Origin of the sequence: Flavobacterium selenitireducens, from assembly GCF_014748335.1 — a bacterium.
GTDB classification, from domain to species: Bacteria; Bacteroidota; Bacteroidia; order Flavobacteriales; family Flavobacteriaceae; genus Flavobacterium; species Flavobacterium selenitireducens.
On record NZ_JAAVIY010000002.1, the window covers coordinates 1 to 115,343 of the forward strand.

The following is a 115,343-nucleotide window of genomic DNA, read 5'->3' on the forward strand; positions in this document are numbered from 1 at the left end:
TAATTCCAGTCGTCGCATCAAAGCTCAATCCCGCAGGCAAAGCCGGAGAAATGCTGTAAGACGTGACGCTTCCGGTTACCGTTGGAGTCAAAGCAGTAATCGCGGTTCCAACAGTAAACGTATTCGGAGTGTTATAACTCAAGGCTGAAGGTGCCGCCGGATTGACTGCGATCTCGATATCGAAAGTTGCGTTTCCGCCTGCATTCGTAGCCGTAACCGTGTAGGTTGCATTCGCGGAAACAACCGTCGGCGTTCCCGAGATAATTCCAGTCGTCGCATCAAAGCTCAACCCCGCAGGCAAAGCCGGAGAAATGCTGTAAGACGTGACGCTTCCGGTTACCGTTGGAGTCAAGTTGACGATTGCCGAATTTACCGTAAATACGTTTGGCGTCGTGTAGCTCAAGGCCGACGGCGCGATATCGTTAACGGTAATAATCACGTCGTAACTTGTGCTGCCGCCGACATTTGTAGCGGTTACGGTATAAGTCGTCATTGGCGAAACGACGATTGGCGTTCCGGATATGATTCCCGTGGTCGTGTCGAACAAAAGTCCGGCAGGCAATGTCCCTGAAATGCTGAAGCTCGTCGCTGATGCGGTTGTCGCCGGAACCAAAGGCGTAATGATGGTATTGACCGTGAAAACGTTAGGATTCGGATACGTCAACGGCATTTTCACGCCATCCATCGCAATATTGTTGAACGTTACTCGGTTGCCGTCGCTGGCGGTCATGTTCGGACCCGTAAAACGGACGCGCACTTTGAAATTCGCATTGTCATTGGCCGCTGCGATTGCGGTAAAGTCAGTTTCAAAAAGTTGGTAGGAGCCTGTCGTAAGCGCGAGTGCAGACGTAATTCCCGTCGAAGCAAAGTTAGTCCCGTCAACAGCATAATCGATTGTGATTCCTGTCGCGGCGCCTTCGTCCATGGCGGCAAACGAGAACTTGATATTCTTGTAACCCGTTGTCGGAAGATTGAAAACCATCGTATTTTCCAAACCATTCTGTTCGAAAGGCTGGGTGATTTGCAAGCCGCGCATCTGGCCGGGAGCATAAGGCGCACCACCGTTTGCGTCCGAGCGGTAGTTTAGCGGCGTTGGCTGGTTGCGACGTTCCATCGAACCTTTTCTCCACAGCGGGTCTCCGTTAACGAACGGATAACCTGCCAGTGATGACGAATAGCTGATGGTCGTGTTGGCCAAAACCTCATAAGACGAATTCAGGAAAGTCAGCGGCGTATCGTTCTGGATCGCTGAATTCATCATCCAAAAATAGACCGGCTCGCTTTCCTCGACGGCAAAACCTTCCGGGACGAAGATCGCCTTAGCCGTGAAGTTCGTCGCCGAATTCACCGTAATTTCTGCGGTCGTAGCCGATGAGACACCTTCCCAGTGGCTGAACACATAACCAGGTTTGGCAATCGCCTTTAGCGTTACCGGAACGTTCGAGAAATAAATTCCGGTCCACGGAAACGGCGTAGCGTTCACTCCCGCCAAAGCCGGTGTAATTTCGAGTGTATTGATTTTGATCAAGCCGTGGTCGACATCCGACACATTGAGGTTCGCGTTGATGTTGTTGGCAATGCCGAACTTAGAGCGGATGTGGTCGCGCTGCAAAGCCGGGCGGGCGTTGGCAAAACCGGCCTGCCAGTTCATGTACCACTGGAAATCGCCCATGTCGCCGTTGTCTCTCCAACGGTCGCGATGCTCGGGAAGTTCAGGCGTGATGCCGTTGGCCATCGTATTCATTTTGGCGATTACCACGCCAGATAGATAGTAGCTGTTCATCATATCCGCAAAACGGTTGATGAAGTAATTTTTGAAGCCGTCGTTCTGCAACATTTTGCGCAGCCATAGCGTCGACCACTCCGGGTTGATCCAGGAATTGGAAAACGTCGTGGCGATTTCGAGGCTGTTGCGGTCGTATTGATCGGTTCCAACGCCGAAAGTGTCGTCCATATCATGGAAAACCCAACGCCAGCGGCCATCTGCACCATAGGCGGCATTCGGGTCAAACGCGACTTTCTTTCTCCAATATTGGGTGTTGTTGCCCGGCCAGTCGGAATTGTCGAAGAAAATGTTCGAGATGTAATAATCGGCCATGCTCTCCGGATCGATCTGGGTCACGGCGTAATCGTAGTTGGCCTGAACCGAAAGGTCGTTGTTCTGAAGATAGGTGTTCACTGCATCGTAATGATCGTCGTCCCCTTCTTCAACGGTTCCATCGTTCTCAAGCAAATCGACGTCGTCAAAACCGTAAACGCGGTTGAAGTAATTGTTGTCGAAACGCTCGCGTATGTTCAGGATGCCCCAATACTCTCCGTTTATGAACGTGATTGTCGGCTGATAATTCTCATTCTCTACGTGCAGTTCGTCGCTGACCACATGGCAAAGCGCGTCGCGGAACATCGTATTGCGGAAGTCGCTTCCGGAGTTCGACAAGGTCAGGCGTTCGAAACTTTCGTCGGCCAAATCAGGGAAGAACTTATAATCCAAATCGGCATCGCCATAATCGGCACGGGCATAAACCGTAAGCGATTTGCTTTCGTAACGACGGGTCGAAGCACCGCGTATGCGCAATCCGACGTCTTGGTTGATGACCTGTTGACCACCGACGAAATACGTCATGTTGCCGCGTTTCTCGAATTCTTCTCCTCTTCTGTGGTAGTTGCCTACTCGCTCAGGTTGCGGATTCGCCGTCGGATTGGCAGCGCGCCAGTCGTCAAAATCTTTACCGGCTACGTAAATGCCGTCTTCATAATCGTAGAAATCGCTTTCGTTCAAAGAAATCGAAATTACGGGGATCTCAAATCGGGAAACGCCTTCCGGAGTCACAAAATACGTCTGGGAAACCGTTGGGCTGGGCAAAGCGCCCGGCTTGATGACTTTTACGCGGACGACCGTTCCTTTGAAGATATTCCCATCCGGCATATAAAACGACGGATCGTGGTGATAGGTCGAGGAGATCATCGAAATTTTATTGGGTTCCGATGTGCGGTTCACGATCGAAATCGGGGCCGAATAAGTCAAGGTTTGGTAACTCTGGGTAAGTAGCGGGCCCGGAGTTTGGGAACCTGTTTGGTTGTAGGAATTTCGGTATTCGTAAGTATGGCCGCCGACATTCGCAGGATCGGGTTCGGAACCGTCGAGCGTGTACAAAATCGTAACGCCTGCGTCCGAAGTGGACAACGTCAAATCAAATCCTGTCGTGAAGAATCCACCCGCTTGGGAAAACGAAGGAGCGTTCAGGATTTCATTATAACCCGTGGCTGCGTTTTGCGCCCCGGGAGTCACTTCGTCAAAATACGCGAAAGGCCCAGTTCCGTTAGGGAAACGCCCGAAAGAAAAATCTTCTTCAATTGCTGCAGCCGGCGCCTGGTCGACTAAAACACCCGAAGCGTCGGACAACACGATGTTCTCGCCCGAACCGCTGATTTTCCAGTTCGTGTGCAACGGTTGCCCGGGAACTGTCCGGTTTTTGTCCGAACAATAAATCAACAGATATTGTCCCGAAGCGATCGTAACGTTTGGAAACAGCCATTTCAACGGTTGGGCCGGGTTGTCGGTAAGTCCGAATCCGTTGAGGTTGACCGAAGAAGGCCCGTTGTTGTACAACTCGACCCAATCCTGGTATTCGCCGTCCTCGTCTACGTTGATCGTCGCATTGGACGAAACCACCTCATTGACCACAACTTGCGCTTGAGAAGGTGTACAAAAAGCAAAAAACGCCAATAGAATCAGCGCGTGGGTAATTTTTTTCATATGCTACCTGTTTATGCGGGCAAATATAGATGGGTTTGTAAAGTTGTCGGAGTTTTCTCGATTATAAAAACGATATTTTCGACGAACTACCCATTTTTAAAATTGCCCAAATTAAAAAAGAAAAGGAGACAACACGCGCTATCTCCTTTTCAATCAATCTAGTATGTTATTGTTTGACGATTTTTTTCGTCTCTGTTCTTCCGTCAGATTCAAGCTGCAACAAGTACAACCCTGATGTCAAACTGTCGAGGCTGATTTGTGCAGACGAATCGATTTTTCCTGATTGTACCATTTTACCATCGATCGAAAACAATGAATATTTCGCGTCCGATGCAAGATTGGCCACGTTCACGATTCCGTTTGTAGGGTTCGGATACACGAGGAATTTACGTTCGACAGGCGACGGTGCCGACAACAAAGGTGTTCCGTGAACCGCGATGTTGTTGAACGTGACGCGCTTTCCGGTATCGGACGTCATATCACCCGATCCTTGGAAACGAAGGCGGATTTTGAAATTGTCGGCGTTTTCAACGGCGTCGATCTGGCTGAAATCGGCAGAGAATACCTGAAACGTCGACGTCAATGGCAAACTTGTGGAAGCCAATCCCGTGGAGATCCAGGTCGGCGAACCTGCGCCTATCGAATAATCGATGAGGATGTTTTCGGCATTCGTTCCTTCATTGATAGCCGCAAACGAGAACAACATGTCATAATAACCGGATTTATCGATGTTGAAAACCATCGTATTGCTATTGCCCGCGTTTTGCAACGGCTCGGTGATCTGCAAACCTTTCATGTCTCCTGCAACGTAAGGTGCGTCTCCGTTAGCTTCCGGAATGTAGTTGAGCGGTGTTGGTTTGTTGCGTCGCTCCATCGAGGCTTTTCTCCACAAAGGATCGGCATTCGTGTACGGATAACCAGGCAAACTCGACGTGTAATCGATCGTGGCGTCTACCGAAGTCGCGTTGAACGAAGATGCCAATGTGGTAAGCGGCGTGTCGTTCGGGATCGCACCGCTCATCCACCAAAAATAGATTGGTTCGGAAGTCGCTACAGCCGATGGCACGAACACCGCTTTCACGGAAAACGCCTCGTCCATCGTCACTGTGATGATTGGGGAATCTACCGTAGAATCACCTTCCCAATGACTGAAGACAAATCCTTCGTTCGCAATGGCTGTCAGCGTTACCGGAATTCCTGAGAAATAAACACCGGTCCAAGGATAAGGATTGGCCGCGATGTTATCGGTTCCTTGTTTGATATCGATCGTGTTCATCTTGATATAACCATGCGTCACGTCAGATACGTCCAACGTAGCGTTGATGTTGGCCGGGATCGCGAATTTGCCGCGGATATGGTTTCTCTGTATCTCCGGACGAAGCGTCGCGAATTCCTGCTCGAATCCGTAATAGAAGTTGAAATCGGCCATGTCGACCGGTGCTTGCCAACGTGCGATTTGCTCGGCAAGTTCAGGAAGGATCACGTTTTTCATCTCTTCCATCGTACTGTTCACGAAAGCCGAAGAATACGAAGTGTTGATCTTATCGGCGAAACGGTTGATGAAATAGTTCTTGAAACCTGGATTCTCCAACATTTTGCGCAACATGAACGTCGACCATTCCGGGTTCGGCCATTCCGGTCCGTTGAGAGCCGTGGCGATCTCGAGGCTGTTGCGGTCGATTTCTTCGGACGTCGTGGCAAATGTCGCGTCCATATCGTGGGCAAGCCATCTCCAGCGTCCGTCATGCGGATATTCTGCGTTCGGGGCGTCGACTTTTTCCCTCCAAAACACGATGTTGTTACCCGGCCAGTCGAGGTTGTCGAAGAATATATTGTGGATGAAATAATCTGCGAAGTTCTCGTAATCGAGCTGGGTTTTCACGTATTCGTAATTGGCTTCTACCGAAAGCGGATGTGTTTCGATATAGTCCAAAAGCGCAAGATAATCAGTGGCGTCACCTTCTTCGACGACGTTCTCGCTTTCCAAAACATCGACTTCGTCTATGTCGAAAACGCGCTTGAAATAGTTGTTGTCGAATTTATCACTCAACGAAAGCAATCCCCAATATTCGCCGTTCATGAACGTGATCGTCGGTTGGTAACCTTTCGCCAATACTTTGGACTGTTTCAGCAAACGCATGTTGAGCGCATCGCGGAAGTGCGTCTCGAAAAAGTCCGCACCTGAATTGCGCAAGATCAAACGTTCGAAATCTGTAGGTTGGTTAGGAAAAAACGCGTAATCCATCGTTTCGTCACCATATTCGGCTCTTGAATAGATGTTGAACGATTTATTCTGCCAGTCGCGAGAGGAACCTCCGTGCAAACGAAGCCCTACGTTTTGATTCATGACTTCCGTTCCGCCTACGTAATACGACATGTTGGCTTCGCGTTCCCAATCCTGGCCGCGGCGGTAATAATTTGCGAGATCTTCGATTCCGGCAGGACTCAAATCAGGATTGGCCGCTCTCCAGTTGTCGAAATCGACACCGGCGACATAAATCCCGTCATTGTAATCGAAAAGGACGTTCTCGCTGATGCTCAACGATACGACAGGCAACGTGAAACGGTTGCTTCCCTGAGGCGTAACAAAATAAGTATGGGAAACGGTGTTGCTCGAAAGCGCGCCTGGCTTTACAACTTTGGCGCGAACGACCGTTCCTTTGAAGATATTATCGGTCGGAAGATATTCCGGGTCGGCATGCCACGTCGAGGAAATCATCGAAATGTCATTCGGCTGGCTCGTGCGGTTCACGATGTTGATAGGCGTCGTGTAGGCAAAGCTGTTGAAGCTCTTCGTCAAAAACGGCCCGACCGGATCGCCCGGTTCCTGAGGATATTGATTTTTGTATTGATATGTCGTTCCGGCCAAATTGTTTGGATCCGGCTCGCTTCCGTCAAGCGTGTAAATGATGCTCGCTCCCGCAACTGACGTAGAAAGTGTAAGATCGAAAGCCGTTGTGAAAAACCCGCCGTTTTGTGAAAATGTCGGAGGGTTCAATATTTCGTTATAGCCGACGCTTCCGTTTTGGGCGGCTGGCGTAACGGCCGAGAAGAAAACGAAAGGTCCGGTTCCGTTAGGCAGGCGTCCGAAAGAAATGTCCGAAGGAATCGCCGTTGCCGGAACCTGATCGACGGTAACGCTTGCCGCATTTGTCAACGTAATGGCTTCGCCCGAAGAACTGATTTTCCAGTTCGTGTGCAACGGTTGGTTTACGACCGTGCGGTTTTTGTCCGAACAATAAACGATAAGATATTGACCCGGCGCGATCACCTGTGCGGGGAACACCCATTTGAAGGGCTGGGCTGCATTGTCGGTAAGACCAAAACCGGCGAGGTTGATTGGACCCGCCGAACCATTGTAAAGTTCCACCCAATCCTGGTATTCACCGTCTTCGTCCTCATTGGTCGCGGTGTTCGAGGTTAGGATTTCATTGATCACCAGGTTTTGGGCAAACGAAGAAGCGCCCAAAAACAGCAACATTACAATGAAAAAAGGAGTAATTTTTTTCATAACGTTTTAATAGATTGATTTTTAAGGGCGTGAAATTATGTAACAAAATTTTAAGGGTTTCTTTTTGTCGATGTAAGGCAGAATTATCCTTTAAAATGCATAATTTGGAAAATTAACTGACATTTCGTTTCCATTGCTAAAATTCTAAACTCAAGTCGGGGAGGCGCGCCGCCGACTAAATGCATTTCAATACTAGGAGATTGATAAAAAAGAATCCGTAATGAGGTAAAATCGAAAATTTGGAATAGTTTTACACGCGTTAAACTACTAATCAAGGCATGGCCCGATTCCATAAAATATGTCGAAAATACTAGTAACCGGAGGAGCAGGTTTTGTTGGTTCGTCTCTTTGCTTGCAGCTCAAAAAGCGATATCCCGAATCTGAGATCGTAGCCTTTGACAACTTAAAACGAAGGGGATCCGAACTTAATCTTGCCGATCTCATCCGTGAAAATATCGGGTTCGTACACGGTGACATTCGCAACGCTGAGGATTTGGCGGCAGTCAGGGAATTTGACGTGCTCATAGAAGCGTCGGCCGAGCCGTCGGTCATGGCTGGTCTGGATTCAGATCCTACCTATGTGATCAACAATAATCTTTACGGATCGATTAACTGCTTCAATGCCTGTCTGAAAAATAAGGCGAAGCTGATTTTCCTTTCGACGAGCCGCGTCTATCCGATAAAAAAGATTGAATCTGCGAATTACGACGAGCTTGAAACGCGTTTCGCTTTTTCCGAAAGCCAGCCTGAACCGGGACTTTCTGAAAATGGGATTTCCGAAAAACTGTCGCTCGACGGCGCCCGCTCTTTCTACGGCACGACAAAACTGGCTTCAGAACTTTTCATTGCCGAATATTCAGCATTTTACGGTTTGCAGGCCGCGGTTACCCGATTCGGCGTAATAGCCGGTCCCCGACAAATGGGCAAGACCGACCAAGGCGTCGTGACACTTTGGATGGCTAAGCATTTTTGGAAGCAATCGCTTAAATACATTGGCTACGGCGGAACCGGAAAGCAGGTTCGGGATATATTGCACATTGATGATCTTGTTGATCTCGTGGACCTTCAAATACGCGAAACTGAGAAGTTCACCGGACGAATTTTCAACGCCGGCGGCGGATTGGAGAATAGCGCTTCTTTGCAGGAAATGACGCGCCTTTGCGAAAGCATCACTGGAAATTCGATAACGATCGGCTCAGAAACCGAAAACAGGCCTGCGGATCTCAGGATATTCGTTACCGATAATTCGGCCATTACGGAAGCGACGGGTTGGAAACCGAAGCGTTCCGTAGAAGATGTGTTCAAAGATATTTACGATTGGATAAATTCAAATGAGGTAAAACTCAAGCCAATATTAAGCTGACAGACATGAAAGACTCCGTCAAGGCCGCGTTTAAAAAATATGACATCTTAATTGTGTTCGTGTGCTTGCTGGGTACCTATCTGACCTTCCCGGGTTATTTTGCGCTGCATATATGGTCCCTGCCGCCCGAGGGCGAGGCTTGGACCTCACTCGACCCTTCGTGGCAGGTCGCAATGAACTATACCGACATCAAGCATCTTGTCTGGGGAAAGGACATTGCTTTTACTTATGGACCTTTGCATTACTTGGCTACGCGGAATCAATGGGGATTGAGCAAATGGCCACTTTTTTTATACGATGTTTTCACCGCTATCAACTATTTCGCGATTTTTTATATATCGATCAAGAAATTCAGGAACGTGGGATTGGGAATACTTGCCATTGTTCTAATTATATTACTACATCCGTTTTGGATCGCGAGCGCCAAGGTGTTTGTGCTAACGGCTTTCCTGGTTTTTTGGATCAGACTGAGCCTAGATCAACCCAAGCCCATTTATTATGCTTTCCAGATTGTCCTGACTTCTCTGCTGTTTTTCGTGAAGTTCAATACAGGGTTGATCACCGTCATTCTTTTTCTTGCCGGGATTACCTATAATTTACTTACCAAGGATAAAAAATGGCGGTTTATAATTTATGGCATTCTACCGCTGCTTGCCATAGCACTTTTGCTCAAGCCGCTAAACGTGCACTTCGTAGGTTATCTTAAGTCGGGACTGGACGTGGTTTCCGGCTACAATGGAGTTATGTATTTCGACAGCGCGTTCAGCGGCGCAATAGGACATGTCATCGCCTGGATCATATTGCTCATTGGATTGCTTGCTTATTCTTATAAAGAAACCTACCGCACGCAATGGCTCAAGCTCGGGACGGTGTCTTTCCTGTTTTTTGGAACGGCGTATATTTTGTACAAGCAAGGGTTCACCCGTGCCGACAGTGGACACGTCGTCGAATTCTTCTTTTTCCTGCCGATGTTTGTGCTTGCCATTCCTGAATTTTACCAGTCCAGGAACAAATGGGCCGTAGGCATTTTCTTCTTAAGTTTCATCATTCCTTTCCATTACCTGTTTATCAAGGAAGATTATGAAATTGATACTTTAAAGTTTTCGAAAGCGGAATATTGGGAGAAATTTCCCGTGTATGATTATGATTCGGCCGTGTTGATGTATCAAAATCATATTCCGATGCCTGAGCCTATACTGGAGAAGATCGGGAATTCGACGGTCGACGTTTATCCATGGAACATCCAGGGATTGCTGGAAAACAAGCTCAATTACCACGCCCGCCCGGTTTTACAGTCTTATGTGGCGTACACTAAATATCTTGAAGACTTAAATTTTGAGCATTATAACAATGCGGATACAGCGCCTGAATTCGTAGTGTACCAACTTGCCACGATAGACGAGCGATATGCTATGTTTGACGAGTCCAAAACTACACTTGCGCTACTTAAAAATTACACTCCGGTCGACACGTATCAGGATGGAACAGGAACAAAATTACTGCTCCGAAAAGCCGCTAATTTTAAGCCGTTAAAGCTGGAAAAGGTTGGCGAATACGCAATGATGCTCGGCGATGGTTTGGTTCCGAAGGCCGACATTCTTTACGAAATCGAGGTTTACGACAACCTTTTGGGTAAATTTGTTTCACTGGTGCGGCATTCCTCCCCGTTGCAATTGAACATTCACACTGTTGACGGGCAAAGAAAGTCGTTCAGGACATCGAACGGTCTCTTGCAGTCAGGAATTTTCGGGAACTATTTCATCCAAAGCACGGAAGATTACGGGAAGCTTTATTCCAATCCGGCTGTTCTGCCTGAAATTTCGTATTATAGCGTGACGCCTAAATATTCTTCGCACTACGGAGATAAATTACGTATTACCGAATATAAAATCATTCATTAATGAACATTTGCATCATAACGGGTTCATCAGGCCTTATCGGAAGCGAGTCCGTAGCTTTTTTTGCCGATAAATTCGACAAGATCGTAGGCATCGACAACAATCTGCGCCAAGCTTTCTTTGGAGCCGACGCCTCTACGGAATGGAATACAAAAAAGCTGATTGAAACCATCCCTAATTTCGAACATCACGCTGCGGACATACGCGATGAGTCTGCCATTGACGCGATTTTTGCGAAATACGGGAACGACATCAAGCTGATCGTCCACACCGCCGCGCAACCCAGTCACGATTGGGCCGCTTCAGCACCATTTACTGATTTTACTGTAAATGCCAACGGAACGCTTAATTTGTTAGAGGCGACGCGAAAACATTGTTCAGGCGCGGTTTTCATCTTTACCTCGACAAACAAAGTGTATGGGGATACGCCAAATTATTTGCCGCTGGTCGAACTTGAACACCGCTGGGAAATCGACGAGGCGCACCCTTATTTTAAAAAGGGGATTGATGAGCAAATGAGTATAGATCAAACCAAACACTCGCTTTTTGGCGCTTCGAAAGTGGCTGCTGATGTGTTGGTTCAGGAATATGGCAAATATTTCGGCATGAACACGGGCGTTTTTCGCGGAGGCTGCCTCACCGGGCCGAATCATTCAGGCACCAAACTGCACGGATTTTTATCGTATTTGATGAAATGCGCCATTACCGGCGACAAGTACACGGTTTTCGGTTACCACGGCAAACAGGTTCGTGACAACATCCACAGCTGGGATCTCGTGAACATGTTCTGGCATTTCTATCAGAATCCGAAACAAGGGGAAGTATATAACGCTGGAGGCGGACGTTTTTCCAACTGCTCGATGGCCGAAGCAATTGTGATGTGCGAGAGCATCACGGGTAAACCGATGAATTACGAATATACCGAAGCCAACCGCATAGGCGACCATATTTGGTGGATAAGCGATGTTTCGAAGTTTCAGCAACATTACCCGGATTGGACGTGGAAGTACGGTATCAACGATATCCTGACCCAAATCTATTCAGCCACGGTCGCCAAAAACTAAGATGAGCTTAAGGACCAAGATAATACAGAAATTGCTACATCTCAACGAGGGCATTTTTTTCTATCCGAAACTTCGCAGATTCTATCGCGGCGTGCTGAAAAAAGAAAACCCGCAGATTCTTGATATTGGCGCGAACAAAGGCCAGTCGATCGATTTTTTCCTTGGGATATTCCCAGCTGCGAACATTGACGCGTTCGAACCCAACCAGAAATTGTTCTCCATGTTGACTTTAAAGTATCGCGGCTTCGGAAATGTCAAGCTCCACAACCTTGGCGTGAGCAACATCAACGGGAAACTTGAGTTCAATGAAAACGCGCTTGACGAGACGTCTACATTTGAAACGCTTAATTTTGATTCTGATTATTTAAAGAAAAAGGCCCGCATCCTGGGAATGGACGCCAAGGACATTATCGTGGATCGCTACGAGGTAGAGGTGGTCAGGCTTAGCGATACAATCCGCGGAAGCGACAAAGCATACGACGTCCTGAAAATCGATGTGGAAGGGCACGAGCTACAAGTGTTGCAGGGCTTATTCGACGAAAGTCAGCAAAGATGGCCCATTCGCTTCATACAGCTGGAAAGCCATAGCGACGATATGTACCTGAACCACGATCGGCATTCGGAAATAGAAGACTTGTTGCGAAAAAACGGTTATGCGCGCCGGACAGAAATTAAACACGGATTTGGTAATTTTGCCGAAATAATATACGAACAACAGTGAAGTTAAGCATTGTCATTCCGGCTTATAACGAGGAAGAGTCGATAGCAGAAACCATTGACCAGATAGAGCAGGCGTTCGCCAAGGTAAATATCGATCACGAAGTTCTTATCGTTAACGATAATTCTAAAGACGGAACGCTCGAGGTCTTAAAACAGTTAGCGGCCAAATATCCGGCCGTTAAGTACGAGACCAACCTTGGGCCAAACGGGTTCGGATATGCCGTGCGTTATGGGCTTGACCGATTTTCGGGAGATTGCGTCGCGGTCATGATGGCTGATCTTTCGGACTCACCTTACGATCTCATCCGGTATTACACGACAATGGTCGAAGGAGATTACGACTGCGTCTTTGGCAGCCGCTTCATGAAAGGCGGGCGAGTCATCGACTATCCGTGGGTTAAGAAAATCATCAACAGGATCGCGAATTTCATAATAAGGATGGTAATGGGCATCCGTTACAACGATACCACGAACGCTTTTAAATTGTACAAACGCGAAGTCATCGATGGCGTGAAACCTATTCTTGCGCCTCATTTTAATCTTACTATCGAATTGCCGCTCAAAGCGATTATCCGTGGTTATTCGTATACGATCGTACCCAATTCCTGGACGAATCGAAAATACGGAGTTTCCAAATTGAAGATCAAGGAAATGGGAAGCCGATATTTTTTTATTTTGGTTTACTGCTTCGTAGAAAAGTATTTTTCAAGAGGGGATTATCAACGCAAGAAATGACAAAAAAAATATTTTTTAACCCTTTCGCCCAACAAAGGAAAAAGTTTACATTTGCTGAAAATTTAACAAAAAGATGAAAACAAGAATTGCTATAGCGGCAGTAATGGCCATTGCGCTGTTTACAAGTTGTAAAGATGAGAAGTCGGTGGAATCTTTGGAGGTTAAAAAGTCAGAAGTGACGAATGAAAATTTTAAGGTAACCCTCAATGTTATTGCAAAAAAAGACGATACTTTCAGCCTGTTTTACACCGAGGACGGAACATCCGATTTTAAAGCTGAACCTATTTGGGTAGGCGTTAAAGGAAGTGACGCTGAGCAGCAAGTGTTGTACAGCCTCCCTGCAGATGTTTATCCGACGCAGCTCCGCATCGACCTGGGAATGAATAAAGATCAGCAAGATATTACCCTTAAGAATATCGGGCTTGAATATCAAGGTGGAAAGCGTGTCATTGCCGGTGCCGAAATGGGGAACTTTTTCCGAGCCGACGACTCAAAATGTACGTTTAATCCGGCAACCGGCGAAATCAAGGCATTGGTTAAGGATGGCGCGAGGCAGAATCCATCGTTATATCCGCACGAAGCCAATCTTGGCCCGGAATTGCAAAAGCTGGCAAAATAGCCGTTTATAATACTGTCTAAGAAATGCTATTCATTGTTGAAGAAATGAATAGCATTTTTTGTTTTTTACCTGCGAGCGCAATTAATATTCTTTTTGGCTGGCTGTAAACAAAAATAACGTGGGTTTATAAATTCCTGGTCAAGCCTTCGATCAGCACAATGGGCAACAAACGCGGCGTTCGGGGCCGTTGGTCTGTTAAACGCCCTATCCATGAAACATATAATTTTAGCATATCTTTGGCAGGATAAATGACTCTATGCGTTTCCACAATATAAAGACTGCCATCAAAAGTGAAAAGTTGCATAAATTCTTCATTTACGGATTTGGGCAAGCGGTCAACCTCATCAGTCCTATTGTCGTAATACCTTACATCATAGGAGTCGTCGGTGAAAAAGGGCTTGGCAAAGCGGGTATGGGAATGTCTTTATCCTACATTCTGATAGTCGTCGTCGACTACTCTTCTTATATAAAGAGCGTGCGGGAAGTTGCGCTCAACAGGCAAAATCCAGACGTACTGAAAGCGACATTTGCGACAGTATATCTCGCAAAATTCGTACTGTTGTTATTCGTCTTGGCGCTTATCTGCCTGAGCTGTTACCTGATTCCCTATTTCCGGTCAGAGCGCGCGCTTTATTTATTGAGCATGTGTATCGTTCTGGGGCAGTTCCTCAACCCGACATGGTTTCTACAAGGAATAGAAGATTTCGTAAGTATCAGCGCCATTAACATACTTTCGAAAGCCATTTACCTGTTGGGCGTCCTGTTCTTTGTGGTTTCAGATTTCGATTACGTTTACGTAAATATGTGGCTTGGCTTAGGGCTGGTAATTCCGTCGCTTTTCGTGCTGATACGATTGGTTATCAGGTATAACGTGGGCTGGGAAAATCTCAGGTTATCATCGGCAAGGGAACTTATCAAACGGGATTTTACCTTTTGCATTTCCCAACTGTTATTCGCATTCCGGCAATATTCGCCAATTCTGATCATCGGAACCTTAGCCGGAACCGTCGTAGCCGGACAATTTAAAGTTATCGAGCAGATTGTGATGTTGTTCAGGACTTACTTCCAGACGGTTTTTAAATTCTCTCTCGGCATGGTGTCTTACGAGATCAATACAGATTTCAAACGCGGCCTGCGAACATGGAAGCGACTGAACGGTTATAATCTGCTCGCAGTCTCAATCGGTTTGTTGCTCACCGGGTTTTTCGCGGACGAAGTACTGCGTTTCTTTAAAGTGAGCTCGATTTTCCTTCCGCTTTACCACAGCTTGCTGCTACCGGCGCTAGGGATTCCATTTTTTATAGGAATCACTTTGGCACAGGAGCAATTATTGTTTAGTTTTGATAAGAACCGGGATTATATCCGAATTACGGTGTTCATAACGGCTATGAGCACGCTCTTGCTTTGCCTCGGATTGTGGAAAGCAGGACTATACGGCGCTCTTTTGTCTCTTTTGGTTTCCGAAGTGGTCCTGTGCCTGGTTTATCACCGCTATCTGCAACCGTTATTGAGGCAAAAGTCAAGCTGAAGAAAAACAAAAACGTTAAATGAAAGACCTTTTAAGACGCTACTACAAGAAATTTTTCCAGAAGCTCAATTACGACGTCCACAAAAACCTGATGCTTACAGGAAAGCTCCTTGCAAAACAAAATTCCCAAATAAAATCGGCCTCGCTGGACGAAGTGGAGTTTCAGGTTTTTTCCCAACGAGGAGAAGACGGCGTAATTCAATACCTGATCAGCCAGATCGAAATTCCAAATCCGATTTTTGTAGAATTTGGCGTAGAAACCTATACGGAATCCAATACGCGGTTTTTGCTCATGAACAATAATTGGTCAGGGTTGGTATTGGACGGAAGCAAAAGCAATATTGATTTCATCAAACAGGATTTCATCTACTGGAAATACGATTTGGTAGCACGACAGGCATTTATCACGACCGACAATATCAACGCCATCATATCGGATTATACCAAAATCGAAGACATCGGGTTGCTCAGTGTCGACATAGATGGAAATGATTATTGGGTATGGGAAAGTATCGAATGTATAAAACCGCGCATAGTCGTCTGCGAATATAACTCGGTATTCGGAGGAGATTTAAAGCTGAGCATTCCCTATAAAGCTGACTTCGTACGTTCGGCTGCGCATTATTCGGAGTTGTACTTCGGAGCATCGCTTGCGGCATTTTGCCACCTGGCGGACAAGAAAGGCTATGACTTCGTAGGAACCACAAAAGCGGGCGTAAACGCTTATTTTGTCCGCAAGGATTTGTCAGCCCCTTTTGCCACCTATTCGTCCCTTTCCGGATTCAACGAAACCGCAAATCGCGACTCCAAGGACCGCACGGGAAAACTTGCGTTCTTACGACACGGTGAACGCCTTAATGAAATCGCCGAATTGCCTGCAGTAGATGTCGTATCTGGAGCATCAAAACGCTTGGCAGAATGGCTGTCGTAAAATGCCGATGGTAGAGACGTTAAAGAAATACCGTTTTCAGGAATATTTGCTTATCGGAAGCGCGCTCATCTTATTGCTGAAAAGCTACGAGACGACATTTCTGTTCTGGGCAATGGCTGCCGTATTGTCGCTGCGGTTTCGCTATTCGCTGACCATGCTCAAAATTATGGGCGCCTACGGAGCTATTTTACTGATCGCCGCCGTGTCCTCATTTTTCTACGACCACCGGATTTATGACATATTCAGGGATTTGGCCTATCTACTCAAGCCTATCCTCGGGTTGATGATTGGCTACAACTGCGCCAAAGTAATGGGAAAAAAGGTGCTGAATGTCATTCTCAGCGCAGGGTTTCTTTTGGCGGTAATTCACCTGCTCACGCTGTTGTTTTATTTTGTTGTCGACGGAATACGCGATATGAACATGTTGCGTCTTTACGGTGGATATTTCGACGATCTCCAGATATATGTGCTGATTTTCGTCATTTTCAGGAAGGAGCTAGGGATTGAAATATCGCAAAAGAAGGCTATCCTCATGCTGACGGTTGTCGGGATATCTACCGTGTTTTATCTCGCCAGGACGAATATCATCCAATTTTTCATACTGTTCTTTGCGATAAAAGGTTATTTACGACCGACACCACGAGCTATCCGTTCATTGCTGTTGATTTCGGCAGGTGTGTTGCTGGCGTACGGAGCAATATATATTTATAACCCAAAGCGAATGGGATCAGGATTGGACGCCTTCCTTTATAAGGTAAAGATCGCGCCAGTCGAACCCTTCAAGACGAAGATTAACGAAGAGGACTGGAAAGACTGGAACGATAATTACCGATCGTTCGAAAATATCATTACCGTGCGACAAGTCAGCAGCGAAGGCTGGACAGCTATTGTATTTGGAAAAGGGATGGGCTCGACGATTGATTTAGGCCGGGAGCTCTGGACGAATGATCTGGAATTCATCCGCCATATTCCGACGCTTCACAACTCATATATGACCGTTTTCCTTAAGTCCGGGCTTGTCGGCGTGCTACTACTGCTCTTTTCGATTTATCAGATACAGCGGCAGCCACGTTCAAGCGATCCCAGAATACGGGTCTACAATTATTTACTTACCGGAAGCGCAATTTATCTCATCCTTTCAAATTGGGTTTTTATGGGATTATACCTAAAGCTCGATAACAAGTCGATGGTCATCGGCGCATTGCTGGCTTATCGCGAACTATTATTAAGGGAGCGAAACACGAACAGAACTTATCCAGAAACGAATCATGCGGAATAGAATCTTCGTAGACTGCCATGTATTCGACGGCGGCTTTCAAGGTACGCGAACCTATATCAAAGGCATTTATTCCGAGTTGATCAAGGACGCTGCATTGCAATTTTTCCTCGGTGCGTCAGACATCGACAACCTCAGGAAAGAATTCGGGGATCACCCAAATGTAACGTACTTACAATATCCGCGCGGGAACAAGGTGAAGCGTTTGTTGTTCGACCTACCCAAAATGCTACAGAAGCATAAAATCGACATTGCCCATTTTCAGTATCGCGTTCCGCCGATAAAAGTCTGCAAGTATATTGTCACGACCCACGACGTGCTTTTCGAGGATTTCCCTGAATATTTTCCGAAGATGAATCGCCACATGAGTTTGTTGACTTACAGGTTCAGTGCGCGTGCAGCAGATCTCGTGCTCACTGTTTCGCCCTATTCCAAGCGTGAAATCGCGCAATATCTCGGCGTTCCCGATGCGGTGATTACGCCAAACGGTGTCGACCCGGTGTTTTTTGAGCCATACACAAAATCTGAGGTAAAAAAGCAAGTTGCGGAACAATTCGGGCTGCACAACTACCTGATTTATGTGAGCCGTCTTGAGCCGAGGAAAAAGCAACAGCTATTGCTCAAGCATTTCATCGACCTCAAGCTTTATGAAAGTCATGAACTGGTTTTTGTCGGGCACGAGACATTTGCGATGCCCGAACTTCACAAACTCCTCGAGAAAAGCACAGCCGAAATTCGCTCGAAAGTCAGGTTCATCGAGCATCTTGCGTTCGGCGACATGCTCAAACTGTTGCGCGCCTCGAAAGCATTTATTTATCCGTCGATCGCCGAAGGTTTCGGAATTCCGCCTTTGGAAGCAGCCGCCGCCAGAATCCCGGTGTTGTGTTCGAGCGAAACCGCGATGGCCGATTTCGATTTTTTTGCCGAGAATCTTTTCAATCCGTCAAAAGACGAGGAATTTTCAAATAAACTCAAACGCATCTGCGAACTGCCGCCAAACGAGGAACATCTGCAAAAAATAAGCGACCAGATAGCCGCTCGTTATAACTGGAAAAATGCCGCGGGGATACTTACAGCGGCGCTTTCTAAAATCTGATTACTGGTTTTTCGCCGTGGCGCTTCCAAAAAATTTGTTCTTCGTCTGAACTAAAAAATTATAGTTCTTCGCAAGCTGCTTCTTTAGGAACGAAGCGTCTTCTTTCGGAAACCAGTCCGTAGTACGGGGCGTTTCGATGAGGCGCTCGTGAATCTGATAAGCATAAGTTGCGATAGAAGTTCGGTAACGGCCTTCCGGAAAATTGGTCATATCGTAACCGTGAAGGCTGTAAGGCGCACACTGCTGGATGATCATGCGGTTGAACGGAACGTCGAGTTCGGCTTCTTCGTTGGTACGCAAATCCTTGATTCTCAAACCGCCTTTGTATTCGGGTTTCCAATCTTTGTTGAGGTAAAGCAAAAGGTTCAGTTCGCGGTACCAGTTTTTGTGAAGCGGATGGTAATTGAAATCCAAATGCATATCCAGAAAGCTGTTTTTCTTGCCCTGGTGCAATCCTCCGCCAAAATTCTTAGGATCGACGAACGTTCGCTTAGCGGTGATGAAACTCAATATCTTGTTGAACCGTTCCGATGAAAGATCGTCGTAGAACTCTTTCAGTTCCGGGCAAATCTCTTTGTAATTCGACTTTTCGAACTTATTGTTGGCAAAGGCATAATCGCGGCTTTTGTTGTTGAGCTCCGGGATATGGGAATAGGCGCGTTCCAATTTTTCGGTCTCACAGAAATTGTCGATGACAAGATGCGGGAAAGGTTGGGCCGTAAGATATTTTATGCGAAGTTCCTCAAGATTTTGCTCCAGATAATCGAATCGGATCATGGTATAATTATTATGTAGACTAGACAAAAATAACAATAAAACGCCAACGCAAACCTGATAAATGTCATTTAACACAATGGTTTCACACGATTCTTGATTGTCGTGATAACTGACTGTATTACAATCGGTTATCCGTGATATGCAATTGAGTGCCGGATAAAAATAAAAACCGTGTCCACAATTAGCAAAAGATGTTATTTTTGCGCAGTATTTATCAGACTTCATGAAAATAGCGATACTGGGCACAAGAGGAATCCCCAATCATTACGGTGGTTTCGAGCAGTTTGCCGAATTTTTTTCCGTTTTCCTCGTCCAGAAAGGACATGATGTCTATGTGTACAATTCCCACGACCATCCGTACCAGGAAAAGACGTTTCACGGCGTCAACCTGATCCATTGCAACAATCCTGAACACAAAATGGGAACGTTCGGCCAATTTCTCTACGACTACAATTGCATCATGGACGCACGCAAACGCGAATTCGACATCATTCTGCAATTGGGCTACACAAGCAATTCAGTATGGTTTTTCCTGCTTCCGAAAAAACCTGTCATCATCACCAACATGGACGGCCTCGAATGGAAGCGCACCAAGTACAAGCGCCCGGTTCGTCAGTTCCTGAAGTTCGCCGAACGCCTGGCCGCTGTGAGTAGCGATTACCTCGTTTCGGATTCGCTCGGCATCCAGGATTTCCTCAAAAAAAGATACGGAAAGGACTCGACGTATATCGCGTACGGCGCGCATCCGTTCGACAATCCCGACGAATCGATTTTGGCGCAATACAATGTCACCAGCGGAAATTACGACATGGTCATGGCACGATTCGAACCCGAGAACAATATCGAAATGGTGTTGCAAGGCGTCGTCAACGCTGCCAACGGTCGCGAGATTCTCGTAGTCGGCAAACACGAAACGAAATACGGACAATATCTCAAATCGAAATTCGGCAGCCACGCAAACATCCGCTTCATGGGCGGGATTTACAACCTGTTGCACCTGAACAACCTGCGCTATTTTTCAAACGTCTATTTCCACGGACATACCGTTGGCGGAACCAATCCGTCGTTGCTCGAGGCCATGGCGTCCAAAGCATTCATCGCATCCCACAACAATGCGTTCAATCGCGGTATTCTAGGCGACAATGCCGTTTATTTTTCGAATCCTGATGAGGTCAAAAATATTCTGCTTTCGGTCAAAAAAAGCGATAACTTGCAGCGCATCGAAAACAATTACAAGGCGATCGTAGATGAATTCAACTGGGACCGGATCAACGGAAAATACCTCGGGCTTTTTGAGCAGGTTATGGCAAAAGCTCGCTGACGGACATCCGGTAGCACCATTCGTACTTCTTCTTCTGGTCACCGCTCCGCTAAAATTAGGAATCGGAAATGTCGCGCTGGGACTTCTGGCCGCGGCCTCGATCTGGCAGTTCGGGAAACATCGTTATTTCGCCCGCGATTGGAAACTGCTCTTGCCGATCGCACTTTTTCTACTCATGGCGCTTTCGCTGACGTGGACGATCGATTTGCAAAGAAGCCTAAAAGCGCTTCCGCGGATGATTTACCTGATCGTAATTCCCATCTGTTTTCTCATTATTCCGCCGTTTTCGACGACGCAGCGCAGGTCGATACTGGAAAAGTTCGGATATGCGATGGCCGCCGTTGCGGTTTTTTATCTCTCAAAAGCCGTTATCCGATTTCTACTTACCGGGAATAGGAACGTCTTTTTTTATCACGAACTCGTCACCGAGGAAACCAACGCGATTTACGTTTCCGTATTTTTTGCCGTAGCGTTCTTCGCGCTGGTAACCAAAAACAAGCTGAAAATCCTCGACAAAACAGCGTGCGCGATCCTGTTTTTGCTGATCCTGTTGTTATCGTCTAAGAACGTGATTGCCGTATTCGCGTTGTTGTGCGTCGTTTATTTTGTGCGTTATGCCAACCTTGGGAGACGCAGATTGATTTCAGTGTCCGGCATCTTTTTTGGAGTTTTTGTGCTCAGTCTGATCGCATTTCCGAAAATCACCCAACGCTTTCGATCGGAATTCGAGGCGGCGAAAGAAAACCCGGCCCAGATCATCATTGACGGCGGCAGGGTCAACAACGTCAGCGTCTCCCAGGCGTGGAATCAGGAAAAGTTCACCGCCAACGACTTTTTTGGAGGAACGGCATTCCGGGTGTACCAATTCCGCATCTTTACTGAAATGCTTGCGCAAGACAATATCTTGTTCACGGGTTACGGACTCAATGCCTCATTCAGAAAAATTGGCGAAAAGGCGGACGAATATGGGCTTTTTAAGGGAGATGCGTCCAATAAAGGATATCACGGCAAAAACTTCCACAATCAATACGTCCAGAATTTTGCCGAGATGGGCTTTTTTGCATTTTTGCTGCTCGTCATAATGCTTTTCGTGAGTCTCAAAAATGCCATTACCGCCAAAGATTTTACACTTATTTCTTTTTCAGTTCTGATGATAAGTTTATTTTTGACGGAGTCATTTTTGTGGAGACAGCGAGGCGTGACTTTTTTCACTGCGATGTATTGCCTTGCCAATTACGGTACGGTATTGATTGCCACAAAAAAACGATAAGTCTATGAAAAGAATATTGATTACCGGCGCAGCGGGCTTTTTGGGTTCGCATCTTTGCGACCGGTTTATTGCAGAGGGATATTTCGTAATCGGGATGGACAACCTTATTACGGGCGATCTCAAGAACATCGAGCATCTTTTCAGCCACAAGAATTTCGAGTTTTACCACCACGATATCACCAAGTTCGTCCACGTTCCGGGTAAAATCGACTATATTCTCCATTTCGCTTCCCCGGCAAGCCCTATCGATTATCTCAAGATTCCGATCCAAACCCTAAAAGTGGGATCGTTGGGTACGCATAATCTGTTGGGATTGGCAAGGGTAAAGAAGGCAAGGATCCTTATCGCATCCACTTCAGAAGTCTATGGCGACCCGTTGATCCATCCGCAAACCGAAGAATATTACGGCAATGTGAACACGATCGGGCCAAGAGGCGTCTATGACGAAGCCAAGCGCTTCCAGGAGTCGATCACGATGGCTTATCACACCTTTCACGGCGTCGAAACCCGTATTGTAAGGATATTCAACACTTACGGGCCAAGAATGCGACTCAACGACGGCCGGGTCATCCCGGCATTCATCGGCCAGGCATTGCGCGGAGAGGATCTCACCATTTTTGGAGACGGATCCCAAACGCGTTCGTTTTGCTACGTCGACGATCAGGTCGAAGGCATTTACAGGTTGCTGTTGTCGGATTATGTGTTGCCGGTCAACATCGGGAATCCGGACGAGATCACGATCAGCGACTTTGCCGAAGAAATCATCAAGCTCACCGGCACCGACCAAAAAGTGGTGTACAGGGAACTTCCGGTAAACGACCCGATGCAACGCCAGCCCGACATCACAAAGGCAAAGGCAATCCTCGGATGGGAACCAAAAGTGTCCCGTTCCGAAGGCATGAAGATCACCTACGAGTATTTCAAGTCGCTTTCGTCCGAAGAGCTGCTCAAAGAGGAACACAAAGATTTCTCAGGATATATCCATTGATATGACGGGAGCTCAAACGGGTAGATATTCCAAGTACATCCGACCAATCAGCATTGCGCTCGATTTGATCGTGATCAATGTCTTTCCGTTTTATTTTTTCGACAATCACAACCTCGATTTTCCCTGGTTTCTGTTATACCAAAATCTTGTCTGGATCGCCATCGCTTTCCTGATCAAGTTTTACGGCGTTTACAGGTTCACCACACCGGTTGAAATCCTTTCGAAACTCGTGCGCCAGGGCGTTTTGTTCCTGTTGGTCATCATTGCGTTTTTCCCGTTTGCCAAGGCCACTATCTTTAGCGGAACGGCAATCGCACTCCACGTCAGTACTTGTATGGCACTGGTTGCGGTTTTCAAATGGCTGCTTTTTTACTATCTGAAGAAATACCGTATCATAACGGGAAGCAATTTTCGCAACGCCGTCATTATCGGATATACGCCGGAAGCCATTCGCCTCAAGAACCTGTTTGAAGAACGCAACGATTTCGGCTATCGTTTCCACGGATTTTTTTCCGACAAGAAATCCAACGAGCACATCCGCGGCAAGATCGAAACCCTAAAAGAGTTCGTGATCGCCAACCGAATCGACGAGATTTACTGCTCGCTCAACGAAATTTCCAACGAACAGCTCAAGGATCTCGTCGAGTTTGCGGACGATCACAAAAAAGCCATCAAGTTCATTCCCGATACCAAAGAGATTTTCGCCAAGAACCTCAAATTGGATTATTACGGGTTTTTCCCGGTTCTTTCGCTACAGCGGACGTTATTGCACGAACCCATCGTAAAGGGATTCAAGCGCGGTTTCGACATATTTTTTTCGCTCGTGATCATAATTGGCGTGCTTTCATGGCTCGTCCCGATATTGGGCCTGATCATCAAGCTCGAATCGAAAGGGCCGATCTTCTTTCTTCAAGGGCGTCCGGGAATCAACGAAACGGAATTTTTCTGCTATAAGTTCCGCTCGATGAAAATGAATAAAACCACCGAGAAAGAAGCTTCGAAGAACGATCCCCGCGTAACCAGGGTAGGCCGCATCATGCGCAAAACCAGCATCGACGAACTGCCACAATTCATAAACGTATTGGTGGGCGATATGTCCGTGGTCGGGCCGCGTCCGCATCTTTGGTCGCAGAACAAGGCCTACGGAAGCAAGATCAAAAAATACATGGTGCGCCATTACGTCAAACCGGGAATCACCGGATTGGCTCAGGTTCGCGGCTTTCGTGGCGAAATTGAAACAGACGAAGACATGATCAACCGCATCAAATTCGACGTGTTCTACATCGAAAACTGGTCGTTTCTGCTCGATTTGAAGATCATTCTACAAACGGTGATCAACATTTTTAAAGGGGAAGAAAAAGCCTACTAGAAAACGCCTTCCGAAATCAGGTTTTTTAGTTGGGAATCAAGGTTGAAATTGCTTTTTGCCGTTTCGAGGATTGTTGTTTTCATTGGGCTTAGAGCCGATTTTCCGCTGTCCGAAATCGCTTTCAAAACCGAGTTCAATTCCCGGAAATCTTCTACCGAAGCGACCCAACCCAAATCGTATTCACGCACGATATTTTCGCCTTCTCCTCCGCCAAAATAAAGGATCGGCATTCCCAAGGCGCCATATTCGAAGATTTTTGAAGGAACCGATCCGTAAATGCGCGTCGCCAGCGGAACATATGCGATGTCGAACTCCTCAAGTTTTTTGTGCAGCACTTTTCGGTCGACCATGCCGTGGAAAACGATATTTTTTTCGGGATGGCCCGCGATGTATTTTTCGATATCGGATTTTTCGGCCCCGTCCCCGAAAATATGGAACTCAATGTTCAGGCCGGCAAGTTCCATTTTTTGGCAAGATTCGAGAACGCCTTGTGCAACGCCAAGCAGCCCGGCGTAAAAAAGCCTGATTTTTCCGTCGCTGTAGCGAAACTCGAACGCTTCGGAATGGTCAGGGAAATTGCGGTACAAATACGCTTTCTGGCTCGGAACGATCTGTCGGACGTGCGACAGGATTTCTTCTGATTGCCCCAGCACGACATCGGCATTTTTATAAATAAAACGCTCGAGGAACAATGCGAATTTGTGGGAAACCGAACCGTGTCGCATCACCTTGAGCTCGAGCGCGGCCATCGGCCACAAGTCGGAGACGTTCAATATGATTTTCCTGCGCCTTATCGACAACGCCAACACCGCGATGAACGACAACAACAACGGAGGCGATTGCACGATGACTTTTCGCGGAAGTCTCCCAAACAGCAGCCTCACGAACAATATTGATGAAAACGACAAGATCGACAACAATCGTTTTGCGATGTTTTTGCTGTTGCTCGGATAGATCCACAACCGCTTTACCAAGACGTTTTTTTGGATTTCCTTTACCCAGAATTTCCCGCGGTATTGTGGGAATAATTTGCCTTCCGGATAATTTCCGAGCGGACAAATCACCGACACTTCGTAATGATGCGACAACTTGAGCGCCATCTGTTCGATTCGGTTCGCCGCAGCGCCTTTTTCCGGCGGATAATAATTCGAAACGATCAGGATTTTTTCCATTCCGATAGCAAAATGTCGATGATCCGATCGGATGCTTTTCCATCCCAAAGTTCGGGGATTCCGTGTTCGCGAAGCCCGTTTTGAAGAAAGTCAGAAAAGTGCTTTTCCAGGTTTTCGATCGAAATTCCCACGAGTGTATTTGTTCCGATATCCTGTGTTTCAGGACGTTCCGTGTTTTCGCGCATCGTAAAACACGGAATGCCCAAAACGGTGGTTTCTTCAGAAATTCCACCCGAATCGGTAATCACGGCAAAGCTGTTTTTGATGAGGTACATGAATGCCAGATAACTTTGAGGTTCGGCATAAACGATGTTGCTGAAGTCGAGTTTCGCGTCGCCAAGAATCGCTTTCGTTCTCGGATGAACCGGAAAAACCACTTTTTTGTCTCCGGCAAGTTTGTCGATGCCGAGCAGTAGGTTTTGGAGCGATTTTTCTTCATCCACATTCGACGGACGGTGTAAGGTCAAGACGATATAATTTCCGTTTTCCAGGCCAAAATCGTCCCAAAAATCCGGCTTTTTGATGCGATCCAGATTTTGGGTAAGCGTGTCGATCATCACGTTTCCGACAAAGTGTACTTTTGCGGGATCGGCTCCATATTTTAGCAAATTCTCGGAAGCCGAAACCGATGTGGTAAAGAAAAAATCAGTGATCGAATCGGTTACGATGCGGTTGATTTCCTCGGGCATCGTCCAGTCGCCCGAGCGGATTCCGGCTTCGACGTGGGTGACTTTTACATTGAGTTTTTTGGCTACGATCGCGCAGGCCATCGTCGAATTCACATCCCCGACGACGAGGACCAGATCAGTCGGATTTTGCAGCAACTCCTGTTCGAACGCCACCATGATCGCCGCCGTCTGAACCGCTTGAGAACCGCTTTTTACCTCAAGATTCGCGTCAGGATGCGGAATGTTTAGCTCCTCGAAAAAAGTATCGCTTAAATTTTTATCGTAATGTTGACCCGTATGGACAAGCCGGAACGAAACGTCCGCACCGGAATTTTTACGGCTTTCGATCGCCTTTATGATCGGTGCGATTTTGATGAAATTGGGCCTCGCCCCGGCAACTATCGTGATGTTCATTTCGATGTTTGTCTATTGAATTTTAAGGTCATGTAGTCGCTTGCTTCTTCTCATTTGACTTTGGTGACTTGTGCGGATTTCGCGTCCACTCTCCATTTTTGGATTTTTCCGTCGTTTCCGGTCACGACGACAATATTGTCCTTTTGATTTTCCTCAGAAAAAATAGTGTCGAGGCAACTTTCAGTTTCCACCGTTTCAAACGAAGTTAATCCGAAACCTGAGTCGAGCCGCAAAGTTACATAACCTTTTTCGCTTCCGGCACCGCACATTCCCGGTGCATACGGACGCGATTGGTATTCATATTCGAGTAAAACACGGTTTTCAGTTTCGGAAGAATGGAATCCGACAAGCGAAAAATCCGTTTTGTAAATCCCGAATGCGTAAAGGTCCAAATCGACGGTTGTATTATCTGGCTTGGAAAGACGCAGGAATTCCCGTGTTTTTGCGATTCGAAGATCCTCTTCTGGCGAAATCGATGCGCGAAATTTGCAGTCGCCTTTTTCCCATTGTCCAAACGCCTGACCACTTTGGTGATCGAACGTGAATTTTTCGTCGGATCCTGAAATGCGCTTAATATCTTCTACTTTGCTGTAAATGTCGGTTTCGTTCGAAATGAATTCCAGAACGCGTTTTTCGAGACTGGCGTCCTTGAAGTGAAACAGCGTCAGGCCGCCGTCCCATATCCCGACGAGCGGAATTTTGATTTTCCTGGAATCATACCAATACCAGCCTTTCACGGAATAAATACCGGCGTGGTCCGCGCTCCATTTGTGTGCTTTTAAAAAAATCGAAATATCGTATTTTCCATCGATTTTCGACGAGAGCATCCGTTCTCTCGTATCGATCCGGATCACTTCCGCTTTCTGAGCCATTGCATTCCATCCGCACAAAAACAGCAAAAACAATACGCATTTCATATGTCTTCCGATTTGACCAAACACGTAAATTGCTTGAGTTTTCCTACAGATGTTCGTTCGAGCGCATCTTTTCGATAATATCTGAAACGAAGTCCAGCTTCGAGATAATCGCCCATGATGGCAGAAATCCGGTTTTGTTCTCCGGGTGTCAATTCGCGCTCACTCGCATAATCGATCTCGAACAGATCGCGTTCGGTTTGTCGTATCACGAATTCCTTGACGTTTCCGTCGTCTTCGAAAATCTTTTTCGTCAGCGAATAAAATGTCATGCCCGCCGGCTTTTTCCCACTTGGCAAAATCGCGAAATCGCTCGTGCGTCCGACGAGTTTTTTCAGTATCGGACGCTTGACCGTGCTTATTTCGTCGAGAATTCCGCGATCGCCCACATCGTAACGGATAAACGGATGTGCTTTGTTGTCGAGGCTCGTTACGACAATTCGACCTTCCGTTCCATGCGGGACGGGATTTCCGGCATCATCGAGAATTTCCACGAAAATGGTTTCCGAATTCACGAGCCAATCTCCGTCGGGATTTTCAAACGCGATGACTTCCAATTCAGATGCTCCGTACTCGTTTGCAACCGGAATCCCAAGGTGTTTTTCGATCAATTTCCGATCGTCTTCAAACAACATCTCGGAAGTCGTGATGCACACCTTGAGCGTCGGGCAAATCGCTTTAAGTATGAGGTTTTTCTTTTTCAGATATTTCGCGAGCAACACGAAATTACTCGTATAACCATTGATGTATTCAAAACGTGTCCTGGCGAATTTCGCTGTGATTTTCTCGAGAGCCGCGTCCGACAGATCGAAAATATCGAATCTATAACGCTTGCTTAAAAAGTCTTTGAGCTGGAGTTTTTTCGAAGCGATCGAATCAAGCGAACGCCCGTAGAATCGCGCTTGCCATGACGAATTGAAATCGAGGTCGTACCACGCGAACCGCCGTTGGATGTTGGCCCAGATCATAGCGTGGCAAAACTTGTCTTTGGCAAACGTCATTGGGTTTCCGCTCGATCCCGAGGTTTTGTTGACGAATACCGAACCCGTGGAATATCCATCCGAAAGCCGCTGTTCAAGAGGCCGTTGGAAATCCTGTTTGCGCATAACGGGCAATCTGGCCCAGTCATTTTTATCCGAACCAGACGCTATTTCGCGATAAAACGCGTTGTGTTCCAAATGGAAATCGAGAATTTCTTTTTTGCGCTTTTCGACGAATTCCGCGTAAGCGCCGTCAGGAACATCGAGTATTTTGCCTAGCTCGACGCGTGCCCGTTTTAGCGGATAACCATTGAGTTGGAGCGATAAGTCGAAAATTCCGGCCACGGTTCAAATTTTGGTAAAAATAGTGGGAAACGTTCCCATCCGCAAATAATTAAAATTTATTGTCTTTCCCGCCAAAACCGAGTATTTTTGGCGTCTTAAACACACGACTACATCATGACGATTCTTCTCCTCGGATCTGGCGGACGCGAACATGCGTTGGCCTGGAAACTTCTAAAAAGCCCCTTGTGTACCAATCTGTTAGTCGCACCGGGAAACGCGGGAACGGCCCAAATTGCAACGAACGTAAACATTTCGCCAACGAATTTCGCCGACGTGAAGCAATTGGTTTTGGATGAAAACGTCGAATTGGTCGTCGTCGGGCCCGAGGATCCGTTGGTGGAGGGCATTTTCGATTTTTTCAAAGCCGATGAGGAACTGTCCGAAATCCCGGTGATCGGCCCGTCTAAAGAAGGCGCGCGACTCGAAGGCAGCAAGGAGTTCGCAAAGGAGTTTTTGATCCGTCACAAAATCCCGACGGCGGCTTACGACAGCTTTACGGCTCAAACCGTCGAAAAAGGTTGTGATTTTCTTGAGACGTTGAAACCGCCATATGTTTTGAAAGCGGATGGTTTGGCCGCCGGCAAAGGTGTCCTGATCCTGAGCGATCTCGAAGAAGCCAAATCGGAATTGCGCAATATGCTTGTCGGGCAAAAGTTCGGAGCCGCGTCTGCAAAAGTCGTCATTGAAGAATTCCTTGACGGGATCGAACTTTCTTGTTTTGTCCTTACCGACGGCAAAAGCTACAAAATTCTTCCGACGGCCAAAGATTACAAGCGAATCGGAGAAGGCGATACGGGCTTGAACACCGGAGGAATGGGCGCAGTTTCACCTGTTCCGTTCGCAGATCACGACTTTATGGAAAAGATCGAGACGCGCATCGTAAAACCAACCGTTGACGGTTTGCGCAAAGATCATATCGAATACAAAGGTTTTATTTTTATCGGATTGATCAAAGTCGGGGACGACCCGATGGTCATCGAATACAACGTTCGCATGGGCGACCCGGAAACGGAGGTCGTGATGCCGCGATTGAAATCGGATCTTGTCGAATTGTTTTTTGCCGTTTCCAACGAAAGGCTCGACGAAGTCGCGCTCGAGATCGACCACCGCGCTGCAACGACGGTCATGGTCGTGTCCGGCGGGTATCCGGAAGACTACCAGAAAGGCAAAGTGATCACGGGCTTTGACAAAATTTCAGATTCCATCGTTTTCCACGCGGGAACGAAACTCGACGAGGCGGGCAACGTCGTATCGAACGGAGGTCGCGTCCTGGCCGTGACATCCTATGGGAACGACTACGAAGAGGCCATAAAAAAATCGTATCAAAACATAGACAAGCTACATTTTGATACGATGTATTTCAGGAAAGATATCGGGTTCGACTTAGCCTAAGAAAGAATGGGCTGTAGTGTCCTGAACGTCCTCGTCTTTTGTGATTCCGATTTGTTTGATCCAATACCAGGTATAATAACAGCAGATGGCCATGAAAATCCAGTTGAGGAGGTTGGCACCGAACCATGTCTCGAGCTCAAGGGCTCTCAACCAGTCAAACGGCAAGTACAATACGTCAACAAAAAGCCATTGGATTGCTTCGAATAATGATCTCATCTTTGAACAAGTATTAATTTAGGTTCCACAAAAGTATAAAAACTCGGCATGATAGCAAGCCTTTTCCGAAAATCTACGCCTTTTAACTATACGGTGCTCATTGCATTGGTGGCGTTCTTTTATTTGATTTTCCAGTTTTCGGGATCGGAGAGGACGAACGATGTGGCGGGATTGATTGAGAAAGCATTTCTTTTGGGCTTGGTTTTCAGCTCGTTGTTCATCCTGAATTTCATCGTCAAGAAAAACGGATTGAGTCGTGACAACTCTTACGCTATTCTGTTCTTCTTTCTTTTTTTGCTGTTTTTCCCGTCGGTTTTTGACAATTTCAACCTGTGCGTTTCCAACTTTTTTGTGTTGCTCGCACTAAGGCGATTAGTCTCGCTCCAATCCCTGAAAGCGCCTAAAGAGAAGATTTTCGACGCTTCCCTGTGGATTTTTCTCGCGGCTTTGTTCCACTTTTGGGCGATCTTGTTTATCGTCCTGGTATTCATTTCGATATTGTTCCACGTCTCGCGCGACTACCGCAACTGGATCTTGCCGTTCATCGCATTTGCGTCGGCCGCGGTGGTTTTCTTCCTGTTCGCCTTTATCGTCGACGAGACGCGAATCGATTTCGTATCGGCAAACATCCCGATTGATGTCAGCATCGATTATTTTACAGACAGCAAACAAAACCTCGCTCTTTCGATGTATGCGCCCGTGGTGGCGTATTTCGTCTTTATCATGGTTACCACATTGCCCAACCGCCCGTTAATCCTGCAATCGTCTTATAAAAAAATCATTCTCGCGTTTGTGGTTGGCGTCGCGGTTTTTATCGTATCCCCATTTAAGAGCAATGAGGTTTTGGTGTTTACCCTGGCGCCGTTGGCCATAATGGCTTCTACGATCGTCGAGACGACTTCAAGTGAACTCAAACGCGAAATCACGGTGGGTGTCACAGCGGTTTTGGCGATAGTCAGCTTTTTTATGCAATTATAATTTGGGGCCGTATGCCAAATCGCCTGCATCTCCCAAGCCTGGAATGATGTAGTTTTTTTCGTTCAGCTTTTCGTCCTGGGCGGCAATCCAGAGATAGAAATTATCGGGAAGCGTTTGGTTGAGCAATTCCACACCTTCCGGAGCGGCGATTACCGCGGCAATATGCACGTTGTCTGGAGTTTCCGATTGCAACAGGACGTCGATTACGGCTGCAAGCGATTGTCCGGTGGCCAACATCGGGTCGACAACGATAAGCGTTTTACCCTGAATCGATGGCATGGCACGGTATTCCACCTTGATTTCAAAAGCGTCGTCGTTGTTGTAATGATGTCGGTAGGCCGAGATAAAACCATTCTGCGCATCGTCGAAATAGTTCATGAATCCAACGTGAAGCGGCAGTCCCGCGCGAAGTATCGAACATAAAACGATAGGCGTTTCGATTTCAGCGGTTTTCTTTATCGCGAGCGGCGTCCTGATTTCAATAGGGCGATATTCCAGTTCTTTGCTGATTTCATACGCCATGATTTCGCCAATTCTTTCGATGTTGCGACGGAACCTCATGCTGTCTTTTTGCACGTCGACGTTGCGGATTTGGGCGAGAAAGTGACTGAGGATACTGTGGTTTTCGGAAAGGTAGCGGATGTGCATGAGGAGTCGATTGATTTTCTAACATCGAAAGTTTTTAACCTGAGGCGCAGCCGAATTGTATGGAGGGCAGCGACTCGGGGGCTTAAGCCGAACAGGGCGAAGCCAAATAAAACCTTTGAGGTTTGGTAAGTAAAGGTATATCTTTGTGTTTTAATTCTGTTTTATGTTCGCAAAATTAGCATATTCTGTTTTTGAGCAAAGCATCAACGACTACCACAAGTTCGACAATGTCGACCAACCCATAGAAAATCCTTACGCCAAAGATCAATTCGAGCACCTTTTGTATGCCAAAAACTGGATCGATACGGTCCAATGGCATTTCGAAGACATCATCCGCGATCCGCAAATCGATCCGGTTGCCGCCCTGACTTTAAAAAGACGCATCGATGCCTCCAACCAGGAGCGCACGGACATGGTGGAATACATCGACAGTTATTTCCTTCAAAAATTTGCGAACGTCGAGGTAAAGGCAAATGCGAAAATCAACTCCGAAAGCCCGGCATGGGCGTTCGACCGCCTTTCTATCCTGGCGCTCAAGATTTTCCATATGAACGAGGAAGCGACACGTCCCGAAGCATCCCAAGCTCACCGCGATGCGTGCCAATCCAAGCTCAACATCTTGCTCGAGCAACGCACGGACTTGTCTACCGCTATCGACGATTTGCTGTCGGACATCCAAAACGGCGACAAGTTCATGAAAGTGTACAAACAGATGAAAATGTACAACGACGAAGAACTCAATCCGGTGTTGTACCAAAACAAAAAATAGTCGCTTGCCAAAGCAGATTTCACATATTGCCGTCATCCGGTTGAGCGCCATGGGCGACGTCGCGATGACGGTTCCCGTTTTACGCGCATTGGCCAAACAACATCCGACGCTAAAAATCACAATGGTTTCCCGACCGTTTTTCGCACCTTTTTTCGATGGGATTCCCAATGTAGAATTTTTCGCTGCTGACCTCAAAGGCCGTCACAAGGGCATTTTCGGGTTGTTCAAACTATATTCCGATCTCAGCAGATTAAACATTGACGCTTTCGCGGATCTGCACAATGTATTGCGCTCCAAAATCGTACGTACGTTCTTTGTCGCAAGCGGGAAATCGACTGGGAAAATCGATAAAGGGCGTGACGAAAAGAAAGCGCTGACACGTCTGCAAAACAAGAATTTTACCCGTCTCAAGACATCCGTTGAACGATACGCCGATGTGTTTCGAGAACTTGGCTTTGCGCTCGATTTGTCGCATCCGGAATTTCCGGCGAAACCAAAATTATCGCAAGACGTCGTCGAACTAAGCGGAAACAAATCTGGAAACTGGATCGGGATCGCGCCTTTTGCCGCACATCAGGGAAAGCAATATCCGCTGGACCTGATGGCTCAAGTCGTGTCTGGAATATCGGACGTGAAAAGCAACACGATTTTTTTATTTGGAGCCGGGACTTCGGAAATCCAAATTTTGGAATCGCTGAAATCCGGCAAAGAAAACGTCATCGTCGTCGCCGGGAAACTTTCGCTTAAAAGCGAGCTTAAACTGATTGCCAACCTCGATGTGATGCTCAGCATGGATTCCGGAAATGCTCATATTGCCACAATGTTTGGGATTCCAACTGTTACGCTTTGGGGCGCGACGCATCCGTTCGCTGGGTTTGCGCCCTTCGATCAACCGGAGTCAAATCAAATCGTATCCGATCGCGAAAAATTCCCGCTTTTGCCCACTTCGGTTTACGGCAACAAAATCGTCGAAGGATATGAAGACGCGATGCGCACCATTTCTGCGGAGTTTGTCATCCAAAAAATCAACGACCTGATCGCATAAAAAAAGCCTCCGTTTCGGGAAGCTTCTGTCAGTTTTCAACTCGATCAAACGTCGTCAAAATCAATGTAGACTTCTTCTGATGTAGGATGCGCCTGGCAGGTCAGGATCAAGCCTTGTGCGATCTCACCGTCCGTGAGGATGGCATTCTTGACCATTTCCGCCGAGCCTTTGGTGATGCGCGCCATACAGCTCGAGCATATTCCGCCCTGGCAGGAATACGGAGCGTCTATGCCTTGTTTCAAAGCGGCTTCGAGTAAGGTTTGCTTCTTCGACATCTCGAAAGTCGTCTCCTCGTCGTCTACCATTACGGTTATTTTGGTATGTCCTTCCACTGGTCCTGAGATTTGTTTTTCGGTTTTCGGAGGTACAAAAAGTTCAAAACGAATGTCTTTTTCCTTGATGTTGTGTTCTTTAAGGACGTTGCTCACCGTCATGATCATTTCCTCGGGTCCGCATAGCCAGAACTTGTCGAACTCCACTTCCTTGAACTTGTTGTTGAGGATGAAATTCACCGTTGATCGCTCGATGCGTCCGAATAATTGCCCCTCGATTTTCGCCTGGCTGAATACGAAATGTACGAAAAATCGCCCCGTGAATTGTTGTTCCAATTCGTGGATTTTGTTGTAAAATATCGTGTCCTCAGGCGATTTGTTGCCGTAGACGAGAACGAACGTGCTGAAAGGCTCATTCATCAAAACGCTCTGTACGATCGCCATTACGGGCGTAATTCCGCTTCCTGCGGCGAAAGCAGCGTAGTTCTTGCGGCGTTCGGGATGCGGTTCGAACGTGAACGTGCCTTCGGGCAAACCGACTTCCATCGTATCGCCTTCGCGTAATTGCTTGTTGGCAAATGCAGAGAACACGCCGGATTTTATCGACTTGATGGCAATGCGCAGTTCGTCTCCGCCGGGAGCCGAGCAAATCGAATAGGCGCGCCTGATTTCCTCCCCGTCCAATGTCAATTTTAGCGTCAGGTATTGACCGGCGGTAAAGTTGTAATAATCGCGCAGTTGATCGGGAACGCGGAAAGCTACCGAAATGGCTTCGGGCGTCTCGCGTCTGACCTCAGAAATATTGAGTTTATAGAATGTTGTGGACATCAAATGAAATTTTTGCAAAATTACAAAAAACACATCTCGTTTCGAGGGTTGTGTGAACGATGTGCAATTCGAATCCGAAATGATGTAACAATTCCCTATTTTTATGCTCCTATCAAAAACCCGATCAGATGTTCAGACTGTTTTTAATGTTGGAATGGAAAGCGTTCCTGCGCGCCTCGTCTTTCGGGGCCAACCTTGCCATCAAGATAATTTTAGGAATTGTCGCAACGGTTTACGCGTTTCTTTTCCTGATGATGGGATTCGCGATTTATCCGATCCTTGAGGACAATGGTTTGGATCCTTTGGAAACCGTCAACAAATACTTGTTTTTTTATTTTGTTTTCGACCTCGCAATTCGCTTTTTCATGCAGAAGTTGCCTACGATGAACATCAAGCCGCTGCTCATTCTCCCAATCAAACGCAACACTGTCGTTCATTTTGCAATGGGAAAAAGCGCCATTTCGTTCTTTAACGCCATCCACCTTTTTTGGCTGTTGCCGTTTACCGTGGCCATGCTCGTCAACGGACATCCCGCCATGAACGTGCTTGGTTGGCATTTCGCGATAGTGGCGTTGTTGCTTGCCGATAACTTCATTAATTTGCTGATCAACAACAAGGATGCGATTTTCTATCCCGTTGTGATCCTGGTATTGGGCGCCGCAATCGGTTGGTATTACGATTGGTTCGACGTGACGCTGTACACCGGGCGGGCATTCGCGATGTTCTACGAAATTCCAGTTACCGCATTGGTCGCCATCGGATTTTTGGCGGTCCTATATTGGTTTACCTTTACCTATTACCTCGAACGGCTGCATCTCGATACCGGCTTGGCCAAACGTTCGGACATTGCCAAAACCGAAAATTATACTTGGCTCGACCGGTTCGGGGAATTGGGCGTGTTTCTCAAGAACGACATCCGGCTGCTCCGTCGAAACAAGCGTTCGCGCACCACCGTATTTATGAGTGTGCTATTTGTATTTTACGGATTGCTGTTTTTTACAGGTGCGATCGATTCGTATGATTCTCCCGGCTGGCAAGTCTTCGCAGGGATTTTCGTCACCGGAGGTTTCCTGTTCACTTTCGGGCAATTCGTCCCGAGTTGGGATAGCGCCTACTATCCGTTGATGATGAGCCAAAACATCAAATACAAGGATTATCTCGCCTCAAAATGGTGGCTTATGGTAATTGCGACGGTGATTTCTACGATCATGGCTTCGTTTTATGCGATTTTCGGATGGCACATCTACCTGCTCATCGTCGTAGGTGCGATTTACAACATCGGAATCAACTCGTCCCTCGTGCTGCTTGGCGGAGCTTTCGTGAAAACGCCAATCGACCTCACCACGAGCAAACAGGCATTTGGCGACAAACAGGCGTTCAATGTCCGGACGTTGCTCGTGACCATCCCGAAGCTCCTCGGACCCATCCTGCTCTACGTGCTTGGAAAATTGCACAGTGAAGAACTCGGTTTGGCACTTGTGGCCGGGGCCGGATTGCTCGGCTTTTTGTTTCGGAATAAGATATTCGGAATCATCGAAGGCATTTACCGATCGGAAAAATACAAAACGATAGAAGCTTATAAACAGAAGAGTTGAAGTTGAAAGTTTAGTTTAAGGTTTAAAGTTTAAAGTTGCGGTTTATCCAGAGGCAACAAGATATTCACCTGAAAGCACGATTCTCAAATAAACACCCGGGGCGCAGCCGAACACTATGGGCGCAGCGGAATAAAATCAACGATTTAATACAAATCAACAATGATATCAGTCTCCAATCTCACAAAAAAATACGCCAACGGCATTACCGTACTCAATATTCCAAATCTCGACATTGCGCCGGGCGAAAGCTTTGGACTCGTCGGGAATAACGGAGCCGGGAAAACCACTTTTTTCAGCCTGCTTCTCGATCTTATCGAACCTTCGAGCGGAAAAGTGCTCAACAAAAACGTCCAGGTCAATACAAGCGAAGCCTGGAAACCGTTTACGGCGGCCTTTCTCGATGAGAGTTTCCTTATCGGATACCTGACGGCCGAAGAATATTTTTACTTTATCGGCGATTTGCGTGGACAGAAAAAATCTGACGTGGATGCCTTGCTGGCCAAACATGAAGAATTCTTTAACGGAGAGATCCTCAACAGCAAGAAATACCTGCGCGACCTCTCGAAAGGGAATATGAAAAAAGTGGGTATCATCGCAACCCTTATCGGAAATCCCGAAGTCGTGATCCTCGACGAACCGTTCGCCAATCTCGACCCGACGACCGTGAACCGCCTCAAGAAAATCATCCGCGAGCTCGCCGACGATCCAAGAGTCACAATCCTGGTTTCGAGTCACGATTTGGCACACACGGTTGAAGTTTGCGACCGCATCGTGGCGTTGTCAAAGGGTGAAATCGTAAAAGACATTCAAACCTCTCCTGAAACGCTTAGGGAACTGGAAACATTTTTCGCGGTTTAAATGAATAAGAACCTTTGTCTTATATGCGAATCACCAGTTGAGGCGTATCCGAACAGTAAGGATCGCGGCGAATAAAATAAACACGTCAACAAATAAACAATCCAATTAAAACTTTATTTTTACCCGTTTATACTAAAATCCCCATTCGGCAGTTTATGCATAAAACGGTGACCGTCTTGAAAACCAATATATTCCGAATCCTTGCGATTGTCGGCATTATCGCTTTGGTAGTGGCTTGCTCGACAAAGCGCGATACTTTTTTGGCGCGTAATTCCCACGCGTTGAGCACCAAATACAATATTTTATACAACGGCGATCTCGCACTTGAGGCGGGCATGAACGATTTGCGGACGTTGTATGGCGATAATTTCTGGGAAGTGCTTCCCGTGGAGCGCATGCAACCCGATCCTGTCCAACCTACTATTGGCGGCCAACCTACGGGTCCAAAAGACGAACAAAAAAACCCGAATTTCCAGCGCGCCGAGGAAAAAGCCACGAAAGCCATCCAGAAACACTCGATGAACATCGGAGGCACCGAAGTCAATTACCAAATAGACGAAGCGCACCTTTTACTGGGCAAGGCACGTTATTACGACAAGCGTTACGTCCCGGCTCTCGAGGCGTTCAACTACATTTTGTACAAGTATCCCAAAAGCAGCCGTATTTACGAAGCCAAGGTGTGGCGGGAGAAAACCAATATGCGTCTTGAAAACGACGGCCTTGCGATCACAAACCTGAGCAAATTGCTAGGGGACGAAAAGGTCAAGCTCAACAAGCAGGTGTATGCCGACGCAAACGCTACCTTGGCTCAGGCGTTCATCAACACCCAACAAAAAGACAGTGCGATCGGTCGTTTGGTTATCGCGATAAAGAATACAAAATACGACGAGGAAAAGGCGCGTTACCGCTTCATTATCGGACAGTTGTACGAAGACCTAGGCAAAGGCGACACCGCGTTTGATTATTATCAGGAAGTGATCGATATGAAACGCAAGTCGCCGCGCACGTATACGATTCAGGCCATTGGTCGCCAATCGGCCCAGTTCGACTATAAGAACGGTGATACACTGGCTTTTGTGGAGAATTACAAGGACTTGTTCACGGATAGGGAAAACCGTCCGTATCTCGACGTGCTCAACCATCAATATGCGTTGTTTTACGACAAGCGGGACAAGCCAAATGAAGCGCTCAAATATTATAACAAATCGCTCGACGCACAACCGAAGGACACCTATCTGAACGCGTCGAATTACCGAAACATGGCCGAGATTTACTTCAATCAGGCCAAATACGTCACCGCTGGTTTTTATTACGACAGTACGCTTGTGCACTTGCAGCCTCGGACGCGCGAATACCGCCTCGTCGAGAAAAAGCGCATGAACCTCGAAGATGTCATCAAATACGAAGGGATCGCCCAGGTCAACGACAGTATCATCAGCGTTTATTCGATGCCGAAAGAAGGTCAGGTCGCGTATTACCAAGCTTATATCGAAAAACTCAAGAGAGCGGACGAGGCCAAAAAGATCGCCGCCGAGAAAGAGCGCGAAAAAGCAGAAGCATTGGCTCAGGCGAGTTCCGGCGATGTCGCGTCTGCGGAAGTTGCGTCTAAATCGTCGCGCAATAGCACGTCTGTTCCAGACCGTTCCGATCGTCTCGATGCCGACGTCGCGCCAACCAAGCCGGGAAAACCAGTCAAGCCAGGTGATTTTTATTTCTACAACCAGACGACAGTCGCTTTCGGAAGATCGGAGTTTCGCAAGAATTGGGGCAACAGGCCTTACCAGGAAAACTGGCGTTTCTCCAAACCGAGCCCGTCCGAGGCCGGTCGTAAAGACGAATCTGAAATGACCGAAGCGGAAATCCAGGCGTTGAAATTGGCCGAAGCCCAGGCCGAAGCGCGTTATACTCCGGATTTTTACATCAGCCAGCTTCCGACCTCAAAAGTGGTCATCGACAGTTTGGCCAAGGAACGAAATTTTGCGTATTATCAATTAGGCGTGATCTACAAGGAAAAGTTCAAGGAGTACCAACGCGCCGCAGACAAGCTCGAAACGCTGTTGGGCAATAACCCTGAAGAGCGCCTTATTCTTCCGGCTCAATACAACCTTTACAAGATTTACGAGATCATCGACAAACAAAAGGCGGCGGTTGTCAAACAGGACATCATCAGCCAATATCCGGAATCGCGTTACGCCCAGATTTTGAGCAATTCCCAAATGTCCGAAGAAGCCGCGCTTTCGCCACAGGTTGCCTTCAACAGGCTCTACAAGCAGTATGAGGAAGGCGATTATCGCGAATTGGTGACCAAACTCGACGATGCCATCGAACAATACACGGGAGAAGATCTGCTTCCGAAATTCGAAATGCTCAAAGCCCGCAATGCCGGTAAGCTCAAAGGTGTTGAAGAATATAAAAAAGCATTGAATTACGTGGCCTTGACCTATCCGAACCAAGCCGAAGGAAAGGAAGCCGAATTGCTTTTGGGACGTGACATAGTGCTCATGGAGAATCTTCAATTCAACGAAAACCCGCCGCGTAGCTGGAAAATTCTGTATCGCGCGGCTTATCCGGAAGCCAAGAATGTCAAAACGCTTCAGGAGAAACTCAAGAAGTTCATTTCCGAAAGGACCGCCGACCAGCTTTCGCAATCGCTAGACATTTACACCGTCGATATGGATTTTGTCGTGGTTCACGGCATCCGCAGCCAGGAAGGCGCACAGGGAATCGCATCGGTATTGAAAGAATTCAAGGAATACAAAATTCCGGACACGCCAATTATTATTTCCAGCGACAATTACGGCGTGGTCCAAATCAAGAAAAATCTCGAAGAATATTTAGCCGATCCCGACAAACCTGCCGAAAAGAAAGCCGCTCCGGTACTTAAGCAACCTGTCCAGGAAAAATCGAACCAGACGCCGCGTGGTGCGAGGATCCCGAAACAAAAAGCCGCCCAGTCCCAAACCCAGGGAACGCAGCCGCCTGCCATCGGGCGACCGCCACAGGATTCGGACGACCCGAGATCGAACAACATGCCGCCGGGAATGCAGGGCAACAGTCCTAAAATGAACCAGAGCATACAAAATCAGCAGCAACAACAGCAACCTCCATCGCGAAAATAATGTTTGACAAAAGCCCGAAATCCTATACCGACCTTTTGGGAAAAACCAACAGGATCGTCGAAGGAACGGCGATAAAAGGCGACATCATTTCCCAAGCCGATTTTCGTCTCGACGGCAATCTCATTGGCAACCTGCAATGCAACGGCAAGATAGTGATAGGCCCGGCGGGAGCGGTACAGGGTGACATCGTTTGCAAAAATGCCGATATCGAAGGGCGATTCGAAGGGAAAATCCAGGTCGCGGAAATGCTCAACGTAAAGTCTAAAGCCAGCATCAATGGCCATGTCGTCTGCGCGAAACTTTCGGTAGAACCGGGAGCGGCATTCAGCGCTTCGTGCGAGATGAGGCAACAACCCAAAAATCTACCTGTTTATGAGCGACCGGAATCCGAAAAAAAAGAGCAATAAATGGCTCGCGCTGATCAACATCCCGATACAGATGGGCGTGATCGTTTTCGCGTTCGCATATGCCGGTAAGTGGCTGGACGAAAAGTATCCGAACGAAAATAATATTTACGTCAAGATCTTGGTTGTATTGGGCGTAGGAATTGCGATCTACAATGTAAACCGACAGGTCCAGGAAATCAACAAAACGGATGACAAATAACACCAAACGGTGGCGTCCGCTTATCGAAATCTTCGTCATTTCGTGTCTCGCCGCCTTGCTTCACTTTTTGATCCTCAAACTTTTTTCGATCGATACGACCGCGTTTGTTTATGGCCTGGTTGAGTTGTACGTCTATTTTTTGGCGGCGTCGCTTGCGATAGTGACCGCGCTTGTTGTCATCGAAAAGCGCAACAAAGACCAGGTCGGATATACGTTTTTGATCCTGACATCGGTGAAGATGGTGGGCGCCTATTTGTTGTTGCGACCGGTTCTCGAACAGGGAATAAAAGCCGAAAAAATCAATTTCTTCGTGGTTTTCGCTTTGTTTTTGGCATTTGAAACAATCGTTTCCGGCAGGATGCTGAATCGGGAATGACGATTTGGAACGCGAACGGCTCCTGTTTCCGAAGTGTCTTTTTGAAAACGTTTTCGCAAGAATATGCAAATTCCGTAAAATTTAGCCTTTTACGCACTTTTTCTTTCCGATTTTAAATGTACCTTTGCGCCAAATTTAAAAACAGCTTTTAAGCTTATTTATATTATGGTGCTTTCACGTAAATCGCTCACAATCATTGCAAGTTTGTTCATTTCTGCTCTTTCGTTTGCCGGAATCGCCCAGCACGAAGAGCACGCCGCTTCATCTCCAACCCAGGAGGCTCACGCGGAGGCTGCTCACAGCGACAGTCATGACACTCATGCCGAACCTACTGACGTCCGAGGTAAGATCAAGGCCCACATCAACCACCACGTTTTGGATTCCCACGACTTTACTTTGTTTTCAGATGAGGAAACAGGGATGCATTTCGGGTTTCCGCTTCCTGTGATTTTGGTCGATGAAGGTTTTCATGTTTTCTCGTCTTCGAAGTTTCACCACGGTAAGGAAGTGGCCGAATCAAACGGAAAATATTACGCGATCAATCACCACGACGGTAAGATTTATCGTACAGACGCACAAGGCACGATCACAAACGATGCGAAAGGCCATCCGACGAACGTTCACCCACTTGACCTTTCGATTACCAAAAGCGTATTGACCATACTTTTCACGGCGCTTTTGATGTTCTGGATTTTTACCAGCCTTGCCAAATCGTATGCTAAGAACAATGGCATCGCTACGGGAATCGGTCGTTTTTTCGAGCCACTTGTCGTTTTCATCCGCGATGAGATTGCCATTCCTAACATCGGACAGAAATACCACAGGAAATACATGGGCTATTTGCTCACGATTTTCTTCTTTATCCTTTTCCTAAACCTTTTCGGGTTGACGCCACTGGGAATCAACGTTACGGGCAACATCGCGATCACGTTCGCTTTGGCCATCCTGACGTTCCTGATCACGACGTTTACCGCTAAAAAAGATTATTGGATGCACATGTTCTGGATGCCGGGCGTCCCGAAACCGATGCGTATCATCTTGGCGCCGATCGAATTGTTGGGCGCTTTCATCAAGCCGTTCTCGTTGATGATCCGTCTGTATGCGAACATTTTCGCAGGACACATCGTTTTGATGAGTATCATCGGATTGATTTTCATATTCAAGAGCTGGATAGGAAGCTCGCTTTCTTTCGGATTGGCTTTCGTGCTTTCGATCCTTGAGATCTTGGTGGCATTCCTCCAGGCTTATATTTTCACGATGCTTTCGGCCTTGTACTTCGGTTCGGCGGTTGAGGAGCATCACCACGACGAGGCACATCATTAATTAGAAATACTGTTTAATCTTAAATATATTTATCATGCAAATTCCAACTATTGTAGGTGCTGGTCTTATCGTAATCGGAGCCGGTCTTGGTATCGGTAAAATCGGTGGTTCAGCAATGGACGCGATTTCACGTCAACCTGAAGCTTCTGGAAAAATCCAGACAGCTATGTTGATCGCTGCCGCACTTATCGAAGGTATTGGTTTCGCCGCGCTTTTCGCTGCGTAATGAAAACAGGAAGTCAGTTGCAACGGTTGGTTGTAACTGGCTTTTTATTCAAAGATTAAAATTTAAAACACATAGATTCCGAACATGGAAAAATTAGTCAATCAGTTTGAATTAGGTTTGTTCTTTTGGCAGATGCTTATCTTCATCGGCCTTATCCTGTTGTTGCGCAAGTTCGCCTGGAAGCCGATCCTGGAGTCGGTGAACAACCGCGAGGAAGGAATCCGCAACGCATTGTCGTCTGCCGAAAAAGCCCGCGAGGAAATGGTCGCACTTCAGGCAAAGAACGAAGCTACGTTGCAGGAAGCCCGCATGGAGCGCGATGCGATGCTTAAAGAAGCGCGTGAGATCAAGGAAAAAATGATTGCGGACGCCAAAGCGGATGCATCTGCGGAAGGCGCCAAAATGATCGAGCAGGCAAAAGCTGCGATCAACAACGAGAAGAACGCAGCCATGGCCGAAATCAAGGCGCAGGTTTCTTCACTTTCTCTGGAAATTGCCGAGAAATTGCTGAAAGAAGAGCTTTCGAACAAAGAATCACAAATGAAATTGGTCGACAAAATGTTGGCCGACGCTAAACTGAACTAATATGTCTAGAGCTGCTATCCGTTACGCGAAAGCGATTTTAGATATGGCGCATTCACGCGGAGTCGCTTCTGAAGTGAACACCGACATGGCGCACATTGCCGAAAACCTCGACGCAAGCGCGGAACTCAAGAATTTCCTCGAAAGCCCGATCATCAGCAATGAAGTGAAGGAAAAAGCGACGTTGGAAGTGTTCGCATCCGTAAACGGCATCACGCAAGGTTTGTTCCGACTTTTGAAAGACAACAAGCGTTTCGAGATTTTGGGAAGCATCGCCACCGAATACAGCCGCCTTTTCGAGGACATGAACGGAGTCGAAGTTGCCACGGTGACCACAGCCGTCGAACTTGACAAAGAAATGGAAGGACGTGTGATGAGCAAGATCCTTGAATTCACGAACAAAAAGGTCGTGATTGAGAACGTGATAAATCCTGAGATCATCGGTGGTTTTATCCTGCGCATCGGCGACAAGCAATACAATGCTTCGGTCTCCAACAGATTGAATGTATTGAAAAGAGAATTGAGTAATTAAGAAAAATAGGTTTTACAAACTAGTATATTATGGCGGAAATTAAACCAGCTGAGATTTCAGCGATTTTAAAGAAACAGCTTTCGGCTTTCGAATCGGGAGCAACGCTTGAAGAAGTGGGAACGGTCTTGAACGTCGGTGACGGTATCGCCCGCGTTTACGGATTGTCAAACGTACAATATGGTGAATTGGTAGAGTTCGAAAACGGTCTTGAAGCGATCGTTTTGAACCTCGAAGAAGATAACGTTGGTGTCGTATTGCTCGGCCCATCGACGGGAATCAAAGAAGGCTCCCAGGTTAAAAGAACACAGCGCATCGCTTCATTGAAAGTCGGTGAGCAAATGGTTGGCCGTGTTGTGAACACGCTTGGTCAGCCAATCGACGGAAAAGGCCCAATCGGTGGCGATCTTTACGAGATGCCGTTGGAGCGCAAAGCTCCGGGAGTAATCTTCCGTCAGCCGGTAACAGAGCCGCTTCAAACGGGTATCAAAGCGGTAGATGCGATGATTCCTGTCGGACGTGGACAGCGCGAGCTTGTGATCGGTGACCGTCAAACCGGAAAATCTACGGTTTGTTTGGATACGATCCTGAACCAGAAAGAATTCTACGATGCAGGACAACCTGTATTTTGTATCTATGTCGCTATCGGACAAAAAGCTTCGACTGTTGCCGGTATCGCCAAAACTTTGGAAGAAAGAGGCGCAATGGCCTACACGGTTATCGTGGCTGCGAACGCGTCCGATCCTGCTCCGATGCAGGTTTACGCTCCGTTTGCGGGTGCTGCGATCGGTGAATATTTCCGCGATACGGGCCGTCCGGCTTTGATCGTATACGATGATTTGTCTAAGCAAGCGGTTGCTTACCGCGAGGTTTCGTTGTTGCTTCGTCGTCCACCGGGACGTGAGGCATATCCTGGAGACGTTTTCTACCTTCACAGCCGTCTTTTGGAAAGAGCTGCGAAAGTGATTGCAGATGACAACATCGCAAAGAACATGAACGACCTTCCGGAATCTTTGAAACCGATTGTAAAAGGTGGCGGATCGCTTACGGCTCTTCCGATCATCGAAACACAAGCGGGTGACGTTTCGGCATATATTCCGACAAACGTAATTTCGATTACTGATGGACAGATCTTCCTTGAGTCCGATTTGTTCAACTCTGGTGTACGTCCTGCAATCAACGTTGGTATTTCGGTATCTCGTGTGGGAGGTAACGCCCAGATCAAATCGATGAAGAAAGTTGCAGGTACGCTTAAACTTGACCAGGCGCAGTTTCGCGAATTGGAAGCGTTTGCGAAATTCGGATCCGACCTTGACGCCGTTACCTTGAACGTAATCGAAAAAGGCCGACGCAACGTAGAGATTTTGAAGCAAGGTTTGAACTCTCCGTTTACGGTTGAAGATCAGGTTGCGATCATCTACGCGGGTTCAAAGAACTTGTTGCGCAGCGTTCCTGTAGACAAAGTGAAGGAATTCGAAAAAGACTTCCTGCAATACATGAACGCAAAACACCGCGACACGCTTGACGCTTTGAAAGCCGGTAAATTCACCGACGAGATCACTAGCGTTATCGAAAGCGCGGCTAAGGAAACTGCAGCGAAATACAATTAATCAATTTGAAAATTTGAAAATTTGGAAATGGTGGTCATTTTCAAATTTTCAAATTATCTAATTTTCAAATTATAATGGCAAACCTAAAGGAAATACGTAACCGGATCACTTCCGTTTCCTCAACGATGCAAATCACATCGGCGATGAAGATGGTGTCTGCGGCCAAATTGAAAAAGGCCCAGGACGCAATCACCGCCATGAGACCGTACGCCGAGAAACTTACGGAATTGCTTCAGAATTTGTCTTCTACATTAGAAGGCGATATGGGAGGTGCTTTTACAACCCAACGCGAAGTAAAGAACGTCCTTATCGTGGCCGTGACTTCAAACCGCGGACTTGCCGGAGCCTTTAACTCGAATGTGCTCAAGGAAATCAAGCGTTTGTCTGAAGGGCAATATGCTGGCAAGAAAGTCGATTTCGTCACGATCGGAAAGAAAGGAAACGACATCCTCAAGAAATCGGGCAATGTGGTTTCGAACAACAATGGCCTGTTTGACGAGCTTACGTTCGACAACGTTTCTGTTGTTACCGATGAAATCGTGAAGTTGTTCCTCGACGGAAAATACGACAAGATCGTTTTGGTATACAACCAGTTCAAGAATGCCGCTACGCAAATCATTAAAGAAGAGCAGTTGTTGCCGTTGGTTCCGCCAGCCAAGACCGACAGTTCTAAGGTAGTGGATTATATTTTCGAGCCTTCGAAAGAAGAAATCGTCTTGACATTGATCCCAAAAATGCTCAAAACACAGGTTTACAAAGCCGTTCGCGACTCTTTCGCGGCCGAGCACGGAGCGCGTATGACGGCCATGCACAAAGCAACCGACAATGCCACGGCCTTGCGCAACCAATTAAAGCTGACTTACAACAAAGCACGTCAGGCGGCCATCACGAACGAGATCCTAGAAATCGTCGGTGGAGCCGAAGCTTTGAAAGGATAAGCATTGCAGATATGAATAGAGAAGCCGGATTGATGTCCGGCTTTTTTTGTTTAAGATTAATCGCGCGCGGCTAAATCAACCACTCGACATCAGGCGCATCCGGACAATGTCGCTAAACCGACAGCGATTACTGGTTCAAATGAAACCACAGAAAATCGTAAAAATTCGCCTTTTGCTGAATACTGCTCGTATAGTTTGAAATCGTGCCGTAATGCCCGGATTTGGTGTAACTCAATAAGTAAACCGGATTCTTCTGAGCCGGACGACCCTGGAGTTTCGCGGCGAATTTATACGAATGAAAAGGCGGCACGCGGTCGTCGTTTTCAGACGTTATGACCATCGTCACCGGATAGTTGACATCTTCCTTGATATTGTGGTAAGGCGAAAAGGCCATCAGCCGTTTGAAATCATCGGCTTTCCTGGGATCGCCATATTCGGATTGGTGCTTGCTTCCGACGGTATACAAATCGTAATTCACCATGTCCATCACACCTACTTTGGGAATCGCGACTTTATAGAGTTCGGGCGCGAGAACCAATGCCGAAGCCACGACCATTCCGCCATGCGATCCACCCGTAATTCCAAGTTTTGCTGCCGACGTGTATCGGTTTTCGATCAGGAATTTCGACGCGTCGATGAAATCGTGTATCGTATTGATCTTGTTTTTCCCGCTTCCCGCCTCGTGCCACTGTCGTCCTTTTTCACCACCACCGCGAATTTCCGCGTAAGCGTAGATGCCGCCTTTCTCGAGAAATGTCAGCAATGCCGTGTCGTAATGGAATTCGGTCACGACGCCATATCCGCCGTAAGCTTCGAGCAATGTAGGATTGTTGCCATCGAGAACGACATCGCGATCGTGGATGACGGTTATCGGAATGTCTTTGTTGTCTCGGCTTTTATAGGTCAGGTGTTTGATCGCGAACTTGTCGAGCGGGAACAATGTCGATTTTGGCCTGATGTAGTCGTTGAAAAATTCATGGGCCGTGCCGTTCTTGATATCCAACTTGAAATTGCGGTAGGAAATTACGCTCGAGTGGAACGTCACATAAAGGATGTCTTTTTCGGAATCGATAAACCTGAAATTGAAATCCATTTCATAAGGTGCGTCGAACTTGCGGATGAATTGTCCGTCCAAATCGTAAACGCTGAGATAATACGAACCCGATTTTCGGTATTTGCAAAAGATGTACTTATCCGTAAAGAAATTATCGACAAGCAAATGCCCGTAGATTTGAGGAATCACGACTTTGCGTTCCGACGGATTCTCGAGCGTGAAATACCGTACGTCGCCCCAATCGTAATCGGAAGACGAGAAGTAAATCTTATCCTTCGTAGTCCCGATGATCTTCATGTCGGTCGTATCCTTTTCGATGAAGGGCTTGAGGTCGAACGCCGGGCCGTCGAGATTGGCCGAATAATAAGTGCGCGAACCGTCACGCGAATCGGTTTCGGTAACGAACAAGCGGTTGTGCTTGGTACGGGCGCCAAACCAGTTGTTGGTTTTGGTGGCGTCGAAAACCAAAATGTCTTCGCTCTGCGGTTTCCCGATCTCGTGATAATACAACTGGAACGTCGAATCTTTCTCGAATTCCCGGAGGTTGGCGTTCTTCTTGTAAAAAATTCCCTTGTCGGCATTCCAACTCACGGACGCGAACTTGATTTGTTTGAGCGCGTCGTCCATCAAGTTGCGGGTGTCAAGGTTCACGAACCGAATTTCCTGTCGGTCACTTCCCGCCATAGAAACGGTACACGCAAGCAGACGCGAATTTTTCGACGGATAATAATCCATAAGGAAAGAGCCGTCGTTCCCATACAATTTATAGGTGTTGAAAATCTCGATAGACTGGTCGGCGAGACTCTTGCGATAGAACAGTGAGGCCGGTCGGTTTTTGTCTTTGATATAGCGGGAGTAATAATATTTTCCGTTTTTGCCCGGAAGCGCATTTGTCGACAAAAAGTTGAATTCCTTGATTTTCGACGCTACCGAAACCGATTTGTTCACCAGGTCAAGATGCGATTGGGTAAAAGCGTTCTGGGCCGAAACCCAAGTAGCGACTTCGGCCGATCGCGTATTTTCGAGCCAGGAATAGTCGTCCGCTATCGAAATGCCGAAGCGCGTCTGGGCATTCCCGACTTTTTTGGTGGCAGGCGAACTGCTTTGGGCAACGGTATTCGCGGCCAGGAGAAGGCAAAAAACAGAGAGTTTCAAGTTTAACGGTGTTTGGTAGGCAACAAATATAGAAGAAACGTGGCTTCAATTTATTTGGACGCGACCTGTGTTGATTATTATGATGATAACGTCTGGGTTAAACTCGGCTTAAGCCGTATAAATGGTTATTTTTGCATATTACAGCGAATCAAGCCGAGCGTGTACAAAAATCTTTTCAAACAGACTGCGATTTACGGGATTGCCACGGTGTTGCCGCGCATGCTGAGCTTTTTGCTCGTAAGGCTCTACACGAATAAACTTCCGACGAACGAATACGGGGACGTGAGCATCGTCATGGCCTGGATGGTCTTCCTCAATGTGGCGCTTTCGTACGGTTTCGAGACCGGATTTTTCAGGTTTTACAACTCCGAGCAAAACAAGGAAAACGTCGTTTCCACGTCGACGATCTCGATTTTTTGGTCGTCTCTCGCGTTTCTCGGTTTGGCGTTGTCGTTCCGGAACAGCATCGCACATGCGGTCAACGTCGATTCATCCTACATCACATATGCCATCTGGATTTTGGTGCTCGACGCACTTGTCGTCATTCCGTTTTCCAAACTACGCGCCCAGCAACGGCCAATGCGTTACGCCGTGATCAAGATCGGAAACGTCATCATCAACATGGGATTGAACCTGATCTGTTTGTTGTGGCTTCCCGTTTTCGCCCAAAACAATCCGGACAGTTTCCTGAGCAGTTTGTACGTCGAGAATTTCGAGGTCGGATACATTTTCATGTCCAACCTGATCGCGAGCCTGCTCACATTCGTCGTGTTGTCGCCCGATTATTTCAAAGTCAACTGGCACATCGACCCGATCTTGTGGAAACGCATGATGAAATACGGCCTCCCGATTTTTTTCGCCGGAATCGCGTTTGCCGTCAACGAACACTTCGACAAAATCCTGCTAGAGAAAATCCTTCCGGCCAATGTTGGGAAAACCCAGGCCGGTATTTATTCGGCCTGTTACAAACTCGCATTGTTCATGACGTTGTATGCCACGGCCTTCCGCTTGGGAATCGAGCCGTTCTTTTTCAGCCACGCCGGCAACGACAACGCCAAGGAAACCTATGCCGTGATCACCAAATATTTCGTGATTTTCGGCTCGTTGATCCTGCTTTCGGTGGTCGTGTTTGCCGATGTCCTCAAACTCATGCTGCTCGACAACCCTGATTATTGGGAAGCCATGAAAGTCGTCCCGCTAATCATCGTCGCGAATTTTTTCCTCGGGATTTACACCAATCTTTCGGTTTGGTACAAGCTCATCGACAAGACCCACATCGGAGCCTACATTTCGTTTGTCGGAGCTGCCGTCACGTTGGGACTCAATATTTTACTGATTCCGATGTTCCAGAAAAAAACAGGCGACGGTTACATGGGCTCGGCCATCGCTACGATCGCAGCTTATGGTTCCATGATGGTCATATCGTACCTAATGGGTCAAAAGCGGTACGAAATCCCGTACGACATGAAACGGATACTAGGTTATCTCGGCGTATCCATCACATTTTCGTTTGTCGCATTTTACGTTTTCCGCGAAAACTATTTCGTCAACATACCGCTTTTGCTTGTCTTTTCAGGACTCGTTTATTATGGCGAAAAAGAAACGTTGGAGGGCATTATAAAACGCAGGAGACGAACAAAAAAAATGGAGATTTGAAGCTTGATCCCGCTGTGCGCTTCCCGCTTTCTTGAACAACGCGTTTTTGAGCGGGCCGCGACGAGCTTCCGTTGGTCGCTGTCGCAACCCGGCAAAAAAAGCGTTCTTCGGCGAAAGGCTGTCCGCTTCCATCGGGGCTAGGAATGGAGTTAAAACAAAGAATCGAATACAAATGAAAATATACATTGTCAACAAATCAGGTCACGACCTGCCGAACTACGAAACGATCGCTTCCGCCGGAATGGATTTGCGCGCCGTCGTTACAGAACCGATTGTCCTGGGCCCACTCGAGCGCGCCATCGTAAAGACGGGGCTTTTCATCGAGCTTCCCGTCGGATACGAAGCCCAGGTCAGGCCGCGCTCAGGATTGGCTGCCAAGAGAGGCGTCACCGTGCTGAACTCACCGGGAACCATAGATGCTGATTATCGGGGCGAAATCGGAGTGATTTTAGTAAATTTATCGAATGAGCCTTTTACCGTCGAAAACGGGGAACGCATCGCACAACTCGTCATCGCCAAGCACGAACGCGCCCAATGGGTCGAAGTTTCGGAATTGAGCGAAACAACCAGAGGCGCCGGCGGTTTTGGAAGTACGGGCGTGAAATAGTTCAAAAGTCGTTGTCCGTGCACATTTTTCAGCACTAGAACAACGAACTACGAATACGAAATAACGAAAACGAAATAACGAAAAACGAAGTTACTTAGATGAAAATAATAGTCCCAATGGCCGGGCGCGGCTCAAGATTGCGTCCACACACGCTCACCATTCCAAAACCATTGATCCCGATTGCCGGCAAACCCATCGTGCATCGTCTCGTAGAAGACATTGCCGGTGTCATCAACCAGGAAATTGAGGAAATAGCGTTTATCATCGCAAAAGATTTTGGAACTCAGGTAGAAAAGGACCTCGTTGCGATAGCTGAAAAACTTGGGGCGAAAGGCACGATCTGTTACCAAGAGCAACCGCTCGGAACGGCCCATGCGATCATGTCGGCAAAAGAATCGATGTCCGGCCCGATTGTCGTGGCTTACGCCGACACACTATTCCGCGCCGATTTTACGTTAGATACCACAGCGGACAGCGTCATCTGGGTCAAGCAAGTCGAAGATCCGAGCGCGTTCGGCGTAGTAAAACTCGACGGTGATCGCATTACGGACTTCGTCGAAAAGCCGCAGGACTTCGTTTCGGATTTGGCCATCATCGGCATTTATTATTTCAAATCAGGGGAAACGCTACGTGCGGAATTGCAATACCTGCTCGACAACGACATCACGAAAGGTGGAGAATATCAGCTTACCGACGGTCTTGAAAACATGAAGCAAAAAGGGCTTCGTTTCGTTCCGGGAAAAGTAGACGAATGGATGGATTGCGGCAACAAGAACGTGACGGTAGAAACCAACTCGCGTCTGCTTGGCTTTTTGCACGCGGATGGCCAAGATATGGTAAGCAACGAAGCGCGCGTAGAAAATTCGACGATCATTCCGCCTTGCTTCATCGACAAGGATGTCGTGATCATCAACTCAATCGTCGGGCCTAATGTTTCCCTCGGACGCGCCACACACGTAAGCGACAGCAAAATCAAAAATAGCCTGATCCAAACGCATGCGCATATCAAAAATGCAACGCTTGACAACGCCATGATTGGCAATCACGCGAGTTTCGACGGGAATTTCACAAGTATCAGCATCGGGGATTACTCCGTTTTAGAATAACAAATGAAGCGATTCGGATATCTTTTTTTACTCGGGATTTTCATCCAAACCCACGTTGCGGCCCAAATCCAGGAGCCCGAGGACGTGGCAATGGAATCGAACGAATTCCGCAACCATTTCTACGAATCGCTCAAGCAAAAAGGTATTGAGAATTACGACAAGGCAGTTTCGGCTTTGCAGCGATGCCAAAAACTCGAACCGAACAATCCCGTGGTTTTTTTCGAGCTCGGCAAGAATTATCTGGCCCAAAAGGACTACAAAAAGGCTTATGAGAATTTCGAACAGGTCACCAAACTCGATCCCAAGAATAAATGGGCATGGGTCGGGATGTATGACGTTTGTTACGAAACCAAAGATTACAACCAGGCGATCATCATCGTAAAGAAACTTATCGAGTTCAAGAATGAGTACAAGGAAGATCTGACCTCGCTTTACATGAACACCCAACAATTCGACAAAGCGTTGGTGCTTATCAACGAGCTAAACGAAACCGTCGGATCTAACGATTTACGCGACAATTACAAAGCGGCGATCATGAAGGATCCGAAATTTCAGGGTTCTGAGATATCGAACTTACTGGACAAGATCAAATTGAATCCAAAAGACGAAGCCAATTACGTAACGCTGATGTTTTTGTATTGGGATTCCAACCAGGACGCCAAAGCGCTTGAGATCGCCCAAAGGCTCGAAAAGGAAATTCCGGGATCGGACTGGGCGCAAATCAGCCTGTTCAAGTATCATTTGACTAAAGCCGACGGCACGAAAGCCGTAAAAGCCATGAACCAGATCTTGGCCAGCAAAAAAGTCGACAACAAGATCCGCCACCGCGTGATGAACGAATTCCTGTTGTTTGCCAAAGACAAGCCTGAATTCGATGCCGATCTGCAAAAAGCCATTTCCTTTTTTGAGAACGACAGAGAGGTCAGGGTCGCAAAGGAAATCGCAAAATTCTATCACTCCAAGAAGAACTGGGATCAGGCCATACGGTATTATGAGCAGCATCTCAAGTCTGAACCGGGCGACATGGAAGCGATCATGCTCGTGCTTGACGCCTATTCCCAAAAACCGGATTATGTGATTTTGGGCGAAAGGGCAGAAGGGTTGGTGGAATCGTATCCGCTTCAGCCACAATTTTATTATTACGCAGGATTGGCCTACAATCAGCAGAAAAATTTCAAGAAAGCCAAGGACCTGCTCGAAATTGGCGTAGATTATGTTGTGGACGACAAATCGCTCGAAACCAATTTCTACATCCAATTGGGAGAGGCTTTCAACGGATTGGGCGACCAGAAAAAGAAACAGGAATATTTCGTCAAAGCCGAAAAACTAATGGAAAAGAAAAAATGAGAATGAGAATCTACGCCCTAACGGTATTCGCCGTTTTAGTTGTCGGATGCAAAACCGCCCAACCGACGACATCGGTCACCGAGACCAAAACGCCGGCCTCCGCAGCCGATGCGGAAGTCGCTAAAGTGATTTCCGGCCATTACGCCGACACCAAAAACTTTCGAACGGTGGCCATCAAGACTTCCGCCAAATACAAAGACGAGAACCAAAGCCAAAACATCAATGCCGATATCCGAATCGAGAAAGACAAGCAAATCTTCGTAAGCATACGATTCCTCGGGATTACGATGGCCAAAGCGTTGATCACGCCAAATGAGGTCAAGTATTACGAAAAGATAAACGGCACCTATTTCGAAGGGGATTACGAGGCTTTGAGCCGATGGCTGGGCACGTCGCTCGATTATCAAAAAGTGCAGAATCTGCTGCTTGGGCGCGCGCTCGACGATCTCAACAAAGGCAAATACAAAAGTACTGTCGAGGGAAATCTGGTCAAGCTTACGGATCCGAGCGATGCCAGAACGCAAAAAACGTTCTATTTCGAACCTGAAAATTATCTGATCAAGAAAGAAGAGATTCGTCAACCACTCCAAAATCGCAGCCTTGAAGTGAATTATCCTGGTTTCAACAAATTCGACCAGGCATTCCTTCCGGCGAAGATTTTACTGGAAGCCTTGCAGCCAAAAGGGAAAACGAACATCAGCATAGAATACAATTCGGTTACGTTCAACGAAAACCTCCAATTTCCTTATAGCGTTCCGGAAGGTTTTGAACGCGTAACCATTGACTAATTGCACACCATGACCAAACAATTCGCGACTTTTTTCCTTTTGCTGTTTGCCTTTGCGGTTTCGGCCCAGACCGAACAGCAAAAACTCGAAAAGCGTAAGGCGCAGATACAACGCGAGATTCTCGAAAACCAGGAGAAGCTCAACAGCATGCGCAACCAGGAAAAGTCAATTACGACGCAAATCGAGGTTCAGAAAGACAAGATTCGGCTCAAGGAGAAACTGATCCACACGACCGAAAAACAGACGCGTCTGCTCAACGACGACCTTTACCTGACCCAACTGAAAATCAACAAGCTCAAGCGAGAACTTGTCGTGATCAAGGAAGATTATGCCGAGATGATCACAAAATCCTACAAGAGCCGGTCAGTAAGAAGCCGTGCGATGTTCTTGCTTTCTTCAGAAAATTTCCTGCAAGCGTACAAACGCGCCCAGTACATGAAGCAATATGCGAGTTATCGCAAGGCGCAGGGAGAGGAAATCCACGTCAAGACCAATAAGCTTGTCGAATACAATACGCATATCGAAAAGCAAAAGGTGGAGAAACAGAAGCTGCTCCGCGAAAACGAAAAAGAGCGTTCGGAGTTGCTCAAGGAAAAACAAGAGCAGGAAATCCTGGTCGGATCGATCAAGAAGGATCGTAAAAAAATCGCGGCCCAAATCAAAAAGCAGCAGCAGGAAAGCCGCAGCATCGATCGCCAAATTGATCGACTGATCCAAAAAGCAATCGACGAGGCCAACCGAAAAGCGGCCTTGGCAGCGGCGAAAGCGAGTCCTGCTAAAGCTTCGGCGGTAAAAGCGAAGGTTGCGGAATCACCAAGCAAGATCGTCCTGACGCCGGAAGCCAAAGTCGTTGCCGACAATTTCCGCGCGAATAAAGGAAGTCTTAACTGGCCCGTCGAGCGCGGTTTTATTTCCCTGAAATACGGCGATCAGCCCCATCCGATGCACAAATCGCTTATCGTCCATAATTCCGGTGTCGAAATCACGACAGAAGATGGGGACAACGCGAGAGCCGTTTTTGGAGGCGAAGTCATCAGTGTGATCGTAATTTCGCCGGTGAACAAGGCCGTGATCATCCAACACGGGGATTACTTCACGATTTACCAAAACCTGAGTTCAGTAAACGTCGGGAAAGGGGAAAAAGTGAGGATAAAGCAGAATCTCGGGAAAATCCGGACAAACGGAGATACCGGGAAGACCACGCTTAAATTCCTGATCAAACAGAATAACGTTTACATCAATCCTGAAACCTGGCTTTCCGGTAGATAAAAAAACAAAACCTCAAGTAATTAGCTTGAGGTTTTTTATTAGTCCAGAAAAAGGGCTTTGAGTTCGGTCGCGTCCTGGGCCTTCATTTTCCCGGCAAGGACAAGGCTTAGTTGTTTTCTTCTAAGTGCCGCGTCATAGCGCTCTTTCTCAAGGTCAGATTCTGGAACGATAGGCGCCACTTCGACAGGCCGACCCGTGTCATCGACTGCGACGAACGTGTAAATGGCTTCGTTCGCCTTGGTTCTCACACCAGATTCGCGGTCTTCGATCCATACATCGATAAAAATTTCCATCGAACTTTTGAAACTTCTCGAAACCTTGGCCTCTATCGTCACGACGCTTCCCAGTGGAATAGAGCGATTAAACGCAACGTGGTTGACCGACGCCGTCACACAAACCCTGCGCGAGTGGCGTCTTGCCGTGATGCTTGCGGCGCGATCCATCCTGGCGAGCAATTCTCCTCCAAAAAGATTGTTTAACGGATTCGTCTCGCTTGGCAAGACCAAGTCGGTTAGTGTGGTAAGAGATTCAGAAGGATGTTTCGGTAACATTTGCGAGATTTTTTACGTTCGATTAGGCTCAGTAGCCAGAATGCAAAGGTAAAGCAAGCGCACAAAAAATCCCGACTCGGCCGGGATAAATGTTAAAGTTCTTTGATGAGCAACCAAGCTTGACTGTCCTTGGTTTTCCTGATCTCGTTCATCGTACCGATGGCTTCCTGCTTGGTCGCGAAACTGCCGTACAACACTGGAAACAAACCATGTCGGTTTTGCGGGATGCGTCTCGACTTGAACCCAAGTTTTTTGAGTTGGGAAGTCGCTTTATCGGCATTTTCAGGACTTCTGAATACTCCTGCCACGATATGATAGCGCAACTTGTCTTCTTTTACCGCAAGCGTTACGGCAGGCAAAGGCGCGTCTATGAAAAAGGTCGCTTCCTGTATCTTGTCCTGAACTTGTTGCTGAACTTGGGTTTCCACCATAAGGGTCTCGCGCTCGATTTGGCTGTTGTATAAATGATAGCCGCCAAATCCGCTCAAGCCCATCGCGATTACGAAAACTGCTGCGTATTTGAAATACGGACGGCGTTCGCGAGCTTCCGGCGTAAAAGCGATCGGTGCTTTTTCCTCGAGCACTTCGACTTCCTTTTTGTATTCTTCCCTTTTGACGGCGGGCGAAACAAACGAACTCAATCCGAAGGCCTCCGTGAGATAGTTGACGTTGTCCGTCGGATAAAAAACAACATTTTTCTCAGAATTCAGCGACAGTTCGCCTATGTTTTTCAAGGTAAACCGGCCATTGACTTCCAGAATGTTTTTCCAAATCGATACCTCATTCTGGATCGCATCGACGGCTATTTCATACGATGTCTTTTCAGATAAAGCGATGTGATTGGCCAAAAGACCGTCGTTGTTCTTGAGATGGGAATTGAACGAAACCAGCTTTTTCGGCGGATAGAACGCGCTCGACGATTCGTGCAGCTGAGCCGACTGGTAATCGGTCAGGAATGCGCCGAATCCCGGCACCGTAACACATTGGTAACGATACAAAAGTTGGGAGATATAGTGTTCAATCTTCATAGAAACAAAATTATGCAAAGCGTGGCGCGGTCAAAATTTTATCCACAATTTTTATTAACAATCCGCGTGAAATTTTATACTTTTCAGAATCAATCCTTTAGTATGCGCCACACAGAATTAGTATCCGTTTTAGCCTTGCAGAAAGTAGAAGGCGTGGGCGACGTGATCGCCAAGAAGCTCATGAGCCACTTTGGTTCGGCCGAGGAAATATTTGCTTCGGATCCAAAAAAACTCTCCGAAATAGAAGGAATAAATCCTCGTCTTGCAAACAGGTTCAAAGATAGGTCGGTTTTTGCAAAAGCCGAAGCCGAAGCCAAACAAATCCTGCAATCGCAAACAAAAGTCACCACATTTCTCGATCCGGAGTATCCCGAGCGCCTCAAACATTGCCACGACGGCCCGCTGATGTTGTTTTCCACTGGCAATATCAATCTCGAGAACCGCATGACGTTAAGCATCGTCGGAACGCGAAAGGCCACGGCTTACGGTGCTGATTTCTGCCGCCGTCTCGTCGCTGATCTCGCCGTTCTCGATCCCGTGATCATTTCGGGATTTGCTTACGGCATCGACATCATCGCGCACCAAGCGGCTCTGGACAACGGTTTACAGACAATTGCGGTTCTTGGAAGCGGGCTCGACCAGATTTATCCGAACCCGCACAAGAAATATGTAAATGCGATAAATGCCAATGGCGGTTTTATGACCGAGTTTTGGAGTGGTGCATATCCGGCTCCGGAAAATTTCGTCAGGCGCAACCGCATCGTCGCGGGAATCAGCCAGGCGACGGTCATTATCGAATCGGCTGAACGCGGAGGATCACTGATCACCGCCAATCTCGCCAACGATTACAACCGGGACGTTTTTGCTCTCCCGGGCCGCATTACCGATGCTTTGAGTCAAGGTTGCAACCAGCTGATCAAAACCCAACGCGCCCATTTGCTTACCGGCGCCGCCGATTTGCTCTACATCCTGAATTGGGATTTGAAGCCGCAGAGCCAATCCGTGCAAAAGCAGCTATTCGTGTCGCTTGACGCATCAGAGCAACGGATTTACGATTACCTGGTTCTAAAAAAGAAAGAGCTGCTCGACACGATCGCGATCGAAAATGAAATGCCGGTTTCGAAACTGTCGGCCCTGCTTTTTTCGCTTGAACTCAAAGGCGTCGTGCGTCCGCTTCCCGGAAAAGCGTTCGAAGCGATCTGATTATTTCAGGCCGAGGTTGCCATCGAAATTCTCAAAGTCAGTATCGGATTTCGGCTTGACCTTGAGCATATTCCAAAGTTGGGAACAAATCGCACGCAACTCCACGTAATTGGTCTTGTCGATAGCGTGTTCGCCTCTTTCAAATAGTTTTTCGGCTTTGCGCTTGTCAGAATAACCATCGAGATCAAGATAGCGGTAATAGTAGAAATGGTCCACGAAACGTTCGTCTTGCTTGCGCCAGATCGCATCTGCCAACGATTCGAGTTCCTTGGCTTTTTTGCGAATCACATAGCGGTTGCCCGACTGCAGAAAATCCTTTTCTCCCGCTACGATCTTGTTGAAAGTTTCAATTTGGGAAGGCGTGGCTTTTTCGGCGTATTGGTTATAATAGGCTTTCATATCTTTGTAAAGATCGGCTTCCTCCAACACGAAACGATGGCGCACCAAATCGTCAAATTCCTGTATGAGCAGCCGTTTGGCCTCATCGAGTTGGTATTTTTTGTCGGTAGAGTTGTCCTCGGCCGCCAATTCGGCTTCGTTGTAAAGCGTAACCAAAAGATTCTCGGTTCGTTTCAACCGCGCCAGGTATTCGAAATTTTCCTCGTCTTCCTGTTCATAAATTTCGCGTTGAATCTGATCGATGACATCCTTGACCTCGCTGCGCAATTTGTCGATGGAAACCTTGCGCTCATGCGGATTGAACACCTCGTTGATTTCCAGGTCGAGTGCCCCGATATAGACCGTCACGCTTAAGTCGCGGGATTCGGTAATCTTGAAATTGAGTTCGATGTCGATGCCTTTCAGCAAGTCCTGGTCGAGGTCGCGCCCGTTGATTTCCAGATAGCCGATGCTCAAATTGCTCCCGATCATGCCGCCGGCGTTACCTTCGACGATGTTGATCACGAGTTTGTCGTCGGATTGCTTAAGGATGTTTTTCGAGCATTGTTTGTAAACCGTTTTCTTGATCGGAAGGATATCGTTCTTGCGGAAGATACTCTCGAGATAGGTGGTTCCGCTTTCTTCGTCAAGCTCTAGACAGATGTCGTTCGGCAATGGCTGACCCTGGACGTTATAAAGCCCGTTCGTAATCGCGATGCCGCTTTTTTTCAATACCGACTGTTGGTTTTGGTCGAACAGTCCGACAGAAAACAAATTCGTGGCTTTTTGGAGCAGCGGAACGAATACCGAAAATTTGCCCGTCATGGGTTGCATCCCGGAGTCATATCCGCCGTCTGCTCTCGTAATCCTGTAATATCCCTGGAAGTTTGGCGGAACGATGCACGCGAGCAATTCTTCGCTATCCTGCGAATTGGGTTCGAAAATAAATTCCGCGGAAATCGATGGACTTGCATCCGAACCCGTCTCAGGCTCAAATTCCGCTTTGGCTGCCGATGGTTTGCTTCCGGCGTAATAAGCCGCACCGATTACCACCGCTGTCGTGGGATCTATCCCGGAATCGACGACAACGCCGCTTCTCTCGTGCAATTCGCGTCTGACATACGGAATATAAGTCGTCCCGCCGACAAGGATGATGCGCTCAATGTCCGAAAACCGGAGGCCATTGCTTTGGACGAGTTTTTCCACCAAGCTGTAAGATTCGTTAAATTTGGGTTGGATCACAGCCTCGAATTCTTGTTGGGAAATTTCGATGTCGATCATTATTTCGGGTTCGTCCGAGTCGATTTCAATGATCGCAGACGACTTTACGGAAAGTTCTTTTTTGGCTTCCTCAGCTTTGAAAAGCAGTTCGAAATACAGCTTCTTGAACGACGTGTCTTCACCTTTTACCATGTTTTGCCACAAGCCAGTAAGGCCGGTTTTGGCTTCGATTTTCGGGCAAAGGATTTTTTCGACGACGAGATTGTCGAGGTCGAGTCCGCCAAGGAAATTGTTGCCTTTGTGGTCTACGACTTTTAGTTCGCGATGACTGATGCTGACAAGCGCCGCATCGAAAGTTCCGCCTCCGAAATCGTAAACGAGCCATTTTTTGTCCTCGGTTATATCGATGTTAAGCGAGTTCGAATACGCCAGGCAAGCGGCAATTGGTTCCTGTAATAACACGACTTCTCCAAAACCTGCTTCGTAACCGGCCTTCTTGGTCGCATTGCTCTGGATCGTATCGAACGATGCCGGAATCGTAATGGCGATCGACGATAGCGTTTCATCGGGCACAAAACCCAACAATTCCTTTAAAACCATTGCCGAAAGTCCGACGGGTGTGATCGTCTGGCCGGTGTCGGGAACGTCGTAAATTTGATCCGAACCCATCTTGCGTTTGAAAGATGAGAACACATTTCCAGGGTTGGTCAGAATCTGTTCGCGCGCTTTGTCGCCGACGCGGATCGTCCCTTTTCGAAACGCCACCACCGATGGTATCGTATCCCTGAATCCGACAGGATTTTTGAACAAGTGTATTTTTCCGTCTTCATATTTCGAGATCGCCGAATTCGTCGTCCCGAGATCAATTCCATAATTTATATTGGCCATGATTTATTCTACTATTACCACGCCTCTTTGCTCGAGGCTGAAATTCCCGTTGTCCATTCGATAGATGACCGGTTTGAGCACTTTTGTGATTTTTGACGCGCCCGCATGGGTAACATTGGCCTCCAAAGCGGTGTCGTTAGCGTCGTACCTCGCGCCTATCGGATTCACGATGCGATAACCCATTTCCTCAAGTTCATGGTAGACGCGCGTGAAGTTGCGCTCGAAAATATCAAGCCCTTGATCGGCGGCCTTTTTTTCTATTTCGAATAGTTGGTTGATGATGTTTTTCATTGCTTTAAATTGGCGTTCGCCAAGGTACAATTATTTTGTTTTGGCCGATAATCGCAAAAGTCTATTTTTGCTGTCAATCCGTTTGGCAGATGAACTTATTAGCATTTTTTGAAACACTGGAGATCGGTCGTGAATCGCTTTCGCAACTCGACGAAAACGGACTGATCCGGATCGAAAAGCAAGTCCACCTCCAACGAAAGCTCAATCCCGATATCGACATGAACCTCGCCAACGCGATGGTGTCGGCTTTGAGAAGTGACGGGCGCGCCTTTCGGTTTGTATTGGAAAACCGGAGCCTCTATAATTTCTTTACGGGAAAGATCCATCCGCCAAACTATTTCAAGCCTATGGCTGCCGATGCGAATGCGGAAGAAGTTAGCGCCTTCATCGACAAATACTTACGCGACGACCTGTTGTTAGGAATCGATCGAATGCTCGTAGCCAACCAATACGAAGATCTCGACGAAATCCTCAGCGAAAACGAGTATTTTCCGGAAGACATCCGGTTTACGATCAGTCGCAAATTGCAGGGAAAAATCGATTTTGGCGTCGGACGCATGGTCCAAAAAAAGTACGACGGCATCCAATTCCTGAAATTCCGGACGTTCTACAATTGCATAAGCCATTTTTCATCGGTCGATACCGACAAGAAAATCAATACGTTGCTCGACATAACCGCAGATCACTACAACGCCAAGAAAAACACTTCGTTCGCGCGCGGCGTAATGATCGCCATGTCGCATTACCAAACTCATGACGAGGAGTTGCAGCGCGTGCTTATCTCGAACCACGCCATCATGACATCCTCTTCGGGAAAGTCAGGTTCCGGGTTCAGCATGAATTGGAGAATTGTGGCATTTGTGGTTTTTTTCCTGATCAAGATCATGGTCATCGGATCCAAGTGCTCGAACGATTCCGGTTCCAATTACGAAATCAACAACCAGTTGAATGAGCAGGTTCGCAACCAGATCGTTGAAATCAAGAAAAATGTAGAAGCGAAAAACGAGGGTTTCCGCGACTATCTCACGGCTTTCGATTCGGCGTCGATATCTGAACTGAAAGCAATGGACACCATAACAACCGGGCAACAAGCGTTTGAAAATAGTGTTTCGCTCATGCCGGAATCTGAAAATGCAAAAAAAGCCATCATAGAAAACAAGACGCCTTATGACCTAGTTCTCGTGCAATACGTTGGGAAATTCATGGGCAAATCCTGCTATGTTAAAAAAGGAGAATCGGCTCAGGTTATGGCGTCAACTTCGGAAAACAATCTTGAATTCCGGATGTATTTCGGTACACAGCCCGCACGATTTACCACTGCCAGCGATGCAAATTTGAGCGGAGGCGACTTGTTGTACGAAATGCGTTTCCGGCAACTCGCTCCAAATGCGCCAGTCGTTCTCGAAAAAAAGTTTTCGATTGCAAAAGACGTAACGGTCGAATTCGCCAATGACCGCTTTATGATCGTGGGCGAAGGTGTGAAATGCGACGATTGTTTCCCGAGCGTAAGCAACTCAGGAAAGCGCATCAACCGATTGAATTAAAACGAATAACCCATTTTTTCCCTGACTCTCGACAAAACGCCGTTTGCAATTACGCGGGCGCGATCGGCACCTTTTTGAAGCAACTCGTCTACTATCGCGGGATGTTCGATATAGTGGTTGTAGCGTTCGCGCACTTCTTTGAACTTTTCGGTAATCAATTCAAAAAGCAGCTGTTTGGCGTGCCCGTAACCAAAATCGCGGTTGTCGTTCCTGTATTTCTGGCGCAACGATTCAATCTGTTCTGGCGTTCCCATGAGTTGGTAAATCGCGAAAATTTTACAGGTTTCCGGATTTTTGGGTTCTTCCAAAGGCGTGCTATCGGTTTCGATCGACATGACCTGCTTGCGCAACGCCTTGTCGTCAAGGAAAATATTGATGATGTTGTTGGCCGATTTGCTCATTTTGCCACCGTTCGTTCCGGGAACAAGTTTCGTGTTTTCCTGAGTGAATGGTTCGGGCAGCACAAACGTGTCACCCATTTGATGGTTGAATCTCGAGGCGACATCACGCGTGATTTCCAGGTGTTGCAATTGGTCTTTCCCGACGGGCACAAATTCCGCGTCATACAATAAAATGTCTGCCGCCATCAACATCGGATACGTAAACAAACCCGCATTTACGTCTGCTAGGCGATCCGATTTGTCCTTGAACGAATGGGCGAGCGTGAGGCGCTGGAACGGAAAAAAACAGCTCAAATACCACGACAATTCCGCGGTTTGGGGAACGTCGCTCTGTCGGTAAAAAATTACTTTCTCTACATCCAATCCGCAGGCCAGCCAGGCAGAAGCCGTGCTATATGTGTTGTTCCGAAGCGTTGTCCCGTCTTTTATTTGCGTCGCGGAATGTAAATCGGCGATAAACAAAAACGAATCGTTCTCAGGTTTGTTAGACAGTTCGATCGCAGGCATGATCGCGCCCAACAGGTTGCCTAAATGAGGCGTTCCGGTACTTTGGATGCCGGTAAGGATTTTGGCCATTTTCAGTGAAATTTTACATTGTCCGGGATGGCGATTGGCCATTGGAGCCCCAAAGTTACAGCTTTTGCAGAATGTAGCCTCGAATGTTTATTTTTGGCAATATGAAAATCCTCAAATATCCGTTTTGGCTGTTGTGGCGCATCTGGCTTTGCATCCTTGTGCTCACGCCCATAATCGCGCTTTTTCCGTTTCTTTTACTATCGATCAGTAAGGAAAGGTGGTATCCGTATTTTTTCGTGATGGCGCGGCTTTGGGCGAAATTCATTTTGTTCGGAATGGGATTCTGGTACAAAGTGGAGCGTGAGCAGCAAACGGAACCAGGCAAGAGCTACATGTTCGTGGCCAACCACACTTCGATAACGGATATTATGCTGATGTTGGCCGTGGTGCGCAATCCGTTTGTGTTCGTCGGAAAAAAGGAGCTTGTTAAAATTCCGCTGTTCGGATTTTTCTACAAAAAAACCTGCATACTTGTCGACCGCAGCAGTCCGAAAAGCCGTAAAGAAGTTTTTGAACGCGCCCAAAAGCGCCTTGATCAAGGCCTGAGCATTTGTATTTTTCCGGAAGGCGGCGTCCCTGATGATGAGTCGATCGTGCTCGACGGATTTAAGGACGGGGCATTCCGACTGGCGATCGAACATCACATACCTATTTTTCCGTTGGTTTTTCCTGACAACAAAAAGCGTTTTCCTTTTCGTTTTTTTAGCGGAAGCCCTGGATTGATGCGGGTCAAATTGTTGCACGAAATCCCGACTACGGTCCAGTCCGACGATGACAAATCCGATATCAAAGCGCTGCGCGACAAAACCCGGCATCTGATTTACCACGAGTTGCTACGCTACAATAAAAAAGAGCACCCTGGCCTGGATGCTCTTTAGAAATTGCCCTCCGTGGAAGACAACAAGAAACGTAACTAATTGTAACCAATTAACTAACTAACTGTCGTTCAGAAGCGGTAATTCAAACCGGTGTACAATCCGAAGAAGTAGGGTTTGAAATTGCCAGATTCCGTATAGGTATTGATTTGATATTTGAAAGTCGGCTCGAAATTGAGCTGAAGTGATTTCCAGATTTCATATCGGAAACCGACACCAACATTCGTACTGAAACTCGTCGCGTTAAGGTTGTTCGCTTTTCCTACCTGCATTTGGTTTTCGGCCGACACAAGCGCAACTTCGTTCTGGTTGAGCAACAATGTACTGAAACCTCCGATAACGTCGATCCCGAATCGTTTGTCGAGCACTTTATAACTCAACTCAACCGGGATTTCAAAATAGCCCGTTTTCTGGCTCAGGCTGCTGCTGAATTCCTTGAGCACCATTCCGTTGTTGGCGAGTTCTACGGGAGCGCCTTCCACTTTGTTCTCGATCCTCAAAAACGCACCTTGAACCGTCGGATTGACGTGCTCCAGCTGTTTTCGTCCCACAGTAGATTGTTTTGCCACGACATTATTCGTATTGTACTCGAACGCAAGGGAATTCACGCCTGTGCGCAGCGAAAGTCGCTTGTTGAGCGCATAACTCACGCCAAGCCCGTATGAAAGCTGCGTTTTGTAATCTTTGTCGTTGTTTGCGAAACGGGAATCAATCGGGGAACCGTTAGACGATGAACTTAAATAAATAGGGGCAACCCTTGGTGAGACCTGCCACCTATTCATTTTCGGTTCGTTTTCAGTAACTTGCTTGTTTTCTTTTTCAATGTTTAGCAATTCTTCCAGTGCATTGGGTTTCTCCGCCATAGCAAGAGCGGTGGAATCCATTTTGATATCGTCGGTTTTGGCGGCGACAGCTTGGGTCGAAGTTGTTGTTTTTGCAGTTACGTCTTTTTGGTTGTGTTGCTCGGTTTGTCCCGATTGGTAATTCTCGTTTACAGCAATTTTATCTTGATTTTTGAATTCGTGCGTAATGTTATTTGCCTTTTCTGAATTTTTAAGGTTATGCGATTTGTTTTCGTTTTGACTTGTGTTCCCGGCGTTCTGAGCAACTTGCCCTTGCGTTTCAAATTGATGCACTTCCGAAACAGACGTCTTGTTTCCGGCCTTTTTCTCGTTGCGGCTTTTACTCGAAGCGGCATATTGTTCGCGTCCGTTCTCGAGTTGAGGCGTCACACTTCTGCCTGAAAATCCGGCTTTGCCCTTGCGCGATTTCTCTTCGGATTTCGCTTTTTCTGTTGTCGGATAAACAACGATGCCGTCATCCGAACGTCGAATGCCCGAAGCGTTGCTACCTGTCGCATTTACGCGTTCAATACTATTGTCGGTTTTGCCCGAGCCGTTTTGCCTGGAACCCGTTTTGTCTTCCAAAGAAGTTGCCGCAGTTCCGGAATCGGTAGATTGGATTCCGCCTGACGGACTAAATTCCGTATTGTCAAAATCGCCGTTTCCTTTTGGTTTGTCGCCGTCCGCGCTTTTGCCCGGCGTTTCTACGACAGCATTACCATTTTCCAACTTGCCGTTTTCGCCTGTGAGCGTCGTAAGCAGCAGTCCGATAAGGAAAACAGCGGCCACTCCGGTATACCGAAACCAGATGGGTATGACTTTTCGGTTCTTTTTTTCCTCGAGTCTCGCTTCAATTTTCTCCCACGCTATTTCAGAAGGTTCAGCTTCAAAATCCTTGAACTTTTCCTGAAAAAGGCGGTCGATGTTTTTTCTCTCGCTCATTTTGCAGAGGGTAATTTGTGTATGTTATAATTGTCAATCTTTTCCTTCAGGATCAATCTTGCGCGCGCCAGATTCGATTTCGACGTTCCCACCGTGATGCCCATCATTTCTGCGATTTCCTTGTGCGGATAACCGTCTATGACGTAAAGGTTGAAGACCAGCCGGTAACGGTCCGGAAGTTCCTGGATAATCTTCATCAGAAAGTCCAAAGGAACGTTCTCGTCTTCCATTTCTACCTCCGCATCCTCGTCTGCAATATCTTTATTGACCATGTCGAGATACGTGATGTTGCGGTATTGTTGCAACACATTGTTGACCATGATCCTTTTCATCCAGCCCTCGAACGAGCCCTTGAAATTGAACTGCCCGATTTTGTTGAATATGATTACAAACCCGTCTTGGAAGTTGTCCTCCGCTTCGGCGTAGTTCCTGGAATACTTCAGGCAAACGGCGAACAACTTTGATTTGTACAATTTGTACAACTGTTCCTGCGCTTTCCTGTCGTTGTTCCTGCAATCATTTATGAGCTGTTCTAAACTCAAGGCATGGGCAGCTTTAGCATTATTCTACAACAGATTCAAACTCGATAAAAATAGGTGCCCCGTTGCCGTCCTGTCCCTTCCAGAATTTAAAACGATAGGTTCCGGCTTGCGAGGGCATAAAATTTAAGGGCACATCGTAAAGCGTTTCCGAATCATCGTTGCAATTCGAGTCATTGAACTTTAGCGAACGGACTGAAATGGTCTGGGTAAACCCGTCCGAATCGATGTAAAATCCGTTGAAGATGTGGCAATCTGTAGGGCGTCTGTATTTGACCTGGATCGTCGCCATTTGACCCGATACCATGCTTGCGGGCACAGTCGCATCCTCAACCACGAGTGCAAATTCATCAGATTTTGGTGTGTCGTCCGGCACGCAGGCGGTCACGGTAATAGCCAATAAGAAAAAGAACAGCAGCTTTTTCATCCTCAATTTTTCTAAACTTTTCATCAGATGCATAACTTTAAAAAAGGTTGCGTAAAAAAATAAAAAAAAGCCCATTTACGGGCTTTCGTTTTTAATTGTTCTGCTCTTTAATGAGCGCTTTGATCTTGTTTTCGAGTTCGTCGGCCAGTTCGGGATTGTCCTTTATCATGACCTTGACCGCGTCCCGGCCCTGACCGAGTTTGGTGTCGCCATAGCTGAACCACGATCCGGACTTTTTCACGACTTCGAATTCTACGGCCAAATCCAGGATTTCACCCGTTTTGGAAACACCTTCTCCATACATGATGTCGAATTCCGCAGACTTGAACGGAGGCGCTACTTTATTTTTGACCACCTTGACTTTAGTACGGTTTCCGATCACGTTATCGCCATCTTTGATTTGGGATGAACGGCGGATATCAAGGCGAACCGAAGCGTAAAACTTCAAAGCGTTACCACCGGTAGTCGTTTCAGGGTTTCCGAACATGACACCGATTTTCTCGCGCAACTGGTTGATGAAGAAAACCGTGCAGTTGGTTTTGCTGATGGTCGCAGTCAGTTTTCTCAAGGCTTGCGACATCAAACGCGCGTGCAATCCCATTTTAGAATCTCCCATTTCTCCTTCGATTTCGCTCTTTGGCGTAAGGGCGGCAACCGAGTCGATCACGACGATGTCGATCGCTCCTGAACGGATGAGGTTTTCAGCGATTTCCAAGGCTTGTTCGCCATTGTCGGGCTGTGAAATGATAAGCTCGTCTATATTGACGTGAAGTTTCTCGGCATAATTGCGATCGAAAGCGTGCTCCGCATCGATGAAGGCGGCAATTCCACCCATCTTTTGGGCTTCTGCGATCGCATGAAGTGTCAGCGTGGTCTTACCCGAAGATTCCGGTCCGTAAATTTCTACGATACGTCCTTTCGGATAACCGTTGACACCAAGTGCAAGGTCGATTCCGAGGGATCCGGAAGGAATGACTTCGACTTCTTCCACAGCCTTGTCACCCATTTTCATGACGGTTCCTTTGCCGTAAGTCTTATCTAATTTATCTAGTGTTAATTGAAGGGCTTTTAGTTTGGCATCTTTCTCTGAACTCATTTTTCGGCTTCTCTAATCGTTAGTAAAATTTCGTAAATGTACTCTTTTTTCTCCTTTGGAAATGACGGCGCAAACGTTACTTTTCCACAGAAGAAAGGCAAAAACAACCCAATGGTTCAAAAGGCTTATATTCAATGTTTTGGCATGGATTATCGGGTTGTTTTAGGTTTTCCGCGGAAGAGTAAAACTACGACAGCGATTGCATTCCGCGATACAGTTTTTCCGTACTAAATGTTAAAAGTTGAAGAAGGCGAAAGTTTTGCTAAAAGCTTAGGATTTCAACTCACAAAACCATAATTTATACTTACTTTTGCCGGGATTTACAAAGGGCATGGAGAAAATTATTTCGTATCCGCTATCGGTCGTTTATTACTTCTTTTTCGGGCTTTGCCTGCTCGTTTTTCATCCCGTGCAATGGGTGTGCCTCAAGATCGGGTACGACGCGCACAAAAAAAGCGTAGACGTTCTTAATTTTTTTCTCGTTTTATGTACGCATCTCATCGGCACACGCTATACGGTAATGGGGCGCGAAAAGCTACCTGTAGGCGTTCCGTTGATCATAGTGGCCAATCACCAAAGTTTGTATGATATTATCGCCATCGTTTGGTTTTTGAGAAAAGCGCATCCGAAATTCGTATCCAAGCAGGAATTGGGGAAAGGCATTCCAAGCGTTTCATTCAATTTACGTCATGGCGGATCGGTGCTCATAGACAGAAAAGATCCGAGGCAAGCGCTTCCGGTCATCAAAAAAATGGGAGAATATATCGAGCAATACAATCGTTCGGCTGTGATTTTCCCGGAAGGCACGCGCAGTAAGACCGGGAAACCAAAGGAGTTCGCCCAGACAGGGTTGAAAATAATGATTAAAGCGGCTCCATCGGCTTACGTGCTTCCGCTTACGATCAACAATTCATGGAAAATGGCTAAATTCGGTTACTTTCCTCTCGGGTTGGGCAACCACCTGAAATTTACGGTTCACGAACCGATCGCCGTTTCAGGACATTCTTTCGAAGAAATCATGGAATACACTGAAAAAGCGGTCACGGGAGCCATCAAATATTAAATACCACTACAATGTCAATAAAGAACGTACGTCTGGAAGTAATGCAATTCCTCGAAAAAGAAATCGACGGATTTGTAGATCAGTATTTGATCCCTGTGGAAAAAATCTGGCAACCGTCGGACTTTCTGCCGGATCCTGAAAAAGATGATTTTTTCGAGAAAGTAAAGGAATTGCGTGAACTCGCGAAGGAATTGCCTTATGATTTCTGGATCGTACTCATCGGAGACATGATTACCGAAGAAGCGCTTCCGACTTACGAATCCTGGTTAATGGACGTGGAAGGCGTCGACCAGATCGCGCCTAACGGATGGTCGAAATGGGTGCGCCACTGGACTGCCGAAGAAAACCGCCACGGCGACCTTCTCAATAAATATCTCTATCTCTCGGGTCGCGTCAACATGCGCGAGATCGAGATGACGACGCAACACCTTATTTCTGACGGGTTCGACATCGGCACAGACCGCGATCCTTACAAAAACTTTGTCTACACCAGCTTTCAGGAGCTTGCCACATATGTTTCCCACAACCGCGTTTCCCAATTGGCGAAACAGCACGGAGCCAAAGATCTTTCCAAAATGTGCAAGATGATCGCCGGGGACGAAATGCGCCACCATCATGCTTATTCGGAGTTCGTGAATCGCATTTTCCAGATCGATCCGAGCGAAATGATGTTGGCTTTCCAATATATGATGAAGCTAAAGATCGTCATGCCAGCTCAATTTCTGCGCGAATCAGGCGAGAAGATCAGTGTGGCATTTGAGCATTTTTCAGATTCGGCACAACGTATCGGTGTTTACACCTCGGCAGATTACGTCGATATTTTACAGAAACTCATCGACCGCTGGAATGTCGCCTCGATCACGAACTTGACGGACGAAGCCGAGAAAGCCCGCGATTTCCTGATGAAGCTTCCGGCGCGGATGACGAGAATTTCGGAAAGGATCGTCATCCCGGCAGAATCCCACATATTCAAATGGGTCGAACCGGCACGCGTCGGAATCTGATGGAAGATATCATCGCCGTTACCATAGCTTACGTGAAAGAACAGCTCAAAGGCGCTGAAGGCGGACACGATTGGTTTCATATCGAGCGCGTCTGGAAATCGGCTTTGCACATTGCCAAAGCCGAAGATTGCGATTTGACCGTCGTTCAATTGGGTGCTTTGCTCCACGATATCGCCGACAGCAAATTCCACGCAGGTGATGAAACCGTCGGACCCAGAACGGCCAGGAATTTTCTCGAAAGCCACAATGTGGATGAATCGGTTATCACACACGTGATTGCCATCATCGAAAACATTTCGTTCAAAGGCGGGAACTTTCAGAAGACGTTTTCATCTAAAGAACTCGAAGTAGTCCAGGACGCCGATCGACTCGATGCGTTGGGCGCCATCGGTATCGCGCGCGCGTTTAACTATGGTGGGTTTAAAAACCGGGCGCTTTACGATCCCAGGATCAAGCCGAACCTGAACCTTTCGAAGGAGGAATATAAGAATTCCACATCGCCCACGATTACGCATTTCTACGAAAAACTGTTGCTTTTGAAAGACAGGATGAATACTGAAACGGGTAAGCGTATGGCTGAAGAGCGTCATCGCTATATGGAAGGTTTCCTTGCCCAATTTTACTCGGAATGGGAAGGCACCAAATAGAAGTTGCCGACTCGGGAAAGTTTTAACAAAAACGGCAGAAAAACCGCACTTGACAAATTTCGATTTGGAATACCTTTAAGACCTAACAGATTTTAAAAATCTGTTAGGTCTGGCAAAAAAAATCAACCTTTCCCAAACTGTGCCCCACTTTCGCGCCTTGCTTCCCAGGTTTCGATAACAACCGGAAATTCGCTAAACGCCTGACTTATCGGGATTCCGTTGAGCTTACTTTCTTCAATCACCCATTCCGCCATGGCGTCCATTACTTTTTGCAACCGTCTCCCGGAATCGCTCAACCGATAACGCACCACCGGAGGCACTACAGCTTCCGCCGTGCGCACGATCAGATTTTCAGCCTCGAGTTGTTTGAGGCTCTGGATGAGCATTTTCTCGGTGATAGGAGGAATGCATCTCTTAAGTTCCCCATACCGTTTTTCGCCGGCTATCAAATGGAACAATATGATAGGTTTCCAGTAGCCTCCGATCTTGTCCATCAAATAAGTAACGGGGCATTCAATCAGTGCCGAAGATTTGTTTTCCTGAATTACCGAACGCTGTTTTATCGCCGTCATATCTACTAACTATAGGGTAAGTACTTGCACAAAAGTAAGCACAAATATAACTTTGTTCTTGAATTTAAATCGCACTTACCATGAAAATTATAGTAACAGGTTCCTTAGGAAATATCAGCAAGCCTTTGACGCAGCAATTAGTAGCACAAAATCACGACGTAACGGTAATCAGCCATTCTGACAAACGGGAATCCGAAATCCGAAACCTGGGCGCAAAGGCCGCGATCGGGTCGATTTCGGACGAAAATTTCCTCGTCGACACATTTTTAGGCGCAGATGTCGTCTACCTTATGATTCCGTCAGACTACAAAACCCATGACATGACTGCCGACATTGCCAGCACTGGCGCGACATATGCGGCGGCAATTGAAAAATCCGGCGTTAAGCGCATCGTGGTTTTGAGTAGCATGGGCGCGCATTTGCCAACGGGTAACGGACCTCTATCAGCTTTGGGATTGGCCGAAAAGAACTACGAAAAACTTCAGGGTGTCGATATTACATATTTGCGCCCCGGATTTTTTTACACAAATTATCTGGCGCAAATCGGACTTGTCAATAATGCAGGGATTTTAGGAGACAATACCTCGCCGAACACACGTTTTCTGTTGACGCATCCTGCCGATATCGCTGAGGTCGCCGCCGACGTCATCCTGAATCCGACTACAAGGAAGTCGCTGCGTTTTATCGTGAGTGACGAATTGAACAACACGCAAATCGCATCGCTCCTGGGCAAATCGATTAAAAAACCAGATTTGACATGGGTTCAATTCTCAAACGAAGATTACAAAAACGGTTTGATGCAAAACGGGTTTTCGGAAAGCGCCGCACGGGCGTATGTCGAAATGGGCGAGGCTTTCCTTGACGGGCGCGCTTACGACGAAGTAGACACAAACCAGGATAAAATTGTCAAAGGGAAACGTCGTTTTGAAGATTTTGCGGCAGAGGTTTTCGCACCGGCGTTCAGTCGATGAGGTGTGAGATGTCGTTCGACGCGTAAAAATAAGACAAGCCGTCGCCGTTGCCGCCCATAGCGTCGTGACTGGCGAATGAGATTTTGAGTTCGGCAACCGCGTAGTTGCCGGGTTCAACTTCTGTAACGGCATAATCTTGTGAGGTAACCCAATTGAGAATTTCCGCAATCGGTTGGTCTTGATAAATGCGAAAATCGGCTATGAGAACGTAGATGTTTTCGTGCATTTCAAACTGGGTAAACGCGTCGTCTTTGTCGTAACACATAAAAATGGAGTCGCCTTCGCTTGTAAGTCCGGAGTAAATGTCGCGGTTGAGGCTAAAATCGAAATTGTCCTCGTCTCTGTCGAAGAACTCGCTCATATCGAATGTTTGATTATCTTCCTCATAAGAGCTCTTGAGCAGATCGCGCGCTTTCTGACGATCCATTTTCCAGGTGATGGTAGACCCGTTTATGGTCAGGCCAAGGTTCGGATTATAGAGAATTTCCATAGTTGTCGTTTTTGTAATTTGATGTTAGCCGGCGCAGTGTCAAAAACTCAATCGCATCAACCTAGATCAGCTGATCCACATTGTAATGAATCGATAAGTTTTCCAGACGCCGTTGTCTTTTACATAGAGCGAAAAACCGCCACCTCCGCTTTCCGGTTGACCGGAAGTGCCTTTATAAAAAACACAGACCGTATTATTCCTGAGAAACACGGGTTTCGAAAAATGGTAAAGAACGGAGCCATACTTTCTTTTAAAATACGGATACCCTTTGTTTCGATTCAAAAATATCGAATCCACTTCTTTTGTCGATACCTGGCGCGAGTTCCGAATCAAACCTTTTGACCAATTGGCCTGTTTACCGGCAACGGAAAGTTCTGCGATCACAAAATCAATTTCGGTCTTGCTCAGTGAAATCCGGGCCGGTGCACTCGTATTGCCGCGCCATTCGCCATAATCAGGGCGGATGTAAGTTTTTTGTCGGGTAAGTGTTTTTTTAAGGTCAGACAAATCAATCGGCTGATATTCCTGATAGACGACTGTTTCCGGATGCTTCCCGAAAAGCTGATTCAGGAACGCTGCCTGCTCCTTGTTTTGCCCAAGTGCCGAAAATCCGATGCAAACCAAAAATATTGCGAAGACGATTTTCGCGCTACCGGAATTGTGCATTTGCAAATTTTTCATGGCATTTGGATTTAACGACCGGGACTGCGGTGCATCTCCGCAATCGATGTTACAAAGATGAAAAATGCTGTTCGGAATAGCCGACCAATAAACGTTTACTGTCGTTTGTAATCGTTTGTAACCGTTTGTTGTCGGCTAATGATCAAAAAAAAGAAATTATTTCCCTGTAAATTCCGGCTTGCGCTTTTCAAGAAACGCGGTTGTTCCTTCCTTGAAATCTTCGGTTCCGAAGCAATATCCGAACGCCCGTATTTCAGACATGAAGCCATCCGTGTCCTTGTCGAAACCTGCGTTTACCGTTTCAATTGCCTTGGCAACCGCTACAGGTGAATTGTTGGCGATTTTAGCCGCAAGACTTCTCGCAAGGCCAAGCAGTTCCGATTGTGGAACGACGTGGTTGACCAATCCCCATGTTTTGGCTTCTTCAGCCGTCAACATTGCCGCAGTCAGGATCATTTCCATGGCCTTTCCTTTACCCACAAGTTGCGGCAAACGCTGGGTTCCGCCATAACCGGGAATGACGCCAAGTGTGACTTCCGGCAAACCCATTTTTGCATTTTCGGACGCTATCCTGAAATGACAGGCCATCGCGAGTTCCAATCCGCCACCGAGCGCAAAACCATTTACGGCCGCGATGACGGGCTTGCTGAAATTTTCTATGAAGTTGAACAGCAATTCGTGTCCGGTGGCTGCGAGCGACGCCCCTTGTTCGTCGTCAAAATCGGCAAATTCGGAAATATCGGCTCCCGCGACAAACGCTTTTTCCCCGCTTCCGACAACCACGATCGCTCGAACTTCGGCGTCCGATTGCAAGTCGGTAAACGCTTGGTTGAGTTCCTTGATTGTCGCCTTGTTGAGCGCGTTGAGTTTGGTCGGACGGTTGATCGTTACCGTTGCGATGCGGTCATTTTTTTCGATTAGTATGTTTTCGAATTCCATTTTTTGTGGTTGATAGTTGGTAGTTGATAGTTGGTAGTTGGTAGTTGTCAGTTGATAGTTGTCAGTTGATAGTTGTCAGTTGATTGTTGATTGTTGACGGTTGATAGTTGTCAGTTGATTGTTGACGGTTGATAGTTGTCAGTTGATAGTTGATTGTTGACGGTTGATAGGTCAATTGTCGGTTATGGGTAGTCGAACCTTGAAAATAGTGCCTTTTCCTGGCTCTGTCTCAAAGGTAATATTTCCCTTATAATTCTCTATGATGTTTTTGATGATGCCCAATCCAAGGCCCATTCCACTTGTTTTGGTAGTGAACTTCGGCTCGAAAATATGAGGCGCGTTATATGGTTCGATCCCGAAACCATTGTCTTCCACCAAGATCAGAACATCGTGTTCGTGTCGCTCCACTTTTACCGACACCATCTTGTGTTCGCGGTGCTCGGGAATAGCCTGGATCGCGTTTTTGACGAGGTTCGTGATGATCCGGATGAGTTGCGTCCGATCGATTACCGAAATGATTTCGTCCTCCGCCGATTCGAATTTGATAAAATCCTCGTTGAAAATATCAAGTGCCAGCTCCACAACCTGGACCACGTTGAGCGTTTCATTCTGTTGGGCCGGCATCGAAGCGAAATTCGAGAATGCCGAAGCCACGGCGCTCATCGTATCGATTTGTTGGATCAGCGTCTGGCTGTAATCGTTGAGTTTTTGCTTGAGATCAGGATCGGAAGGATCAAATTTTCGCTGGAAACTCTGGACCGTCAACCGCATCGGCGTAAGCGGATTCTTGATTTCGTGAGCCACCTGTTTGGCCATTTCGCGCCAGGCTTCCTCCCGTTCGGATTGGGCCAGTTTGACCGCCGATTTTTCGAGATCGTCCACCATCGTATTGTACGCCTTGATCAGGGAATCGATCTCGGTGCTGTTGGCTTTGAGGTAGATTTTTTGGTTTTTTTGCAGAAAACTCGTCTCGTTTATGCGATCGGAAATCGTTTTTAATGTCGCGGTAATGTAGGTGGAGAGGAAATACGCCAATCCGAATGCGATAACCAGCGTAAAACCGTACACCTGGCTCAGTCGGATAAAAAAATTACGCAACTCGTTTTCGTAATAACCGTCGTCTTCCACATAAGGAATATTCAAAATTCCGAGCGGCTTGAACTTATCGTCCTTTATTATGGAGTAGGAAGATCTGTTCTTGACGCCGTCCGTATTGGTAATGTTCACGTAGCGTTTTTCGATCGACGATTGCACGAGTTTGAGCACCAAAGGCGGCACGGGAGGCGGCACGCTGTCTATCGAAAAAGACGATTTTGACGAAATGAGCAATTTTCCGCCAAGGCCATAAATATTGATTTCGAGGTTATGGATGTCGGAAAGTTCGTGAATCCGATCCTTGAAAATCAACGGAAGATTTTTCGTCGTAAGCGGATATGTCGTAGTCGAAAGCACGTAATTGATGTGTTCCGTGATCGCATTTTCTTTGTTGACAAGCCGTTCCTGATGGTATTCTTTTGCCTCGTTCTTGAACTGTATGATTGAAATCGTCGCCAATAAAACCGACGCGATCAGGATCAACAGGATCATCGAAAGAAAAATCCGGATGCGCAGCGATATGTTGAAGATACCGGCCATCTAGCTGTTATTTTTGTGTCGGATGCGTTTGTAAAATCGGAATCCGAGCATGATCAGGATCGAAAATGCCATGATCCCGACGACACCGTAAATCCAGTTGACAGCATTTTTTAGGATCACCAAAAAGACGACGGCAAACAGGATGATCGTCGCTCCTTCGTTCCACAATCTCATGAAATTCGAGGTATGCCTGACCTCGTCCCGCTGTAGTTGGTTGTAGATTTGATGACATTTCAGATGATAAAAAACCAAAAGCAAGACAAATCCGAGTTTGACATGCATCCACGGCTGGCTCAGCCATTCGGGCATCAAATAGAGCAACGCAGCCGCGAATCCTGTGGCCAAAACCGCCGACGGCCAGGTAATGATGAACCACAACCGATACGTCATGATCTTGTACTGTTTCTGTAGGATTTCTTTCTCGGGTGACGGCTTCGAAGCGGCCTCAATCTGGTACACAAACAAACGCACGATATAAAAAAGCCCCGCGAACCAAGTGATCACGAAGATAAGGTGCAGGGATTTGAGGTAATTATAACTTTCCATCGGACAATTTCTTCAGCGAAGCGAGCAGGAAACTTCCGGTAACCAAAGTGGCGAGCACGTCAGCGATCGGGAAGGCGACCCATATTCCAAAAATACCAAAATATTTGGGCAAAATCAGGATAAGCGGAATCAGGAAAAATCCTTGTTTGGTCAACGTAAGCAGCAGCGATTTTATGGCCTTTCCCGAAGATTGAAAATAAGCCGATCCAATCAACTGAATCACGATTACCGGAGAAGCGGCGAACACCCATCGCAACGCGTTCGGCGTTTGTTCGAGCACTTCGCGATCGTTTATGAAAACCGACACGATCTCCTCGGCAAAAATCAGGATCAGCACGTAAATGACCATCGACAAGGTTGCCGCTGCCGTCATTGCGATCTTGACGATGCGTTGCACGCGGTCGTACTTTTTAGCCCCGAAGTTAAAACCGGCAATCGGCTGGAAACCTTCCGTGATTCCGTTTACCGGAAACAGCGCGAACATCAGCATTTTACTGATGATGCCGTACACCGCCACCGACGTGTCGCCTCCAAAGGCAATCAATTGATGGTTGAGCAATATCGTCAGTACAGAAATCACGCTTTGCCGGGCCAGGGGCGTAAAACTCAAACCGCCGATCTCTCCCGCAAGTTTGAAATCAGGAACAAAATGGGAAAATTGCAGACGGATCTTGCTTTTGGCCACGAAATACCAAACCAGGTAAAGAAATCCGGCGGCGAATGAAAGCGAGGTCGCGAGTGCGGCCCCGAATACGCCCATGTCCATGAATCGGATGAAGACCACATCGAAGACCAAATTCATTACAGACGGCGCGATCATGCCCACCATCGCATAACGCGCCCGGTCTTCGGCACGCATAACCGCGTTTCCTGTGGACGTCAAAGCCTGGAGCGGTCCGGCAAAAAGCAACGGGAAAAAGAACGCTCTCGCTGGTTCTACAATTTCGCCTTTGGCCCCGAACAGGTTCAGCATCCAATCAGAAAAGAAAAACCCGACAACCATCAAAGACACGGTCAGAATCGTGGTAAGCATCAATTGGTGCGCGACGGTTTTCTCTGCCTTGTCGAACTTTTCGGCACCTAACGCCCGCGATAGAACCGAACTTCCTCCGGCGCCAACCGCAAACCCAATCGAACCCATCAGGAAAATGATAGGCGTTACGACCGTCAACGCCGCAATGGCGATCGATCCGACCCAACGCCCGACGAGAATGGTGTCCACGAGCATGTTCACGGTCAGGAAAAGCATACCGACAGAAGCCGGGACAGCTTGCCGTAGCAGCAACTTTTTTAAGCTGCCCGTCCCGAAATCCTGGGCGGTTTGCTCCATCAACCGAAAATTTTGTCGGTTTTAGACCAGTAGTTGATCCAGTTGGCGGCGGTTTGTGTCCAGTCTTCGCTGTCGTTGAGACACGGAATGGCCAGGAAATCCTCTCCTCCGTGCTGTTTGAAATCTTCGTTCGCGCGCATTGCGATTTCCTCGAGGGTTTCGAGGCAGTCCGCGACAAAAGCAGGCGTGACTACTGCGAGTTTCTTGATTCCGGCGGCGGGCATTTTGTTGATTTCGACATCCGTGTATGGCTCAAGCCATTTGTCTCCGGCCAGACGCGATTGGAACGTTAGCGAGTATTTTTCTTCCGGAATGCCCAATTGTTCGACAACCAAACGCGTGGTTTCGTAACATTGGTGGCGGTAGCAGAATTTATGGGCCGGGGAAGGCGTCGCACAGCACGTTGAATTGATTTTGCAATGCGATTTTGTGATGTCGGTCTTCCGGATGTGGCGCTCCGGGATTCCGTGATACGAAAACAACAAATGATCGTACTCGAAACCCTCTAGATTTTTGGCGATGAGATCGGACAAATTCTTGATGTAATCGGCCCGGTTGTAAAATGCCGGAACCTCGGTGATTGTCATCTGCGGAAACTTTTTCTTGCGGATTTCCTCGGCGAGCACCTCAATTGTTTTCGTCGACGCCATCGCGTATTGCGGATAAAGAGGAAACAATAGCACCTCGGTAACGCCCTGATCAGCCAGTTCCTGCAAACCGGATTCTATGTTCGGATTCCCGTATCGCATCGAAAGTGCTACCGGAAGTTCAGTTTTGGTCTTGACCTTCTCGTGGAATTTTTTCGAAATTACGATGAGTGGCGAACCTTCATCGGTCCAGATTTGCGCGTAGGCATGGGCCGAAGCCTCGGGACGCTTCCGTAAAATAATGCCGCGAACGAGTAATGCGCGCAGTAAAAACGGCACGTCGATCACGTATTTGTCCATCAAAAATTCATCGAGATACGGTTTTACGTCCTTTGGTGTTGGCGATTCGGGCGAGCCGAGGTTTACGAGAAGTACTCCTTTCATTAATGTTGGGTTGATTATGCGTTGGGTCGTTTATTTAGGTTTCGCTCTAAAAACAAACCGTTAAGAATAAAAATTTAGTTGGAATTCCGTCGGTTAAGCGCTTACGTTGATCGACATCAGATATTTCTTTGGCGTCGTCCCGAATTTTTTCCGGAAAGCCGATATGAAATGACTCGCCGTCGAATATCCGATCTTCAACCCGGCTTCGTTGACATTGTGAGTTCCGTCCTCCAAAAGCTTGCGAGCGAATTCCATCTTGTAGTCGAACAAAAACGCATAAACCGAATCGCCGTAAATTTGCTTGAACCCGGTTTTGAGCTTTTTCAGGTTGAGGCCAATTTGGTCGGCCAATTCCTGTAAGCCCGGCGGTTCGGCCATATTGGCGATGATGATATCTTTAGCTTTCCTGATTTTCAACACATTTTCCTCGTCGATCAAAAACGGGCATTGCTCGGCATCCGGATCTTCGGTTCGGTTAAAGTACAAACTCAAAAGTTCGTACGCCTTACCTTTGTAATAGAGATTTTTTATCGACGGATGCAAATTGAAGTGAAACAGCTGATTGAGCACGATGGCCATCGAAGGCGAAATATCGGCCTCGTTATAATATTTCTTGTCTTGGTTTCCAGCCGATAAAAACGGGATATGTTCCGCTTCGGACGAAAAAAGCGCATGGAATTTCTTTATGGAAATTACTACTGAAATAACCCACGAATTAGGTGCCATTTCGAGGTTCAGCGGCAATTCCTTTTGCGGATTGTAAAGCAGCAACGACTTTTCCTCTCGCAAATCCAAGGCATAATTCCCCTGGTTGAAGATAAACTTCGCCTTGCCTTTGATGCCGTAATGAAATTGGATCAGACCCTGGCTGATCGGACGTTCGGCCCGATACATTTCGGCTCCATCATTCTGGAAGCGAAGCAGGTAAAAATCGTCCTCGATCTTGATGACTTCCTGTGAACCCATAGCGATATTTTTTTGACTTAAGTTTTTGGATTCCAAGCGCTGATTTATTTAGAATGATTCTATATAACATCGTTCGGAATGCCCGTCAACGCTGCAAATTTAGCACAAAATAACGTCAGATTAACCTTTTGCGCCCAAAATATCCGAGAGCGACATAAAAAGTCCTTTGAGCGTTATTTTTATCAAAACTACTGAAATACTTTTGTTGCAGATTTTGAGGACAAACATGCATACAACTAACGCATCGAAGCATCTGACTTTTTATGTCGTGGGATTGAGCTACAAAAAAGCCGATGCTGAGATCAGGGGAAAGTTCAGCCTCGACGATGCTTCCAAAGACCGGCTTTTGAGCCAGGCTGCAATGGAAGGCGTCGGCGGCATGATCGTTACTTCGACGTGCAACCGCACCGAGATTTATGGTTTTGCCGAACATCCTTACCAACTCATAAAACTTCTTGTCGACAACAGCCGTGGCAGCGTCGACGAATTTCAGCGCGTGGCTTACGTTCACAAAAACAGCGATGCGATCAACCATATGTTCCGCGTCGGGACAGGTCTCGACAGCCAGATTTTGGGCGATTTCGAGATCATCAGCCAACTCAAGTCCGGGTTTACGCAGGCGCGCAAACAAGGTTTGACGAATGCGTTTCTCGAGCGTTTGACCAATGCCGTCATCCAGGCGAGCAAACGCATCAAGAACGAAACAGAGATTTCTTCGGGTGCGACTTCGGTGTCGTTTGCCTCCGTTCAATACATGATGAAGAACGTGGCCGATATCAGAAACAAGAATATTTTGCTTTTCGGAACCGGGAAAATCGGACGCAATACTTGCGAAAATCTCGTCAAACACACCAAAAACGAACATATCACGCTGATCAACCGCACGAAGGATAAAGCCGAGAGACTTGCGTCGAAGCTACACCTGATCGTCAAGGATTACTCCGAATTGCATCTGGAGTTGCAAAAAGCCGATATTTTGGTCGTGGCTACGGGCGCACAAAATCCGACGATAGACAAAGCCGTCCTGAACTTGAAAAAGCCGCTTTTGATCCTCGATTTGTCGATCCCGAAAAACGTAGCCGACGACGTCATGGAGTTGCCCGAAGTGACGCTGCTCCACATGGACCATCTCTCCCAAATCACCGACGATACGTTGGAGAATCGCAAGAAACACATTCCCGCCGCCGAAGCGATCATCGAGGAAATCCGGGAGGAATTCACGGCCTGGACGCACGAGCGCAAATTCGCCCCGACGATCAACGCGTTGAAAGAAAAACTCAACGAGATCAAGAATTCCGAACTCGATTTCCAAAGCCGCAAGATCGCCGATTTCAACGAGCGGCAAGCGGAGATCATCTCAAACCGCATCATACAAAAGATCACGACTCATTTCGCCAACCATCTCAAGGACACGAACACGCCAATGGACGAAAGCATTGAGTGGATCGAAAAAGTCTTCAAGATCGAAACGTCGCTGAAATGAGCAAAACAATCCGAATCGGCACGCGCGACAGCCAACTGGCACTTTGGCAGGCGCACACGGTCGAAAAGAAACTCAACGATCTAGGTTACCAAACAGAAATCGTCGCGGTAAAATCTACCGGCGACCTGATTCTCGATAAACCGCTTTACGAATTGGGCATTACGGGCATTTTTACCAAAACGCTCGACATCGCGATGATCAACGGCCAGATCGACATCGCCGTCCACTCGATGAAAGACGTGCCCACGGCTTTGCCAAGGGGAATCGTCCAGGCTGCGGTTTTGGAACGCGCTTCTGAAAAGGACATTCTCGTCTACAAAAACAATCCTGATTTTTACCACGAAGAGGCCACGATCGCATCCGGAAGTTTGCGTCGTCAGGCCCAATGGCTGCACCGCTATCCGCATCACCAGGTCGTCGATTTGAGAGGCAACGTGAACACGCGTTTGCAAAAGCTGGCCGACAATAACTGGAACGGGGCGATTTTCGCTTCCGCCGGTTTGGATCGCATCGGTGTCAAACCCGATAGCCATATCGACCTCGATTGGATGTTGCCCGCTCCGGCCCAGGGCGCGATGGTCGTCGTCGCGATGGAAAAGGACGATTTTTCACGCGAAGCCGTAGGGAAACTCAATCATTTCGAATCGGAAATGTGCACGCATATAGAACGCGACTTTTTGAAGACGCTTGAGGGCGGATGTACGGCGCCAATCGGGGCTTTCGCTGAGATCATCGGCAATGAGATCCGGTTTGAAGGCGCACTTTTATCGCTTGACGGAAAGGAAAAACTCGCTATTGAGAAATCGTCGGAAACCACACATTACAGAACATTCGGACGCGATTGCGCAAACGAAATACTGAAAAACGGAGGCGACGCACTAATGGTCAAAATCCGGTCGGAACTACAGAAATGAATCGGGAAATTTGCATATTGTCTACGAAAAAGCTCAAATCAGGCCAGAAGCAAATGCTGGCAGACGCGGGTTTGGCTGTAATAGAGGCAGATTTTATCGCGATCCGACAAAAAACCTTCGCGCTTCCCGAAATAAAAGGCAACCTGATCTTTACGAGCCAAAATGCCGTGAAAGCCGTTGCGAATCATCCTGAAGTCCAGGAAATCCGTCGCAATCCTGTTTTTTGCGTTGGCGAGAAAACGGCCGAATTGCTCGACGAAATGGGCTTTACGGTTTTGGCTTCCGCCGATTACGGGTCCGAATTGGCCCGGATTGTCATATCGGATTATCCAAACGAGAAATTCACTTTTTTCTGCGGCAATATCCGTCGCGACGAAATGCCGTCGGAACTCGCGAAATCCAATGTCGACTTCAATGAGGTCGAAGTGTACGAGACGGTTTTGAGTCCGACGAAAATCGAAGGCAAATTCGACGGGATTTTGTTTCTCAGCCCGAGTGGCGTCGAAAGTTTCAATTCCGAAAACGAATTTGGCGATGCGGTTTGTTTCTGCATAGGAAATACGACGGCCAACGCGGTCGGGAGTTCGAATCCTTCTGCGGTTCCCGTCGTCGCCAATCAGCCAACAATAGAAAGTACAATTGAGAAGTGCGTCAACCACCACTTCACTCAAGCCGCGGCCGACAGTTTTAAGCGCGGTGATAAAAAGTAAAATATATAACCTAGGAGACTTCGAGTCTTCCTGCCTTCGTGGCGAAAAAATCCGACATTCAAATGATCAAAAACGACCTATTTCTTCGCGCGCTAAACAATGAAACCGTCGATCGTCCGCCAGTCTGGATGATGCGCCAAGCCGGGCGTTACCTGCCCGAATTCCGCGCTTTGCGTGATAAATACGATTTTTTCACGCGATGCCAAACTCCGGAATTAGCCGCCGAAATCACGGTTCAGCCTATTCGCATCGTTAAGCCGGACGCCGCGATTTTGTTCTCCGACATTCTCGTCGTGCCTCAAGCCATGGGAATCGAAGTATTGATGAAGGAAAGCGTCGGTCCGTTTTTGCCGAACCCGATACGTTCCGCCAAGGATGTCGATCAAGTCATCGTGCCTGATGTAAATGAGACTTTGGGATATGTTTTCGACGCGATTAAACTGACCAAGGAAATGCTCAATGACGAGGTGCCGCTTATCGGGTTTGCAGGTTCGCCCTGGACGATTTTCTGCTACGCCGTCGAAGGGAAAGGCTCTAAAAGTTTTGACACGGCGAAAGGTTTCTGTTTTTCGGAACCCGTTGCGGCTCATGCGTTGCTCCAGAAAATTACCGATACGACGATCGCCTACCTCAAAGAAAAAGTCAAGGCCGGAGTCAACGCCGTCCAGATTTTCGATTCGTGGGGCGGAATGCTTTCCCCTGTCGATTACCAGGAATTTTCGTGGCAATATATCAACCAGATCGTTGAAGCCCTTGCTCCGGAAACCAAAGTGATCGTATTCGGAAAAGGCTGTTGGTTCGCCTTGAACGATATGGCAAAATCGAAAGCTTCGGCACTTGGAGTCGATTGGACGTGTTCGCCAAGGAACGCGCGCTATTTGTCTGGCGGACGCATTACGTTACAAGGCAATTTCGATCCGTCGCGCCTGCTTTCACCCATTCCGACGATCAAGAAAATGGTACACCAAATGATAGACGAATTCGGTAAGGATAATTATATCGTCAACCTCGGTCACGGCATTTTGCCCAATATTCCGGTCGATCACGCAAAAGCGTTTATCGATGCAGTAAAAGAATACAATTGATATGTAATAATTTGGGCGTGTCCCTTCGGGTCGGGCTTTCCGCTACAATCTTTTTAGGGTCCTCGCTGCGCTCGGACCCTAAAAAGGATTTCCGCTGCAATCCCTCACGCGACCCGGTATCGTAACTAAATTTGAGATGAAAGACCAGTTTTTCACTTACATCCAGAATCTCCAGGATCAAATCACGTCGAAACTTGAAGAAGTCGACGGTTCGGCGAAATTCCGCGAAGACAACTGGCAACGCCCCGAAGGCGGAGGCGGGCGCACTCGTGTAATCGAAAACGGAAATGTTTTTGAGAAAGGCGGTGTGAACATTTCAGCCGTGCACGGAAAGCTTCCGGAGTCGATGCAAAAGATGTTTGGAGTAGGGGAAGTCGATTTTTTTGCCTGCGGACTAAGTCTCGTGATCCATCCGAAAAGCCCGATGGTGCCGACGGTTCATGCAAACTGGCGCTATTTTGAAATGTACGACGAGAGCGGAAACGTCATAGATTCGTGGTTTGGCGGCGGACAGGATTTGACGCCTTATTATCTGTTTGATGAAGATGCGGTCCATTTCCATAAAACGTCCAAAACGGCTTGCGATAAACACGATCCGGAATTTTATCCGAAATATAAAAAACAATGCGATTCGTACTTCTGGAATGCCCATCGACACGAAGCGCGCGGCATCGGCGGACTGTTTTTCGACTACCTCAAAGCCACTGAAAAACGTTCGATGCAGGATTGGTTTGATTTCGTGACCGAAGTCGGGAACAATTTTCTGGAATCTTATGTTCCGATTGTCGAAAAACGCAAAGATTTGCCTTACGACGAATCCCACAGGAACTGGCAGGAAATCCGCCGCGGCCGTTATGTCGAATTCAATCTCGTGCACGACAAAGGCACGCTTTTCGGACTTAAAACCAACGGCCGCATCGAAAGCATTCTGATGAGTTTACCGCCTCACGTGCAATGGGTTTACGATCATCATCCGGAACCGGGAAGCCCGGAATCTGAACTGCTTGAAGTGCTCTCGAAACCAAAAGACTGGCTGTGAAAAACTGGTTCCCGATATTGGCCGCCGTAACGAGTCCGTGCTTTGCGCAACACGACAGTATCGCGCCCTATTTCAGGGAATTCGAGAACAAGATTTCTACCCAGGTTTTTGTGCTTAACAAGTCTAATGATTTCGTCATCTCTTCACAAAACGAAGACGTTGAGGTAAACATCATCCCGAATAACAAAACGACACTCAACTTTGGTTTCCAATACGATATCGTGTCGTTCAGCATCGGATTCGCGCCAAGCTTTTTTGCCGAAAATCGCGACAGGAAAGAGTCGAGGATGACTTCTTTTTCATTCGATTTTTTTCCCGGACGATGGATGCAACGCCTCGAATACCACAACCAGAAAGGCATGAGCCTGGAACCCGAAGGCACGTCCGTAAAACTGTACTACAAAAATCTCGAGTCGACGCGAATCGGCGGAAGTACTGACTTTTTCCTCAACCGAAACTTTTCCTATCGCGCCATCGCCTTGCAAAATGTACAGCAATTGAGAAGCGCCGGCAGTTTTTCAGCCGGACTGACGTATCACTATTCTTCGCTCGATGGCCATAACGAACCCAATATCGAAGGCAAAATCAAGTTTTACGACATCGCCTTCACGCCGGCCTATCATTACAATTGGGTCATCGGAAAACGATTGAACCTCGCGGGCGGGCTTTCGTTAGGCGCTGGAATAAACTTCACAAATGACGAAGGAGACGAAACGACCTCCGCGCTTTATACGTCGGGTTTGCTGCTTGCGCCCGGTTATAATTCAGAAAGATGGTTCCTGGGAGCGAATTTGCGCGCCAGTTATTACGACAGGCAGGTCGACGACGGCATAACCGTTGGCGATACGATGGTCTACGCCACAATTTTCGTCGGTTATCGTTTTGACGCGCCGGAATTCCTGATCGAAAAAACACAACAGATAAAAAGTAAAATCCAAAAAACAAAGCAATAGAATATGTATCCGATCCATAGAAACCGAAGACTGCGTACCAATGATTCCATGCGTGCGCTGGTTCGCGAAACGATTTTGACGACAAGCGATTTCATGTTTCCGATGTTCATCTGCGAAGGCGAAAACATCCAAATTGAAATCCCGTCCATGCCCGGAATCTACAGGCGTTCGCTCGATTTGACGGTCAGGGAAGTTGCGGAATTGTGGAAACTCGGCATCAAGGCGGTTAACCTCTACGTCAAGGTTTCGGACAACTTAAAAGACAATACGGGTAAAGAAGCCTGGAATAAGGACGGGTTGATGCAACAGGCGATCCGCGCGATCAAGGACGCAACGCCCGAAATGATCGTGATGCCGGACGTCGCCCTCGATCCCTATTCGATATACGGACACGATGGCATCGTCGAAAACGGGCAGATCATCAACGACGCTACCGTAGACGCTTTGGTTCGCATGAGCATTTCGCATGCCGAAGCCGGTGCTGATTTCGTAGCGCCTTCCGATATGATGGACGGGCGCGTTTGGGCCATCCGGAAAGGTCTGGAAGAAAATAATTTCCCCAATGTCGGCATCATGAGTTATGCGGCCAAATACGCAAGTTCGCATTACGGTCCGTTTCGCGACGCACTCGATTCCGCTCCGGGATTCGGCGACAAAAAAACCTATCAGATGGATTTCTGCAACCGCACCGAAGCGATCAAGGAAGCGCTTCAGGATGTAGAGGAAGGAGCCGACATCGTCATGGTAAAACCAGGAATCGCCTATCTCGACATCGTGCGTGAAGTTCGCAACGCCGTTCACGTTCCCGTTGCGGTCTACAATGTTTCAGGCGAATATGCTATGGTAAAAGCTGCGGCCGAAAAAGGCTGGATCGACCACGATAAAGTAATGATCGAACAACTTACCTCGATCAAACGTGCAGGCGCTGACCTGATTTCGACTTACTTTGCAAAGGAAGCGGCAATTTTGCTCAATAAATAATCAGGACAAATGAAAAAATTAATTGCGTTGATGCTCCTTTTCGCCGGATTTTCAGTAAGCGCCCAAGGCCCGGCGGAACTGATGGGCAAATGGAAACTCGTCAAATGGGAAAAGGACGGCAAGGTCCAAAATATTTCGGCTCATTACAAAACCGATGCGGTGTTCCAGGTTTTCAAAGACAATGGAGTGTTCCAGCAAGTTACCGGGAAACAAATCTCCGACGGAACGTGGAAGTTCTCCCACGACCGCCGTGCCCTTATTACGGATGCGGGTTTGCTTCCGACGACGTACAAAATCGTTTTTTTCGATGCCAAACGACGAATCGTAACGCAAGACGGCATGGGCACATTCACGTATGAAAAAGTCTAGAATTGACAATTACATCGACATGAGATATTTATTTTTGGTTGTTGCCGCATGCGCAATGGCCTCGTGTGGCACAAAGGAAGCGACGTCCGACGAAAGTTTTGAGTACGAAGAAAAACAAACGCCTGTCGAACTTGGCCAAAAGATCTTCGACAGCAAAGGCAATTGTTATTCGTGCCACAAGCCGGACCAAAAGATAATCGGGCCGTCGCTTGAGGAAATTGCCAAAATCTACAAAGAGAAAAACGGCGACATCGTAAAGTTCCTTAAAGAAGAAGCCGAACCTATCGTCGATCCGGCCCAATATCCGGCCATGAAAGTCAACTTTGCGATCACGAAGCGCATGAGCGACGAGGAATTGAAAGCGTTGGAAGCCTACATTTACAGTCATTTAAAGTGATCCGGATGAAGGTCGTAGCGTTAAAAGAGGGCGATTTTTCGGTTAGCAAAAACAAGGAATTTTTTGGCTTGGACGATTATCCCGGCGGCCTGAGAATGGCCGTTCAGCCGTTTTTGGTCGTTACCGGAACCGATGTCATACTGCTCGACGCCGGCCTCGGATTTCTCGAAAACGGAAAGCCTCAGATTCACCGCTTGCTCGAACGGGAAAATATAGACGCGGCACACGTTACCAAAGTTCTAATTTCCCACTTCCACAAAGATCACGTCGATGGCCTCGGATATTTTGACGACGGAAGTTTTATTCCAAATTTTCCAAACGCGCACATCTTCTACCAAAAGCGGGAGCTTGATTTTGCGTTTACCGACGTGGGCAATCCATCTTACGATTTAGAGAAATTGCGACATATCGCCGCGCTTGACAATTTGATCGAACTCGACGGGGACGAAGGGCACATCGGCGATTCGATCTCATTTGCGGTCTCCGGCGGACACTCGCGTTTTCACCAGGAATTTTGGATTCGGGAGAACGGAAAGACGATTTTCTACGGAGCCGACAACCTGCCGCAAAAATCCTATATCGACTTCAACATCGCCTATAAAAGCGACGATGACGGCAAGAAGGCGGCGGCATTGCGTCACGATTGGAAGGCTCGTGCCGAGGCTGGACATTGGACAGTTTTGCTGTATCACGACATGGCGTTTCCGATAGTGGAGTTTTAAACGAATTTCTTCTTCAGACCTCAAAGTTTTTTGAGTCGAAACTTGAACGCACGGAGTGGAGTAAACCGTTTAGGCCTCGAGAATAACGTCCGACAAAAAATTTTCTTTACCGTTTTTCCTGTACTTTTTCGTAAAATTCCCTGTCGTTTACCTAAACTTTTTATCTTTAGAAAATGGAAACGGCTTACATCAAAACGCCCGTCGGAATCGCCAGGATCGAAGGGGACGAACACGGCGTTTCGGTCATTTCCATCGTTGACGAAGCGACACAGCTCTCTCCCGAAATCCCAAATATCCTTAGCAAAGCGGCCCAAGAACTCCACGAGTATTTCGAGGGCGAACGCCGTGATTTTTCATTCGCGCTGAACCCACGCGGAACCGATTTCCAAAAAGCCGTCTGGCAGGAATTGCGCGACATCCCATTTGGTAAAACTACGAGTTATATGGAACTTTCCAGGAAATTGGGAGACGTCAAAGCAATACGCGCCGTGGCAGCGGCAAACGGGAAAAACCCGTTGTGGATCGTCGTTCCGTGTCATCGCGTTATCGGTTCGGACGGCTCGCTGACAGGTTACGCCGGAGGATTATGGCGCAAAAAATGGCTGCTTGAGCACGAAACGCCTCCCGTCCAACATCGTTTGTTCTAACCAAAAAATATCAAAAATGAAAAAACTAGCTTCCCTTATTATCATGCTTTTTGCCATGACGGCCGTCGCCCAAACCGAAAAGCAAATCCTCGGAAAGTGGCAGTTCGTCAGCCTGGCCGATACGTCGGACATGGACGCCGAAACCAAGGAAATGGCTGGCGCGATCTTCAAGGATTTTGCGCTTCAGTTCGACGCCGACAAAAAAGTGACGTTCTCGATGATGGGAAAAAGCGAAAGCGGCAAATGGTCGTACAATGAGGCTGACAAAACGATCGTAATGGTTTCTGCAAAGGACAAAACCATCACGATTCCGATCACAAAATTCTCCGATACCGAGATGACCGTCAATTTCCAGAACAAGGCGTCCATGATCCTCAAGCGCGGCTGATATGCTCAAGTTCGTCAAACGGTTGCTGATCTTGGTGGGTCTTGTTGTCGCTTTGTTTTGCGGCGTGCTGATCCTTAGCGGAAACACGTACATCATCCGCGGTGTTTGGGTAACGTACCTGCACGGCGAGAAAACTGCGTACCTCACAGATTACCGCCATTTCGACAACCGTTCGATTGCCAAAAGTCCGAATCCGCAAAATTGGAAAGAGGCTGTCGATTACAATTCTGCCGAGTCTACAAAAAGGCTTGACAGCGTGCACGGTGCCATTGGAACCGTAGCGTTTATGATCATCAAAAATGACAGTATCTGGTACGAAAAGTATTACGATGGCTTCGGACAAAACTCCCATTCCAATTCGTTTTCGATGGCCAAAAGCGTTGTGACATCGGCTTTGGGAAGAGCGATAATGGACGGAAAAATTGAAAGTCTGAACACCAAAGTCGGAACCTATTTCCCGGAGTTTAGTCAAGGTTTGGCCGGAAAACTGACCGTTGGTGATCTGGCTTCTATGGCTTCGGGATTGGACTGGGACGAAAAATATTACAGCCCGTTTTCCAAAACCACGCAAGCCTATTTCGACAACAATCTCGAAGAATTCGTAAAGTCGCTCAAGGTCATACACGAACCCGGAACCGTTTACCAATATTCGAGCGGAAGCACGCAATTGCTGTCGATGTGCATCGAAAAAGCAGTCGGGAAAGACCTCGCGACTTATGTTTCGGAAAGTTTCTGGCAACCCATGGGCGCCGAAAACGAAGCGCTTTGGCAAACCGACCACAAAGGCGGAATCGTAAAAGCCTATTGCTGCATCGCGTCGAACGCCCGTGATTTTGCCCGCTTCGGAAAACTCTACAAGCAAAAAGGAAAATGGAACGGCAAGCAGCTTTTGGATAGTTCGTTCGTCAAGACCTGCACGACACCGCGGTTTCCCGAAAGTCCGCAATACGGTTACGGTTGGTGGCTCGACACTTACAACGGCAAACAGGTGTTTTACATGCGCGGCCATTTGGGGCAATATGTGATCGTGGTTCCAAAAGACGACCTGATCGTCGTGCGCCTTGGGCACAAAGGAAACGTAAATGACGAAGGTTCGTTTCACAGCAACGATTTTTACGTATATTTGGATGAGACTTATAAAATGCTTTCACTCAGGAAGTAATACACGCCAATTTAAATTGTACACGCCATGATCCAAAAAATTCCACTGGAGAACATCCTGTTTCTCGACATCGAAACCGTTCCTTTCGAACAACACTTCAACAACCTCGACGAGGAAATGAAAACGCTTTGGGAGCAAAAAACCCAGTATCAAAGACGTGATGAATACACGCCCGAGGCATTTTACGAGCGCGCCGGGATTTGGGCCGAGTTCGGCAAGATCGTCGCAATTTCCGTCGGATATTTCGTGCTCAAGAACGACATCCGCAACTTTCGGGTCACGTCTTTCTTCGGAGACGAACGACAATTGCTGCGCGACTTTTCGAATATGCTCGCCAGCCACTTTTCGCGTCCGCAACACATTTTGTGTGGTCACAACGCCAAAGAATTCGACATTCCGTTTATCGCCAGGCGCATGATCATAAATGGTATCCAGTTGCCCGAAAAACTCAACTTATTCGGCAAAAAACCGTGGGAAGTGCCGCATCTTGACACGTTGGAACTTTGGAAATTCGGCGACTACAAACATTTTACGTCTCTGAAATTGCTCACCAAAATCCTCGGCATTCCATCATCAAAAGGCGATATCGACGGCAGCCAGGTCGCTCACGTTTTCTACGTTGAGAACGACATCGACCGCATCATTACCTATTGCGAAAAAGACGTGATCGCCACGGCACAGGTTTTCTTGAAAATGCGTCGCGAAGAGTTGCTCGTTGATGAGGAGATTTTGCATGTGTAAAGTTTAAAGTTTAAAGTTTGAAGTTGTCGGACAGTGTTTCCTATTTTGGATATTTGTCGCGACATCAACCGCTATATCATTAATAACCTCATCCATGGAAAACAACGAACCGCAGTTTGTCATACCGCAGCGCTACCGCAAGATCGAGAATTTGCACATCGTGCTATGGCTTGTAAAAGATTTGTGTTGGGTCATGCTGTGGCGACCGCTCGGCGTGATCATGATCATCCCGACTATTGGCGCCGCAGCCCTGATTACATGGCAAACGCGACACATCAAAAGCGAATTGCTGCACAACGTAGCGGTCTTTTTCTGGATACTCGCCAATGCTTACTGGATGCTCACCGAATTTTTCACAACCGACGACAGCCTGCGCTATTACGCCGTAGTCCCGTTCGCAATCGGACTCGTCTCGATCACGTATTATTACGCCGGGCTGAGGTTTGCGATAAAAAAGAGATGAATTTTTCGGGAAGCTGGTCCGGCTATACGCTTCTAGCTTTCGGCGAAAAACGCGGTGTAGCTCGCTCGCTGCGTGGCTTCCGTTGGTCGCCCGCGCCACGCGGCTCCATCGCGTTTTTTGCCAAAAGGCTAACCGCTGCTATCCGGGCTAGTTCACGTTGAACTTCAACTTCCAACCCAAACTAATCGTTTCCGTCCTGGCTCAACCAGTTGATGTCTTCGATAAGGCGCTTGACAGACTCCTTGTCCGTGCCGTCATAGAATCCGCGCACGCGACGTTTGGCATCGACCAACACGAAATTTTCCGTATGCACCATGTCGTACAATTCCTCGGGTTTGCCAAGCTTGACGGCGAGATAGGATTTGCGTGCGATCGAATAAATGTCTTTCTTGTCGCCCGTCACGAGATTCCATTTGGCATCGTTCACGCCTTTTTCCAACGCATAGTTTTTGAGTACGGGAACGCTGTCCACGTCGGGCATTACGGTGTGCGACAGGATCATGACTTTTGGGTTGTTCGCGATCGCCTTTTGTACTTCGACCATGTTCGAGGTCATGATCGGGCAAATGGATTTACAGGTTGTGAAAAAGAAATCGGCAACGTAGATTTTGCCTTCGTAATCCTTTTCGGTGATCGTCTTTCCGTTTTGGTTCACGAACGAAAAGTCCGCGATTTGATGTACTTTTCGGATGTCCTGCAACGTGCTGTCGACCATTTCAGGATTGACATCGGCCGGCGTGTAGATTTTTAGTGTTTTCTTGGGTTTTAAGGCGGTGTAAAATGCTGCGATCGAAACCGCAGAAACCAGGAACATCGCGATGAAAAAGATGCGGTACTTCTTAAAAAACAAAAGCATGACAGGAATTTGCGGCAAAAATACGAAGTAAAAGCCGCGCCCCATCCGATAATTAACACACAATTTGGGCGTAAACGCGAAACAAATCCGCCATCGGCAAGACTAATAACCTGATTTTAGAACTTTTTTCCACCACAATTATGAAATACAGCAACAAACTTTGGGTATTGCTGCCCTTGCTCGCTTCGTCGGGCATCAATGCACAATCGGCCCAATCCAAACCGGGAATCGACCTCTCGCTTATGGATACGAAAGTAAAGCCAGGAGACGACTTCTTCCGATTCGTAAACGGAACCTGGTTCGACAACACCACCATTCCCGCCGACCGCACGCGTTGGGGAAGTTTTGACGAATTGCGCCAAAATACCGACAAGGATGCCCTCGCGATTCTCAAAGCGGCTGCGAACAATCCAAAATACAGCGCCACAACCGACCAAGGCAAAGCCATCGCACTTTACAAATCCATTCTCGATACCGTCGGTCGCAACAAGGCCGGGATCAAACCTTTGAAACCGTATCTCGACAAGGTTAACGCGATCAAGTCCGTGAAGGATCTTCAAAATTTCCTTATCTGGATGGAACCGAAAGGCGGCATCGGTTTCTTTGGCGTCGGCGTCGGCCCGGATTCCAAGAACAGTAACAAAAATCAAGTGAACGTCGGTTTGGGCGGTGTCGGTTTGCCGGATCGCGATTATTATGTTTCAGATGACGCCGATTCCAAGGAAAAACGCGAAAAGTACGTTACCCACGTCACGCGTATGCTGCAATATCTGGGTGATTCGCCAACCAAGGCAAAATCGGATGCCCAAAAGATCCTCGCACTCGAAACTTCGATGAGCAAACCGCGATTGGACCGTGTGGAGCGACGCGATCGTCGTAAAACCTATAATCCGATGACGGTCGCCGATTTGCAAAAGTTGCTGCCGTCAATCCAATGGGAAACGTATCTTTCTGCTGTCGGAATGCCAAAAACCGATACGCTGAATGTGTCCCAACCGCGCTATATGACGGCGCTGAACGACATTTTCAAAGAGAACAAAGTCGAAGACTGGAAAGCGTATTTGCGTTGGATGCTGCTCAATCGTTATGCCGGGGCGCTTTCTACTGAACTCGAAAACGCCAACTGGGAATTCTACGGAAAAACCTTGACCGGGGCCGTAAAGCAACGACCGAGAGACGAGCGCGCGCTTCAAACCATCAACGGATCGGTAGGGGAAGCCCTGGGAAAATTGTATGTCGAGCAAAAATTCCCGCCGGAAGCCAAAGCGAAAGCCGAAGAATTGATCCAGTATTTGTTCCGCGCATACGAAACCCGCATCAATGCCTTGCCTTGGATGGACGAAAAAACGCGTGCCATGGCGATTGCAAAACTAAAAAAGTACCGCGTCAAGATCGGCTATCCGGACAAATGGAAAGATTATTCTGATCTGTCACTAAAATCCCCTTCAGAAGGCGGAAGTTATTTCAGCAATTTTACAGAAATGGCCGAGTGGCGTCATCGCGAAAGTCTCAAAGACCTTAAAAAACCCGTTGACAAGGAACGTTGGGGCATGTCGCCTCAAACCGTGAATGCGTATTACAATTCGACAAACAATGAAATCGTTTTCCCGGCGGCGATCCTGCAACCTCCGTTTTACGATTACAGAGCCGATGCTGCCGTCAATTTCGGTGGAATCGGAGCGGTTATCGGGCATGAGATTTCCCACGGTTTTGATGATTCCGGTTCGCGTTTCAATGCAGATGGAAATCTTGTGAATTGGTGGAGCGACGAAGATCTCCAAAAATTCGGCGAATTGGGATCGGCTCTTGCGGCCCAGTATTCGGCACTTGAGCCGCTTCCGGGGACGTTTGTTGACGGAAAATTCACTTTGGGAGAAAATATCGGTGATTTGGGCGGCGTGAATTCCGCTTACGACGGGTTGCAGCTTTATCTTAAGGAAAAAGGCAATCCTGGAAAAATCGATGGATTGACGCCCGAACAGCGCTTTTTCATATCCTGGGGAACGATATGGAGAACCAAAATGCGCGATGAAGCCATTAAGAATCAGGTTAAGACAGATCCGCACACGCCGGGAATGTTCCGTTCGTTCGTGCCGTTGCAGAACGTCGAAGGTTTTTATACCGCTTTCGACATCAAGCCGGGAGACAAATTATATGTAGCGCCGGACAAGCGTGTCAAAATCTGGTAACAATGAACTAATCCCGATCCGCCCGATCGGGATTTTTTTTAGTGTTATTTGAGCCACTTCAAGGCGGCTTGCACAGTCGCGTCTTTTTTGAGATCGAAATACGATTCCGCACCTTTTATTATAGCATCCGGCTTGACCGATTCAGGAAGGATTTTCTTTTTGCCATCGGCCAAATATCCCACTGAAATCAGGAAATAGCATTGCTGGTTGTTGAATACGAAGCCGTCCGTGGTGTTTGCCAGCCCGGCTGTTTTCTCGCCGAACGATTTCGTATTCGGTCGCTGTTGAAACGTTACCGCGACGCCTTCACCGGAACTTCCCGTTCCCGCGCCCATCAATACGGCAACTTTTGATTTGGATAGGGACGCGATCTGTTTGGTCACAGACGCCGTATTTTGCCCGTCCATTATAAAATCCCCGTTTTTGAACTCGTATTTTCCCAGAAGTTTTCCGTTGGAGTCGATGTAATGCCCAAAAATGCCGTCTGAAAAAAACGGAGAAAGCCCCGCCAACATTGGACGGATGTTTCCACCTGTATTCATCCGTAAATCGACGATCCAACCTCTCGGATTTTTCGCAGCGAGTTCCGCAACCGCATTGCGCATCCAGTTTGCATATTGGTCGATATCCTTTTGTTTGTTGACAGGCATCGCCGGGACGTTCAAATAGGCGATTTCCCCGATCATTTCCTTGCCGAAAACCTGGCCTTTCTTCCATTTTGCTTTTAGCGAATCGCTTTGGCGTGCGTTTAATTCAGGATTCGGAAGCATGTAGTTTTGCCCATAATACCAATAATTGGCGTGTTTGTCGCCAAGTGCGTCGAATGCGATTTTAAGTGCGGGAAACGCTTCGATACTGTTCGTTGCGTTCTTAGCGGCTGAAAAAACTTCCGAACGCACTTTGGCCCAATCCACGTTTTTAGAGTAAAGCGAATTCTTTTGCATCACGACAAGCGCACTGTCGATGCTCACGCGAACCGAATCCGGCATTTGTGCCGTTGCAAAAAACGAAGTCAGTAAAAGGTTGAATAGCAGTAGCTTTTTCATGTCCGTGACGATTTTTGCAAAGCTAAACAGAATACGTTCAATTACAAATGGGCCAAATGGTGAGGTTCGATGTGAATCAGAACGTCCGCGATTTCAGGCATTTCGTTTTGGACTTTGTCTTTGAGCCGATGGGCGATCTCGTGTCCTTCCGTCACGGAAATGTCGCCGTTTACCGTGAGATGCAGATCGACGAGGTAGTTCATCCCGGATTTGCGCACATGCAATTTCTCAGTGTCGATCACGCCGGGAACGGTGCGCGCGATGATCCTTATTTTCCCCACGACCTCGTGGTGCAGGTTCTCGTCCAGGATTTCGCCCAAGGCCGGACGGAAGATCAGGTAAGCATTGTACACGATGAATCCCGAAGCAAACAAAGCGGCCCAATCGTCGGCGGTTTCGTATCCGGGACCAAAGAAAATCGCAATCGAGATCCCGACAAAAGCCATGGCCGATGTTATTGCGTCGCTGCGGTGGTGCCAGGCGTCCGCTTTTAGAGAAGAACTGTTGGTGTCGTCACCTTTTTTGGACACGAAACGATAAAAGATTTCTTTGGTGATGACGATTATCGCCAATACGATAAGAGTATAAGATTCGGGTGTTTTGTGGGGCGTTTGTATGTGTTGGATGCTCTCGTAAGCGATGACCGTTGCAGAAACCACGAGAAAACCCACGACGGCGAACGTTACCAACGCCTCGGCTTTACCGTGGCCATAAGGATGATTTTCGTCGGCGGGGCGAGAAGAATACTTGAGTCCCAGTAACACGAGAAACGAAGAAAACACATCCGATGTAGATTCGATCGCGTCGGCGATAAGGGCGTAAGAATTCCCGAAATAGCCGACGGTTCCTTTTACCACTGCCAACACGAGATTGCCCAAAATGCTCAGGTAGGTTGTTCGTACGGCTTCTTTGGCGTGGTCGGACATGGTTGCAAAGATAAGTCAGCGGCGGTTTGGAAAGGATTTTCGCGATAAATAAATTGTGGATTTGCAGTCAGGTTTGCGCAAGGGATGCAAGCGGTTAGCCTTTTGCGGGAAAGCGCCTGGTTTTGTCGCGAGGCGCGGCGACCAAAGAAGCTCGCGCCTCGCATACAAAACCGGTGTTTTGCCAGAAAGCTAAAAGCGGGTCAGCCCGGTCGCGGCGAAATTTGAGTTGTGGACCTCACGTTTTTGGCGGCCGCGATGCGCCCAAATTCTTTGAAACCTGTACGATTTTTCGACACATCAAAACCACATCAATTTTTTTGCTTGCAGACCTAACAAATCTTTGAGATTTGTTAGGTCTAGCAAAGTTCGGCAACTAACACCAAAACCAGCGACAGTTTTTCTATCGTTTTTCTTAAAATTCACTTAACCGTTTAATTGCTACCGAATTATTCGTACGCACAACCCGAACAGATTGCACAATCTCAATAAACCTGTATCTTTGCGCCCGCAAACTCCACTTAAATTGTTTATAGCATGCAACTGTACAACACTTTGAGCGCAGAGGAAAGAGCCGCCCTCATCGACGAGGCCGGCAAGCAACGACTTACTTTGTCGTTTTATGCCTATGCGCGTATCGAAGATCCGAAGAAATTTAGAGACGATTTGTTCCTGGCTTGGGAACCACTTGAGGTCCTTGGCCGAATTTACGTCGCACACGAAGGTATAAACGCCCAATTGTCGCTGCCTGCCGACCATTTCTACGAATTTCGCGACACGCTTGAGGCGTACGATTTCATGAAAGGTATCCGATTGAACATCGCCGTCGAGCACGACGATCACTCGTTTTTGAAGCTCACTATAAAAGTCCGCGACAAGATCGTAGCCGATGGCCTTAGCGATGACACGTTCGATGTTACCAACAAAGGCATTCACCTTGGAGCCAAGGAGTTCAACGCGATGCTCGACGATCCGGACACGATCGTGGTCGACATGCGCAACCATTACGAGAGCGAGATCGGGCATTTTGTCGGGTCGATAAAGCCAGATGTCGACACGTTTCGCGAGTCGCTTCCAATCATCGAAAACCAGCTTTCGGAATTCAAGGATGGTAAGAATTTATTGATGTATTGCACGGGCGGAATCCGTTGCGAGAAGGCCAGCGCCTACTTCAAACACAAGGGATTCAACAACGTCTATCAGCTTGAAGGCGGCATCATCGAATACACGCGACAGGTGAAAGCGGAAGGTCTGCAGAGCAAATTCATCGGGAAAAACTTTGTATTCGACCATCGTTTGGGTGAACGGATCACAGATGACATCGTCTCGAATTGCCACCAATGCGGCAAACCCTGCGACACGCACACCAATTGCGCCAACGAGGCCTGCCATTTGCTTTTCATCCAATGCGACGAGTGCGCCGAGTCCATGCACGGCTGTTGTTCGACTGCTTGCGCCGAGGTCGTGCAATTGCCGGAAGCCGAGCAAAAAGCATTAAGACGCGGCATCAAAAACGGGAACATGGTGTTCAAAAAAGGCAAGTCGGACGTTTTGACGTACCGGAATTCGGGCGAAGGCGTCGTCGGAACGGTCGCGGCCGAACCAAGAAAGCGCGTGGTAGCCAATCCGAAGTTGAAAAAAGCCTACATCGGGAAAGGCGTTCACTTCTTTCCCAAAGCTTCGATTGGCCAATTCCTGGTTGAGGAAGGCGAACTTTACGTCTCCAACGAAATCCTGATTTCAGGCCCGACGACGGGAGAACAACGCCTAATCATCGAGGAAATGTTCGTCAATGATCTTCCGGCGACGATCGCAAAAAAGGGAGATCTGGTTAGCCTCAAACTCGATTACCGCATACGGTTGTCAGATAAACTCTACAAAATACTTTGACATTCTGCTTGTCGAAACCAAAGCCCGCCAATCAAGTGGGCTTTTTTTATGGCGTTCCGGCGGTATCATCATTTATGGCAAAACAACACCTCGTGGCCGCCGTCGGGCTTTGCGTTACAATCTTTTTGGCCTTGCTGCGCCGTCCAAAAAGGATTTCCACTGCAATCCCTAACGCAAGCGTGTAGCACAAACAACCGGGCGTAAATTGCAGATGTGCGCGTTAGGGACTGAAGTGAAAATCCCACAGCGAGGAACGAGCGAGGAATTGGAGCGTAAGGCCCGACGGCGGCTTGTTAGGACATTCGCCTCAAACAAAATTTTCCAGCCGCCGTAACGCCCCAATACTTTTACCCATCGTTGTTGCGTTCGATATTCGACGGTCGAGATTTGACGAAAAATGCTATCTTTACCCACAATTCATTTTCGAAACGTAGCGGAATTTCCGCGATCAACATATAAATATGGCATGTACAACCTGTTCAACCTCGGGAGGCGGAAGCGTCAAGGGGTGTAATAATAACGGCACATGCGGAACCGACAGCTGCAATAAACTGACGGTTTTCGACTGGCTGGCAAATATGAGTCTCCCTAATGGCGAAGCGCCTTTTGACTGCGTCGAGGTGCGTTTTAAAAACGGCCGGAAGGAGTTCTACCGCAACAACGAAAAACTTACCCTGAGCATTGGTGACATCGTGGCGACCGAGGCTTCACCGGGCCATGACGTCGGGATCGTCACATTGACGGGCGAACTCGTCAAGATCCAAATGAAGAAAAAGGGCGTGAACCACGATTCGCCCGAAGTCCAAAAAGTTTATCGCAAGGCGTCCCAAAAGGACATCGACATTTGGTCGGCTGCACGCGACAAGGAGGAACCGATGAAGGTTCGTGCGCGCGAACTGGCCATCATGCTGAAACTTGAAATGAAGATTTCCGATATCGAGTTCCAGGGCGACGGGTCTAAGGCGACGTTCTATTACACAGCGAACGACCGCGTCGATTTTCGTCAATTGATCAAGGATTTCGCCCGTGAATTCTCAATCCGTATCGAGATGAAACAAGTCGGTTTTCGACAAGAAGCTGCCCGCCTGGGCGGCATCGGGTCGTGCGGGCGCGAATTGTGCTGCTCGACGTGGCTGACGGATTTCCGCAGTGTGAACACGTCCGCGGCGCGCTATCAGCAATTGTCGCTGAATCCGCAAAAATTGGCCGGACAATGCGGTAAACTCAAGTGTTGCCTCAACTACGAGCTCGACACATATATGGACGCGCTCCAGGATTTCCCAGATTTCGACACCAAGCTCCAAACCGAGAAAGGAGACGCCATCTGCCAGAAGCAAGACATCTTCAAAGGTTTGATGTGGTTTGCTTATACCGATAGTTTCGCCAACTGGCACACGATAAAAATCGACCAGGTCAAAGAAATAATTGCCGAGAACAAACAGAAACGCAAGGTTTCGTCGTTAGAGGATTATGCCGTTGAGGTCGAGGTGGAAGCCAAAACCGAATTCAGCAACGTCGTCGGGCAGGAAAGCCTTACGCGATTCGACGTTCCAAAACGAAGCAACAAAAAGCGCAAGAAAAAAGGCGGGAGCGAAGGAGAACCGGTCACTGCCGGCAGCCCGAAGCAAGGCCCGAACAATCGCCAGCGCGACAACAATCGTGGCCCTAGACCTGATGGTCCTCGCGTCGAACGAACAGGCGCAAAGCTACAGGATCGCCCGGCTCGTCCGCAAGGAGAGCGCGCACCGCGTCCGGAAGGAGATCGCGAGCGCAAGCCTAACGAAAGAGGGGAAGGAAGGCCTCAGGGAGAAAGACGTCCGCAGCAAAACCGCGAGCGCAACCGTGGGGAAGGCGACAGAAAACCGGAGATGAGATCGGAGCAAAAGCCACAGCAAACACGTCCGGATGCAAGGCCGCAAGGCGAAGGCCAACCGCAAGCCCAAGGACAAACTCCTGATGGCGCGCCAAAGAAGAAACGACCAAACAAAAATCGCAACCGCAACCGCGACAAAGGAAGCAGCAATGAACCTACGAACTAGTCTTATCCTGGCCATTATTGCGTTGTCTCTGTTTGCCTGCGACAAAAAACGCGTTTTCGACGACTACAAAACCGTCGGCGGTGGCTGGGACAAGGATAGCGTGGTGAGTTTCGACTTGCCCGAACTTGATTCACTCAAGACCTATAATTTGTTCGTCAACATCCGTGACAACGACAAATACCAATTCAACAATCTCTTCCTGATCGTGTCGATGGAACAGCCGAAAGGCGTCGTCAAGGTCGATACGCTCGAATACGAGATGGCCGATGCCGAAGGGAATCTCCTGGGCGAAGGCTTTTCGGACATTAAAGAAAGTAAACTTTTCTACAAGGAAAACGTCAGGTTTCCGAAAGGGAAATACAAGGTGAACATCCGACAGGCCGTGCGCCAGAACGGGAAAGTCGCCGGCGTGGACAAACTCGAGGGCATTACCGAAGTCGGTTTCCGGATAGAATCAACAAAATAAGCGATGAAAAAATACGTCCCAAAAAAATACGTCCCAAAAAAGAACTGGCTTCAACGGGATGTGGCGTTCTACAAACGTAAATTCTGGCAATTCTTCTTCTACGGATTGGGATTCATCGTCCTCTTCTTCCTCTTGGCCTCGTGGGGCGTTTTCGGATCGATGCCTTCTTTTGAGGAACTCGAAAATCCGGAGTCGAATCTCGCGACCGAAATCATCTCGACAGACGGTGTCACCATCGGTAAGTTCTACAACGAAAACCGCACGATGATCAAGTACGAAGCGCTTCCGAAACACCTCGTGAACGCTTTGGTCGCAACCGAAGACGAGCGTTTTTACGAGCATTCGGGAATCGACGGGAAACGCACCATCGGAGCCGCCGTACGACTTGGAACGGGAGGAGGCGCCAGTACGATCTCACAGCAGTTAGCCAAATTATTGTTTCACGGGGAAGGGTCGAAAAATATCGTAAAACGCGTCGTTCAGAAAGCAAAGGAATGGATCATCGCCGTTCGCCTCGAGCGACAATACACAAAGAATGAAATCATCGCCATGTATCTCAACAAGGCAGATTTCGTCAACACGGCCGTGGGAATCCGTTCGGCGGCAAAAGTGTACTTCCACAAAGAACCGAAAGATTTGACCGTCGAAGAAGGTGCGATGTTGGTGGGAATGCTCAAGAATCCGTCGCTTTTCAATCCTATCCGCCGAATGGAAAAAACCAAGGCGCGCCGCAATGTGGTGTTGGGTCAAATGGTCAAGAACAACTTTCTTACCGAAGCTGAAAAGCAGCAATTGCAGGAAAAGCCGATCGTGCTCGATTTCCATCCGGAAAGCCATAAAGAGGGAATTGCCACGTACTTCCGCGAATATTTGCGTGAATACATGAGAAACTGGAGCAAGGACAATAAAAAACCGGACGGTTCCGAATACGACATTTACAGCGACGGCCTCAAGATTTACGTGACGCTCGATTCGCGTATGCAGCAATATGCCGAAGAGGCGGTATCCCGCCATTTGCCGAACCTCCAGGAGGAGTTCAACAAGCAACAAAAAGACAATAAGAACGCTCCGTTCGTGCGCATTTCGGAAGCCGAGACGAAAAAGATCATGATGTCGGCGATGAAAAACTCCGAGCGTTGGAAGGAAATGGAAGGCAACGGCAAAAGCGAGGAAGAAATCATAAAATCGTTCGGCGTCAAGACCAAAATGACCGTTTTCACCTGGAAAGGCGAGAAGGATACGATCATGACACCAACCGATTCGATCCGATATTACAAGAGCTTCCTACAAACCGGAATGATGGCAATGGAGCCACGAACCGGCCATATCAAGGCTTGGGTCGGCGGCATGAACTATAAGTATTTCCAATACGATCACGTCGGTCAGGGCGCGCGCCAGGTAGGATCTACATTCAAGCCGTTCGTATATGCGACGGCGATCGAACAGCTCAATTATTCGCCTTGCGATTCCATCCTCGATTCTCCGTTCACGATTCCGAAAGGACGCCACAACGTGACCGAAACCTGGACGCCAAACAATTCCGATCACCAATATCGCGGCATGGTCACGCTTAAAAAGGCGCTGGCGTTGTCGATCAACACGGTTTCGGCAAAACTCATCGACAAGGTCGGGCCAGACGCAGTCATCGACCTGACGCACAAACTTGGTGTGAAATCCAAAATTCCGTCCCAGCCGTCGATTGCGCTCGGAGCGGTTGAAATTACCGTCATGGACATGGTCGCGGCTTACAGCACGTTTGCTAACCAAGGCGTTTACGTCAAGCCTCAGTTTATTTCGAGAATTGAAGACAAGAACGGTACGTTGGTTTACGAACCTATGCCCGAATCCCACGATGTGCTCAACAAAGACGTCGCTTTTGCCGTGATCCGATTGCTTGAAGGCGTGACCGAAAGCGGGTCTGGTGTGCGTTTGCGGACGCAGGGTGGCGGTTACGGATACGAGCGCGTCACCGGATATCCATATGTGTTCAAGAATCCGATAGCGGGTAAGACGGGAACTTCTCAAAATCAATCCGATGGTTGGTTCATGGGCATGGTGCCGAACCTCGCCGCCGGAGTTTGGGTGGGTTGCGAAGACCGTTCGGCCCGTTTCAAGAGTATCACTTACGGACAAGGCGCGGTTGCCGCTCTCCCGATTTGGGGAATGTTCATGAAAAAATGCTACGAAGACAAAGACCTTGACGTCTCGACAAAAGGATTCGAGCGTCCGTCCAATCTTTCGATCAAGGTCGATTGTTGGGCGCCTCCGGTTAAGGATTCGACGGCTGTCGACAGCACCGCTCAGGATACGGATGAGTTTGAGATACAGTAATTAGCGAATTTGAAAATTAGCGAATTAGCGAATAATTAAGTCAGCGTTTCGCGACCTTTGTTGAAACAGCCGACAAATTAGGATGCTATTCGTGCTATTTTGTTTAAATGAAACGTCGGATGTGTGATGAATTCACGCGATATTGGCATGGTGTCTCAGTCTCTCTTTCAGATATTTTGTAAGCTGAAGTCTATGGCGCCCAATGGAACCGTGTCTCCGACAAACCCATTAGCTCATTCGCTAATTTTCAAATTCGCTAATTAGAATTGCGAAATCGTTTGAGAACCGTATTTTTGCCTAGATTTTTTCCCAACTACAACAGATATGATCAATAAAAAAGTCCATTCGGTACAGGAAGCCCTTGACGGGATTGAGGATGGAATGACCGTAATGCTCGGAGGTTTCGGTTTGTGCGGAATCCCTGAAAATTCCATAGCGGAACTCGTCCGCAAAGGCACGACCAACCTGACGTGCATTTCCAACAACGCCGGTGTCGACGATTTCGGCCTCGGATTGCTGCTACAAAAAAAGCAAATCAAGAAAATGATTTCGTCCTATGTGGGCGAAAATGCGGAATTCGAGCGTCAGATGTTATCCGGCGAGCTCGAAGTCGAACTTACGCCACAAGGTACGCTTGCCGAGAAATGCCGCGCTGCCCAAGCCGGAATCCCTGCTTTTTTTACACCGGCCGGCTATGGAACCGAAGTAGCCGAAGGCAAGGAAGCACGCGACTTCAACGGAAAAATGCACATTTTGGAACACGCCTTCAACGCTGAGTTTTCGATAGTAAAAGCCTGGAAAGGAGACGAAGCCGGGAATCTCATTTTCAAAGGAACCGCCCGCAACTTCAATGCGCCAATGGCTGGAGCCGCCAAAATCACGATTGCCGAAGTCGAGGAATTGTTACCTGTCGGGAGCTTGGATCCGAACGAAATCCACATCCCGGGAATTTTGGTGCAACGCATTTTCAAAGGCGAAAAATTCGAGAAAAGGATTGAACAGCGAACCGTAAGAAAAAACTGATGCTACGTAAACTACTGCTTTTTTCAATCGTTTTTATCGCAACCGTTGGCAACGCACAGAATGATTCAATAAAATCGACTGCACTTCATCTGGTTGGCGATTATCCGCAAGGCGTCTATATGACCTTCGAAGATTTCCTCGCAAAAAAAGTTAGTCCGCTGCCAAAGTTGGAACGACGTTTCGTGCCACGCGACTTGAGGGTGCATCGCGATTCTCTCGTAAACCACGTATTTTTTTACAATGTTCCGGCCTTCAACAAATATTCTGATGCTGCCGTGATTTGCGAAAATGGACAGCTTTACGTCCGCCAACGAGACATCGAGAAGTTGACGCAGGAAGGCGATCGTCGTTATGGGGCAGAAAATCCGCGTACTTATCACCGCGTGATCAGCGACGGAAAATTCCTTTATTTTGAAGGCCCGTTTTCCAATATGTGGAAGAAGGCCGTTTCTGCCGGTTTGGGAAACAGCTCCGGTGTCGCGAACGCTATGATGGAAACCCGTGGCTTGGTTTATAATTTTGAAACCAAAGAGTTCGACATTTTTAAAGACTGTGATGATTTTAAGAAGTTCCTCAAAGAACACAAGATAAGCGAATCCGTCAATTGTAGCCAATTTGGCGTGCTCGAGACGAGAAGGGTTATCACTAAACACAACAAATAGCATGCTCGGTAAAGAAGAAATAGCGAAACGCATCGCAAAAGAAGTAAAGGACCGTTATTATGTCAACCTTGGTATCGGAATCCCGACGTTGGTGGCGAATTACGTCCGCGAAGACATTTCGGTTGAATTCCAGTCTGAAAACGGCGTGCTCGGAATGGGCCCGTTCCCGTTTGAGGGAGAGGAAGATGCCGACGTGATCAACGCTGGAAAGCAAACGATCACGACATTAGCCGGAGCCAGTTTCTTCGATTCGGCATTTAGCTTTGGTATGATCAGAAGCCAGAAAGTCGATTTGACGATATTGGGCGCCATGGAAGTTTCTGAAAACGGCGATATCGCGAACTGGAAAATCCCGGGCAAAATGGTTAAAGGAATGGGCGGCGCTATGGATCTGGTGGCTTCAGCCGAAAACATCATCGTGGCCATGATGCACGTCAACAAAGCAGGCGAATCGAAAATCCTCAAGCGTTGCACATTGCCGCTAACGGGCGTCGGATGCGTCAAAAAAGTCGTAACCGAACTCGCCGTTCTTGAAGTGACGCCAAATGGTTTTAAATTGCTCGAAAGAGCGCCGGGCGTGACGGTAGACGAGATCGTAAAAGCGACCGAGGCCGATTTGATCATCGAGGGCGACATCCCGGAAATGGTCATCAATTAAATGTTAAGCGGAGCAAGTTCTCCGCTTTTTTAATGGCTTTCAAAGGTCACCATTCCGACTGCAACCCATTTCTTAGCGCATCCTTGTATTTTTCCGGCTCGAACCGATATAGATCAGGCGCTTTGTGTGCTCCCCCTTTGCGGGATTCGTTGAGCTTTTCAAGAATGCCGAAACGCAGCATTTTGCGATAAAAGTTGCCGCGGTTCAGTTTTTTTCCGAGAATGATTTCGTACAGTTTCTGAAGTTCAGGCATAGTGAATTTAGCCGGCAACAAACGCAATCCGATAGGTTTGTAGTTAAGTTGTTTGCGCAACGCGGACAGCGCCTTGTCGAGAATCAGGCGGTGATCCATCATAAACTCCGGCAGGTTGCCCACGTCGAGCCATTCGCAGGCATCAGAAAATTCATCGGTAACGAGCGTGACGTCCGAGAAATCGACCAACGCGTAATATCCTACCGAAACATAGCGCTGCTTGTGCCAGAGATCGTCATCATATCCGTCGAAAAAGCCTTCTGACCGATTCAAATCACCGAACACGCGAAACTGCTGCAAATAAATGTTGGCAGCCCCGGTGCGTTCCTGAAGTATGCGGCTCGCGGCCTGGTCCATCGATTCCTCTTTTCGGATATAACCTCCGGGCAATCCCCAAAGCGGCTGGTCTTTGAGTTTCACCGCCAAAACTTTGAGACTGGCATCCTGGAACCCGAAAACCACGCAGTCAATCGAAAGGTGAGGGAGATAAATCCCGTAATTTTCCTTCGATTTTTCCGCAAGCATTTTTTTGAGTTCCATGGGTTAGTTCCGTTCGTTTCCGAATGTGTTTTACGATGGGTCAAGATACTGTTTTTTCAAAAAAGGCACGTTAGCCCAACCGTATAATATCGTGTGGTTCAGGCTCCGGACGCGTCGTTTGGCGCAATTCTCCGCTTTCGTCAAAAATCAATGCTTCTGACGGAAGCTTTTTGCTACATTAGAGATTTAATTACAACCAATATGAAAATCCTGAATCTTGTGTTTTTGCTGATGGCGAGTGTCGTGTTCGCACAGGAAAATCTTACGTTCGATCAACATCGGGAAATCGTCTCACCAGAAATCCACGGTGACAATTCGGTCACGTTCAGATTGCTTGCTCCCGATGCGAAAGAAGTCCGGATCGAATCTGATTTTTTGGCCGGTAACGGCTTCGGTAAAGGTGGCGCCGATCTCAAAAAAGGCAGCGATGGCGTCTGGAGTTACACTTCTGCTAAACTGGCATCCGAACTTTACAGCTATCACTTCGTCGTGGACGGCTTGCAATCGCTCGATCCCAACAATGCTTACCTGATTCGCGATGTGGCGACGATCGTCAACATTTTCCTTATCGGAAACGGGAAAGCCGACACCTATAAAACTCAGGATGTTCCTCACGGCACTGTCGCACGTCGCTGGTACGATTCCCCTACGTTGAAAGCCAACCGACGCATGACGGTTTACACGCCTCCCGGTTATGAAACGTCAAAGGAATCCTATCCCACACTGTATCTGCTTCACGGAGCCGGCGGAGATGAGGAAGCCTGGATCGCCCTTGGACGCACGTCTCAAATTCTCGACAACCTGATCGCGCAACAAAAGGCAAAGCCGATGATTGTTGTCATGACGAACGGAAACGCCGGGCAAACTGCCGCTCCCGGAGAATCGTCAACGCCGATGACCAAACCGATTTTCCTGCAACCGGACATGTTTTCCGGCAACACAGAAAAAGCCTACCCTGATGTCGTAAAGTTCATCGAATCGAATTACCGTGTCAAAAAAGACAAAGCCAGCCGCGCGATCGCCGGGCTTTCGATGGGCGGCATGCACTCGCTGGTGATTTCAGCCAATAATCCCGGTATGTTCGACTATGTCGGCGTTTTCTCGTCGGCACAATTGCAGCCGAAAGACGCAAAAGCAGAAGCCTACGCGAATTTTGACCAAAAGCTCAAAACCCAGAAGGACAAAGGCTTTAAGTTGTATTGGATCGCGATCGGGAAAGACGACTTCCTGTTCAGGCAATCGAATGAATTCCGTGCGAAACTGGACGCGATCGGTTTGAAATATACCTACAAAGAAACGGAAGGCGGTCACAGCTGGTCGAACTGGCGCGATTACCTGACGGAGTTCGCACCTAAATTATTCCGATAACACGCAAACGTGACACATCCAAATTTTACGCAAGACACTGCTTCACTAAGCCCAGCCAAGCCGCATTTTCCCATTCTCGACGGGCTGCGCGGCGTCGCGGCCGTAATGGTCGTGATTTTCCACTTGTTCGAATCTCACGCGACGAGCCACCAGGACCAGATCGTCAATCACGGTTATCTTGCCGTCGATTTCTTTTTTCTGCTTTCTGGATTTGTGATCGGCTATGCGTATGACGACCGCTGGGGCAAAATGACCGTCAGGGATTTCATCAAACGCCGGTTGATACGGTTACAGCCGATGGTCGTGATGGGCATGCTCATCGGTGGGATTCTGTTCTATTTCCAAGCTTCGGAATTGTGGCCGAACATAGCGCAAACACCGGTCTGGAAGATGGTTTTGGTGATGGTAATCGGAATGACGTTGATTCCGCTGCCGCTGTCGATGGACATTCGCGGCTGGACCGAAATGCATCCGCTCAACGGTCCGGGCTGGTCGCTGTTTTACGAGTATATCGCCAATATTTTATACGCTGTCGGCGTGCGTAAATTCTCAAATACCGCGTTGGCACTCTTGGTTTTGGTAACCGGAACCGGGCTTGCGCATTACGTAGTCACAAGTCCCGGAGGCGACATCGTGGGCGGATGGGCGCTCACAGCCGACCAAATCTACATCGGATTCACAAGGATGTTGTTTCCGTTTTTCGCCGGACTGTTGCTGTTCCGCCTTGGGAAGCTTGGCCGCATTAAAAACGCCTTCGTTTGGTGCAGTTTGTCAATCATCGCAATCCTAGCTCTTCCAAGAATCGGAGGAAGCGAAAATCTTTGGCAAAATGGTTTGTACGAAGCGATTTGCATCATCATCTTTTTTCCGCTTATCGTGTACTGGGGCGCGAGCGGAGAAATAAAATCGCAAATCGGGAAACGCATTTGCAAATTTACCGGCGCTATTTCGTATCCGCTTTACATTACGCATTATCCGTTGGTGTACTGCTATATGGCGTGGGTTTCCAAAACCAAAGCGACGCTTTCTCAAGGCGCGCCCTATATGGTATTGACGTTCGTCATTGCGGTAATTTTGGCGTTTGCCTGTCTGAAATGCTACGACGAACCGACCCGGAAATGGCTGCGTGCAAAATTCCAGAAATGATTTGGGCGCCGCCGCGACGGGCGAAAATCAGGTAACACGGATTATTTGTGAAGTCGCGGCCGGGCTTTCGGCTTTATCTTTTGGAAACCTCAAAGGTTTTGACCCGAGCCGAAAACAACCAATATAGGGCGAAATAAACCTTTGAGGTTTCCAAAAGGATGCCGCCTCAATCCCTGGCGCTAACTCCAAAGACGCCACCTATCGATACTATACTACTTGGTCAAAAGAACCAACTCGCCACGAAAATCGCCGCGATAACGCAAATCAGATCGACAAGCAACATCGCGCCTAACGTGTAACGTGTATTCTTGATTTTCACCGATCCGAAATACACCGCGATCACATAAAAAGTCGTTTCGGCGCTGCACTGGAAGATACAAACCAATCTTCCCGTAAACGAATCAGGGCCGGCCTGTCGCATCGCATCGATCATGAAGCCACGCGAGCCGCCCGATGAAAACGGTCGCAAAAGCGCCACGGGCAACGCATCGGTGATTTGCTTGGTCACACCAATGTTCGAGAAGAAAATCGCGATCCAATTCGAAATGATCTCAAAAAGTCCGGAATTTCTGAACAGCGAAATCGCCACAAGCATGCCCAAAACATACGGAAATATTGTAATGCCGGTCTTGAGCCCGTTGTTGGCCCCGTTTACGAACGAATCGAAAATGGTAGTGTCGAGCGCGACGAACTTTTTCTCGTTGACAAAAGCGAAAACCAGCGTCACGCCAATGATTCCGATAAGCATGATGCCGGAAAGGTTGGAAGTGAACACATTTTTGCCAATCAAATCAAGGCTGTTCACATAAAACAAAAGCCCGACTATCGCGGCGATTATCGTCATCAAAGCCGTAATCAACGACACGCTTTTGAAGTTGATGCGCTGCCTGATCCCGATGATCAAAAAGGCCGCAAGCGTGCCAATGAAAGACGTAATAATGCACGGCAACATAACATCTGCCGGATTCGTGGCGTTCTCTGCCGCACGATACCCGATGATCGACGTCGGAATTAGCGTCAGGCCGGCCGCGTGCAAGCACATGAACATGATTTGGGCATCGCTGGCCTTGTCTTTTTCCGGATTGATTTCCTGCAGACTTTCCATGGCTTTGAGCCCAAATGGCGTCGCGGCAGAATCAAGGCCGAGGAAATTTGCAGCAAAATTCAACGTCATATACGAAATCGACGGGTGGTTTTTGGGAACCGTCGGGAAGACTTTTACGAATACCGGGCTGAGTTTTCGCGCCAATTTTTCTGCCGCTCCGGAATCGATGAGCAATTGCATGAGGCCACAAAAAAACGCGAGATAGGCGATAAGCGGAATAATGAGGTCGAGCACCGTGCTTTTGCAGGTTGGCAGCAAACCATCTGACTTTTGGACACCGCTGTAAATCTTGACCGTTTGGTTTTTGTAAGCGTACGTCGTGTCGAGATCCGTCGTGTCGCGGTCGATGGTAAAGGCTTTGTCGTCTGATTTTTGGATGCTGTCGCGAATGAACGCCGGCACTTCATTGAGGTACTTTTCCCCGATTTGGATCGGGTCGTCTTTTTTGCCGTTGATGATGTAATCAAGACCGTAATTCTGGCCCAATACCAAACTGACAAGGATAAAAACGATGGACGATATGAAAATGGTGAGCCAGAACCTGCTTAAAACCATGTCGATTAGATGATGAGATAATTAGAAAATGTGACAATTAGCGACCCGAGGCGCAGCCGAACTGGCCGAAGGCAATGACGCGATTAGCGAATGGAACAATTAGCTGCGGCCATTCTCTATCGGGCTAATTTAGTGAATTGTCGCGACAGATCGCCGATTGGTTTTTCGGGTTCCGGAGCCTAGCCCCGATGCGAGCGGACAGCCTTTTGAAAAAACCTGCTTTTTTTGCGCGGCGATGACGGCGACCAGAGAAGCCGGAAGCGCCGCCTTGCAAAAATAGGTGGGTTTAAAAAAGCGGGCAGCGGGCAGCGGGAAAATGCTTCTTAAAAATACGATAATGTTGGCCGTTACCGCCGTCAAAACGGGTCGGTTTGGAATCTTTGTCGTACTTTTGCGCAGATTCAATCTAAATAAGCTTGCAAACAACCGTCGACCGCCTCAAGAAAGGCGACAGGGCCACCATTACTGGGATAGACGCCGATGCGCTTCCGCTCAAGCTGCTCGAAATGGGCTGCCTGCCGGGCAACAGCGTCGAACTCCTACAGATCGCACCGCTCGGAGATCCTATGTATCTCGACATAAATGGTGCGCGGCTGGCGATTCGCAAGGAAACCGCAAAGCACATCTCGGTTGAGGTGACGTCGTAAATGAGCAACGAAAATATCAATGTAGCGCTTATCGGAAACCCGAATGTGGGAAAAACCTCCGTATTCAATGCGCTCACGGGACTCAATCAGCAAGTTGGGAATTATCCGGGCATCACGGTCGAGAAAAAAGTAGGATTTTGCAAACTTCCGAACCACGCGAAAGCGAACATTCTCGATTTGCCGGGGACGTACAGTCTCAACGCAAGTTCGATGGACGAAAATGTAGTAATCGAACTCCTGCTCAACAAAAACGACAAATTGTTCCCAGACGTGGCCGTTGTCGTAACCGATGTCGAAAACCTCAAGCGCAACCTGCTGCTTTTCACCCAGATCAAAGACCTCGAGATTCCAGTGATCCTTGCCATCAACATGGCCGATCGCATGGCCTACAAAGGCATCTCGCTCGATATTTCCCATCTCGAAGAACAACTCAACACGAAAATTGCGCTGATCAGTACGCGTAAAAAGCAAGGCATAGAGGAACTGAAACAGCTCATCATGTCCTATAAAAATCTTTCGACGGAACCTTGCCTCAATGCTTCGTCCATGGATCCCGACTATTTCGGCGGGTTGCGAAAGACTTTCCCGAACGAGCTCGTTTATAAATTGTGGCTCGTGATTACCCAGGACGTGAATTTCCGCGGCATTGAGAAAAAGGAAATCCTGTCTGAGCACAGAAAGTCAGATTCCGAGCTCAAGCGCATGCAGCAAAAGGAAACGATAAAGCGTTACCAATTCATAAACGACGTGCTCAAGGTCGGGCAAACGATCGACAAGGAATCGGCTCGTGATTTTGGGACGAAACTCGATCGCATTCTGACGCATAAAGTTTGGGGCTATGCGATTTTCTTTGGTATACTGTTTTTGATTTTCCAAAGTATTTTCAGTTGGTCGGAGGTGCCGATGGATCTCATCGATTCGGCTTTCGGATGGATGTCCACGGCCGTTCAGGAACACATGCCGCCGGGCGTGCTCACCGATTTGATTTCACAGGGCATCATTCCCGGAATAGGCGGGATCGTGATATTCATTCCCCAAATCGCATTCCTGTTCCTTTTCATTTCGGTACTCGAAGAAAGCGGTTATATGAGCCGCGTCGTGTTTTTGATGGACAAGATCATGAAGCGTTTCGGCCTTAGCGGAAAGAGCGTCGTGCCTTTGATTTCGGGCGTCGCCTGCGCCATTCCCGCGATTATGGCCACGCGCAATATCGAAAATTGGAAAGAACGCCTGATCACGATTTTGGTCACGCCGTTCACGACCTGCTCGGCCCGCTTGCCGGTTTATACAATCATCATTTCGCTTGTGATTCCGGATGAGCGCGTGCTCGGATTCCTCAACATACGCGGACTTATGCTCATGGCCTTGTATGCCGCCGGATTCCTGATGGCGATTTTTGCCGCTTACATCTTCAACAAGATTCTCAAGGTCACGTCCAAAACGTATTTTGTCGTCGAAATGCCGAATTACAAATTGCCATTGTTGCGCAACGTCGGGATCAATGTTGTGGAGAAAACCAAGGCGTTCGTCGTCGGAGCCGGAAAGATCATCCTAGCGATTTCGATCGTGTTGTGGTTTCTCGCGTCTTACGGGCCGGGAGACGACTTCAACAACGCCGATAAAATCGTGACGGCTCAAATTTCAAAGTCGGATGCAGCCGTTTCACAACAGGAACTCGATGGCCATATCGCGTCTTACAAACTCGAAAATTCCTATCTCGGAATTGCCGGGAAAGTCATAGAACCCGTGATAAAACCTTTGGGTTACGATTGGAAAATCGGGATTGCGGTGTTGAGTTCTTTCGCCGCGCGCGAAGTTTTTGTGGGGACGTTGGCCACGATTTATTCGGTGGGCGAAACCGACGAACAAGACCCGATACGCGAAAAAATGGCCGCTGAAAGACGTCCTGACGGCTCCAAACTTTTCGATCTCCCCACCGGCATATCGCTTTTGCTGTTCTACGCCTTTGCCATGCAATGCGCCAGTACGCTGGCTATCGTGAAAAAGGAAACGAATTCCTGGAAATGGCCTGCGATACAGTTCGCGATCATGAGCGCCGTCGCCTACCTCGCCGCACTAACCGCTTACCAGTTTTTGCAATGATACAGGAACTCATCGCATTCGGGATTTTGGGTGTCGCCTTGTTGTATTTGGGGCGAAAGTTCTTTTACAAGAAAAAGAAAAATAACGACAATTGCGGCACAGACTGCGGTTGCGGATGATAATTTGGGCGTGCCGGCGGCCGTCGAAAACTCGTGCCCGAACAATTTAACGCCAAGCCGCCGTCAGGCTGACCCGCTGCTATCTTACATAAAAAAAGCCCGGAAAACCCGGGCTCTTTTTATGCAAGGATATCCGCTCGCATCCTTCACGCGAACGGTTTGGAAGATCTTGCTGTTACAATTTCGAAACCGTGGCAGTAGTCGAAGATGTAGAAGTGCTTTTCATATCCATTTTCATCCCGGAAACTTCGATCGTCATATCCATGGTCATCGTTGCGCCGTTTTTCTTGATGTATTTGTCGGCAATAGAAACCTCTACTTTACCTGTTCCTGTTCCGGTAGCCGTCGCTTTGATGTCGGTAGCGTCGTTTTTGTCCATTGTAAGCGTTTGAGCGCTGTCAAAAAACCCTATCCCGTTCTCGACTTTGGTCAATTTGTAAGTTGACTTTATCGTGGCGCTCAATGTTCCCATTTGCCCAAGTGGGATTTGCAAAGGCGTCGTATCTTCGAAAGAATCGCCAATTGCCAACGCTTTTTTAGGGAAGTTGATTTGCTTGAGACCGCTTTCGAGCATAGTGTTGAGCATTGTTTTGATCTCGTCCGTGACGTTATCGCCCTTCACGGATTCCATGACGAACTTTCCTGAACCGTCGAACTTCCCGACGACGGTCATGCCGCTCGCAGGGCTTTTTTGTTCCATTGGCTGGCCGTTATAGGTTTGTTTTACGGTCACATCCCCGTATTTCAGTTCTACGGGAACGCTTCCGTCCGCAGCGGCCTTGGCAGTAGTCATGACAAACGGACCTTTTGTTTCCTGTAGGATCGTCATCGGGCCCTGGGTCGGGACGTCCATGTTGATGTTGTTGAGTGACACGGTTTCAAGCGTGTATTTTTTCAAAGGCTCAATCTTGATCTCAAACTGAGTTGCTTTTTGAGCCGATACAAGGCTCGTCGCCAAGAATGCGACCAAAGCGATGGTTTTTTTCATATTGCTGATGTTTATGCGGGGCAAGTTACGTTTTTCGTACGAACAAATTCCCTGCAATTTTATTCGAGATGGTAAGTTCGGTCATATTGGTTTTGAT

108 protein-coding genes (1 of these 108 running past the window's edge) are annotated in these 115,343 nt (G+C 47.8%); 71 read left to right on the plus strand and 37 right to left on the minus strand.

Features of this window, described 5'->3' with window-relative positions; translation table 11 throughout:
• Together HC229_RS03585 and HC229_RS03590 are read right to left on the minus strand one after the other, a co-directional pair.
• The coding region (locus HC229_RS03585) for a CotH kinase family protein (RefSeq protein ID WP_191019093.1) at window positions 1-3,757 on the minus strand (3,757 nt) is incomplete at its 3' end.
• A gap of 166 nt (window positions 3,758-3,923) precedes the next feature.
• Window positions 3,924-7,268, minus strand: a complete 3,345-nt coding sequence (locus HC229_RS03590; RefSeq protein WP_191019094.1) for a CotH kinase family protein — start codon at window positions 7,266-7,268, stop codon at window positions 3,924-3,926.
• 298 nt (window positions 7,269-7,566) lie between these two features.
• On the opposite strand from HC229_RS03590, the gene HC229_RS03595 reads away from it, so the two are divergent.
• The 10 genes from HC229_RS03595 (at window position 7,567) to HC229_RS03640 (ending at window position 18,498) form a co-directional block, all read left to right on the plus strand.
• Window positions 7,567-8,631, plus strand: coding sequence for an NAD-dependent epimerase/dehydratase family protein (locus HC229_RS03595; RefSeq protein ID WP_191019095.1), 1,065 nt, complete (start codon window positions 7,567-7,569; stop codon window positions 8,629-8,631).
• A 5-nt stretch (window positions 8,632-8,636) separates the two neighbouring features.
• Entirely contained in the window at window positions 8,637-10,532 is a 1,896-nt protein-coding gene (locus tag HC229_RS03600) for a hypothetical protein (protein WP_191019096.1), read from the plus strand.
• Window positions 10,532-11,593, plus strand: a complete 1,062-nt coding sequence (locus HC229_RS03605) for an NAD-dependent epimerase/dehydratase family protein (protein ID WP_191019097.1) — start codon at window positions 10,532-10,534, stop codon at window positions 11,591-11,593. The genes HC229_RS03600 and HC229_RS03605 overlap by 1 nt, the downstream gene beginning before the upstream one ends.
• A gap of 1 nt (window position 11,594) precedes the next feature.
• The gene (locus HC229_RS03610; RefSeq protein WP_191019098.1) at window positions 11,595-12,314 is read left to right on the plus strand and encodes an FkbM family methyltransferase; all 720 of its coding nucleotides are present in this window, start codon (window positions 11,595-11,597) and stop codon (window positions 12,312-12,314) included.
• Window positions 12,311-13,048, plus strand: coding sequence for a glycosyltransferase family 2 protein (locus tag HC229_RS03615; protein WP_191019099.1), 738 nt, complete (start codon window positions 12,311-12,313; stop codon window positions 13,046-13,048). Before HC229_RS03610 ends, HC229_RS03615 begins: the two co-directional genes overlap by 4 nt.
• Before the next feature lie 73 nt (window positions 13,049-13,121).
• Window positions 13,122-13,667, plus strand: coding sequence for a hypothetical protein (locus HC229_RS03620; protein WP_191019100.1), 546 nt, complete (start codon window positions 13,122-13,124; stop codon window positions 13,665-13,667).
• Window positions 13,668-13,923: 256 nt separating this feature from the next.
• On the plus strand, window positions 13,924-15,195 hold the full coding sequence (locus HC229_RS03625; RefSeq protein WP_191019101.1) for a lipopolysaccharide biosynthesis protein: 1,272 nt from the start codon (window positions 13,924-13,926) through the stop codon (window positions 15,193-15,195).
• A 19-nt stretch (window positions 15,196-15,214) separates the two neighbouring features.
• A complete protein-coding gene (locus tag HC229_RS03630; protein ID WP_191019102.1) occupies window positions 15,215-16,126 on the plus strand; it encodes a hypothetical protein in 912 nt (303 codons plus the stop codon).
• Between the two features lie 7 nt (window positions 16,127-16,133).
• A complete protein-coding gene (locus tag HC229_RS03635) occupies window positions 16,134-17,405 on the plus strand; it encodes a hypothetical protein (protein WP_191019103.1) in 1,272 nt (423 codons plus the stop codon).
• Window positions 17,395-18,498, plus strand: coding sequence for a glycosyltransferase family 4 protein (locus HC229_RS03640; protein ID WP_191019104.1), 1,104 nt, complete (start codon window positions 17,395-17,397; stop codon window positions 18,496-18,498). Before HC229_RS03635 ends, HC229_RS03640 begins: the two co-directional genes overlap by 11 nt.
• Here HC229_RS03640 and HC229_RS03645 read toward each other — a convergent pair whose 3' ends face one another.
• Window positions 18,499-19,275: a 2OG-Fe(II) oxygenase gene (locus tag HC229_RS03645; RefSeq protein WP_191019105.1), complete on the minus strand. Its 777-nt coding sequence runs from the start codon at window positions 19,273-19,275 to the stop codon at window positions 18,499-18,501.
• Between the two features lie 223 nt (window positions 19,276-19,498).
• Between HC229_RS03645 and HC229_RS03650 the strand changes: the two genes are divergently transcribed.
• From HC229_RS03650 to HC229_RS03665, 4 genes are read left to right on the plus strand one after another with little or no spacing between them, the layout of a single operon-like run.
• On the plus strand, window positions 19,499-20,596 hold the full coding sequence (locus tag HC229_RS03650; protein ID WP_191019106.1) for a DUF1972 domain-containing protein: 1,098 nt from the start codon (window positions 19,499-19,501) through the stop codon (window positions 20,594-20,596).
• Window positions 20,568-21,866, plus strand: a complete 1,299-nt coding sequence (locus HC229_RS03655) for an O-antigen ligase family protein (RefSeq protein WP_191019107.1) — start codon at window positions 20,568-20,570, stop codon at window positions 21,864-21,866. Before HC229_RS03650 ends, HC229_RS03655 begins: the two co-directional genes overlap by 29 nt.
• A gap of 4 nt (window positions 21,867-21,870) precedes the next feature.
• The gene (locus tag HC229_RS03660) at window positions 21,871-22,854 is read left to right on the plus strand and encodes a UDP-glucuronic acid decarboxylase family protein (protein WP_191019108.1); all 984 of its coding nucleotides are present in this window, start codon (window positions 21,871-21,873) and stop codon (window positions 22,852-22,854) included.
• A gap of 1 nt (window position 22,855) precedes the next feature.
• A complete protein-coding gene (locus tag HC229_RS03665) occupies window positions 22,856-24,223 on the plus strand; it encodes an undecaprenyl-phosphate glucose phosphotransferase (RefSeq protein WP_191019109.1) in 1,368 nt (455 codons plus the stop codon).
• Here the strand turns inward: HC229_RS03665 and HC229_RS03670 are convergent.
• The 4 genes from HC229_RS03670 to HC229_RS03685 are packed head-to-tail and all read right to left on the minus strand — an operon-like array spanning window position 24,220 to window position 28,716.
• Complete coding sequence (locus tag HC229_RS03670) at window positions 24,220-25,395, minus strand: glycosyltransferase family 4 protein (RefSeq protein ID WP_191019110.1); 1,176 nt, start codon at window positions 25,393-25,395, stop codon at window positions 24,220-24,222. The two genes, HC229_RS03665 and HC229_RS03670, sit on opposite strands and share 4 nt — an antisense overlap.
• Window positions 25,380-26,477 carry a non-hydrolyzing UDP-N-acetylglucosamine 2-epimerase gene (gene wecB, locus HC229_RS03675; protein WP_191019111.1) on the minus strand — a complete coding sequence of 366 codons (1,098 nt, stop codon included), beginning with the start codon at window positions 26,475-26,477 and terminating at the stop codon, window positions 25,380-25,382. The genes HC229_RS03670 and wecB overlap by 16 nt, the downstream gene beginning before the upstream one ends.
• A gap of 50 nt (window positions 26,478-26,527) precedes the next feature.
• Complete coding sequence (locus HC229_RS03680) at window positions 26,528-27,394, minus strand: hypothetical protein (protein WP_191019112.1); 867 nt, start codon at window positions 27,392-27,394, stop codon at window positions 26,528-26,530.
• Window positions 27,391-28,716, minus strand: coding sequence for a phenylacetate--CoA ligase family protein (locus HC229_RS03685; protein ID WP_191019113.1), 1,326 nt, complete (start codon window positions 28,714-28,716; stop codon window positions 27,391-27,393). The genes HC229_RS03680 and HC229_RS03685 overlap by 4 nt, the downstream gene beginning before the upstream one ends.
• A 114-nt stretch (window positions 28,717-28,830) precedes the next feature.
• On the opposite strand from HC229_RS03685, the gene purD reads away from it, so the two are divergent.
• Window positions 28,831-30,108, plus strand: coding sequence for a phosphoribosylamine--glycine ligase (gene purD / locus HC229_RS03690; protein WP_191019114.1), 1,278 nt, complete (start codon window positions 28,831-28,833; stop codon window positions 30,106-30,108).
• On the opposite strand, the gene HC229_RS03695 is transcribed toward purD, so the two are convergent.
• On the minus strand, window positions 30,100-30,324 hold the full coding sequence (locus HC229_RS03695) for a DUF6341 family protein (protein ID WP_191019115.1): 225 nt from the start codon (window positions 30,322-30,324) through the stop codon (window positions 30,100-30,102). The two genes, purD and HC229_RS03695, sit on opposite strands and share 9 nt — an antisense overlap.
• A gap of 48 nt (window positions 30,325-30,372) precedes the next feature.
• Here HC229_RS03695 and HC229_RS03700 point away from each other — a divergent pair, with 48 nt between their 5' ends.
• Window positions 30,373-31,302 (plus strand): DUF6427 family protein, encoded by a 930-nt coding sequence (locus HC229_RS03700; RefSeq protein WP_191019116.1) that lies wholly within the window; start codon window positions 30,373-30,375, stop codon window positions 31,300-31,302.
• Here the strand turns inward: HC229_RS03700 and upp are convergent.
• Window positions 31,297-31,950: a uracil phosphoribosyltransferase gene (gene upp, locus HC229_RS03705; protein WP_191019117.1), complete on the minus strand. Its 654-nt coding sequence runs from the start codon at window positions 31,948-31,950 to the stop codon at window positions 31,297-31,299. The two genes, HC229_RS03700 and upp, sit on opposite strands and share 6 nt — an antisense overlap.
• Before the next feature lie 163 nt (window positions 31,951-32,113).
• Between upp and HC229_RS03710 the strand changes: the two genes are divergently transcribed.
• Together HC229_RS03710 and HC229_RS03715 are read left to right on the plus strand one after the other, a co-directional pair.
• Window positions 32,114-32,719: a DUF4254 domain-containing protein gene (locus HC229_RS03710; protein ID WP_191019118.1), complete on the plus strand. Its 606-nt coding sequence runs from the start codon at window positions 32,114-32,116 to the stop codon at window positions 32,717-32,719.
• A gap of 49 nt (window positions 32,720-32,768) precedes the next feature.
• Window positions 32,769-33,764: a glycosyltransferase family 9 protein gene (locus HC229_RS03715; RefSeq protein WP_191019530.1), complete on the plus strand. Its 996-nt coding sequence runs from the start codon at window positions 32,769-32,771 to the stop codon at window positions 33,762-33,764.
• 44 nt (window positions 33,765-33,808) lie between these two features.
• On the opposite strand, the gene HC229_RS03720 is transcribed toward HC229_RS03715, so the two are convergent.
• A complete protein-coding gene (locus tag HC229_RS03720; protein WP_191019119.1) occupies window positions 33,809-34,864 on the minus strand; it encodes a 2Fe-2S iron-sulfur cluster-binding protein in 1,056 nt (351 codons plus the stop codon).
• A 128-nt stretch (window positions 34,865-34,992) separates the two neighbouring features.
• Here HC229_RS03720 and HC229_RS03725 point away from each other — a divergent pair, with 128 nt between their 5' ends.
• From HC229_RS03725 to atpG, 12 genes are all read left to right on the plus strand, one after another.
• Window positions 34,993-36,459: a DUF5687 family protein gene (locus HC229_RS03725; protein WP_191019120.1), complete on the plus strand. Its 1,467-nt coding sequence runs from the start codon at window positions 34,993-34,995 to the stop codon at window positions 36,457-36,459.
• Window positions 36,460-36,618: 159 nt separating this feature from the next.
• Window positions 36,619-37,317: an ABC transporter ATP-binding protein gene (locus HC229_RS03730; protein WP_191019121.1), complete on the plus strand. Its 699-nt coding sequence runs from the start codon at window positions 36,619-36,621 to the stop codon at window positions 37,315-37,317.
• A gap of 176 nt (window positions 37,318-37,493) precedes the next feature.
• On the plus strand, window positions 37,494-40,436 hold the full coding sequence (porW, locus tag HC229_RS03735) for a type IX secretion system periplasmic lipoprotein PorW/SprE (RefSeq protein WP_223845516.1): 2,943 nt from the start codon (window positions 37,494-37,496) through the stop codon (window positions 40,434-40,436).
• Window positions 40,436-40,843, plus strand: a complete 408-nt coding sequence (locus HC229_RS03740; protein WP_191019123.1) for a bactofilin family protein — start codon at window positions 40,436-40,438, stop codon at window positions 40,841-40,843. Before porW ends, HC229_RS03740 begins: the two co-directional genes overlap by 1 nt.
• Entirely contained in the window at window positions 40,809-41,042 is a 234-nt protein-coding gene (locus tag HC229_RS03745; RefSeq protein ID WP_191019124.1) for an AtpZ/AtpI family protein, read from the plus strand. Before HC229_RS03740 ends, HC229_RS03745 begins: the two co-directional genes overlap by 35 nt.
• Window positions 41,032-41,418, plus strand: a complete 387-nt coding sequence (locus HC229_RS03750; protein WP_191019125.1) for a hypothetical protein — start codon at window positions 41,032-41,034, stop codon at window positions 41,416-41,418. Before HC229_RS03745 ends, HC229_RS03750 begins: the two co-directional genes overlap by 11 nt.
• Window positions 41,419-41,583: 165 nt before the next feature.
• Window positions 41,584-42,741 (plus strand): F0F1 ATP synthase subunit A, encoded by a 1,158-nt coding sequence (gene atpB, locus HC229_RS03755; RefSeq protein ID WP_191019126.1) that lies wholly within the window; start codon window positions 41,584-41,586, stop codon window positions 42,739-42,741.
• Window positions 42,742-42,775: 34 nt separating this feature from the next.
• Complete coding sequence (gene atpE / locus HC229_RS03760) at window positions 42,776-42,967, plus strand: ATP synthase F0 subunit C (protein WP_191019127.1); 192 nt, start codon at window positions 42,776-42,778, stop codon at window positions 42,965-42,967.
• Window positions 42,968-43,051: 84 nt separating this feature from the next.
• On the plus strand, window positions 43,052-43,552 hold the full coding sequence (locus tag HC229_RS03765) for a F0F1 ATP synthase subunit B (RefSeq protein ID WP_191019128.1): 501 nt from the start codon (window positions 43,052-43,054) through the stop codon (window positions 43,550-43,552).
• 1 nt (window position 43,553) lies between these two features.
• Window positions 43,554-44,081, plus strand: a complete 528-nt coding sequence (gene atpH / locus HC229_RS03770; RefSeq protein WP_191019129.1) for an ATP synthase F1 subunit delta — start codon at window positions 43,554-43,556, stop codon at window positions 44,079-44,081.
• A gap of 29 nt (window positions 44,082-44,110) precedes the next feature.
• The gene (atpA, locus tag HC229_RS03775) at window positions 44,111-45,688 is read left to right on the plus strand and encodes a F0F1 ATP synthase subunit alpha (protein WP_191019130.1); all 1,578 of its coding nucleotides are present in this window, start codon (window positions 44,111-44,113) and stop codon (window positions 45,686-45,688) included.
• Between the two features lie 74 nt (window positions 45,689-45,762).
• Window positions 45,763-46,626 (plus strand): ATP synthase F1 subunit gamma, encoded by an 864-nt coding sequence (gene atpG / locus HC229_RS03780; RefSeq protein WP_191019131.1) that lies wholly within the window; start codon window positions 45,763-45,765, stop codon window positions 46,624-46,626.
• A gap of 127 nt (window positions 46,627-46,753) precedes the next feature.
• Here the strand turns inward: atpG and HC229_RS03785 are convergent, their stop codons facing one another.
• Complete coding sequence (locus HC229_RS03785) at window positions 46,754-48,835, minus strand: prolyl oligopeptidase family serine peptidase (protein WP_191019132.1); 2,082 nt, start codon at window positions 48,833-48,835, stop codon at window positions 46,754-46,756.
• A 159-nt stretch (window positions 48,836-48,994) separates the two neighbouring features.
• On the opposite strand from HC229_RS03785, the gene HC229_RS03790 reads away from it, so the two are divergent.
• The 6 genes from HC229_RS03790 to HC229_RS03815 all read left to right on the plus strand — a co-directional run bounded on the left by HC229_RS03790 (window position 48,995) and on the right by HC229_RS03815 (window position 55,608).
• Entirely contained in the window at window positions 48,995-50,491 is a 1,497-nt protein-coding gene (locus HC229_RS03790) for a lipopolysaccharide biosynthesis protein (RefSeq protein ID WP_332871625.1), read from the plus strand.
• A 172-nt stretch (window positions 50,492-50,663) separates the two neighbouring features.
• Window positions 50,664-51,098: a dUTP diphosphatase gene (dut, locus tag HC229_RS03795; RefSeq protein ID WP_191019133.1), complete on the plus strand. Its 435-nt coding sequence runs from the start codon at window positions 50,664-50,666 to the stop codon at window positions 51,096-51,098.
• Window positions 51,099-51,196: 98 nt separating this feature from the next.
• Window positions 51,197-52,204 (plus strand): sugar phosphate nucleotidyltransferase, encoded by a 1,008-nt coding sequence (locus tag HC229_RS03800; RefSeq protein ID WP_191019134.1) that lies wholly within the window; start codon window positions 51,197-51,199, stop codon window positions 52,202-52,204.
• Window positions 52,205-52,207: 3 nt separating this feature from the next.
• Window positions 52,208-53,551, plus strand: a complete 1,344-nt coding sequence (locus HC229_RS03805; RefSeq protein ID WP_191019135.1) for a tetratricopeptide repeat protein — start codon at window positions 52,208-52,210, stop codon at window positions 53,549-53,551.
• Window positions 53,552-53,553: 2 nt separating this feature from the next.
• A complete protein-coding gene (locus tag HC229_RS03810; RefSeq protein ID WP_191019136.1) occupies window positions 53,554-54,339 on the plus strand; it encodes a DUF4292 domain-containing protein in 786 nt (261 codons plus the stop codon).
• Between the two features lie 9 nt (window positions 54,340-54,348).
• Window positions 54,349-55,608, plus strand: a complete 1,260-nt coding sequence (locus HC229_RS03815) for a murein hydrolase activator EnvC family protein (RefSeq protein WP_191019137.1) — start codon at window positions 54,349-54,351, stop codon at window positions 55,606-55,608.
• Window positions 55,609-55,646: 38 nt separating this feature from the next.
• Here HC229_RS03815 and HC229_RS03820 read toward each other — a convergent pair whose 3' ends face one another.
• Both HC229_RS03820 and HC229_RS03825 read right to left on the minus strand, forming a co-directional pair.
• Window positions 55,647-56,159: an acyl-CoA thioesterase gene (locus HC229_RS03820; protein ID WP_191019138.1), complete on the minus strand. Its 513-nt coding sequence runs from the start codon at window positions 56,157-56,159 to the stop codon at window positions 55,647-55,649.
• A 92-nt stretch (window positions 56,160-56,251) separates the two neighbouring features.
• Window positions 56,252-57,187: an HU domain-containing protein gene (locus HC229_RS03825; protein WP_191019139.1), complete on the minus strand. Its 936-nt coding sequence runs from the start codon at window positions 57,185-57,187 to the stop codon at window positions 56,252-56,254.
• Window positions 57,188-57,289: 102 nt separating this feature from the next.
• Here HC229_RS03825 and dprA point away from each other — a divergent pair, with 102 nt between their 5' ends.
• A complete protein-coding gene (gene dprA / locus HC229_RS03830) occupies window positions 57,290-58,390 on the plus strand; it encodes a DNA-processing protein DprA (protein WP_191019140.1) in 1,101 nt (366 codons plus the stop codon).
• Here the strand turns inward: dprA and HC229_RS03835 are convergent, their stop codons facing one another.
• On the minus strand, window positions 58,391-60,877 hold the full coding sequence (locus tag HC229_RS03835) for an Hsp70 family protein (RefSeq protein ID WP_191019141.1): 2,487 nt from the start codon (window positions 60,875-60,877) through the stop codon (window positions 58,391-58,393).
• A gap of 3 nt (window positions 60,878-60,880) precedes the next feature.
• Entirely contained in the window at window positions 60,881-61,168 is a 288-nt protein-coding gene (locus tag HC229_RS03840) for a hypothetical protein (RefSeq protein WP_191019142.1), read from the minus strand.
• Window positions 61,169-61,257: 89 nt separating this feature from the next.
• Here HC229_RS03840 and HC229_RS03845 point away from each other — a divergent pair, with 89 nt between their 5' ends.
• A complete protein-coding gene (locus tag HC229_RS03845) occupies window positions 61,258-62,712 on the plus strand; it encodes a hypothetical protein (RefSeq protein ID WP_191019143.1) in 1,455 nt (484 codons plus the stop codon).
• On the opposite strand, the gene trpS is transcribed toward HC229_RS03845, so the two are convergent.
• Window positions 62,709-63,689 (minus strand): tryptophan--tRNA ligase, encoded by a 981-nt coding sequence (gene trpS / locus HC229_RS03850; RefSeq protein WP_191019144.1) that lies wholly within the window; start codon window positions 63,687-63,689, stop codon window positions 62,709-62,711. The genes HC229_RS03845 and trpS overlap by 4 nt on opposite strands.
• Window positions 63,690-63,790: 101 nt before the next feature.
• Between trpS and HC229_RS03855 the strand changes: the two genes are divergently transcribed.
• Entirely contained in the window at window positions 63,791-64,567 is a 777-nt protein-coding gene (locus HC229_RS03855; RefSeq protein ID WP_191019145.1) for a lysophospholipid acyltransferase family protein, read from the plus strand.
• Between the two features lie 68 nt (window positions 64,568-64,635).
• Here HC229_RS03855 and HC229_RS03860 read toward each other — a convergent pair whose 3' ends face one another.
• The 4 genes from HC229_RS03860 to recA all read right to left on the minus strand — a co-directional run bounded on the left by HC229_RS03860 (window position 64,636) and on the right by recA (window position 68,410).
• Window positions 64,636-66,348 carry an outer membrane beta-barrel protein gene (locus HC229_RS03860; protein WP_191019146.1) on the minus strand — a complete coding sequence of 571 codons (1,713 nt, stop codon included), beginning with the start codon at window positions 66,346-66,348 and terminating at the stop codon, window positions 64,636-64,638.
• Window positions 66,345-66,890, minus strand: coding sequence for an RNA polymerase sigma factor (locus HC229_RS03865; protein ID WP_191019147.1), 546 nt, complete (start codon window positions 66,888-66,890; stop codon window positions 66,345-66,347). The genes HC229_RS03860 and HC229_RS03865 overlap by 4 nt, the downstream gene beginning before the upstream one ends.
• Before the next feature lie 19 nt (window positions 66,891-66,909).
• The gene (locus HC229_RS03870) at window positions 66,910-67,338 is read right to left on the minus strand and encodes a putative periplasmic lipoprotein (protein WP_191019148.1); all 429 of its coding nucleotides are present in this window, start codon (window positions 67,336-67,338) and stop codon (window positions 66,910-66,912) included.
• A gap of 67 nt (window positions 67,339-67,405) precedes the next feature.
• Entirely contained in the window at window positions 67,406-68,410 is a 1,005-nt protein-coding gene (recA, locus tag HC229_RS03875; RefSeq protein ID WP_191019149.1) for a recombinase RecA, read from the minus strand.
• A 331-nt stretch (window positions 68,411-68,741) separates the two neighbouring features.
• Between recA and HC229_RS03880 the strand changes: the two genes are divergently transcribed.
• From HC229_RS03880 to HC229_RS03890, 3 genes are read left to right on the plus strand one after another with little or no spacing between them, the layout of a single operon-like run.
• Window positions 68,742-69,473 (plus strand): lysophospholipid acyltransferase family protein, encoded by a 732-nt coding sequence (locus tag HC229_RS03880; RefSeq protein WP_191019150.1) that lies wholly within the window; start codon window positions 68,742-68,744, stop codon window positions 69,471-69,473.
• 11 nt (window positions 69,474-69,484) lie between these two features.
• Window positions 69,485-70,477: an acyl-ACP desaturase gene (locus tag HC229_RS03885; protein WP_191019151.1), complete on the plus strand. Its 993-nt coding sequence runs from the start codon at window positions 69,485-69,487 to the stop codon at window positions 70,475-70,477.
• Entirely contained in the window at window positions 70,477-71,124 is a 648-nt protein-coding gene (locus HC229_RS03890) for an HD domain-containing protein (protein WP_191019152.1), read from the plus strand. Before HC229_RS03885 ends, HC229_RS03890 begins: the two co-directional genes overlap by 1 nt.
• A 122-nt stretch (window positions 71,125-71,246) precedes the next feature.
• Here HC229_RS03890 and HC229_RS03895 read toward each other — a convergent pair whose 3' ends face one another.
• Window positions 71,247-71,696 carry a winged helix-turn-helix transcriptional regulator gene (locus tag HC229_RS03895; RefSeq protein WP_191019153.1) on the minus strand — a complete coding sequence of 150 codons (450 nt, stop codon included), beginning with the start codon at window positions 71,694-71,696 and terminating at the stop codon, window positions 71,247-71,249.
• 80 nt (window positions 71,697-71,776) lie between these two features.
• On the opposite strand from HC229_RS03895, the gene HC229_RS03900 reads away from it, so the two are divergent.
• On the plus strand, window positions 71,777-72,667 hold the full coding sequence (locus tag HC229_RS03900) for an NmrA family NAD(P)-binding protein (protein ID WP_191019154.1): 891 nt from the start codon (window positions 71,777-71,779) through the stop codon (window positions 72,665-72,667).
• Here the strand turns inward: HC229_RS03900 and HC229_RS03905 are convergent.
• The 8 genes from HC229_RS03905 to HC229_RS03940 form a co-directional block, all read right to left on the minus strand.
• On the minus strand, window positions 72,657-73,157 hold the full coding sequence (locus tag HC229_RS03905; RefSeq protein ID WP_191019155.1) for a hypothetical protein: 501 nt from the start codon (window positions 73,155-73,157) through the stop codon (window positions 72,657-72,659). The genes HC229_RS03900 and HC229_RS03905 overlap by 11 nt on opposite strands.
• A gap of 66 nt (window positions 73,158-73,223) precedes the next feature.
• Complete coding sequence (locus HC229_RS03910) at window positions 73,224-73,838, minus strand: hypothetical protein (RefSeq protein WP_191019156.1); 615 nt, start codon at window positions 73,836-73,838, stop codon at window positions 73,224-73,226.
• A 156-nt stretch (window positions 73,839-73,994) separates the two neighbouring features.
• Window positions 73,995-74,777: an enoyl-CoA hydratase/isomerase family protein gene (locus tag HC229_RS03915; protein WP_191019157.1), complete on the minus strand. Its 783-nt coding sequence runs from the start codon at window positions 74,775-74,777 to the stop codon at window positions 73,995-73,997.
• 171 nt (window positions 74,778-74,948) lie between these two features.
• Window positions 74,949-76,364: an ATP-binding protein gene (locus tag HC229_RS03920; RefSeq protein ID WP_191019532.1), complete on the minus strand. Its 1,416-nt coding sequence runs from the start codon at window positions 76,362-76,364 to the stop codon at window positions 74,949-74,951.
• A 48-nt stretch (window positions 76,365-76,412) separates the two neighbouring features.
• Window positions 76,413-76,958 (minus strand): CopD family protein, encoded by a 546-nt coding sequence (locus tag HC229_RS03925; protein ID WP_191019158.1) that lies wholly within the window; start codon window positions 76,956-76,958, stop codon window positions 76,413-76,415.
• Window positions 76,945-78,288, minus strand: coding sequence for an MATE family efflux transporter (locus HC229_RS03930; protein ID WP_191019159.1), 1,344 nt, complete (start codon window positions 78,286-78,288; stop codon window positions 76,945-76,947). Before HC229_RS03930 ends, HC229_RS03925 begins: the two co-directional genes overlap by 14 nt.
• The gene (hemH, locus tag HC229_RS03935; protein WP_191019160.1) at window positions 78,288-79,319 is read right to left on the minus strand and encodes a ferrochelatase; all 1,032 of its coding nucleotides are present in this window, start codon (window positions 79,317-79,319) and stop codon (window positions 78,288-78,290) included. The genes HC229_RS03930 and hemH overlap by 1 nt, the downstream gene beginning before the upstream one ends.
• A 93-nt stretch (window positions 79,320-79,412) precedes the next feature.
• The gene (locus tag HC229_RS03940; protein WP_191019161.1) at window positions 79,413-80,285 is read right to left on the minus strand and encodes an AraC family transcriptional regulator; all 873 of its coding nucleotides are present in this window, start codon (window positions 80,283-80,285) and stop codon (window positions 79,413-79,415) included.
• Window positions 80,286-80,511: 226 nt separating this feature from the next.
• Between HC229_RS03940 and hemA the strand changes: the two genes are divergently transcribed.
• The 15 genes from hemA (at window position 80,512) to HC229_RS04015 (ending at window position 92,339) form a co-directional block, all read left to right on the plus strand.
• Window positions 80,512-81,768, plus strand: a complete 1,257-nt coding sequence (gene hemA, locus HC229_RS03945) for a glutamyl-tRNA reductase (protein WP_191019162.1) — start codon at window positions 80,512-80,514, stop codon at window positions 81,766-81,768.
• On the plus strand, window positions 81,765-82,682 hold the full coding sequence (gene hemC, locus HC229_RS03950) for a hydroxymethylbilane synthase (protein WP_191019163.1): 918 nt from the start codon (window positions 81,765-81,767) through the stop codon (window positions 82,680-82,682). The genes hemA and hemC overlap by 4 nt, the downstream gene beginning before the upstream one ends.
• A 17-nt stretch (window positions 82,683-82,699) precedes the next feature.
• A complete protein-coding gene (locus HC229_RS03955; RefSeq protein ID WP_191019164.1) occupies window positions 82,700-83,392 on the plus strand; it encodes a uroporphyrinogen-III synthase in 693 nt (230 codons plus the stop codon).
• Window positions 83,393-83,454: 62 nt separating this feature from the next.
• Window positions 83,455-84,477: a uroporphyrinogen decarboxylase gene (gene hemE / locus HC229_RS03960; RefSeq protein WP_191019165.1), complete on the plus strand. Its 1,023-nt coding sequence runs from the start codon at window positions 83,455-83,457 to the stop codon at window positions 84,475-84,477.
• A 136-nt stretch (window positions 84,478-84,613) separates the two neighbouring features.
• Window positions 84,614-85,516 carry an oxygen-dependent coproporphyrinogen oxidase gene (gene hemF / locus HC229_RS03965; protein ID WP_191019166.1) on the plus strand — a complete coding sequence of 301 codons (903 nt, stop codon included), beginning with the start codon at window positions 84,614-84,616 and terminating at the stop codon, window positions 85,514-85,516.
• Window positions 85,513-86,469: a DUF4421 family protein gene (locus HC229_RS03970; protein WP_191019167.1), complete on the plus strand. Its 957-nt coding sequence runs from the start codon at window positions 85,513-85,515 to the stop codon at window positions 86,467-86,469. Before hemF ends, HC229_RS03970 begins: the two co-directional genes overlap by 4 nt.
• 3 nt (window positions 86,470-86,472) lie before the next feature.
• On the plus strand, window positions 86,473-87,450 hold the full coding sequence (gene hemB, locus HC229_RS03975; protein WP_191019168.1) for a porphobilinogen synthase: 978 nt from the start codon (window positions 86,473-86,475) through the stop codon (window positions 87,448-87,450).
• A 9-nt stretch (window positions 87,451-87,459) separates the two neighbouring features.
• Window positions 87,460-87,819, plus strand: coding sequence for a hypothetical protein (locus tag HC229_RS03980; protein ID WP_191019169.1), 360 nt, complete (start codon window positions 87,460-87,462; stop codon window positions 87,817-87,819).
• Window positions 87,820-87,838: 19 nt separating this feature from the next.
• Window positions 87,839-88,216, plus strand: coding sequence for a c-type cytochrome (locus tag HC229_RS03985; RefSeq protein ID WP_191019170.1), 378 nt, complete (start codon window positions 87,839-87,841; stop codon window positions 88,214-88,216).
• Window positions 88,217-88,221: 5 nt separating this feature from the next.
• The gene (locus tag HC229_RS03990; protein ID WP_191019171.1) at window positions 88,222-88,938 is read left to right on the plus strand and encodes an MBL fold metallo-hydrolase; all 717 of its coding nucleotides are present in this window, start codon (window positions 88,222-88,224) and stop codon (window positions 88,936-88,938) included.
• A 173-nt stretch (window positions 88,939-89,111) separates the two neighbouring features.
• Window positions 89,112-89,585 (plus strand): methylated-DNA--[protein]-cysteine S-methyltransferase, encoded by a 474-nt coding sequence (locus tag HC229_RS03995; RefSeq protein WP_191019172.1) that lies wholly within the window; start codon window positions 89,112-89,114, stop codon window positions 89,583-89,585.
• Window positions 89,586-89,601: 16 nt separating this feature from the next.
• The gene (locus HC229_RS04000; protein ID WP_191019173.1) at window positions 89,602-89,973 is read left to right on the plus strand and encodes a lipocalin-like domain-containing protein; all 372 of its coding nucleotides are present in this window, start codon (window positions 89,602-89,604) and stop codon (window positions 89,971-89,973) included.
• 1 nt (window position 89,974) lies between these two features.
• Window positions 89,975-91,135 carry a serine hydrolase domain-containing protein gene (locus HC229_RS04005; RefSeq protein ID WP_191019174.1) on the plus strand — a complete coding sequence of 387 codons (1,161 nt, stop codon included), beginning with the start codon at window positions 89,975-89,977 and terminating at the stop codon, window positions 91,133-91,135.
• Between the two features lie 27 nt (window positions 91,136-91,162).
• The gene (locus HC229_RS04010) at window positions 91,163-91,876 is read left to right on the plus strand and encodes a 3'-5' exonuclease (protein WP_191019175.1); all 714 of its coding nucleotides are present in this window, start codon (window positions 91,163-91,165) and stop codon (window positions 91,874-91,876) included.
• Between the two features lie 94 nt (window positions 91,877-91,970).
• The gene (locus tag HC229_RS04015) at window positions 91,971-92,339 is read left to right on the plus strand and encodes a hypothetical protein (RefSeq protein WP_191019176.1); all 369 of its coding nucleotides are present in this window, start codon (window positions 91,971-91,973) and stop codon (window positions 92,337-92,339) included.
• A gap of 181 nt (window positions 92,340-92,520) precedes the next feature.
• On the opposite strand, the gene HC229_RS04020 is transcribed toward HC229_RS04015, so the two are convergent.
• Window positions 92,521-93,195: an SCO family protein gene (locus tag HC229_RS04020; protein WP_191019177.1), complete on the minus strand. Its 675-nt coding sequence runs from the start codon at window positions 93,193-93,195 to the stop codon at window positions 92,521-92,523.
• Window positions 93,196-93,335: 140 nt separating this feature from the next.
• Between HC229_RS04020 and HC229_RS04025 the strand changes: the two genes are divergently transcribed.
• Window positions 93,336-95,384 carry a M13 family metallopeptidase gene (locus HC229_RS04025; RefSeq protein WP_191019178.1) on the plus strand — a complete coding sequence of 683 codons (2,049 nt, stop codon included), beginning with the start codon at window positions 93,336-93,338 and terminating at the stop codon, window positions 95,382-95,384.
• 44 nt (window positions 95,385-95,428) lie between these two features.
• Here HC229_RS04025 and HC229_RS04030 read toward each other — a convergent pair whose 3' ends face one another.
• Both HC229_RS04030 and HC229_RS04035 read right to left on the minus strand, forming a co-directional pair.
• Window positions 95,429-96,430: a S41 family peptidase gene (locus HC229_RS04030; RefSeq protein WP_191019179.1), complete on the minus strand. Its 1,002-nt coding sequence runs from the start codon at window positions 96,428-96,430 to the stop codon at window positions 95,429-95,431.
• Between the two features lie 41 nt (window positions 96,431-96,471).
• A complete protein-coding gene (locus HC229_RS04035; RefSeq protein ID WP_191019180.1) occupies window positions 96,472-97,356 on the minus strand; it encodes a cation diffusion facilitator family transporter in 885 nt (294 codons plus the stop codon).
• Window positions 97,357-97,890: 534 nt separating this feature from the next.
• Here HC229_RS04035 and trhO point away from each other — a divergent pair.
• The 7 genes from trhO to HC229_RS04070 all read left to right on the plus strand — a co-directional run bounded on the left by trhO (window position 97,891) and on the right by HC229_RS04070 (window position 106,422).
• Window positions 97,891-99,243 (plus strand): oxygen-dependent tRNA uridine(34) hydroxylase TrhO, encoded by a 1,353-nt coding sequence (trhO, locus tag HC229_RS04040; RefSeq protein ID WP_191019181.1) that lies wholly within the window; start codon window positions 97,891-97,893, stop codon window positions 99,241-99,243.
• Between the two features lie 461 nt (window positions 99,244-99,704).
• Window positions 99,705-101,282: a regulatory iron-sulfur-containing complex subunit RicT gene (gene ricT / locus HC229_RS04045; RefSeq protein WP_191019182.1), complete on the plus strand. Its 1,578-nt coding sequence runs from the start codon at window positions 99,705-99,707 to the stop codon at window positions 101,280-101,282.
• Window positions 101,266-101,748, plus strand: coding sequence for a gliding motility lipoprotein GldH (locus HC229_RS04050; protein WP_191019183.1), 483 nt, complete (start codon window positions 101,266-101,268; stop codon window positions 101,746-101,748). The genes ricT and HC229_RS04050 overlap by 17 nt, the downstream gene beginning before the upstream one ends.
• 3 nt (window positions 101,749-101,751) lie before the next feature.
• The gene (locus HC229_RS04055) at window positions 101,752-104,079 is read left to right on the plus strand and encodes a penicillin-binding protein 1A (RefSeq protein WP_191019184.1); all 2,328 of its coding nucleotides are present in this window, start codon (window positions 101,752-101,754) and stop codon (window positions 104,077-104,079) included.
• A gap of 324 nt (window positions 104,080-104,403) precedes the next feature.
• Window positions 104,404-105,102 carry a CoA transferase subunit A gene (locus HC229_RS04060; RefSeq protein WP_191019185.1) on the plus strand — a complete coding sequence of 233 codons (699 nt, stop codon included), beginning with the start codon at window positions 104,404-104,406 and terminating at the stop codon, window positions 105,100-105,102.
• Window positions 105,102-105,764, plus strand: coding sequence for a hypothetical protein (locus tag HC229_RS04065; RefSeq protein ID WP_191019186.1), 663 nt, complete (start codon window positions 105,102-105,104; stop codon window positions 105,762-105,764). The genes HC229_RS04060 and HC229_RS04065 overlap by 1 nt, the downstream gene beginning before the upstream one ends.
• A 1-nt stretch (window position 105,765) precedes the next feature.
• On the plus strand, window positions 105,766-106,422 hold the full coding sequence (locus tag HC229_RS04070; RefSeq protein WP_191019187.1) for a 3-oxoacid CoA-transferase subunit B: 657 nt from the start codon (window positions 105,766-105,768) through the stop codon (window positions 106,420-106,422).
• Between the two features lie 46 nt (window positions 106,423-106,468).
• Here the strand turns inward: HC229_RS04070 and HC229_RS04075 are convergent, their stop codons facing one another.
• Complete coding sequence (locus HC229_RS04075) at window positions 106,469-107,215, minus strand: NUDIX hydrolase (protein ID WP_191019188.1); 747 nt, start codon at window positions 107,213-107,215, stop codon at window positions 106,469-106,471.
• 201 nt (window positions 107,216-107,416) lie between these two features.
• Here HC229_RS04075 and HC229_RS04080 point away from each other — a divergent pair, with 201 nt between their 5' ends.
• Both HC229_RS04080 and HC229_RS04085 read left to right on the plus strand, forming a co-directional pair.
• Window positions 107,417-108,583 carry an esterase gene (locus tag HC229_RS04080; protein WP_191019189.1) on the plus strand — a complete coding sequence of 389 codons (1,167 nt, stop codon included), beginning with the start codon at window positions 107,417-107,419 and terminating at the stop codon, window positions 108,581-108,583.
• A gap of 9 nt (window positions 108,584-108,592) precedes the next feature.
• Entirely contained in the window at window positions 108,593-109,729 is a 1,137-nt protein-coding gene (locus tag HC229_RS04085; RefSeq protein WP_332871627.1) for an acyltransferase family protein, read from the plus strand.
• 220 nt (window positions 109,730-109,949) lie between these two features.
• Here the strand turns inward: HC229_RS04085 and HC229_RS04090 are convergent, their stop codons facing one another.
• Window positions 109,950-111,389, minus strand: a complete 1,440-nt coding sequence (locus HC229_RS04090) for a nucleoside recognition domain-containing protein (protein ID WP_191019190.1) — start codon at window positions 111,387-111,389, stop codon at window positions 109,950-109,952.
• 129 nt (window positions 111,390-111,518) lie between these two features.
• Complete coding sequence (locus HC229_RS04095) at window positions 111,519-111,749, minus strand: hypothetical protein (protein ID WP_191019191.1); 231 nt, start codon at window positions 111,747-111,749, stop codon at window positions 111,519-111,521.
• Window positions 111,750-111,805: 56 nt separating this feature from the next.
• Between HC229_RS04095 and HC229_RS04100 the strand changes: the two genes are divergently transcribed.
• Genes HC229_RS04100 through HC229_RS04110 form a run of 3 tightly spaced genes read left to right on the plus strand, consistent with a single transcriptional unit; the run spans window position 111,806 to window position 114,258 of the window.
• A complete protein-coding gene (locus HC229_RS04100) occupies window positions 111,806-112,036 on the plus strand; it encodes a FeoA family protein (protein ID WP_191019192.1) in 231 nt (76 codons plus the stop codon).
• On the plus strand, window positions 112,037-114,139 hold the full coding sequence (gene feoB / locus HC229_RS04105) for a ferrous iron transport protein B (RefSeq protein ID WP_191019193.1): 2,103 nt from the start codon (window positions 112,037-112,039) through the stop codon (window positions 114,137-114,139).
• The gene (locus tag HC229_RS04110; protein ID WP_191019194.1) at window positions 114,136-114,258 is read left to right on the plus strand and encodes a FeoB-associated Cys-rich membrane protein; all 123 of its coding nucleotides are present in this window, start codon (window positions 114,136-114,138) and stop codon (window positions 114,256-114,258) included. Before feoB ends, HC229_RS04110 begins: the two co-directional genes overlap by 4 nt.
• A 175-nt stretch (window positions 114,259-114,433) precedes the next feature.
• Here the strand turns inward: HC229_RS04110 and HC229_RS04115 are convergent, their stop codons facing one another.
• The gene (locus HC229_RS04115) at window positions 114,434-115,246 is read right to left on the minus strand and encodes a hypothetical protein (RefSeq protein ID WP_191019195.1); all 813 of its coding nucleotides are present in this window, start codon (window positions 115,244-115,246) and stop codon (window positions 114,434-114,436) included.
• 25 nt (window positions 115,247-115,271) lie between these two features.
• Window positions 115,272-115,343 carry the 3' end of a metal-dependent transcriptional regulator gene (locus HC229_RS04120; RefSeq protein ID WP_191019196.1) on the minus strand. It continues 582 nt past the right edge of the window, so 72 of the gene's 654 nt are visible here — the last part of the coding sequence; its start codon lies beyond the right edge, outside the window; its stop codon occupies window positions 115,272-115,274.

Coding starts and splice junctions, on each gene's coding strand:
- HC229_RS03900 (WP_191019154.1), top strand. CDS start 71,777: ATGAAAATTATAGTAACAGGTTCCTTAGGAAATATCAGCAAGCCTTTG.
- HC229_RS03920 (WP_191019532.1), bottom strand. CDS start 76,364: ATGATCCTGTTGATCCTGATCGCGTCGGTTTTATTGGCGACGATTTCA.
- HC229_RS03730 (WP_191019121.1), top strand. CDS start 36,619: ATGATATCAGTCTCCAATCTCACAAAAAAATACGCCAACGGCATTACC.
- HC229_RS03720 (WP_191019119.1), bottom strand. CDS start 34,864: ATGTCCACAACATTCTATAAACTCAATATTTCTGAGGTCAGACGCGAG.
- hemA (WP_191019162.1), top strand. CDS start 80,512: ATGCATACAACTAACGCATCGAAGCATCTGACTTTTTATGTCGTGGGA.
- HC229_RS03700 (WP_191019116.1), top strand. CDS start 30,373: ATGATAGCAAGCCTTTTCCGAAAATCTACGCCTTTTAACTATACGGTG.
- HC229_RS03595 (WP_191019095.1), top strand. CDS start 7,567: ATGTCGAAAATACTAGTAACCGGAGGAGCAGGTTTTGTTGGTTCGTCT.
- feoB (WP_191019193.1), top strand. CDS start 112,037: ATGAGCAACGAAAATATCAATGTAGCGCTTATCGGAAACCCGAATGTG.
- upp (WP_191019117.1), bottom strand. CDS start 31,950: ATGCACATCCGCTACCTTTCCGAAAACCACAGTATCCTCAGTCACTTT.
- HC229_RS03750 (WP_191019125.1), top strand. CDS start 41,032: ATGACAAATAACACCAAACGGTGGCGTCCGCTTATCGAAATCTTCGTC.
- HC229_RS03905 (WP_191019155.1), bottom strand. CDS start 73,157: ATGGAAATTCTCTATAATCCGAACCTTGGCCTGACCATAAACGGGTCT.
- HC229_RS03805 (WP_191019135.1), top strand. CDS start 52,208: ATGAAGCGATTCGGATATCTTTTTTTACTCGGGATTTTCATCCAAACC.
- atpB (WP_191019126.1), top strand. CDS start 41,584: ATGGTGCTTTCACGTAAATCGCTCACAATCATTGCAAGTTTGTTCATT.
- recA (WP_191019149.1), bottom strand. CDS start 68,410: ATGAGTTCAGAGAAAGATGCCAAACTAAAAGCCCTTCAATTAACACTA.
- HC229_RS03715 (WP_191019530.1), top strand. CDS start 32,769: ATGGGCGACGTCGCGATGACGGTTCCCGTTTTACGCGCATTGGCCAAA.
- HC229_RS03600 (WP_191019096.1), top strand. CDS start 8,637: ATGAAAGACTCCGTCAAGGCCGCGTTTAAAAAATATGACATCTTAATT.
- hemH (WP_191019160.1), bottom strand. CDS start 79,319: ATGAAAGGAGTACTTCTCGTAAACCTCGGCTCGCCCGAATCGCCAACA.
- HC229_RS03630 (WP_191019102.1), top strand. CDS start 15,215: ATGAAAGACCTTTTAAGACGCTACTACAAGAAATTTTTCCAGAAGCTC.
- HC229_RS03930 (WP_191019159.1), bottom strand. CDS start 78,288: ATGGAGCAAACCGCCCAGGATTTCGGGACGGGCAGCTTAAAAAAGTTG.
- HC229_RS03880 (WP_191019150.1), top strand. CDS start 68,742: ATGGAGAAAATTATTTCGTATCCGCTATCGGTCGTTTATTACTTCTTT.
- dut (WP_191019133.1), top strand. CDS start 50,664: ATGAAAATATACATTGTCAACAAATCAGGTCACGACCTGCCGAACTAC.
- HC229_RS04000 (WP_191019173.1), top strand. CDS start 89,602: ATGAAAAAACTAGCTTCCCTTATTATCATGCTTTTTGCCATGACGGCC.
- HC229_RS04090 (WP_191019190.1), bottom strand. CDS start 111,389: ATGGTTTTAAGCAGGTTCTGGCTCACCATTTTCATATCGTCCATCGTT.
- HC229_RS03680 (WP_191019112.1), bottom strand. CDS start 27,394: ATGAAATGCGTATTGTTTTTGCTGTTTTTGTGCGGATGGAATGCAATG.
- HC229_RS04015 (WP_191019176.1), top strand. CDS start 91,971: ATGGAAAACAACGAACCGCAGTTTGTCATACCGCAGCGCTACCGCAAG.
- atpE (WP_191019127.1), top strand. CDS start 42,776: ATGCAAATTCCAACTATTGTAGGTGCTGGTCTTATCGTAATCGGAGCC.
- HC229_RS03910 (WP_191019156.1), bottom strand. CDS start 73,838: ATGAAAAATTTGCAAATGCACAATTCCGGTAGCGCGAAAATCGTCTTC.
- hemE (WP_191019165.1), top strand. CDS start 83,455: ATGATCAAAAACGACCTATTTCTTCGCGCGCTAAACAATGAAACCGTC.
- HC229_RS03710 (WP_191019118.1), top strand. CDS start 32,114: ATGTTCGCAAAATTAGCATATTCTGTTTTTGAGCAAAGCATCAACGAC.
- hemF (WP_191019166.1), top strand. CDS start 84,614: ATGAAAGACCAGTTTTTCACTTACATCCAGAATCTCCAGGATCAAATC.
- HC229_RS03635 (WP_191019103.1), top strand. CDS start 16,134: ATGGTAGAGACGTTAAAGAAATACCGTTTTCAGGAATATTTGCTTATC.
- HC229_RS03665 (WP_191019109.1), top strand. CDS start 22,856: ATGACGGGAGCTCAAACGGGTAGATATTCCAAGTACATCCGACCAATC.
- HC229_RS03810 (WP_191019136.1), top strand. CDS start 53,554: ATGAGAATCTACGCCCTAACGGTATTCGCCGTTTTAGTTGTCGGATGC.
- HC229_RS04025 (WP_191019178.1), top strand. CDS start 93,336: ATGAAATACAGCAACAAACTTTGGGTATTGCTGCCCTTGCTCGCTTCG.
- HC229_RS04060 (WP_191019185.1), top strand. CDS start 104,404: ATGATCAATAAAAAAGTCCATTCGGTACAGGAAGCCCTTGACGGGATT.
- HC229_RS04110 (WP_191019194.1), top strand. CDS start 114,136: ATGATACAGGAACTCATCGCATTCGGGATTTTGGGTGTCGCCTTGTTG.
- HC229_RS03815 (WP_191019137.1), top strand. CDS start 54,349: ATGACCAAACAATTCGCGACTTTTTTCCTTTTGCTGTTTGCCTTTGCG.
- dprA (WP_191019140.1), top strand. CDS start 57,290: ATGCGCCACACAGAATTAGTATCCGTTTTAGCCTTGCAGAAAGTAGAA.
- HC229_RS04115 (WP_191019195.1), bottom strand. CDS start 115,246: ATGAAAAAAACCATCGCTTTGGTCGCATTCTTGGCGACGAGCCTTGTA.
- HC229_RS03590 (WP_191019094.1), bottom strand. CDS start 7,268: ATGAAAAAAATTACTCCTTTTTTCATTGTAATGTTGCTGTTTTTGGGC.
- atpH (WP_191019129.1), top strand. CDS start 43,554: ATGTCTAGAGCTGCTATCCGTTACGCGAAAGCGATTTTAGATATGGCG.
- HC229_RS03650 (WP_191019106.1), top strand. CDS start 19,499: ATGAAAATAGCGATACTGGGCACAAGAGGAATCCCCAATCATTACGGT.
- HC229_RS04010 (WP_191019175.1), top strand. CDS start 91,163: ATGATCCAAAAAATTCCACTGGAGAACATCCTGTTTCTCGACATCGAA.
- atpA (WP_191019130.1), top strand. CDS start 44,111: ATGGCGGAAATTAAACCAGCTGAGATTTCAGCGATTTTAAAGAAACAG.
- HC229_RS04050 (WP_191019183.1), top strand. CDS start 101,266: ATGAACCTACGAACTAGTCTTATCCTGGCCATTATTGCGTTGTCTCTG.
- HC229_RS03670 (WP_191019110.1), bottom strand. CDS start 25,395: ATGGAAAAAATCCTGATCGTTTCGAATTATTATCCGCCGGAAAAAGGC.
- HC229_RS03745 (WP_191019124.1), top strand. CDS start 40,809: ATGAGCGACCGGAATCCGAAAAAAAAGAGCAATAAATGGCTCGCGCTG.
- HC229_RS03765 (WP_191019128.1), top strand. CDS start 43,052: ATGGAAAAATTAGTCAATCAGTTTGAATTAGGTTTGTTCTTTTGGCAG.
- HC229_RS03740 (WP_191019123.1), top strand. CDS start 40,436: ATGTTTGACAAAAGCCCGAAATCCTATACCGACCTTTTGGGAAAAACC.
- hemC (WP_191019163.1), top strand. CDS start 81,765: ATGAGCAAAACAATCCGAATCGGCACGCGCGACAGCCAACTGGCACTT.
- HC229_RS03725 (WP_191019120.1), top strand. CDS start 34,993: ATGTTCAGACTGTTTTTAATGTTGGAATGGAAAGCGTTCCTGCGCGCC.
- HC229_RS04065 (WP_191019186.1), top strand. CDS start 105,102: ATGCTACGTAAACTACTGCTTTTTTCAATCGTTTTTATCGCAACCGTT.
- HC229_RS03925 (WP_191019158.1), bottom strand. CDS start 76,958: ATGGAAAGTTATAATTACCTCAAATCCCTGCACCTTATCTTCGTGATC.
- HC229_RS03845 (WP_191019143.1), top strand. CDS start 61,258: ATGAACTTATTAGCATTTTTTGAAACACTGGAGATCGGTCGTGAATCG.
- trhO (WP_191019181.1), top strand. CDS start 97,891: ATGCAACTGTACAACACTTTGAGCGCAGAGGAAAGAGCCGCCCTCATC.
- HC229_RS04020 (WP_191019177.1), bottom strand. CDS start 93,195: ATGCTTTTGTTTTTTAAGAAGTACCGCATCTTTTTCATCGCGATGTTC.
- HC229_RS03660 (WP_191019108.1), top strand. CDS start 21,871: ATGAAAAGAATATTGATTACCGGCGCAGCGGGCTTTTTGGGTTCGCAT.
- HC229_RS03840 (WP_191019142.1), bottom strand. CDS start 61,168: ATGAAAAACATCATCAACCAACTATTCGAAATAGAAAAAAAGGCCGCC.
- HC229_RS04070 (WP_191019187.1), top strand. CDS start 105,766: ATGCTCGGTAAAGAAGAAATAGCGAAACGCATCGCAAAAGAAGTAAAG.
- HC229_RS03895 (WP_191019153.1), bottom strand. CDS start 71,696: ATGACGGCGATAAAACAGCGTTCGGTAATTCAGGAAAACAAATCTTCG.
- atpG (WP_191019131.1), top strand. CDS start 45,763: ATGGCAAACCTAAAGGAAATACGTAACCGGATCACTTCCGTTTCCTCA.
- HC229_RS04075 (WP_191019188.1), bottom strand. CDS start 107,215: ATGGAACTCAAAAAAATGCTTGCGGAAAAATCGAAGGAAAATTACGGG.
- HC229_RS03885 (WP_191019151.1), top strand. CDS start 69,485: ATGTCAATAAAGAACGTACGTCTGGAAGTAATGCAATTCCTCGAAAAA.
- HC229_RS03620 (WP_191019100.1), top strand. CDS start 13,122: ATGAAAACAAGAATTGCTATAGCGGCAGTAATGGCCATTGCGCTGTTT.
- HC229_RS03915 (WP_191019157.1), bottom strand. CDS start 74,777: ATGGAATTCGAAAACATACTAATCGAAAAAAATGACCGCATCGCAACG.
- wecB (WP_191019111.1), bottom strand. CDS start 26,477: ATGAACATCACGATAGTTGCCGGGGCGAGGCCCAATTTCATCAAAATC.
- HC229_RS04055 (WP_191019184.1), top strand. CDS start 101,752: ATGAAAAAATACGTCCCAAAAAAATACGTCCCAAAAAAGAACTGGCTT.
- HC229_RS04035 (WP_191019180.1), bottom strand. CDS start 97,356: ATGTCCGACCACGCCAAAGAAGCCGTACGAACAACCTACCTGAGCATT.
- HC229_RS03890 (WP_191019152.1), top strand. CDS start 70,477: ATGGAAGATATCATCGCCGTTACCATAGCTTACGTGAAAGAACAGCTC.
- trpS (WP_191019144.1), bottom strand. CDS start 63,689: ATGGCCAAAATCCTTACCGGCATCCAAAGTACCGGAACGCCTCATTTA.
- HC229_RS03800 (WP_191019134.1), top strand. CDS start 51,197: ATGAAAATAATAGTCCCAATGGCCGGGCGCGGCTCAAGATTGCGTCCA.
- HC229_RS04005 (WP_191019174.1), top strand. CDS start 89,975: ATGCTCAAGTTCGTCAAACGGTTGCTGATCTTGGTGGGTCTTGTTGTC.
- HC229_RS03995 (WP_191019172.1), top strand. CDS start 89,112: ATGGAAACGGCTTACATCAAAACGCCCGTCGGAATCGCCAGGATCGAA.
- HC229_RS03860 (WP_191019146.1), bottom strand. CDS start 66,348: ATGAGCGAGAGAAAAAACATCGACCGCCTTTTTCAGGAAAAGTTCAAG.
- HC229_RS03605 (WP_191019097.1), top strand. CDS start 10,532: ATGAACATTTGCATCATAACGGGTTCATCAGGCCTTATCGGAAGCGAG.
- HC229_RS03695 (WP_191019115.1), bottom strand. CDS start 30,324: ATGAGATCATTATTCGAAGCAATCCAATGGCTTTTTGTTGACGTATTG.
- HC229_RS03940 (WP_191019161.1), bottom strand. CDS start 80,285: ATGGGTTCACAGGAAGTCATCAAGATCGAGGACGATTTTTACCTGCTT.
- ricT (WP_191019182.1), top strand. CDS start 99,705: ATGGCATGTACAACCTGTTCAACCTCGGGAGGCGGAAGCGTCAAGGGG.
- HC229_RS03820 (WP_191019138.1), bottom strand. CDS start 56,159: ATGTTACCGAAACATCCTTCTGAATCTCTTACCACACTAACCGACTTG.
- purD (WP_191019114.1), top strand. CDS start 28,831: ATGACGATTCTTCTCCTCGGATCTGGCGGACGCGAACATGCGTTGGCC.
- HC229_RS03625 (WP_191019101.1), top strand. CDS start 13,924: ATGCGTTTCCACAATATAAAGACTGCCATCAAAAGTGAAAAGTTGCAT.
- HC229_RS03980 (WP_191019169.1), top strand. CDS start 87,460: ATGAAAAAATTAATTGCGTTGATGCTCCTTTTCGCCGGATTTTCAGTA.
- HC229_RS03985 (WP_191019170.1), top strand. CDS start 87,839: ATGAGATATTTATTTTTGGTTGTTGCCGCATGCGCAATGGCCTCGTGT.
- HC229_RS03645 (WP_191019105.1), bottom strand. CDS start 19,275: ATGATCCGATTCGATTATCTGGAGCAAAATCTTGAGGAACTTCGCATA.
- HC229_RS03870 (WP_191019148.1), bottom strand. CDS start 67,338: ATGAAAAGTTTAGAAAAATTGAGGATGAAAAAGCTGCTGTTCTTTTTC.
- HC229_RS04080 (WP_191019189.1), top strand. CDS start 107,417: ATGAAAATCCTGAATCTTGTGTTTTTGCTGATGGCGAGTGTCGTGTTC.
- HC229_RS03835 (WP_191019141.1), bottom strand. CDS start 60,877: ATGGCCAATATAAATTATGGAATTGATCTCGGGACGACGAATTCGGCG.
- HC229_RS03610 (WP_191019098.1), top strand. CDS start 11,595: ATGAGCTTAAGGACCAAGATAATACAGAAATTGCTACATCTCAACGAG.
- HC229_RS03640 (WP_191019104.1), top strand. CDS start 17,395: ATGCGGAATAGAATCTTCGTAGACTGCCATGTATTCGACGGCGGCTTT.
- HC229_RS04030 (WP_191019179.1), bottom strand. CDS start 96,430: ATGAAAAAGCTACTGCTATTCAACCTTTTACTGACTTCGTTTTTTGCA.
- hemB (WP_191019168.1), top strand. CDS start 86,473: ATGTATCCGATCCATAGAAACCGAAGACTGCGTACCAATGATTCCATG.
- HC229_RS03825 (WP_191019139.1), bottom strand. CDS start 57,187: ATGAAGATTGAACACTATATCTCCCAACTTTTGTATCGTTACCAATGT.
- HC229_RS03990 (WP_191019171.1), top strand. CDS start 88,222: ATGAAGGTCGTAGCGTTAAAAGAGGGCGATTTTTCGGTTAGCAAAAAC.
- HC229_RS03855 (WP_191019145.1), top strand. CDS start 63,791: ATGAAAATCCTCAAATATCCGTTTTGGCTGTTGTGGCGCATCTGGCTT.